This is a genomic window from Kiloniella spongiae (assembly GCF_001026905.1).
Taxonomy (GTDB): Bacteria; Pseudomonadota; Alphaproteobacteria; order Kiloniellales; family Kiloniellaceae; genus Kiloniella; species Kiloniella spongiae.
The window spans coordinates 1-115343 of sequence record NZ_LAQL01000004.1; the positions used below are offsets into that span (position 1 = coordinate 1).

Below are 115343 nucleotides of genomic sequence, written 5' to 3' on the forward strand. Positions count from 1 at the left end.
CTACGGCTCGACCCTGACCGGACGGCTGCAATAACACGTTCGCGTAGCTCCCGCGGATAGGCTTTGCCTCTACGATACATTATGACCTCCTTAAACTAAGCCTATAATGAATCACAAAATTAAATAAAAGGGAATCCATAACGATTCAAATTAAGTCGGATACGATCTAAAGTCTTTCAGAATAAACCGTCACTATTCCTGTCGACATCCCCTGGGCAGGGTGGTGCAAGCAGCGTTTTGAAAGCAGCAGAAACATCAGCGCCATTTTTTGGGGCAAAGATAAAAGGTATTCTGTCAATCCCGAACTTCTTCTAAAACTTTGATAGCGATAAAAATCAGCTCACGAACGAAAGCTTGAAACAGAAGCTACACAAAGCACTGATTGCTCTTCATGTATAGAGATTAGAAAAGTACATAAAAGAAAAGCGCCTAAAACGGCGCTTATTCTTTAGATAGTGGCGGAAGGACAGGGATTCGAACCCTGGAAGGGCTTGCACCCTTGCTGGTTTTCAAGACCAGTGCATTCAACCGCTCTGCCATCCTTCCGTACATCGTTTGAGAAGTACATTCGTCATTCTCGTCCCGACGGGCTTTGAAATATCTCCATTTGAACGTAGTGTCAAATACTTAGATAATAAAAAATGACATTTTTTATTTTTTTTTATTTTTTCTGACAAAAAATGCAAAAGGAGCCACAGGGCTCCTTTGGTTCTAGATCATATGAACACGCATCACACCTTAGAAAAAGTGATAGATATCAATCACCTGTTCGTCTAATCATCTCTATGATTTCAACACAGAGGCGATCTTCTTTAATCATCACCTCACCGCGGGCAATCATTTGATCATTGATAGAGATATCAATTGTGTCACCGATATACTTATCAAGCTCGACAACCGCACCACGTCCCATCTTCAACAATTGGCTGACAGGCATTTGTGCTGTACCAAGAATCGCAGATACTTCCAACCCCACACCATGTACGGCGGGAACGTTCTCATCTATAACAGAGGAATCTGATGCTGTCGTCTCCGGTTCAGCAGGTGCAGGTGCAGGTGCAGAATCGAACATGTCATCCACATCATCATTGTTCATAGATTCTTCATCAGACATGAAGTTACCTTTTATATAATTTATCTGTAAACAGAATACGCTGGCTTACAGATCTTAGCTATCAAAATAATTGGCAATAAGAATTCGTGTTTCAGGACTCATTTCAACAAAAACACCTGCCATTGTTTCTTTGTCTGGTTCAATTCGAACAATAATTGATTTACAGTCAAATTCCAACGCACCACCATCCAATTCAAGACGAAAATGAATGTCGACGTGATCGCCGCGCCTCAGAGGACCATCATAACCTGTAATGGCATATCCGCTGGAGCTCCAGTTATCCAAAGAATAATCAATATTATTAACGGCAACGGTTCCAATAACACCGAATTCACGACCTTCGCGGCGTATTTCTTTTTTACCAAAAAGCTTATCTAGCAAATTTTTGATCATGCCCGGGCGAGATCCTTAAAATAAATATAACAATACAATAAGTTGTAAGATCCCATAAAAATGAAAACAAGATGTTAACTCTACGTTTTCTTTTAATAGTTATATTTATGTTCTTAAAATATAAAGCACAAAGAAAAGTACTGTTAATGCGGAATCACCTTACAAATTTTATCTCAACAGCATTAATTTGTGCTGCTTTTGCCGTTTCTTCACACGATACTTTTGCGCAAAGCGGGTATATGACTCCGAATAACATTACGCGAAAGCCATTGTTAAAACCCGGATTACCAAACCAACAACTAAAGAAAGAACGTTATTTAGGTAGCCGCTTGATATATAGCACCGCAGATCCTTTGCGGGAAATCTTCACAAAAGACACCGGATTGAGCAAAGCCTGCCAACGTGGTCGCTTTAAACAGGTGAAATCGATGCAATATATCGCGGTTGTTAATGGTCGAAAATATGGGGCAGCGTTATATCAACGAAACATGCTCCATGATCCCCAAAAGCTCGCCGAAAAAGATAAAATTTATCTATTTAAGGGGCAGGGGACATCAAGTTGTCGCGTCTATCAGAAGCGAATATAAATTATAACAAAACATTAAACCCAACATTATTGGAAACAAGCTAGCGCTTACCACATTATTTCGGATAGAGTTCTTCTAAACATATTTGAGATCATCTATCGCGATTCGGAGCTTACTTTGTTTCTTTCAATACGCCGAAATTTTAATTTAAAAAAGCCGATTAACATTAAACCTAAAATTACCTTCTGCGGAAATCTTCTTTCGACAGTTATTTTTTCTTTAATCTTGATTCCAACCCTAATTCCGTCAGTGCAAGCTCAGACAGTTGAGAATACACCTGAACAAACTGTATCACAGATATCATTCGAACAGTGGCTCAACGAGTTTAAAGTAGAAGCAAGAAGCCAAGGCATTTCGGAACAAACATTGACCCAAAGTTTTAACGGCATACAGCCGATTCCAAAAGTCATTGAATATGACCGCAGGCAGCCAGAATTCACCCGCACTTTCTGGAGTTACCTGGATCGAGCCGTAAATACGCAGCGTATAAAAAAAGCACAACAACTTCAGATAACCCACAAAGAATTACTTGATAGCATAAGCAAAAAGTACGGGGTTCAAAGCCGTTTCCTTCTTGCTTTCTGGGGTTTGGAGAGTAATTTTGGTCAACATACTGGCGGATTTTCTGTTATCGCAGCCGATGCGACACTCGCATATGACACACGACGCAGTGATTTTTTTAGAACCCAGCTCCTTGAAGCCTTACGCATTATAGATGAAGGCCATATCACACCAGAGAAAATGCAAGGGTCATGGGCTGGCGCCATGGGACACCTTCAATTTATTCCTTCGACTTATAATCTCTATGCCGTAGATGAAAATGGAGATGGTCGCAAAGACATATGGCACAGTCTGCCTGATGTTTTTGGTTCAGCTGCCAATTACCTTGGGCAAATCGGTTGGGATGACCAATATACTTGGGGCAGAGAAGTTCAACTTCCTCATGATTTCAATTGGGATTTTGTTGGCCTGAACACCAAAAAAACTCTGATCGAATGGCAACAGGCTGGCATAAGAAAAATAACAGGGAACAATTTACCCGCGCTTGATCTGGAGGCGTCGCTGATCCTTCCTTCTGGCCATAAAGGACCGGCATTTCTTGTATACAGCAACTTCCGTAAAATCCTGAACTGGAACAGATCTATACATTATGCACTCGCAGTTGGACATTTATCAGATCGCATCGAAGGAAAGACACCGCTAGTTTCGCCGCGTCCTGTAGATGAACGTCCCTTACATCGAACCGAAGTTGAAGAAATACAAACTCTTCTGGCAAACCTTGGATATGATGTTGGTAAAGCCGATGGTATCATTGGGCGGAAAACCCGTGAAGGCATCCGTAACTTTCAAAAAAGAGTTGGTTTACCGGGCGATGGATATCCGGATCAAGCTCTACTATTAAAACTCAGAAAATCGTGACGATCGCAAAACATTAGATGAGACCAGAAGCGATGAGTGAATTAATCACAGAGATCACACTAGATAAGATTGATAAGACTTGGATAGAAGCATACAATCTTTTTCAGTATATGTATGGGGGTCTCAATGAGCTTAAATAAATTACCAAAATTTGCAGCATGCCTGACGGTTATAGGCTTAGGGTTAAGTGGCTGTGCAGAAATAGAGCTTGCCTCTCATGCAACTAAAAGCATCACCAGAAGTGATACACCGAAAACCGTCGGTCGTTACAAAGTAGGATCTCCTTATCAAGTAAAAAAAATCTGGTATTACCCTGCTGTAGATTACAGCTACAGTGAAACCGGAATTGCATCATGGTATGGCCCAGGATTTGATGGCAAAAAAACTGCGAATGGAGAGATCTATGATCAGTATGCGCTTACCGCAGCACATAGAACACTACCCATGCCATCACTTGTCCGCGTGACAAACCTTGGAAATGGACGATCAATAAAACTTCGTATTAATGATCGCGGCCCCTTTTCTAACAATCGCATTATAGATGTGTCTCGACGTTCAGCTCAACTTCTGGGGTTTGAGCTTCAAGGGACAGCAAAGGTCAAAGTTGAGATTCTCGAAGAAGAGAGCAGACAGCTTGCAGCTCAAGCCCAAGGGAAAGACTATACACCTCAGGCTGTTTCAAGTGAGAATACGACACTTGCCGCTCCGACAGAAACAGTAACTGCCGAGCCTCTGGATGCTCCGGTCGCAAGCGCACCGACGGCAAGCCAACCGACACTATCCGTACAAACAGCAAGTATTGAGCCTACTGCAAATTTTACGGATGGCGTCGTGTCCCAGACGCCTGTTGCACCCAGTAGTATTTACGTTCAGGCAGGTTCGTTTCTACAGGTTCATAATGCAGATCGGCTTCGCGCCCGGTTATCTCCTTTAGGAACCGCACAAGTTGCCAATGCTGCTGTAGGCGAGCGTACTTTTTATCGGGTTCGCCTTGGCCCTTTGACAAATGTTCAAGAAGCCGACGAACTATTAAAAATACTGCACGACAATGGTTACAATGACGCTCGTGTTGTGGTTGATTAATATCTCTGTCAATTAAGACTGACAAGAGGCCACATTTTCTCCACAAAAGCCCAGTACTCATCTAACTTTAAGTAACCAACTAGCTACCAAAGTAACTCTAAGACACTCAGGTCAGATCATTGCAAAACAAAATGAATTCAAACTTTAGATCTTCATTAAAAGCTATCTTATTCAGCGGAGCTTGCCTCCTCGTGATCACTCAATCAGCCCATGCTATTGAGACATCAGCGCGAGAAGCCTACCTGATTGATTATACAACCAAAACGGTTCTGATTAATAAAGATGCCGAAGTTTCTATGCCTCCGGCTTCCATGAGTAAAATCATGACCGCATATATGGTGTTTGAACGCCTGAAGGATGGCCGACTTTCACTGGATGATAAACTGCCTGTCAGCGAAAAAGCCTGGCGCAAAGGTGGCTCAAAAATGTTTGTCGAAGTCGGCAAAGAAGTGTCTATTCATGATCTCTTGCGTGGTATTATTGTTCAATCAGGAAATGATGCCTGTATTGTCGTAGCTGAAGGCCTTGGTGGTTCCGAAGAAAACTTCGCGTTGGAAATGACAGCGAAAGCACGCGAGATTGGCATGGAGAACAGCACCTTTGCCAATGCAACAGGCTGGCCAGATCCTGGTCAAAGAATGACAGCAAAAGATTTGGCAATCCTTGCTGATCGTATCATCACAGACTTTCCCGAATTTTATGATGTCTATTCGGAAAAATCCTTTACCTGGTCCGGTATTACACAGGGTAACAGAAATCCATTACTTTATAAAAATCTTGGGGCTGATGGTCTCAAAACCGGTCATACAGAAGAGGCCGGCTATGGCTTAACTGCATCCGCCAAACAGGGGGATCGGCGTATCATTATGGTTCTGAATGGTATGGGAAGCGCGAAAGAACGTGCCGAAGAGTCCGCACGTCTGGTTTCCTGGGCCTTTAGAGAGTTTGATAATTTCGAACTCTTCAAAGCGGGTGAAACGGTTGACACTGCAGATGTCTGGCTCGGCACAGAAAAGACTATAGATCTGGTTCCTGAAGACGATCTTCTATTAACACTCCCGCGGAACGCAAAAAATAAAATGACCGCCACAGTCAATTATGTTGGTCCGATCCAGACCCCAATTGAAAAGGGAGAAAGACTAGGGACACTGACAATAGCCGCGCCAGATATTGACACAGTTGAAATTCCGCTTGTTGCTGCAAATTCAGTGGAAAGAGAAGGCGGCTTTAGCCGTATTGTTTCTGCCTTGAATTATCTGATTTTCGGAAAATCATAACACCCATGTCCAAAGGTTTCTTTATATCCCTTGAAGGCGGAGAAGGGGCAGGAAAAAGCACGCAAATCAAACGCTTGTCCCAATTTCTTGATAAATACGGTTACAGGAATACCTGTACCCGAGAACCAGGTGGAACACCCGGTGCCGAACTTATTCGCGACCTACTAGTACGTGGTGATGCCTCACGATGGACACCAAAAACAGAAGCACTGTTGATGTTTGCGGCCCGACAGGAACACGTTGAAAAGATAATCAAACCTACTCTTGCAAAAGGAGAATGGGTAATTTGTGACCGTTTTGCAGATTCCTCTGTTGCCTATCAAGGTATAGGGCATGGCTTAGGTGCAAAAAAAATTACCGATCTTCACAATTGGGTTTTGGGCGACTTTCAGCCTGATCTGACATTGATACTGGATCTGCCCGTTTCGGTTGGCCTAGGCCGCACACGAGGACATGATCTCGGCGAAAACCGCTTTGAGGGAATGGAAACATCTTTTCATGAGCGTATGCGTGAAGGTTTTTTATCAATTGCAAAAGAAGCCCCTGATCGCTGCGTGGTCATAGATGCCACACAATCGCTGGATGACGTAGAAAAATCTATAAGAGAAGCTGTCACCAATAAGTTTACCGGATCTTTCGATGGCTAAAACAACCCGGAAGAAAGCACAATCAGAACCCGACCTCATTGACCATCCCAGGTTAACACAAGATCTGGTTGGTCACACAAAGGCAGAAGAAACTCTTCTGAGGGGATTTAATTCCGGTAAACTTCCGCATGCATGGATGCTGACTGGTCCCAAAGGCATTGGCAAAGCAACACTTGCCTATCGTTTTGCCCGCTTCTTGATGAATCAAATCAATGAAGATGAAGGTAATAACCTCTTTGGCGATAGCGCTCCGCCGACAACACTGGATATTGGTATAGATAACCCCGTTGCCAAAAGAATTGCAGCGAGCGCGCACGGTGATCTCGTAACGCTTGAATTAAGTCCGGATGAAAAAGGCAAGACGCGAACGACAATTCCTGTCGATGAGGTCCGCAAGATTGTCAATTTTTCTCATAAGACATCCATCGAAGGTGGCTGGCGCATTGTTATTGTTGACGCTGTAGAAGAAATGAACACCAATGCAGCAAATGCGCTTCTCAAGGTTTTGGAAGAACCACCGGAAAAAACAGTCCTGTTACTTATATCCCATCTTCCCGGGCAAATTCTACAAACGATCCATTCCAGATGCTGTCATCTTCCGCTTGTTGCATTGGAAGAAGACACTGTTATAGCTTTACTCAAAAATAAAGCGCCAGAACTCTCGGATGATGATGCTGTTCAACTCGCTAAACTATCAGAAGGGTCGGTTGGAAAAGCACTGGATCTATGGAAAAGCGGCGGTCTTGACCTCTACAGGGAAATGATATCGTTGCTTGCGACCTTACCCAACCTGGATATGGTCAAGCTTTATGCCTTTGCCGATAAACTTTCCGGCTCTGATCCACTCGCGTTCAAAACGGGGATGGAACTTTACCTTTGGTGGCTGGCACGTTTGACGAAAACAGCCGGGCAAGGTGTCCTGCCGGACATGGTTATTCCCGAAGAACAAACACTAATCTCTGCATTAATTGAACGACATGGTCTTGCGCAATGGCTCGGCCTGTGGGAGAAGTGCTCGAAGAATTATGCCCGTGCTACCCGTGCTAATCTGGATAAAAAGCAGGTCGTTGTGACAACCTTAACGGAACTCCAAACCCTGACTGCCTGATTAACACAGAGTACCCCGGCAAGTACTGTTGATCAGGAGTTTCCTATGGCTGGATCAGAAAAAGGATCCTATTATATCACGACGCCCATTTATTATGTGAATGACAAGCCACATATTGGGCATGCCTATACCACACTGGCCTGCGATGTACTTGCTCGCTTTAAAAGGCTGGATGGCTATGATGTAAAGTTTCTGACCGGGACCGATGAACATGGTCAGAAAGTCGAGGCTTCTGCCGAAAAAGCCGGGATAGACCCACAAACATTTACAGATCAGGTATCCCAAAACTTCAGAGATCTGACAGATGTTTGTAACTATTCAAATGATGATTTTATCAGAACAACTGAAGATCGTCACAAGAAGGCATGTCAAAAGCTTTGGCAAGTTCTGGAAGATAAAGGTTTTATCTATTTAGGAAGTTACGCCGGATGGTACGCCGTGCGCGATGAAGCCTTCTATACAGAGACGGAACTGACAAAAAACGCAGACGGAAAACGTATTGCACCAACAGGCGCAGAAGTTGAATGGGTAGAAGAACCTTCTTATTTCTTCAAGCTCTCTGCTTTTGAAGATAAATTATTAGCCCTTTATGAAAATGATCCATCCTTTGTCGGTCCTAACAGCCGTCGGAATGAAGTGATCAGCTTTGTTAAAGGCGGCTTGAGAGATCTGTCGGTCAGCCGTACAACATTCAAATGGGGTGTCCAGGTTCCCGGTAACAATGATCACATTATGTATGTATGGCTGGATGCTTTGACAAATTATCTGACAGCAGTTGGTTACCCGGATGAAAGTGCGATAGAATATCAAAACTTCTGGCCAGCTGATCTGCATATGGTCGGAAAAGATATTCTGCGTTTTCATGCTATCTATTGGCCAGCTTTTCTTATGGCTGCTGACTTGCCTTTACCAAAGCGTATCTTTGCTCACGGATGGTGGACCAACGAAGGCCAAAAGATTTCCAAATCAATTGGTAATGTGATTGATCCTCTTGCATTAATTGACGAATATGGACTTGATCAGGTTCGTTATTTTATGATGCGTGAAGTTCCCTTTGGGAAAGACGGCGATTATTCAAAACAGGCGATGATTTCGCGTATGAACGGTGATTTGGCTAATGATATAGGAAATCTGGCCCAACGTGTTCTTTCGATGGTTTTCAAAAACTGCGAAGGTAAAATACCAGAGCATGGCGATTTCACAGATGCTGACAAAGAGCTTCTTGATAGCGTAAATGCGCTGCATGAAAAACTTAGAAATGATTTCGACAAACAAAGCTTTCACCGCGGCTTGGAGTCTGTTTGGAACGTTATTTCAGCAGCAAACAAGTATGTTGATGAACAAGCACCCTGGGGATTGAAGAAAACGGACCTAGCCCGTATGGGAACTGTTTTGTATGTTCTGGCTGAATCTATTCGCCAAATAGCTATTCTTCTTCAACCAGTTATGCCAGAATCAATGGAAAAGATGCTAAATCAGCTGAGTTTGCCCGTAGATGTACGAAAATTCTCTGACCTGAAAACACCACTTCCTACCGGCGTTGAAATTGATAAGCCTCAGGGCGTTTTCCCGCGCTATGTAGAGGAAGGGGGGGCATAATGATTGTCGACTCTCACTGTCACCTTGATTACTTTCTGAAAGATGGTGATCTGGAAGATGCTTTAACACGTGCGCGTGACGTTGGAATTGGATGCATGGTTACCATTGGTACCAAGCTATCCACTTTCGATACAGTTTTGGATATCGCAAAAGCAAATAATGATATTTATTGCACCGTAGGCATCCACCCACATGAAGCAGGAACCGAAGGCCTGTCATCTCCGGATATCCTGATTGAAAAAGCCAGGGATTCAAAAGTAATCGGTTTAGGTGAAAGTGGTCTTGATTACTATTATGACCACGCCCCCAGAGACCGACAGAAAGAAAGTTTCCGGGCACACATTGAAGCTGCAAGAGAAACAGGTCTCCCGCTTGTTGTTCACACCCGTGATGCAGATGACGATACCATTGCAATCATGCGTGACGAATACAATAAAGGTGCCTATCCCGCCCTAATCCATTGTTTTACGGCGGGGCCAGAACTAGCGAAAGCATCTCTGGAGATGGATTTTTATATTTCTCTATCTGGCATTATTACCTATAAGTCAGCCGAAGATATTCGCACAACAATCGCTGAAGCTCCGTTAGATCGCTTGTTGATTGAAACCGACAGCCCTTATTTGGCACCTGTCCCGATGCGTGGCAAAAAGAATGAACCTTCTTTTGTACGCCATACAGCAGAAGCTTTGGCAAATGTTAAAAAGGTAAGTGTGTCGGAAATTCATACCGCAACGACCGATAACTTTTATCGTCTCTTTACAAAAGCTCAAAGACCGACGGCAGCATAACCATGAAAATTACAATGCTAGGATGCGGTGGTTCCGGTGGCGTTCCCATTTGCTCAGGCGCTCCCGGTGGCAACTGGGGTAACTGTAATCCAGAAAACCCCAAAAACAGACGCCGAAGAGTTTCTATCCTTGTCGAACATGAAGATACGACGATTCTGGTTGATACAGGTCCTGATCTAAGAGTTCAGCTCCTGGATGCAGGTGTAGAATATGTTGATGCAGTTCTCTATACCCATGATCACGCTGATCATGTTCATGGATTGGACGAACTCAGGTATCTGGCTTATAAAGCAGGCGGTCCGATTGAAGCTTTTATGGACGAATCAGATAGAGAAATTATAACGAACCGCTTTGCCTATGCTTTTACATCTTCATGTGATCCTGAAAGTACCTATACGCCAATGATGGACGACAAAACTATTGATGGTCCTTTCAAAATTGGTTCGATTGAAATTACGCCTTTCTATCAAAACCACGGCAACACCAACTCTCTCGGGTTTCGTTTTGGCGATTTTGCTTACTCAACAGACGTGTTTGACCTTGATGGCAGAGCCTTTGAAATACTGGCAGGGGTTAAATACTGGATTGTCGATTGTTTACGCTACGAGCCGCACCCATCACATGCCCATTTTGAGAAAGCCCTGAGTTGGGTAGAACGTCTTAAGCCTGAAAGGACGATCCTTACTCATATGAACCAGCAAGTTGACTATGATGACCTCAAGTCAAAATGCCCCGAGGGTGTAGAGCCGGGATATGACGGCCTGACGTTTGAAATAAAATAAAAAGCCGAAATAAAATAGACGACAACTCAAAAAATAGGCAACGCAAAGTTCGCCGCCTATTTACGATATAAATAACTACTCGTCGAACCAGAACCCGTCAGGCTTATAAACGCCCAGCAAGGCGCCAGGTTCCCAGTTATAAAAGCCATCCTCAGGAACATTCATCAATTTATTGGATAAAGCAACTGGTTGGGGAATTTCAGCAACCAACCCAATTGTATAGGTTTCCTCTGCATTGATTTCCAAGATACGTTCCCAGATATCTTTCTTTTCTGCGGTTGATTGAGCTCTGAACCAGAGAACATAGAGATTATTCAACTCTTTCGCTTTGGTAATATCAACTTCTTCACCAGCGTTACCTTTGGTCTCAACATACTGTCCCCATTTTGGCCACTGGAATGACTGTTGTTGACGAGGCACGAGTTCAGCTGGCGAAGAATGTGGTGACAAAAGCGCATTCAGGTTGCCGTACCAAAGCGACATATTCGTTTCGCCAGAAAAAATCCTGTTACGTAAAACTTCTCTTTGTGAAGGTTTTGGATAAAGCTTAACCCCAATCTTCAACCAGGAATCTGATATTAATTCAAGGATATCTGTTTCTTCGCTACTTTCACCCGCGGTCTCAATAATGATCTTCATCGGGCGACCGTCACTTAATAAACGAAGTCCGTCTTCATCCCGTTCTGTCAGGCCCATTTCATCCAAAAGCGCATTGGCTTTTTTTACATCAAATTCTGTCCATTTTTTGAAGTACTCTTCTTTATAAAGACTGCTGCTTGGCAAGACAGTGTTGTTTCCTTCAAGCCCAAGTCCATAATAGAGCACCTGATTTAATTCATAGCGGTTAGTGGCCAGAGATAACGCATGCCGGAATCTTTTATCGCGGTTCAGTTTACGCCACTCCGGATCTTTCGCATTCAAATTCGGATAGAGCGCAAATTGTGATCCACGAACTGTCTTCCAAAGACGCACTGAATACCCGTTTTGATCGTCGTTTCCTTTCAAGAAAGTATAGTCAGAAAAATTAAGGCCTCTGGATTGTAAATCAGAATCTCCAGAACCTACCTTTGCTGGAATCAAGCCACCTCCGGCTACTGACAGTATTAATTCATTCGCATAAGGAAGCTGATGCCCGAATTCATCAATCCTGTGATAGAAAGGGTTTCTCTTGCCAACAAATCTTGTTGAGGGCGGTTTAACCGTATTAATCCAAGGCTGCAATGTTGGCAGTTTCGGGTTGGTAAATTTATACTGCCTTGCTTTACGATTATGAAGCTGTACCCAATTACGTGCACCAGCTTTTGCGACACGTTGTTCCAAATCATCAGCATCGACATATTTTGCATGAAACTGCTTCATATAATGCGAAGGCTGGAAAAGATAGAGCGGGCGCGTCGCCGCCAAACTTGGAAGGAAAAAGGGGTTTGGTACCGACCAACTATAACGAACGGTCACTTCGTCAATAATCTCTACGGTAGGCATTTCCCCATCGACAAGTAACTCAGCAGGGGGGCCAAAAGGCCTTAAATTACTATCATTAGCAACATCGTCCCAAAAATACTTGAAGTCAGCCGATGTAAAGGGATGGCCGTCAGACCATTTATGTCCCTTTCGAAGTGTCAGAGTAAAAATACGGCCTTCTTCAACTTCCAGCTTATCCAGAATATCTGTCTTAAAATCCAATTGAGGCGTATAACCAATAAGACGGGCATAGCCATAAACAGAAAACAGCCGAACATCTTTCGATTTTGCAATCAAACTTCGGATTGAGCCACCGTATTTTCCCGCTTTCCAGCTATGACTTTGCTTAACAACGAATGGCGCTTCGGGAATGCGCTCTGTAATTGGGGGCATTTCACCATTAATGACTCTTCCCTCAAAAACAGGAACTTCTTGAAGTAAATCAGGGTTAAAGTCAGAAGAAGGAGAGAGATAAGTTTCAGCAAAGCTTGATGATACTCCAGCCGAAAGGCTTACTATCATCAACGATTTGATCAATGTTTTTAAAAATTTACCCACTATTATGTTCATTTCTCTCTCATTACTACCGAAAACCAACCACGTTATCTTAGCTTCACCATCTATCTAAGGTCATCAATTATACGGTAGATGGGATCCAAACTACTTGCACCAAGCTTTTCAGATCGATCTGGAGACCAGCCCTCAAACTCATTAGGTGTGTCTGCCGTATCCTTAAAAGGCATTTCAAGGGTCATTGACAGGCAATCATGTGTCTCAGCTGTATTGTTGCTGCAGATTGTGAGGTTGGCTTTCCCCGGTTCATTCTGAGGGTATCCATGAGCTATTTGGAAATCTGGATTTGCTTCCATATAATGGGCTTGAAAACGATCCAGTAAATTTAACAGGCGGTCGTCAAAAGACGGAATGCCGTGTGTTCCTGCAATAAAGTTATGTGGGATAGCTTCATCACCGTGAATATCGAACATAAGATCAACACCGGTTTCCATCATTTTCTCACGTACATGATAAACCTCAGGACTCTTTTCTAATGAAGGGGCCTGCCATTCACGGTTCAGGTTTGACCCAACAGCATTAACACGGAGATTACCACGACGACTGCCATCCGGGTTCATGTTCGGAACAACATAAAAAACGGCTTTCTTTAACAGCTCTCGTGCTATGGCATCATTTTCATCTAACAAGCGCCCCAGAAAACCTTCCATCCAGAACTCTGTCATGCTTTCGCCGGGATGTTGTCTTCCAATAACCCAACATGATTTTTTGTTCTTATCTGCTTCACCAATGGTTAAAAGATCGATATCTTGTCCGTCAATTGTCTGTCCCAAGACGTCAAGAGTAACACCTTGACCATGCTGAGCTTCAGCAATGAGATCCGCGTGACGTTCCATAGAGTAGGGGGCAAAATAAGCGAAATAGACCGAGTTATATCCCGGTGTAAATTCAATTGTTAATGTTTCACCGTCATAAGAAGTGGTCGGTACTCTGAACCAAGTCTCGCGATCATAAGAAGCGACAGCCTGATAGTTTTCCCATCCACCAGGATAGGCTGCACCACCTGCATTGAGAATTTTTAGAGCACACGCCTGATCCTGTGCACCACTTAGACGAAAGTAAAACCACTGATAAAAATGGGAATTCGTGTCTGATTCGATTTCTAACTGGATATCAGAAGGATTATCAGAAGACAGACAGCGAATGTTACCTGCATCAAAGTTGCTTGAAATACGGATCATTAGAATATTACTCGTTTAATTACGCTTATACATTTGGGCATTAGAATACCTGATACGTAACAAGCAGCAAGCTTTGTATATCTCTGCTCTTGAATCTTTTTTTGATAAAGGTATGGAATAAAAAAACGATGTAACAAAAGTATATTATTATGAGATTATCAGCTCCTACATTATCATAGATACAATAAAGTAACCCAATTATGCCCCTGATTTTTCATTACAAATAAAAAATATTTTCATCTGCTTTATAAAATTTCTCTATTGAAAGTTATTATCTACAATCCAATTTACCTGTGGCAAAATTGCGCACCGGATTGAAATTTGTTTCAACAACAGGTAGTGTAACATTCCAAACTACAGAGAAAGGTAGTTGTATCATGCGTAATAAGCCCACCTATTTACCAGTGATACTTAAGTCTTCTGGTTGGGTTCTAAGCCGAATTGGAACGCTGCTGGCTACAATTTTTGCTGCTAGTGCATTTGCAACACTTCTCCCCATACTAGGGAGAAATAGTCAGTTATTACTGGAACCACTTATGATGTCGGCCCTGATTGCTGCGATAATAGCAATAGGCGGTTTCTTGATCGTCAAGTGGACTGAACACAAGTTTGGCAATCCGCTACAGGATTTTCCAGCAACACTGTAAATAAGCGTTTTCATCATTACTTTTTACTTTGTTATCAGGAAATAACACATTGTTATTTCCTGATTTTTTATGAACTTGAATTTGAGAATTATTTCATTATCGGTAACCTTTGTTAACCTTAGATGTAAAAACTTTCGCCCCTTGGTTACACCCTGCTTACCCTTTCGATTGACGGCGCCCAGAGTTGACAGTACCCGGGCAGGCAACCTAACATCCTCCTATAATTTATCGAGTATACGTTCGCTCTACTCACCTTCAAAAATATATACATACCTCCGATAGGAAGTCCTGATGAAACATTTCAAGAAAATCAGTCTTGCTGCTATTACCTCCATGGCTATAGCCATGCCGTCAATGGCAGAAACACGCATAACCTACAAATCAGCAAAAACAACATCTTCCTATTATCAGATGGCCGTTCAAATAGCAGAAGCCATGAAAGCCGGTTCATCCGGCAACATTATGGTTACAGTGGAAGAAAGCCAGGGATCCGTACAAAATGTTATGGAAGTCCGAGCCAGAGGAGGAGACTATGTTTTCACGACACCTCCGGCACTGGTACGGTTAGCTAAGGCTGGAAAAGCAATGTTTGAAGGAAAAGGTGATCCGAAATTCAACGAAATCAGAGCTTTATTCCCCATTCCCTCGCTTACAATGCACTTCGTCGTATCCGAAAATAGTGGCATCAAGAATTTTGCGGGTTTAGAAGGGAAAAAAATTCTCTTGGGCAAGGGATCATTTGGCGCCAAGGAAGGCGCTAAATATCTCAAGTTATTCGGCTTAGAAGGAAAAGTGGATCTTGCAAACGTAGAGCTTTCCAACGCAGTTCCAGCCTTGAAAAATGGTCAGATAGATGGCTTTGTCACAGCGGGTTCTTATCCTGCTCCAAACGTCATAGAAGCCGCGGCATCAACTGGTGTGAATGTGCTCTCCTTAACATCGGATCAAATTAAAGCTTCAAAACGCAAAGAATTGACCATTCCGGCGGGGACCTACAGCGGGCAGGATGGAGACATTACCACAACGTCACTACCCGTTGTCGCCTACACAACTACTGCCATGAACGATGATACGGCCTATCAACTCACTAAAACCTATTGGGAACAAAAAGAAACCATGGGTCAGTCAGCAGCATGGTGGAATGGCGTCAACAAAGATTTATTATCGAACATCGAGGGGAAAATTCACCCCGGTGCTGTTCGTTATTATAAAGAAAAAGGCATGACACTTTCTAGCGTACAACAATAGCCCGCGCTTCTTGTAAAAAACAAAATCCCGGCTGTATTATCAGTCGGGATTTTCGTATCAACACCATTCAATATTAGCAGTGATATCCCATGCCTGAAAATTCATCCAAGTCCATACGCATTCTATGCTTTGTTCTTGCGACGTTGTTTGTTGTCTTTCACATCAGTTTAATTTTTTCAGGCTTGGTACCCAATCTGGTTAGCCGTCCTCTTCACCTTGCCTTTATTCTTCCCTGGGTTTTGATCCTTGGCACTCAAACCGACGCGATATCACGCATAACAGGTGTTATTATAGCCGCCGCCGGTACCGGGGCAGCTCTATGGGTTGCCTTTAATCATAACCAACTGAGCGATCAATACGGTTTTCTGGAAAACGATTTCCAAATAGCTATTGCTGTTACTCTACTTCTTGTTGTGCTCGAATCTGCAAGGAGAGCCATTGGCTGGCCCTTACCAATTGTAGCTGTATTTGCACTTCTTTACGGTCTCTTCGGACAATACATACCCGGTGAATTTGGCCATGCGGGAACGCCCATAAAAAGTTTCCTTGGCACCCTGACAATTGCTGAAGGCGGTATTTGGGGCAGTTTAACGGGAGTTTCTGTCAGTGTAGTTTCAATCTTTGTTATATTTGGCGCCGTGTTAAACGCTGGCGAAGCCGGACAGGGCTTTATGAATGTTGCCGCTGCTGCCGCCGGGCGTTTAAAAGGCGGTGCGGCAAAGGTATCAGTCATTTCCTCAGCTTTATTTGGCTCCATTTCCGGTTCAGCCTCTGCAAACGTTGCTTCAACTGGTGCAATTACCTTGCCTGCCATGACACGCCTCGGCTATCCCAAACGTCTTGCCGCCGCCGTTGAGGCTGTTGCATCTTCTGGTGGTCAAATTATGCCGCCATTAATGGGGGCAGGGGCCTTTGTGATGGTTGAACTTACAGGCATTCCCTATACCAGTATTATGAGCGCGGCAATCTTACCCGCCATCCTGTTTTTTCTGGCCGTCTGGGTTGGAATCAACGCCTATGCCCGCAACCAAGATCTCAAGGGAATAGAAGATAAAGACAGGCCAAGTACAAAGGATGTTTTTATTACATCCGCCTTCTTTCTAGTGCCCTTTAGTGTTTTACTTTTGGGCATGTTTTATTTCAACTACACGCCACAATACGCAGCATGCATGGCAATTATTGCTGGGTTCTTGCTATTATTCTTCACAAAAAATCTGATATTTAACTTAAAAGAAACTCTTTATCGAATTGAAAACACTGCTATTAATTCGGCCAAACAGGTATCCATGATCGCGGCGATCATACTCTGCGCTTCGATCATCATTGGAGTATTATCCATTACTGGTTTAGGTGTTAAAATTACCTCTCTGATTCTCTCTGGATCAGGCGGTTTACTCTGGCCTTCGATCTTTCTGACAGCTTTAGCCTGCCTTATTCTGGGTATGGAAGTTCCAACCACCGCAGCCTATGTGATATGTGTATCAGTCGCAGGTCCGGCACTAACCCAACTAGGTCTTACACCACTTCAGGCCCATCTGTTTGTTTTCTGGTTCGCACTACTTTCAACAATCACGCCGCCTGTTTGCGGAGCTGTCTTTATCGCCGCGGGCATGATAGGGGAAAACTGGTTTAAAGTAGCTTTAACGGCAATGGCTCTAGGTGTCGGCCTTTATATTATCCCACTGGGCATGATCGCGAACCCGGATATCCTAAGTCTCTCCGAAACACCACTGATGGCCTTGATTGCATTCGCACAAATTGGGCTAGGATTGACCTGCATTTCTTACGGTCTAATTGCTATAAAATCTGCTATTGCCAAGCTAGGTCTCATTGTATCTGGTATAGCAATTATATTTGTTCCCGATCTTATCATATGATTTCACATGGCGAGAAAATTTTACGTGTTCAAAAAATTGATGGCTATCTTGAAGGCACTTATTTAAAAACTGATATCATCAATCAGAATGAACAAATCATCTTAATCATACCGGGATCAGGACCAACTGATAGAGACGGCAACAATCCACTTGGCATACGCGCAGCAACTTATAAACGCTTAGCAAAAGACCTTGCTAAAAAGGGCATAAGCTCTCTCAGAATTGATAAACGAGGGCTTTATGGAAGCAGTTCTTCAACAACAGATCCAAACAATGTCACTGTAAATGATTACGTTGAAGACATCATTGATTGGGTCAACTTAATCAAAAAAATATTGGTCATAAAAATATTTGGATATTAGGTCATAGTGAGGGCGGACTGATCGCGCTAAAAACGGCCCTCAATTCGAAAGTTCCCGTCTATGGCCTTATTCTCGCTGCTACAGCAGGTGTATCGTTTGGACAGTTATTAAGAAAGCAACTAAAGCAAAATTCACCTAATATAACAATTACAGAAGATGCCTTTTACATCATAAAGCAGCTTGAAAATGGTCAACATGTTGAGATGACATCCTATGACAACTCATAAAACTGGAAATAGCATCTGATATTGTCAGGGAGATTTGTAAATTTATCGCAAATCAAAATTTTCAAAAAATGTAAAAACCTTTCACGATTTCTATCCTGAGATCACCGGAATCTGTCTTCTGAAATTTATCATTATTGACAGGATCAAGTTTCCTGAAGTACTGGTAACTTCTTATTCTACAGGAGTTACGGTTTATGGATTGGGAAAAAGTTTTTGCCACGCGGTCTTCACGTATGAAGGCGTCCGAAATTCGGGAGTTACTCAAGCTTCTGGATCAGCCAGATATTATATCATTTGCTGGCGGTATTCCTGATCCCGCGCTTTTCCCAACCCAAGAATTTCAACAAGCTTTTGCCAATACCCTGACAGGCGACAAACAGACAACAGCACTACAGTATTCTGTTAGTGAGGGTTATGTTCCTCTACGTCAGTGGATTGCTAAACAAATGGAAGGCCTTGGCATTCCCTGTAGTGTTGACAATATTCTAATAACATCAGGGTCACAGCAAGCCCTGGATTATTTGGGCAAGCTCTTACTGTCGCCAAATGATACTGCACTTGTAACCTGGCCAACTTATATGGGTGCACTTGGGGCCTTTAATGCCTACGAGCCCAACTATGATCGCCTGATTGCAAATGGCAACCGTTCGGCCAAGGAATACCAAGAAACCGCTGCCGAAAAGAATAGCAGAGTAAAGTTCGCCTACATGTCCGTGGATTTTGCCAACCCGACCGGGGAAACGCTTGATCGTCCCGGGCGTGAAAAATTGCTGGATCTGGCAGAAGAGCTCGATATTCCTGTGATCGAAGATGCTGCATATCAATCTCTTCGGTATGACGGAGAAGCAATTCCGCCAATCCTGGCCATTGACATAGAACGTAAAGGTCATATCGACGAAACCCGCACGCTATATTGCGGTAGTTTCTCAAAAACACTTGCACCGGGACTAAGAGTAGGGTGGGTCTGTGGGGCCCAGTCCGTTATCAGCAAACTCGTTTTAATGAAACAAGCCGCCGATCTGCATAGTTCAACCATCAACCAAATTGCGATCCACGAAGTCGCTTCCAAAGGCTTTGATAAGCAGGTTGCCAAAATCTTCACCGCCTATTCAACTCGACGTGACTCTATGCTGGCTGCACTGAAAGAGCACATGCCAGAGAGCGTAAGCTGGACAAAACCAGAAGGCGGGATGTTTATTTGGCTAACACTGCCCAAACATCTGGATGGGGCCAAGCTCTTGGCAAAATCAATAGAAACACAGCGTGTCGCCTTTGTTCCCGGGCACGCATTTTATGCAGACGGATCTAATCGCAACACTATGCGGTTGAGCTTCTCTCAGGCAAACGAAGAAACCATCAATGAAGGTATTCGCAGATTGGGTCTTTTGCTGAAATCTGCATAATCTAGCGACCATCATTTGGACAAAAGAATGGGGTGAGTGTCGAATTACTTACCCCGAATTAACAATTTCTGTTTTATCACAAAACCTTATGCAGATATTTTTGTTTATTATTCAAATGTATAGGATCCTAAGTCACAAAGATCCAAACCGAAATCTTCGATAACTTCTCCATCTTCAAAATCAGCTCTTATATCATATTCACAAGTTTCCATTCCATCAGCTATCAGAACATCAATTTCATACCCGGAATCGAGGAAGCCACCAGCCATTAGATTACTCTCCCAATCCCCAGAACTTGCCGGGGATACATAAAAAGAAACAACAGGACTGCTTGATTCATTAATCAACAGAAATATCAGATCTTCAGCCCACGCAGTATTCACCCAAAACAGACTGATCGTAACTACCGTTAATCTAAAGAGTTTCTGGATCAAAGTACTTTTCCTAAACAACCATTCACATAAAAAGAAATGTAACTCATTCCAGTTCACTGACAAACATCTTTTCTTTTGCTTTAATTTACCAAAGCATCACTATCAACAGTCACACCATATGACCTGACAATTTCATCATAACGACCTGATTTTTTTATCTTTTTCAACGCAACATTAAATTTGTCACATACTTCCTGCTTTGCAAAAACGGATCGGAAATGACTGGGGGGAAATAGTTCATGGTAGGTAACCTCCGGGTTTTCAATTCCGTTCGTATTAGCTAGATTACGACTAAACCATTGGAAGATATATTTATCTGCAATAATAACATCCGCGCGCCTGGTAAATAGCATTTTACTTTGCGTGTTTTGATCACCAATTTCTCTATACAATCCATTATTCTTGGCTAACTCTTTGAAGTTTTGGCCTAAATAATTGCTAGCATTTTGGAATGCGATGACTCTTTTATCTTTCAAATCCCCAATACTATTGATCTCTAAACCATTTGATTTCAATGTGATGGCATAATTTCTATAGGTGATATGAGAATTTGTATAACATCCCGGAAGATTTTCTAATCCCGTCGACATGATGCCATCCATCCGACCCGCCCTAAATTCAGCAAGTTTTCGGGCGAGGGGGACGTATCGAGCTTTCATCCGATAGCCCGCAAGTTCAAGGGTTTCTTTGAGAATATCATATTCAATACCGCGGTTTTCACTCTGTATAATATAGGGCGGTATCGATGATCCAACAGCAATTTTGAGTTCTTTTGCAGACGCTTTTGAAACACATAAAGCGCACATGATTATCCACAGGATCGTTTTCATCATCTAAATCCAATCAAACCATAAATCAGATTTTCTCCTCAAAACATATTAATCTACGTTTGGAGAGATTCAATTTTGTTCAATTGAATCAACTCTACAAGCACACAACTTAAAATATTATTTAAACCAAAAAATTCACGTAAAAAAATTTTGAATTTTTACTCTTCAGAAAATTTATTATATACTTCTTGACGGCCAAATAGTGATAAGAACCAGATGTTAATAAACATTTTTTGTTCACTCGTCAGAGATATAATCACCTTCAAACTTCTTAAGATTATCGTCAATCTGATACCAGTCAGGTTTAGATCCCGTATGAATGTGAACTGTTGGTCGTATTCCCGGATCATCATCGAGCGCAGAGGCAGCAACAACATATATGTCACCCGTGACCATATCGCCCAATGAAGTCCCGCAATCTTTGCAAAAACACCGTTCCAATTTCCATTTTGGCCCGGTAGGAACTTTTGCAATTTTTTCTTGTCCTTCAATTACTTTGAGATCATCAGCCTTACCAATCAATACAGCCGAAAAAACACCCGCAGCTTTACGACACCTTGAGCAATGACAATAACTCAAAGAAGAGGGTTCTCCTGAAATTTCAAACTTAACCGCGCCACATAGGCAACTTCCATTAATCATCTTATGCTCTTTCTTCAAAACACTCCACAAAAGGAACGTAGCATGAACACAATTCAATTGGGTAGTGATAATTTAAATTCGAAAGCAAGAAAACTACTCATAACTAAAGGACATAAACAGAGTAACAGTTTTATAAATCACTAATTCGCATAATGTATATTATGGAAAATTATTTAAGAAAGGTTTCCAGAAAGCTTGGAATATTATTTCTGATCGCTTTAACCGATTATTTCCACCTGTCATGGCAAAAGGATTCGCTCTCGCATCTTAAAGTTCAGGTAGAGCAACAATATGGATAACTATTTCAGACAGTCTTTCTTTTCTCTCGACCCGGTGTCATGCCTTTCACTTGCCGATCATATGGAAGCACACGCCAAGGTCTTGAGACGTCATGCAGAAACAATTGACGCAGATAGAACGGCTGGACTTCGCAAACAAATGAGGATCAAACGAGCATCAAAACTTGCACATGCTCAATCAAAAACAGGCTCCACAGATCGTAGCTCTGTATTCAGTGCAGCAATGGCTTTCCGGCTTCCTATCGAAGTCGTGAAAGCCAATTTTGAGCGACTACAGAAGAAACAGGCCCAAAAAGACCTGATCGCCAGAAACAAGAAGATTATCAGCCTTAGCAGACAAGGCCATTCTTCCAGAACCATCGGTCGTCATTTTGGGATTTCTCACACTACGGTATTAAAAATACTTAAAGGGGTTTAGCCCCTTTCCATTACAAACAAGAGCAAATCAATCCACTTTTGTCCTTCAATCACTTTCCATATCAAATCATAAGGTATTGATGTAATAGCTAATATAAATGTGAATATAACCATCATATTGTTCAAATTCATTGAATCATTATGCATTTTCTCTTTTTGTTTATCCTTATCAACAGTAGCAAGAGCTCTACCAGTTATCTTGTGTCTTATTGCGTCAACTCTTGCTAAATCTTCAGACTCACACAAAGATGAAATGTAGAGACTAAGTAGCTCTGATAATTTCCCATATTGGTTAGATCGATAAATTTGCTCATTAAAGATGTAACATAATATTTCATTGTTGCTAAAAGGAGAATTATTTCCAGTTATAGCTCTTTCAACTAATATCTCTAGAATTTTTGAGCGTGTAGGAAGAATATATGTTCTTTTGTTAACAATGAAATTTAAAAGCTTATCTTTAAGAATATTCAACCTATAAATTTGTGATATTCCTGTTAGGACATAATCTTGAAAATTTTCATATCTGGTTTGATAAACACCTTTGAAATGAAGAATTTGAAAGGTTAATAAATTAATAGCATTAAAAGGTATAGTTGCTTCATATTGAAATCTATCAACATTCCAATATTTTCCTTCTAGACCATATTCGGTAATCGTGTCTACGCACATTAAAGGAATATTGCCATCGTATAAATAAATAGCAAAACAGTTGATTGCTTTCGCACCGGGGCCTGATCTAGGAAAACTTACAGGACAATTTTCTTTAAGTAACCTTCTTAGTACCCATTTTTGAAATGAATTCATTAAATTAATCTCACAATGATAAACATCTAATATATGAGATATATACTACCTTTTTATTCGTAACTCTATTATGATTTCTTTAATTTAACTAATCGCCAAAACAGCCATAGCACCCAAAATCCAAGGCAACCAATCCATAGGCTTTTCGACCAGATTACCCTCTGTAATATCGACCGTTAGAACGTCTTTAACTGTTCCATCCAAATTAACAATACCGATACCCGGTACAGAGAAAACAGGCGGGTATTCGCTGTAAAAATCTGGATCATTTGGGAAGTTCACTCCGGGATAACGCGCACGGAGAATGGCTATCTGTTCATCGTAATAGTTAGATCGCCCAAGCTCATCAAGATTACGCCACAAGCCCATTATTTCGCCCTTCCCTTTAGCTTTTCAACAGTCCGCAAGCCACCCAAACCAAGCAGCCCCATAAGAACGGCGCTCATTTGGTCCATATCAATACCCGGCGGGATAGAAACAGCTTCCCCGGTGTTCGTAATCACCCAAGCCATGAGATCACGCAGGATATAGTTATAGGCCATTGCAGCGCCACAGACCCAGATAATAAAGGGCCGACCACCAGCCACAAAAATAGACCTGTGCGACGCCTCGACCTTGTTTATTTCAGCTTGTATCAAATCTGCTTTCTGGGCCAGCCGTTGCTTGGCAAGCTCTAATGTCATTGCTTCTTCTTCTGTGGTCCAGAGGTCATCGACAATATTGCCAACGGCCTTTACTGCACTGACGACCTCACCACCTAAGAGCTTATCAAGCATTGATCAAATACTCTAAATGCGTGACCCGCTTGTCAAAGTTCCACGCAACAAAAAGCAGAACGTAGACACCGACATCACCACCAGCAGACAACAATTTTAACAGCCTGTCTTCCATATCAGCCCTTTTTCATTTGCTGATAGCCGAAGTATAAAGCGCCGGCACCGAGAGCGATTTTCAAGGCCCCGTTGCCAGCATTATTAACCCCGTCCCCGGCTTGCTTTACCCCGATACCCCCAAGCAGGACACCGCCCCCAAGTGCCATAATTAGCCAATGCATTATTTACGCTTTGCCTTTACGACACGACCACCCTTTGCATAGCGGTAGCCCTTTTTCAGACGCCCGTTTGACTTGGTTCCGGTCTTTGCTTTTTTACGTGCCATAGTTACCTCCTAAGCTACGTTGGTATAAAACAAATGCGACCCAAGAGCCGCGCTTAATGTGGCGTTCTTGGTCCAATAGACCGAGATTGCCCGTGTATGGTAATGGGTTGCGCCGTTGGTGATATCTGCAAGAGATCCAGACACGGCTTGATCAGCAATTCGTAGAGCCAGCGCAAAGGCTGGATCACTATCCGTTACTGCCAATAACTTGGCCCGGTTAGGATCGTTATGGTTCCACGCACTGAATTGCCATTTCTGTGTTGCCACAGCCGCAGGAGTAGAAGGCCAACGACGGTCCCTCACCCGGTTCATAATGACATTTGCGACCGCTTGCATACCCTCTGCCCCCTCTGAACGGGCTTCGCCCCAGAGTGTCCGAGCAACCGTATCAACGTCAGAACTATTCATCTTTCTTCCCCAATAGATCAGGCCGATAGCAGCCAGTACGGCTAGCGTTTCCATTACAAAATGTCGTAATTTATTGATGCATATAGTTGGTTAGTTAACTGTTTGGCCCATACACCTAACCCGGCTTCTAAATACATATTATGATATTCAGCACTGTCACCAATAGCGACGACCCTACGAAACTTTGATGCATTTGCGTAAGCCGTTGCAGGCGACACAGTATCGAAAGCAAGCACCGACCAGTTCCCATAGGCAATCATGCTTAATTGCCGAATGATAATTCCGTTCACATTGACAGACGGATTTATGAGATTGTGAAAGAAGTTTCCACCAGCCGCCGTAAAACTCGCGGAATGCTCACCCAATGGCACAATACCCGGCTTATCCTTTTCAGCTACAACCGGAAAATTTATGACATTCGCCTGTAAAACCCCTGTAAGACTTAACCTGCTATCGCGGATATCACCGAAGCCTACAGCCAGAGTGATTTCAATTGGCGCGTTTGCCTCATTCTCTACCCGGATATAATCAAAGGTTTCGCCCTCATCAGCTTTGACCGAAAAGCCCTGATAGAACAGGCTTGGCGTATCATCTTCAAAGCCAAGCAAAAAGGCCGTAGGTGCCTCAATACAAGCAACCACATTGCCCCGGATTGTGACCTTTTCGGACTGGTTCGCACCAATCGTAACCTTATGGACTGCATACCGTCTTTTACTCATTATGACCTCTTAAAAATCAGCCATGCCACACCCAAAGGCAGCACATATTTAACAACCTTGTCAGCCAATGACGCTTCAGCATTGAATGACCGCTCTACAGCCCCCAGAGCCTTATCAAATACCGCCTCCGTTCTGGCTGCTTCTTTGCCAAATGCATCTAATGAAGCTTCATAAGCCTTGTCGATAAGCTCAAAAGCCCCGCCATCAGTGATATTCACATTGTGACCAGAGCCAGAGACAGCCAAGCCTCCAAAGGCATTGGTTGAATTGGCACCGTTTGCAATGGCTTCATCTGTGGCAGCAACCCGGCTATCAGTGGTATTGATAACCGTCGATGATTTACTTTTTGAACTGGAAAACAGACCCATATTCTAAGCCTTTCTCACCAGCATCAGAGCCAGACCACCAACGATAACAAGCGGCAACGCCTTTTCGATTGTTCCGGCAATGCCCTTATCCTGCCCACCGACGATAAAGGGCGCAGAAATTGCGCTGTAACCGTCCGATGCAGCAGAAGACACAGCCGGAGCGGACCCGGTTAAAGACCCGCCGAACAGCGTAGAAAACAAACCGCCTACAGGTGCCGCACTCATTTAGCATTACCCTTACTCAAAATCACAAAGCCAAGCAGACCGATACCGCCCATCATTGCCAGTGTTTTGGCGTCTATAGGTTTTGCGGTTGGAAGGTTGGTATTTGTGACTGGTGTAAAATCAGGTGTCGGTGTTGATACCGTTCTGGGGTTCAATCGTTCACGTAAACGGCTTTGACGTTCTTTGGCATCAAGATAACGGTCAAAGACTGATCCCGCCGTATTTGCAGCTTGATCAAAAACACCGCCGACAGTTTCAACGCCCTTATTCAACAACCCAAAGAAATCATCAAAAATTGTCATTATTCCCCCTTGTGCAGCAAGGCGCGAACGCCCTGCCCTCACAATTCAGATTGTTGGATTATTGCCCCGGAACGTGGCCCTCTAGGCGTTCAGCAATAATGCGGAAATTTGCTGGTGCTGACATATCCAAACGCAACCGAAAGTCTTGAGCTTTCAGGCTCATTCGGTCACTTAGACGGTTCGTCGGTGAAAAATCTACGTGTGTCATACCAGCCTGAATAGTACGCCCAGTGTGACCGTAGTGAGCCTTAATAACTTGTTGATCGACCTGAGAAATGATCTTTCCATCACGCTCAATTTCAACGGTTTTTGTGTTTGCTGTGGTCATATGCAGACCGAGCAAAGCATAGTCACCACGAGGAATATTAGAAATCTCGTAAGGTCCAGCAGATTGCGCGTCATATCCGTCAAAACGACGAATAGTACAATGCACACCCATCTTTTGCGCAGGACCCTGTAAAGCATGAATTTGCAGACTTGGATTTGTTACACCCGCCGCAATATCAATTTCTACATTAAAGACCTGAACATCAGCCGTACCCCATGCCAGAGCGTCCTCGCCTTCTTGCTGCCGCATGTTCGGACGTGAGAAGACAATTTGAATTACCCCGTCTTCAAATCCATAACCGTAATAGTCGTTTACGACATGAAGTTCTGCACCGGACAATTTTACCTTTTCATCGGCGTCAATTACCAAGCGAATTTCTTCAATTTCAGCCGCAATTTGTGCCTTTGTCGCATCCGCACCATTCCGTTTGTATCGGATGAATAAGGAATGATACGTCAGGCCGACAGGCAGTTCCGCAATAGCCGTTGCACCCGCTGCAACTTGACCAAAGGAGCCTACTTTTTTCATCATTCTTGCCATGATAGCTGGTTCCCTTATGCGTCAAAGCCGTTGATAGCTTTATTGACCTGATCGTTATCACGCATGGAATTCATCAGCCACCCGGCTGCGAAGACACCAGCAACGACGATTGCCAACATTTTAATGTCACCCTTACTAGGCATTAAATGTACTCCGATGTTGCGGAGTTTTTCTGTAGCGCTTTAATCGCCACAGCAGCAAACACAGCACCTAATGCATATGTTACGGCTGTACCCCAGTTGATTTTTGGCATAACCTGCCCCCGTTTAAAAATTGAGTTAACTTACTCTCGTACCCTATTCAAAATTCAGGATTTATTGAGAAAATCAACGCTTAATTTCACCCGTATATACGTACGGAATTACCCGAATTTGTCCTTTCCTCGGGTAACGACGCCGTTCTTTTTGTGGAAGTATTCCAGCGGTTGAAGCTCATCAATCTTATCTTTGTATTGAGTACCCAATAGCCCCACAGTCTTAGCCCGGTCATTCACGTCATCACCCGGCCTTAGTATGTAGACTTCTGTTGTATTGCCTCGGAAATCAGCATGAATACCCGCCAATCTTTGGGCCACGCCAATGACCTCAATGCCGTAGTGGCGACCACGCGCACAAACCTCAAACATACCGTAAATTTCAGACGGGAGATTATGATTAGGAAGCCCGGCGTTCATTTCCTCTACAACCAGCGTGACCATATCAGCAGCCGTATAACTAACCTTTTCAAATACCTTTTTCTGAATGTCCATTAAGATCAGGCATAACCTATGAAGCTGCATAGGGCGATTTTGCGCACTACACTGATACGCTATACGAAACCCTCTACGATTAGCGGCAATGGCCCTTTGTAGGTCTACTTCATTTGGAGAACGCCCGACCTGAATAAACCCCGGTTCGTGTTGGTATTCCCCTGTAGGGTCAAAAATCAACACCCGCTTGCGGTCCTTGATAAGTTTTTTCGTACGGGTAGATTTACCCGAACCGGAACCACCATAAACCCCAATACGTTCAGCACCCTTACCCATTGGCAGCACTCCCGTCATTCGGGCCAAAGTCATATGGATCATCACCGCCAGACTGTGCCGATTGTTGCACTGGCTGTTCCGTTTTCTGGCTTGATTGTTTTACAGGCTTGGCATTTTTTGCCTTGATTTCAGCTATGACCATCATTGCCTTAGGAATGGTAAAACTGCCAATAGCAATTGCAGCCTGTGCATACTCATTTCCCGGATGAATAAGAAACTGTAACCACTTGACTTTTAAACAGAGTTTATAAAGCGCATCAGTGGCTTTTCGGGCCTTTTCTGCTTCAAAATCCTGAATAGGCAAAGTTTCAAGTTTCGTGTACCACCCGGCAAATTCCAGACCACCATGCAAAGCGTCATAAAATTCATCTTCTGTAAGAAAGCCAGCATCCGGGTTGCTTTCTTTAGCTTCTACAACTTCATTTTCAGTTTCGACAGTATCGCCGAAAGTCATGAAATCAGCTTCCGAGATAGTCTCGGTAGTCTCCGTATTCTGGTCGCTCTGCATCCCCAGAGGCTGGAACTGGTTGCTCATTATCTTCTACCTTGTCACATGATTGTTCTGGCTTCTGGGCATCCAAATACGCCTGTATAAATTTACGAGACGTTGGCTTGCTCATATTTTGACTTGCGGTACAGCTTCCGCCATCAGCAGAACCGTCACAGCGCGTATAACAAACGCCACCCGCATTCACCCTTACTTGAACTTTGTAAGTGCAAAAGTCGTCATTGCATTCCTTATGCCCGACAACTGTCCCAGCTAGTTCGTGAGGTGTCTTTTTACCCATTGGCACCCCCTATTTGTGACTTGAGACTAGAGACCTCGTTAATAAGCCCCCGTATGATTGAGTTCTGGCACTTGACCAGTTGCATAGCCACATCTGCTTTCTGCATCAGTGGCGCTTTCTCTAAACGCGCTTCCCACACGTCCAGAGCTTCTATTAGACCGTTCATCATTACCCCTAATGAATATGAAACGATCCCTCGCCTTGGATACCTTCTTTTCAAACCCCTCTCTATTTTCCCGAATATCAGACCGTAGAACACGCTCAAGACGCGGCACGATCATAGAGAGATTTGACCCGTCATAATCCAGCACAGCAGCCAGACCAGCCGCACAGCCTTTTATGAGGGTTTCATATGTATGTACGGCTTTGTTTAATTCGACCTCTCTAATATCAGAGGGTTCAACACCGCTTTCATACATACGTAAACAGTTTGCTATTTCTTCTGTTGTCATTTCCCATATGGGGTCTACGTCCATACGGGTTGCGTTTGTATCGGTCTGGTCAGGATTGAGATAACGAATATCGCTCATAGCCTTTTTGAACAGGTCACATATGGACGCTTCCAAATCCTGCCAACTCGTAATGTTCCACTTTTCTTTTAAGTGCCGCTTTCCAGCCCGAACCTCTACCCGCCAGACCTTGTTATTCGGATTGTCCTTTTCTAAATCCCAAATCTTCCACCAGTGTTCTTTACGCTTTGAAATAACCTCAGCCCGTTTATCGTAAATGATGATTTGGCGGTTCGGCATTTTACCCACAGTGACAGAGGTTGTCCGCCTTCCCTTATGGCTCGTAGACACGTCATTTTCCTCATAAGAACCGCGCACAGTGGAGCTATGACAAACAAAATCATTGGACCTTAAAGCAAAGTCAGGCGCGAAAAAATCAACGCAGAAATCCACACGCCCAATACTCTCAGAGAGAACCGTTGCGCCCAAGCCTTCAAGAATATCATACAGTCGCTGCTTGGTGCCTTCATAACCGCGACAGGCAAGACCAGCAGAGCCACACGACACGCGAATGTTGTATTCCGTTGGATTGTTCGACTTCTTGAAAAACCATGTCTCACCATCTGGCCCGGTAGAACAGCGATAAGCATAGCCGTTGCGATTGCCTGTTATATCAATAAGTAGCTCTATGCCGCCGGGACCGACGCGAACGGGCTGTGGGGCCTCTACCTCTTTGGCGAGTTCTTTAGCTGCTTCAAGAGCATCTACGACACGCCCCGGTAAAGCACCCTGAAAGGAAACATCCAGCCCGTCAAATCCTCTGTATATCACTTCCATAATCACACCGTTTTCTGTTTTATGTAATTCTGTGGGGGGGTGCTACAAGCGACCCCCAAGGAGCCAATTTGAAAGAAAAAGTATCGTTTTGAAATAATGACTCCCTGTTCTTACTTTGTTCATGTACAATACTACATACAAAGCACCACATGTTGTATTTTAGATTCTATAGGAGCACTAAATGTCGCACTCTATGTTAACAATCCAATTGGTTTGGCAAAAGGCCACTCCAATACTTGGACGCGATCAAGATATCTGGCGAAAAGATAAGTTCGGAAGCCTAATTCACAGACACTCATATGGTATGCAATCTGATTATGGTTGGCATATTGATCACATATATCCGGATAGCAAAGGTGGCCCTGATGTCGTAGCAAATTACCAACCCTTGCAATGGAAAAATAATATTGCAAAGAGTGATAAAGTTGGATTACGAGGCCTTTCTTTATTCGGCTCTTTTCCCCGCTCATAGATACATAAATAAGCCTCTAAATGAGGCTTATTTATCCCCATATTCCCCAACCAGTGCCAACACCAACAACGAAGCCAATGCCAGTAGGAATACTTCCGACCAGAACAAAGAACTTGATCCATTCCCAAGTCTCACCATCAAACCAATCACGCATGATATTTTTCCTGTGCTGCATAATAACCTTTGAACCACTCGCCACGATCTTCTCCGGGGCGATACGGACAACGCGAAGAGTTCACGCTTTCCTGCCAAGCTTTAAAGCCCTCTTGGTAGGGTTCGGCTTCTTCCGGCAATTCATCAGGAAAAGGTTCGTTCGTGGCCCATGCTTCCACTTCATCCGATGGATCACGCTTCCCGGCTTCCATCTTGGATATGTAGGATCGTGAAACACCAAACTTTTCACCGAGTTCAGCTTGTGAGAGCTTTTGCTCTAATCGCTTGGCCCGGATTTTCTCACCAATATTCATTTTCAAACCTTTCATTAGAGAACTTTTTTCATTCCGAGAGAAACAGGCACACCGCACGACCTAAAAAGCATTTCCCAATCCGTTGCATTGGTTTTGTCAGGGAATACCTTGTGCCTCTTTTTAAAGTGTTCAGTCGTGGATTTTAGCTGATTACAGACAGCCTTGAATTTGTCATCACCTTTGGGCCAAGGATAAATGCTAGACCGGGTTATTTCTTCATCCTGCATTGATTGCAGGGCGTTACCCATATCAGCGGCGGTATCAAAGTCAGTCTTAACGAGATATTCCCGCAGACCGTCAGACCAGCTTACAAGCCATGTCTTTGCATTGATATTATTCCGCCACTGAACAGCCATAACAAAGTCCTATCGTGGGTAAGCAAAACCGCCTGAGCTATCAGCAGCAGACGGGGCGCGACGACGCTTGTTAGGGTTGTAGCGTTCCCAGACGATACGCATATGGTCCGGGTTCTTTGGGTCTGGTTGATCTTCCATATCAACGAAGAAAGCCGCCACGTTGACGCTGCCATTCATATCAGGGTGGTCAACTGCCAGAGACAGGAACTTTCCCCCGCCTTGATCTTCTTTCCACCATGCAGCCCCGAAATCTTCCCACTCGCCACGGTAATGAATATTGATGCGGTAATCAGGGGAACGATCAGAGCGCTTGATTGCTGGATCAAGAAACAATGGCCCAGAGGCAACAGCGTTTAAATCAATATCGCCCCTAAAGCATTCTTTGTCTTTTGTTGTGGCTGGTATATGTACGAGAGTTCCAATTTTGCGAGACATATTCTTTCCTTCGCCGTTCGTTAAACCTATCTCCCCACCCCTCCGGGGCGGGTATTAATGGGTTTTTAATTTTAGAGGGGTTTCACCCCTTAAAGAGAGTTGGGAGAGGGCAGATTAATGCCCCCTTCCCCTCTAAAGGCTTCCGGTTGCTCCCCAGCAGAGCCAGAGCCAAAATTCATAAAAGTGAGGGAATAAGAGTTAGAAAGCCGTAGGTCGCACCCATGCCGATAACGGTGCCGATGCCCAGACCAAAACCAAAAATGATACCCTGCGAAAACATCTATTCCCCCGTGTGACTGCCTCGCCTTGGGGTGACATTCGGTTGCCACCCCGTCCCCGGCGAGGGATCAAGAAATGGTCACATTGTGACCTCATATAAGCCTCTTATAGCTTATAGTGAAGCTATAAGGTCATAACTAGACTCATCTTGTCAACATGTAATTTATAGATAAACTATAAGAAAGAGGAGAACCCGCCATGAAAACAGTAGATTTCTACATTGACGAAGCCAAAAAAAATAGAGGAATTAAGTCAGATGCAGGATTATCTAGAGAGCTAGGATTTAAAGGCAATCCCACTGGGCATTGGCGGACAAAACGAGCATGGCCTGCTGATGAGACAATTGTAGAACTCGCAGAAATGGCGAATGAAGACCCAACAGAAGCATTAATGAACCTCAATATATGGAGAGCCTCGGGCAAAGCACGGGTTCTCTATGAACGTATTGCCAAAAGCACAGTTCAGAGTGTGGCAATCCTTGGGGTTTCCAGCCTTGCCACTTTTGGTTTCCAACCAAAAACCGCAGAAGCCAGCCAAATTTTGGAAAAAGTGGAAACCCAAGTCGCGAACAATGTATATTATGGAAAATATTAGAAAAATCACTCAACACCAAAATACTTTTCATACAAAGCCTCGTATTCTTCTGTAACTTTGTATTCTTCCATTTTGTTTGCAAAAAAAACGCTGATATTATCTTTCTCGGCTTTTTTGGAAAAACCAATGTACATTGGTTTTTCCAGCACCGGTGGATTTATGATCGTAAATTTATCCAACACATTCGTATCTTTATAGACAGAATAAAAATCGCTGAAATAGACGATACCGAGGTCACCGCGGCTGTTAGTAATAAATCTTTCAACCCATCGAGCGTCGGCGCAGCATATTTTTTTAAGATAATCGGCATTATCGAATTCATATCCGTACCGACAGTGCCAATAAAATAAATTACGTTTTTTGCGTATCATCCCCATTCTGCTACCAAACTGCCCTGAGGTTTCTTTATCTCCGACAATTTTCTCATTTATAACAAGTTTTATAATCGATAGACTAATAATGCTCCGTCCTGTGACAAAACAAAGGTTTCATTATGAAAGTGATTATTGCGGGTTCACGTACGATTAATGATTATAATGCTCTTGAAAGCTTTGTGGAGAGCGTTGAGTGGCCCATCGAAGAAGTTGTTTCTGGTAGCTGTCGCGGGGTCGATACGTTGGGCGAACAATGGGCTGAAAAGAATAATATCCCAAAGAAAGTGCTTCGCGCCGACTGGGTTAAATATGGCCGAGAAGCTGGCGAGCTTAGAAACCGGGAAATGGCAAACTACGCCGATGGTCTCATCCTTTTGTGGGATGGTAAAAGTCCGGGTGCTAGCTGTATGCTCAGAGAATCAGCCAGAGCTGGCATCAAAATTCACCATCAGATATATGGCTTTGACTGGCAGGAAATGGAACAGGCTGAAAAAGCTATTCTGGATTATTATTGGTCCGGTAGAGGACGCCTTGTTTTTCAGCATAACCATTGGGAATGGGAATCTGTTGATCCTAATGCACCTGTTATTCCGCAAGAAGCCATCAATGGCCTTATTGAACAAGGCTTTTTAGAAGAAGATACTATTACAGTGCTTAAGCCAGTACGGGAAGATTACCATAGTAAGTTTGCTTAGGATAAAATTGATCATGTCAACCTCTCCCAATGTCATGCTATAAACCTGAGCCGAGGCCCCTCTTCCCGTACCGTTTGCCGTCTCGAACATTCGATTAAACGTCAACGTATCAAAATCAAATCCCAAACGCAGTGCATCCGTAGGGCTTAACACAATTGAACTTGCGCCGGTATCAACAAGAAATTTGACTCGTTTATTATCAACAAAGGCTTCTATATAAAAATGCCCATCACTGGCACGGCTAAATTCGAGTTCTCCAGCCTGATTTATATAACCTTGTCCCGGAATTAAATTGTTCGAAACCCGATCCCAGACATTCTCAAAAACATCGCGATAACTATAACCAACAAAAAGAACAACAAAGATAACGATCCACAATCCAATATCACGTATATGTTTCGGCAAATCAGATTTTTGCAATCGCCCAACACCGAGAATAGAGGACATAATCAGGAGCAAAATCGCAAGACTACGCACCAGATCTATCTGATCATCGTCACTTGAAAGAGAGCCCGGAAAGCGATCAACAAGAAAAAATACACCCAGACCTGTCAAGACAATGAGAATGAGGCAAATCCCAAAAGATGAGATACCACCACCCGAAGGCTTCTTCCCTTGCCCATTATCCGAACTTTTCTCAAACGGGTTCGGTTTTCTCTCAACCATGTCTTGATTTATCCTGTGTAAATATTCGCAGAAAGTTTAGCATTTCACACATAAGCACTTTCGTAAAAGCTTTAAAGTACTTCCTTAGGCGTTTGATGTTAGAAGTTTTATCCCTAATACCCCCATTAAACCACCAGCAATCCGGTCAATCCAGCTTTTGGATTTAAGATACATCTGACGCGATGCTCTAACCGAAAGAGCACAAGCCACCAAGACATACCAACCAGTCTCAACAAACAGCAATGCCGGTAATAAAAGCGCAGGAAACCAGATTGAGGTTTCTGCAGGCATGAAGACAGCAAAAACGCCACTGTAAATAAGAGCTGCTTTGGGATTATTAATTTGCGTCATAAAGGCATAACTAAAGGAACGCATAAGGCTTTGTTCTGAATGAGGTTGTGAAACTCCCTCTGCGCGTTGCCGTTCGGTTAAAACATGGCGTCTCGTCATTTCAAATTGTCCTTGTTAGTCATTAGATTAAAGTGGACAATATTCACGCCTGTAAAATCAATGGCTTACACCGCCTAAATCCATGAGGGTTCAAATGGGACAGAAAGCAGTCATTTACGCACGGGTCTCAACTTCTGATCAGTCGTGTGAACGCCAGATAGGTGAACTCACCAGTTTTGCTGAACGAGGGGACTTTGAAATCGTTGGGGTGCTCGGGATCTTGGCATCAGCAAGAACACTATTACTGAAATTGTAAAACGGGATCGAAACAATCCGTAGGACTTTTCTGCAATGACCTGTTCTAGTGCGTTGAGAACTAACTAGGTCTCGACCGTTGATGCAGGCAAAACTTAGTTAGTTCTCACGTTAGACTCTTATGTACAGTACGGCATGAAAATCTTCCCCTAGCCTTGTACGTCAAGACCATGACGCCAATAGATCCGTCAAGCCGAAGCGGCAATTATCGCCGTTTCAATAGTTTTAAGCGCTTGTTCCATCTGACACTGTGTAGTTATCAATGAAGGATAAAGTGTCAAAACAGATCCCATGGATATTTTGAAGCTCAGCCCGTTTTCTAGGCAACGATAAAAGACCTCTTCTGCAAGATCATTTGCTGGAGCTTTACTGCCTCGATCCTGAACCAGATCAATTCCCATCAGAAAACCACGCCCTCGAATATCACCAATACATGAATGCCGATCCATCATGTCATTAAGGCGTTCCAACGCCCATTCACCGACAATAGCAGCGTTTTCAACCAAGCCTTCCTTTTCGATGATCTCAATGGTCGTGAGAGCGGCTCGACAGGTGACTGGATTTTTTTCATGGGTGTAGTGGCCAACAGCGTAGTCGCCGCAGACATCAAGTTCAGGACGACAAATCGTAGCTGCAATGGGCAAAATTCCACCGCCCAAAGCTTTACCCATCACTAGTATATCCGGTACGACATCATCATGATCGCAGGAAAACATTTTCCCGGTTTTGCCGAGTCCCGTAGGAATTTCGTCAAAGATCAGAAGAGCACCATGGTCATTACAAGCCGCCCTGACTTTTTTCCAGAATCCCTTTGGTGGAATATGTGGGACAGCACGGTTCGGCTCTGCAATGACGGCTGCGATATCACCTTCCTTCTCAAGCGTAAATCGGATCAGGTTTGCAACAATATCTCCAACGTCCTCATCCCTAGGCGTTTCTCGCGAGTGTTCAATTCCAAATGGATTGCGATAAGCATCAAAAGAAGGAACGTGTTCTGTTCCAGCAAGTAATGGTCCAACACGTCCCATCCTAAACAATTGCTCGCCTCCTATACTCGAGGCACCGAAACCCGACCCGTGAAAAGAATCCCAGAAAGAAAGGGTTTTAAATCTGCCCGTGGTGACGCGGGCAATTTTAAGTGCGGTTTCAACCGCGTCAGATCCACCAGTTGTAAAGAGAACTTTATTTAGATCACCAGGCGAAATTTCTGCAATTTTCTCGGCTAGCTCTGAAGCAACATCACAAGAGAAACGCCTTGGAGAAAAAGGAAGGTCATCCATTTGACGACTTATTGCTGTCTTCAGTTCAGGGTGTCCGTAGCCAATGTGGTGAACGTTATTACCATGGAAATCCATGTATCGACGACCATCTTTGTCTTCCAGCCAAATCCCCTCCGCTTTCTTGATGGCGCTTAAGCAGGGGGATGAAATAGATTGATGTATAAAACAGCTTGTATCTCTTGCGACTGCTTTATGCGTACTTTTTCCAAGTTGGGTGTTCCAATTTGTTCTTCTCGTGCTCAGATTGGTTTCACTTTCCGAAAAATTGGGGGACTGCGTTTTGTTTTCCGGGTTGATTGAGCTCATTGTTTTATACCTCTTGCTCGTTCCACTACAGAATTGAATTTGCTTGATGGTATAATCGGTGAACTCGTTCGTCCATTTCGCTTGTAATGAAAATGATGAGCTAGTAGAAGCAACCAATGCTTCTTATGGCGTCATTCAAGAATTGAAATACTTATGCTCTCCGATAATGGATAAGAACTTAAATGGGCAAACTTACAGTCGCTAAAAATTTAAGACTTCTCACCAGCTATCATAAGTCGATTGCAGAAGTCTGCCGCCAGATGGGGGTCAACCGGCAACAGTTCAATAAATACCTGAACGGCACCAGTTTGCCATCCAGAAATATGCTTCAACGTATCTGTGATTTCTTTGGTGTAGAAGATTATGAGATATTACTACCCTTGGATGAATTTCGCGGACTGATCGCGATAAAGTCACGTAAGGAAACATTTGAAGCAAGCAAGAGCCAGACGACCCGAGGACATATAGAGAAGGTTTTAGCAGCCTCACGAACGGATGCCGAGCAACTAACAGGATTCTACTATTCGTACCGATATTCGTTTTCGGATACCGGTAAGATTCTAATATCACTTATTCATATTTGGCCCTCGGATGGTCATATTCTCTCAAAACGAGTGGAGCGATTCCGTGATCTTGAGAGTGGCGATGAGAGTCCGTTCCTATGTAAATATTTGGGCCATCTGCTCTATTTGCAAGATCGGATTTGCATCGTTGAGTATGAATCGCTTAAGCGCGAAGAAGTGTCACAGACTATCCTCTACCCTAGCGGTCGAAATCGAAAAACTTGGTTTTCCGGGCTCAACCTAGGCGTTTCGACACGTGATGACCGCCGCATTGGTTGTGGTTGCGTACTCTATCAGTATCTTGGTGTAGAAGTGGATTTAAAACGCGCGCTTGGCGGCCTTGGAAAATTTCCGGTTGAGCATGAAAATGTGCCCCTCATGGTTCGCAATACACTGCAAACTCGCGTCGCCAACGATCAACAGAATACGCTCTTCGCCCCTCCTATTTGAGAAACCATTTTAACACTTAAGCGCTTTCCGGGCCATGACGTCGCGTTCTGTGAATCTCTTTCGGGTTTTATTCCTCGCCCCTTGGGGCGTAAACTTCCTTTGTGAGTGAGTATCTACACAAACACCATAATGTAACCGTACTGATCTATCATTTGTTTTTCCAGTAAAATACCGTCGGGCTGTATTTGATGTGTCAGTAGGTGAAACATTACGTGATGTGTGTCTTGAGGTTGAAAAAAGCTACCAACTGAAATTCCTGTAGATTGGTACTAACAAAGACCATGTCCATTTTTTAGTGCAATCAGTTCCCACCTACACTGTAACCAAACTGGTAACCACGATTAAAAGTATAGCCGCTCGTGAGATGTCTCGCTTATGTGCTCAGGTTAAAAACAATTATGGGGCGGTAAGTTTTTGACGAACGACTATTTTGTCAGTTCAGTTGGAGTACATGGTAATGAAAATTTCCTCGCGACATTATGAAAAGACCATGAAAACACCTCAATGTGTGCACGAAAAAGCCAGCTACAAAATGCAGCTGGCTAAAACATGAAAAAACGTCAACGTATTTCAGGACGGGTCAATAACCAGTTCTTATTTTTGTTTTAGATAGCCAGATATTCCTGACGCAATTCTTCGTTATCCAGAACTTCCTGCGCAGTACCATCAAAAACGACCTGCCCCATATCAAGAATAATCGCTCGATCCGCAAGGTGCAGTGCCGCGATAGCGTTCTGCTCAACGATGATCGTTGTTATGCCATGAGTTTTTATCTCCTGTAAGATTGATTCAATCTCATGAACAATCACAGGAGCCAAACCTTCGTAGGGTTCATCAAGTAGTAATAGCTTTACATCACGGGCCAGTGCACGTGCGACAGCAAGCATTTGCTGTTCACCACCTGACATCGTAATCCCTTCTTGATCTCGACGTTCAGCCAAACGAGGAAAATGCTGATAGAGACGCTCAATAGACCAACCAACAGGTTCCGCAATCTGTGCAAGTTGAAGGTTTTCTTCAACTGTAAGTCCAGGAATAATTCTGCGGTCCTCAGGGACAAGCGCAACACCATTTTGAGCGGCTTCAAAATCTTTCATTCTATGGAGTGGTTTATGATCCAACCATACTTCACCCTGGGTCAGAACAGGATCACCCGCCCGGGCAATTGCGCGAAGAGTTGACGTTTTTCCCGCACCATTTCTACCAAGCAAGGCAAGAATTTCGCCCTCACGGACATCAAAGCTCACCCCTTGAACGATATAACTTTCACCGTAGTAAGCGTGAAGATCATGTGCAGAAAAATAGGCTGGAGCAGTTCCTTCACTTTTAATTGGTTGCATACGGCTCATAGATGCGCTCCCCCAAGATAGGCTTCCTGAACACGTGGATCACCCTTGATCCCTTCTGGTGTTCCCTCTGCAATAACAGTTCCCTGTGCCATGACACTCACCTTGTCAGCCAAAGAAAAGACCACGTGCATGTCATGTTCAATAATCACCTTGGTGATCCCCCTCTCCCCAATCCGCTTGAGAAGATCAATCGTGTTATTGGTATCGGCACGGGACATACCAGCAGTCGGTTCATCAAGCAGCAAAAGCTTGGGATTTTGTACCAAACACATAGCCAGTTCCAAACGACGTTTATCGCCACGGGAAAGACTGCCTGCATGCATGTTGCGTTTATCAATCAAGCCAACATCTTCCAGCATATGTTCAGCACGCCCGATGATTTCACTATCCTGGTCCGCCCGTTTCCAACCATTTAACTTGAATGCGCCATCCCTTGAGGCCAAAGTAGGAATTACTACGTTATCCAACAACGATAAATCGCTAAAAATCTCTGGCGTTTGAAACACCCGGGAAACCCCGGCCTGGTTAATTTCGTGTGGCTTAATTCCCAAAAGAGAATTGCCGTCGAAATTAACACTTCCACTATCAGGAATTAACAAACCAACTAAACAGTTTAGAAAGGTCGATTTTCCGGCGCCGTTTGGACCGATAATAGCATGAACAGATCCTTCTTCGACATCCAATTCAACTTTATTAAGAGCCTTTAGACCACCAAAACTCTTGTTCACATCGCGAACTTCAAGAATACCCATAATATTATCTCTCTATTCACCTGGTTGAACTTTGGCAGAGCCAATCGGATCGGCTTTACCATCTGTGCTGTTATTTTTATTTCGAAAGCGTGCATAGATCCGGCTAAAGCCTTCAACAATGCCACCAGGTAAGAAAACAACAATCAGCATGAACAACATACCAAGTGTAAGATGCCAGCCTTCACCAACAAAAAGACTTAGAATTGCAACAACACCATCCTCAAGAAAATCAGGTAGGAAGTTGAAAATACCATGCAGCACATTTTCATTAATCGCCGAGAAGATATTTTCAAAGTACTTAATAACACCTGCCCCGATAACGGGACCGATTAATGTACCAACACCACCAAGAATGGTCATGAGAACAACCTCGCCAGAAGCTGTCCACTGCATCCGTTCAGCACCAGCAAGTGGATCCGTAACAGCCATCAGAGACCCGGCAAGACCCGCATACATACCAGAGATAACAAACGCCGTCAGCGTATAAGGACGCATATTCAATCCCGTATAGCTCATACGGTTAGAGTTTGACTTCACAGCTCTTAACATCATGCCAAAAGGAGAACGGAATATCCGCATGGAGATATAAAACCCGATAATCATAAGTATGGCACAGAAGTAAAATCCGGAATAACCACTCATCTCAATACCAAAGAAATTGGTTGGCGGAATACCGTCTGTTGCAGCAACACCGACAAGACTATCCAAGGTACGAGGATCATTCAGACTAAGCTGCAATCCTGTTTCCCCATTAGTAATCGGCGTTAGAACTGAATAAGCCAAATTATAAGACATTTGAGCAAAAGCAAGCGTCAGAATAGAGAAGTAAATACCTGATCTGCGTAGGCTGATATAGCCAATAACAACAGCAAATAAGCCAGAGGTAATCACCCCAAATATAACAGCAGGTACAACGCTCATACTTAACAGTTTGAATGACCAAACCGCTGTGTAAGAACCAACACCCAAGAAAGCGGCATGACCGAAGGATAGATACCCCGTTAAGCCAAAAAGGATGTTAAAACCAATTGCAAAAATACCAAATATTGCAAAGCGCTGTAGCAAATCAGGATAGCTTGCACCAATTGGTGCCAACCAAATTGGCATGGTGAGAACTGCGAAGGTAAAAATACCCATAAGCAGTAAATCTTTACGCGGCGTAGCAGTAATCATTGTCTTAGGACTCCATCACGCCTTTGCGCCCCATCAGACCTCTTGGACGAACAAGAAGAATGACAACCGCAACAAGGAAAATAATAATTTGATCAATACCAGGCAGGATTTCTTTCACTTCATTCATAGAAGCGAAGGATTGTAGAATTCCCAAAAGGAAACCAGCGGCAACAGCACCGCCTAGAGATCCCATTCCACCGACAACGACCACAACAAAGGAAAGAACAAGGAAATCCATACCAAGATGGTAATCCGGCGGAACAATTGGCGTGTACATCACACCTGCCAGTCCCGAAACAACAGCTGCAATACCAAAGACAATCGTAAACCTGCGCTCAATATTAATACCGAGAAGACCAACTGTTTCACGATCTTGCATGCCAGCACGGACAACCATTCCAAAGGTGGTAAATTGCAAGAAACAGAAGACAGCTGTAATAATGATCCCAGCGAATAGAAGATACGTCAGACGCCACCACGGATAGATCACTGAATCGCCCAACCCAATAGCTGCGCCGATATCAGCGGACCCAGTTAACAGATCCGGGGGTGGCATCGGTACCGGGTTTGCCCCGAAAAACGCCTTAACAATTTCCTGCAAAACAATCGCTAAACCAAAAGTCACAAGAATCTGTTCTGCATGTGTACGCTTATAGAAAAAGCGGATCAGCCCGCGTTCCATTGCCAAGCCAACAAGAAGCATCACAGGGATCGCAAGTAAAATTGACAGCGGGACCGCATAGTCAATAATTGCCGCGCCCGTTTCGCCAAACCATATTTCAAGATAAGGCACCTCTTTGAAGGCATCAAAGAAAGTTATACTTTCATCTTTCACTTGTTTGGAAATGGTCAGAATCTTCTTAAGAGTAACGGCACAGAAAGCACCAAGCATAAACAATGCCCCGTGAGCAAAGTTCACAACGCCTAGCGTGCCGAAAATCAGTGTTAATCCCAAGGCAATAAGAGCGTATGACCCGCCCTTATCCAAGCCGTTCAGGATTTGCAATACAAATGCATCCATCGTTCTATTTTCGCTGCTGTTTATTTCTCTAGAGTTATTTCACAAATATCTCTCAGAGTATCACACCTCGGGACAATACCAGAGAGTGCATAATTTAAAGTTCTGACCGCTCATATGAGCGGCCAGATTTTACAACGAGTAATTAAACCTCGTATGGGCCGAGTTCACCACCAAAGATAGATGGATCATACTCAACTTGGGCACGCGGAACTTCTTTAACAATCTCAAGAAGATCAAACTGAGTTGATGGGTTTGCATTACCCCGCACCACGAGAACATCTTTAAAGCACTGATGATCAGCAGCACGATATTCAGTCGGACCATTCCCCATACCATCGAACTCGAAGCCTTCAAGAGCTTTAATGACTTCTGGTGGATAGAATGTACCAGCCATTTCACACGCATTTGCATAAAGCAATGTCTGGACATAGCAAGTGTGTGCAGCCTGTGATGGAGGGAAGCCATATTCCTGACCAAAGGACTTAACAAATGCTTGTGACCCGGCATCTTGAAGTGCCCAGTTCCAGTTTGTTGTTCCCAAAATCCCTTTGATATTCTCACCGGCACCTTGCGCCATCAAACGCGAGAAGAGAGGCACGATAATTTCAAAGTTTTTACCGTTAACCTGCTTGTCACGCAGACCAAACTGAACAGCCTGTGTCAAAGAGTTGATCATATCCTTACCATAGTGGTTAAGGATCAATACATCGGCACCTGAGTTTAGAACAGGGGTAATATACTGAGAGAAATCGCCCGCACCCACTGGCGTTTTAACTGTATTCACAGTTTCCCAGCCGAGACCTTCTGTCGTATTCTTGATCGACTCTTCTTGTGTCCAACCCCATGTGTAATCGGCAGTCAGATGATAAGCACGGCGATCCGTTCCCATTTCATCTTTAAGAACCGGGCCAAGAGCGGCACCAGATTGATACGCATTGAAGAAATGACGGAAGCCATAACGACGCTTGTCTTTACCTGTTGTGTCGTTTGAGTGGGTCAAGCCACACATAAAGATAACCCCCATCTCCTGCGCCAGAGACTGAGTAGCAATAGCCACACCAGAAGATGAACCACCAGAGAACATAGTGACACCTTCTTTTTCAATCATACGCTTGGCCGAGGCACGGGCAGCATCTGATTTTGTTTGGGTATCACCGGTTACGTATTCAACCTTCTTCCCAAGAATACCATTTCCTTTGAGTGAACTTGGCTTCATGGTTGTTAGCATGCCACCATCGCCTTCACCATTAAGGTGCTTGACAGCTAGCTGGTATGCGCGTAACTCATCCGCACCTTCATCAGCATAAGGTCCGGTTTGCGGTACGTTAAAGCCAAGCTTGATAAAAGACTGGCTACTAGGATCATTCCTGAAATCAGCAGCATAAGCGCCTTTCACGAAAGAGTATGGTGTCGCGCCACTAAAAACAGCTGCGCCCGCACCTGCTGCGGCTGCACTAGTTAAAAGTTTGCGACGAGAAAGTTTAAATTTGTTCGTTGTATTCGTCATGACAGTATTCGTCTCCCAAGAAGTATACTCATGCTGTTCTTTTGTGCTGGATCGCACCGATTACTTTTTTAGTTTTACTTTTTCGGCCTATTAATTTATTTCGCCGTTATGTGCAAAAGCATCCTCTTGTTTCGTAATAGGGACAATAGAACTTTGAAGGCAACTCAAATTTTTGTTATATTTTTTACTTTATTACAGATCTATTTGTAAAAAATGAAAATAAATACAAAAGCCCGCAACGAAAATATTCACTGCGGGCTTTTATTAAATCAGAGACTTATCTGTTTTAAAGGTTACTCATTTACAGACCTTAGATGGCCAATAAAGTCATGAACTTTACTTTCCAGTTGCTGTGCTTCTTCAGCAAGTCCAGATGCAGATTTTTGCACCTGTTCTGCTGCGGTACCTGTTGTATTAGCAGCTTCACGAACCTGGCTAATATTTGCAGAAACCTGGTCCGTACCATTTGCAGCCTGTTGAACAGACTTCGTAATTTCAGCTGTGGCGGCCCCCTGCTCTTCTACTGCCGAAGCAATCGCTGTCGCAACTTCATGGATAGAATCAATTGTTTTTGAAATACCATGAATGGCCTCAACTGAATCACGGGTTTCCCCCTGAATAGAGCTGATTTGACCAGAAATCTCTTCCGTCGCTTTTGCCGTTTGGTTCGCAAGCGACTTAACCTCAGAAGCAACAACGGCAAAACCTTTACCAGCTTCACCAGCTCTTGCTGCTTCAATGGTAGCATTCAATGCCAGAAGATTCGTTTGCTCCGCGATATCGTTAATCAGTTTTACAACCTCGCCAATCTTATCAGCTGCATTGGCAAGACCTTCGATTTTCTGGTTGGTCCTGGATGTCTCTTCAACCGCATTACTCGCAATATCTGCTGAGCGTTGTACCTGGCTACTAATTTCATTAATTGATGCAGAAAGTTCTTCCGTCGCGGCAGCCACAGACTGCACATTGGCAGAAGCATCTTGCGCCGCATCAGTTACTACAGACGCTTGACTTGACGATTGTGACGCTGCATTCGACATTGTCTCAGCTGAAGAGCGCATCTCATGGGCAGAGCTGGAAACAGAAGAGATAATCTGTCCAACAGATGCTTCAAAGTCATTCGCCATTTGCATTCGGGCTTCTTGACGCTCTACCGAGGCACGCTTTTCTGATTCCAGTTTTTCAGCTTCCATTTGGCTGACCCGTTCAGCATTAGCTTTAAACTGTTCTAAAGCACGGTTGATATCACCAATCTCATCACCGCGATCCTGCCCTTTAACTTCGACATTATAATTACCCTGCATGAGTGACGTGATGACCCCCATACTACCTTGTAAAGGATTACGGATCATAAAGCGGGAAATAAGAAGAAGTGCGACAATCAAGATCAGAAGGAGTACAACACCACCAATAACCGTATATTGTTGTACAGCTTGAGCCTGTTGAGTTAACCGACTAACGGGTACATTAACAAGAACAGACCAAGGCGCTTTTGAATCTCTAATTTGTACAGGTACAAAAAGACGATATAGATCGTTATCTTCCTTGCCAAAAACCTCGCCGTTGCCAATTAAAGGTACAGCCTCGGCCAAAACAGGATTTTCTGCATTTAAATCTTTCCCCAGTTCTTCCTGTTTTTCAAAGGCAACCCATTTTGCCTGATTAGAAATCAGATTAACTGAACTGCCAGTATCAAAGGGCTGTATCTCGTTAAAGGCCGCTGACATGTCATTGAGGCTCATATCAACACCAACAACACCAATAAAATCCCCATTATCGTTCAAAATAGGATAAACAAACGAAGTCAAAAGAACATCTGTGCCATCAATATCATAAACAATTGGTTCCATGATGATCGGCGCTTTGGTATCTCTGGGAATAGTATAATATTCTGAAAAATTAGTCAGGAATGACAGTTTTATACCTTCACCAAAATTATAATAGTAAGTTGCATAACGGCCGTCTTCGCCATTATAGCCTTCTTTAGAGTCCTTATAGGTACTATCATTACCATCAAGCGCATCCGGTTCAAACCCCGCCCATGCACCAGCTAAATTTGGATTGGCCTCTAGAGACTGCCTCAAAACATTATGATAAGCTTGACGGTCTTCCGGATTAGTCGCTTGGATAGCTTTAAATGATTGCACAATTGAATGAGCAACTGTCATAGCCTGGTCTAATTGATTTTTGACCTTTTCCGCTTCAACCTCACCAACTTCCTGGGCTTGTTCCAATGTAAGATCACGAACGGTTGTCTGCATTGTCCATGACATTAAAAAAATACTTATTGCCAGACAGACAACAACAATTAGGGCACTTGTTATTGTTAGCTTTGCGCTCAGAGATAGCTTGTTAAGCATCATTCAGTTCCATCATCCTACTAAAGACGCAATTATAATATTTGCGCATATCTTCCAAGATATTCCACCGTTGGCATATCTATGTTTACCAACACAATATCCAATGCCCCTTAAAAAGTAGTAAATCAATCGACACAGGTGTTCTTCAAGTGAAAGAGTTTTGAAAAAGAAGTATTTTTATACAAACAAACCCGCAGTGGAATCTTCCACACGGGTTTGTTTTTCACATATATTTTAAATAATTTAATCGTTCACAGATCTTAAACGCCCAATGAATTCGTGTACTTTATTCTCCAACTGCTGAGCTTTTTCGGCGAGACCGGATGCCGATTTTTGTACCTTCTCAGCTGCAGTACCTGTTGTATTAGCGGCTTCACGAACTTGAGTAATGTTTGAAGAAACCTGATCTGTACCATTTGCTGCTTGCTGAACCGACTTTGTAATTTCTGCAGTAGCGGCCCCTTGCTCTTCGACTGCCGAAGCAATTGCAGTAGCGACCTCATGAATAGAATCAATTGTCTTGGAAATACCATGAATAGCTTCTACTGATTCACGAGTTTCGCTCTGAATAGAACCGATTTGACCAGAAATATCCTCTGTCGCTTTTGCAGTCTGATTCGCAAGCGACTTAACCTCAGAGGCAACCACGGCAAAGCCTTTACCTGCTTCACCAGCTCTTGCCGCCTCAATTGTCGCATTCAACGCCAGGAGATTGGTTTGCTCAGCAATATCATTAATCAATTTAACAACCTCACCAATTTTATCAGCTGCATTCGCTAAACCTTCAATTTTTTGGTTGGTTCGGGATGTTTCTTCAACCGCATTACTAGCGATGTCTGCAGAGCGTTGAACCTGACTACTGATTTCATTAATAGACGCAGAAAGCTCTTCGGTCGCCGCAGCAACTGACTGTACTAAACTAAAGAATTGAACGAAATTTAATCACTTTATTTTTGCTCTATTCTTATTTGAGTTCTAAATTATTGCTGCATTTCTTAAAATCTAATGGTGCCTTATGACTAAACAAATTCCCGATACAACAAAAAACGGTATTTCCCGCCTTATTGACCTCATGAAAGATCTTAGAGATCCAGATGGCGGATGTCCTTGGGATATAGAACAAACTTTCCGGACTATCGCACCTTACACCATTGAAGAAGCCTACGAAGTTGCTGACGCAATTGAGAAAAATGACCCAGCTTCACTCAAAGATGAACTTGGAGATCTTTTATTACAGGTCGTTTATCATGCCCAAATAGCAAAAGACGAGAATCTCTTTGATTTTGAGAGCGTTGCCCAAGCAATTACCGAGAAGATGATAAATCGTCATCCGCACGTTTATGCTGAGATCTCTCACGATAATGTTGAAGAACAAAAGCTTGCCTGGGAAGAACTAAAAGCAAAAGAGCGCGAGAATAAGCGAGGAAAAAAAGAAGAAAGCGTGCTGGACGGTATTACAATCGGATTACCTGCTGCCACACGCGCTATTAAACTTCAAAACCGTGCTGCAAAAGTTGGTTTTGATTGGCCAAACCTTTCCCCGGTTATTGACAAAGTTTACGAGGAAATTGACGAACTGAAAGACGTCTTACAATCCGATCAACACGACAATACTTTAGATAAGCATGATCGAGCAGAAGATGAACTTGGCGATATATTATTTTCAGTTGTAAACTTGGCAAGGCATCTGGATATTGATCCAGAACAAGCACTTCGACGCACCAACCAAAAATTTGAAAATCGCTTTCGAACTGTTGAAAAAACAATCAAAGAAAACGGATTAAATATCAAAAATACATCATTGGAATATATGGAAAATATCTGGATATTAAGCAAAGAAAACGAATGACACATTATGTCTATTTTATATCTCATTTCCCGTTTGAATAATTAAATCCTGGGCTGATATAAATGGTTCATTGTGGTCGATGGCAAAACTTTTTAATCCGACTTGATTTTTGTAGCCAACTCTTCTAATTGAACTTGATCCAAAGTGACGTTGTATTCTCCATAAGGAATACTCGAAGAAGAAGTAACATCATAAGCACTCATTGTTTCTGATACCTTCTGACCATTCCTATCAAGAAGTGTGACTATTAATCCCGCACTACTTTTTCTATCACTTCAATTTTACCATCTGCGTTATGTGCATACCTTTTAGGATCACAAGCCATCGGTTTCCCCAGTCTTGATAACAGGAAATTGCAATGTCGTTGTCGTTCCCGAGCGTAATATTATTTTTTAGATTTCCTCGATGATACTCAGAAAGGGTCAACTAATGTACTATCATTAAGAGCAAATCTCATCCGAGTTCGGTCATGCCCTAGGCTAAATGAAAACCCCATCCTGGCATTGTAATTACCCTTACTATCCGCTTCCCAATTAACACCCAATGCAAAATTATCGAACTGATGATTTAAACCAGCAGAAGCGGTATTCAAGGATTGATCTCCCCCAAATTAGAAAGATCAAATCGAGTACCCAAAGCTTTACATCAAGGCGTAAAGCTCTCCTTAATACAAAATATCGTCGGCTGATAATTGATAATCCTGATATGCTTTCTTGGGGTATTTATCGTGATAATAAGCTGAATCATAGTTATAAACTGACAGACTCAAAATAACTTTGCCAGCCCGTCCTTCCAAGTGCACAGGCAATATATGTCGCCAAGAATAAAGAGTTTCACTTGGATGATCTAATTTTGCTGTTACACACAATACTTTTTTTGTATCAAAAGCCCGGTTCCAATCTGTTCTTATTTTTATGGCTAGCTCGGGCTCGTACACTTCACTCAAGAGAGAATTTTTTAAGGTGGTAAGATGGGAAGCATTGACCATTTCACCAGCAAGCCGACACAGATAATCATTTCGTCTTTCATCATACGCAAACACAGCAAGATGAGAGAGAGACTTTGGAAACTCAAAAACCTCAAACTCTTCCATAGACGGAAGCGTTCCCTTGGATGATTGATAATTCGCCCACCACTTAAGAATGCCGTCACTAATTGGACAGTTTAATGCAAGGGATAAAGCTTCATTAGATTTTGAGATATCAGACACGTAAAACAAACCACATTAAAATTGGCAAGGTAACAATTGAGAGCGTTGTTGAGATCACCACGAGGCTCGCAACTTCTTCCGGCTCTCTTTCATACAATTCGGCAAAGAGATAGCAAAAAACAGCAACAGGCAAAGCGCACTGCAAAATAACAACACCTGCCGCAGGTCCTTCTAGCCCAAGCAACCATACAATGCTCAAACCAACAAGGAAACCACCCCCTAATCTAAAGGTGGCTAACCCAAAGCTTCGGCCAAGATTAACAACCTTCAAACTGGCCAGGGAAACCCCAAGCGTAATGAGCATCAAAGGTATTGTTAAGTCACCAATTAGTTTTGTCGTATTTAAAATCCATTCAGGAACCGTAAGATCAGCCACCAGAACACCTGTCGCAATAAGTGTAGCTGGAATAATCGGCATCGTAACCAGTGATTTTGCTGAAAACTGCCCAGATACAAATGCAACACCAATGGTCAACTGGATAACAACATAAACAGCAAAGAAGCCAATCGCCAAAGCCAACCCCTCTTCACCAAAGGCAAGAAGACAAAGTGGCAAGCCAATATTACCAACGTTTGGCCAGGTCAATGATTGCAGAAAAGTACGCTGAGAAAGACCTAGAAGCATAAGAAAGATGCCGCCCGTAATAGCGAAAATTACATTCGCCAGTGTTGCGGCGCCCCCCATTGCCACAAGCGCATCCATAGAAAGATCAACAGTTGCCAATGTATAGAACACCAGAGCTGGTGTACTAAAATAAGTTACCAGAAAAGTGACCATCGGCGTATCAAACTTACGACCAGCCTTAGCCCAGATAAAACCAATGGAAATGCAGATTAAAACAGGAGAGATAATCCCTAGAATTTCAGCAATCATTTTTCGAAATCTTGTGTTGAATGGAATCATACAATTTCAAGTAAATGACACCATGTCAAAGAAAAGCCGGATTAAAATCCGGCTTCCATCATCGGTTATCGTCCTAGTATGAAAACAGAGCTTTGGAATCAGCAGGAGCTTCCGCTCTTTCATTCAAACCATAATCTCGTTCCACGCAAGCAACCCTTAGCCTGTAGTTAGACCCCCCCCCTTCTCGTCCCTTCATTTGCGTTTGCCGATGGTCAAAACAATTACGCCACTCCTTAACCGCAGCTTCATCTCGCCAAAAGGATAGTGAGAGAATTTTCTGGTCATCAACAAGAGACTGAAAACGTTCAATAGAAATAAATCCATCAATATCTTCGAGCTTGTCTTTCAAGTCAGCTGCCAGTGCAAGGTAATGATCTTTTTGTCCCTTTGCAGGGATTACTTCAAAAATTACGGCGATCATGACGCAACAAAACTGGCATGAGGTAAAGAGACATTCTTCACAAAAAGGCGATCTTCTCTAAGAATGAATTTCTCTTTTTGTGCAAACTCATAATTTGCCTTACCGAGAGGATGTGTCGCCAATTTTTGTCGATAGACTTCATACGCAGCCATACTCTCAATATTATAAATACCATAGGCCGTTGTTGTAGAACCTTCATGGGGAGAGAAATAGCCAATTAAATCGGCCCCACATTCAGGAATAGCCTGCCCCCAGTTCTGGGCATAGGTATTAAACAGATCTTTTTTATAGGGATCAATTTGGTAGGTAATAATACACGTAATCATGTTAACCTCTTATCGTTAAGACAAGAGAGTATTACCACCGACGAAAGTTAAAATGATTCGTCACATAACGAATGTATGAAATAATAACAACTATATGCAACACAGACTAAACGCCAAATAATTTGCGATGTATTTCATTCCAAAGTTCTTGGGTGGGCGCCAGTAACAGCCCTTGTTTGCTGTAAGCACTGTAACTATAAGCAGCTCTATCGAGACAGGCTCCATATCCACCAGCCTCTCGATGAATAAGCTCACCGGGCAGATGGTCCCAGGGCATTAGTCGGGTAAAAAGGGCAAATTGGGTTTTAGAAGTCGCCAGACGTTCATAATCAGCTCCAGCGCAACGTAGTGTATTCACTGTATTAAGTTTTGACCGGTTTTTATCTATCGCTTTTCTGATCTTTGGATCTTGATCTTCAGAGCCATGGAGCGTTCCCACACTCTCACTTAGGGCTTTAGCTGACACTTGAATAGACAATCGTTGATCATCTTGATAAGCCCCTTCTCCTCTTCGTGCTTGAAGCATGCTCTGGTTAACCGGATTTAATATCCACCCCGCAACTGTTTCGCCCTGATAAAGCAGCGCCAACATAGTTTTAAAAACATCCCGGCCACGGGCAAAGTTATTCGTTCCATCAATAGGGTCAATGATCCATGTAAGCCCATGCTCATCAAGATTTTGTAATAAATCGGGAGAACTCGCGACTTTCTCCTCCCCAATAACCTGACTACCCGGCAATAAATCAATCAACCGCCTTTCAAGCAGAGCTTCAGCCTCTGTATCAGCGACAGTAACGGTCTCACCGCCTTTTTTGTATGAAACATCACCTTCTGACAGGTTCTGAAACCTTGGCAAAATCACCTGTTCAGCAACTTCATTAAGAAGGCCTGCAACCCTATCCAGCTTTGAGAACATTACGCAGCCAACAGATTTATTGTAGGATCGATACAGATCATGTCATCTATGGCTTGAAACAACATTATCGATACGATCCAAGTGCTGTTGTTTCTCATCGTCTGTCAGGAACGATCCTGAAATCGAGTTGCGACACAACACAGCAATATCATCCTTGCTCAAGTCTAAAGCTTCGACAACTGATAAAAAGTTTGCGGTCATATAGCCGCCAAAATAAGCTGGATCATCGGAATTTACCGTGACCTTGAGACCAGCCTGCATCATTTTTTTCAGCGGGTGATCTTTCATATTTGCCACACCACAAAGCTTGAGGTTTGAAAGTGGGCACACAGTAAAGGCAATACCAGAGCTTGCCAGTTTCCGAGTTAAGGCAAGATCCTCAATTGTTCTGTTACCATGATCCAACCGATCAATCTTTAACAATTCAATTGCCTCACGTACGTACTCCGAAGGCCCTTCTTCCCCCGCATGCGCCACCAGCTTGAGATCCAAATCGCGGGCTGCGTTAAAAACGCGCTCAAACTTCGAAGGTGGATGCCCCATTTCACTTGAATCCAGCCCGACCGCGACAATGCGCCCGTCGAACCATGGCTTTGCCTCTTCAAGCGTTGCAAAAGCATCTTCTTCACTCAAGTGGCGCAAGAAAGACATGATAAGCTCTGAGGTTACGCCCAGTTTTTCTTGCCCATCATCCAGAGCACGCAAGATACCGTTTGTTACGGTTGAAAATGCAACGCCACGGCTTGTGTGTCCTTGAGGATCATAAAAAACTTCAACGTGGACCACACCTTCTTTGGCGATTTTTTCCAAATAAGCAAAGGTCAGATCATAAAAATCCTGCTCCGTCTGAAGAACATTCATCCCCTGATAATAAATATCAAGAAAGTCCTGTAAGTTGGAAAACTTATAGGCAGTACGAATTTCCTCAACAGACTTATAGGGTAAATCAATATTATTTCTGATAGCCAAATCCATCATCATTTCCGGTTCCAATGAACCTTCGATATGAAGATGTAGTTCAGCTTTGGGGAGCGCATTGATAAAGTCTGTTAAGTTGCTCATATAATTTGTCCGAATAAATATCTAACTCACTTAGACTCTAACTTTTAATTCCATTCTTGAAAATAGATCGGAGAGATTTTCTTTGCCAATCCCTTAAATCAACAGGATAAATTGATGAACCTCTAAGGATCATCCCCACAAAAAAAGGGAGCCAAACGGCTCCCTTTTTTTATAGCAAACGGTTGTTTGGCTGGCTTAGAAGCCCATGCCACCCATACCGCCCATACCACCCATGCCGCCCATGTCAGGCATTGCAGGAGCAGCAGACTTGTCTTCTGGCTGATCAGCAACCATTGCTTCAGTTGTGATCATCAGACCGGAAACAGAACCTGCATCCTGAAGAGCTGTACGAACAACTTTAACCGGATCAATGATACCAGCAGCAAACAGATCTTTGTACTCACCAGTCTGAGCATCGAAACCGAAACCGGCTTCGTTTTTCTCAGTGATCTTACCAACAACGATGGAACCTTCGTAACCAGCGTTTTCAGAGATCTGACGGATCGGCGCTTCAAGTGCACGACGAACAACGTTAACACCAACGTTCTGATCGTTGTTATCACCTTTAAGATCTTTAAGGGCAGCAACAGCAGAAAGAAGTGCAGTACCACCACCGGATACGATACCTTCTTCAACAGCAGCACGTGTTGCGTTCATAGCATCTTCAACACGGTCTTTACGCTCTTTAACTTCGATTTCTGTAGAACCACCAACGCGAAGAACAGCTACACCGCCTGCAAGTTTAGCAAGACGCTCTTGTAGTTTTTCACGATCATAGTCAGAAGAAGTTTCGTCAGCTTGTGCACGGATCTGTGCGCAACGGCCTTCGATCTGTTCACGATCACCAGCACCATCAACAACAACAGTCTCTTCTTTAGAGATGTTAACGCGCTTCGCAGTACCAAGCATATCAAGAGTAACATTCTCAAGCTTGATACCAAGATCTTCAGAAACAACTGTACCGCCAGTCAGGATCGCGATGTCTTCGAGCATAGCTTTACGACGATCACCAAAACCAGGAGCTTTAACAGCTGCGATTTTCAGACCACCACGAAGTTTGTTCACAACAAGAGTTGCAAGCGCTTCGCCTTCAACGTCTTCAGCAATGATAAGAAGTGGACGGCCAGACTGAACAGCAGCTTCAAGAAGCGGAAGCATTGGCTGTAGGTTCGTCAGTTTTGCTTCGTGAAGAAGAATGTATGGTGCTTCAAGATCAGCAACCATTTTCTCTGCATTCGTTACGAAGTACGGAGAAAGATAGCCGCGGTCGAACTGCATACCTTCAACAACGTCGAGTTCAGTTGCAAGAGACTTAGCTTCTTCAACAGTGATAACGCCTTCTTTACCAACGCGTTCCATTGCTTCAGCAATCATGTTGCCGATTTCAGCTTCACCGTTCGCAGAGATTGTACCAACCTGAGCAACTTCTTCAGATGTTTTGATCTGTTTAGCAGAAGCTTTAAGAGCTTCAACAGCTGTAGAAACAGCAAGATCCATACCGCGCTTAACATCCATTGGGTTCATGCCGGCAGCAACAGCTTTTGCGCCTTCACGAACAAGACCCTGTGTCAGAACAGTCGCAGTTGTTGTACCGTCACCAGCAACATCGTTGGTTTTAGAAGCAACTTCGCGAACCATCTGTGCGCCCATGTTTTCAAACTTATCAGAAAGTTCGATTTCTTTCGCAACAGAAACACCATCTTTGGTGATACGTGGAGCACCAAATGATTTGTCGAGAACAACGTTACGACCTTTTGGGCCGAGAGTAACTTTTACAGCGTTTGCAAGTACATCTACGCCACGAAGCATTTTATCGCGAGCGTCAGTACCAAATTTTACGTCTTTAGCAGCCATAATCTTTAATTTCCTTTAATTCAGGGACCAGTAATATTGAAGCTTATTTAAAGCTTAATATTATTGAAGAATGCCCATAATGTCGGACTCACGCATGATTAGCAGTGTTTTGCCATCAAGCTTAACTTCGGTGCCGGACCACTTACCATAAAGAACAGTGTCGCCTTCTTTAACGTCGAGAGGAACAACTTTGCCATCATCAGAACGAGCGCCACTGCCAACAGCAGTAACTTTACCCTGCATTGGTTTTTCTTTTGCAGTATCGGGAATGATGATACCACCAGCAGTTTTTTCTTCCTGGTCTAGCGGCTCAATAACAACACGATCGTGAAGAGGTTTGAAGCTCATAGATCAACTCCATCAGAGTATATTAAAACAAAAAAATTTCGGGCACCCAAGGTGAGAGTTTTCTTATTGTTAGCACTCCCACCGAATGAGTGCTAACAGCGATATAGAACTCGGGTAGTAGGATGTCAACCAATCGAGAAAAAAATAATTAGAATGGCTTCTTATTCTTCCGGTTCTTCTGGCTCTTCTTCGAGCGGATTTATGCCAAATTTGCTGATAAACTTATCAGCATCAGCCTGAAGAATAGAAAGAGAAACCCAGACACCCTCTTCATGGTGATCCTGTTCAAGGACTTTGGCATTATCGTGTAACCAGGATAAAGCCGCACCATTCTCATAGGGAATTTCAAATTCATAAACAAGGTTTTGCGCATCAAGAAGCCGCTCAACCATATGCAAGAACTCAGAACACCCCTCACCCGTAATTGCAGAACAAAGAAGCGTTGTATCCTGATGTCCAGATTGTATTTCCAAAGAAGATTTTATTTCTTCAGAAAGCAAGTCCGATTTGTTCCAGACTTCAATCATATCCTTTTGAATATCCGGATCTAGCTCCAAATCATTCAGAACAGCCTTAACGTCATCTTTTTGAGCTTCAGTATCTTCGTGCGAAACATCTCTTACATGGACCAGCACATTCGCTTCTCTGACCTCTTCCAAAGTGGCTCGGAAAGAGGCGATCAAATCTGTTGGCAATTCTGAAATAAATCCAACTGTATCTGATAAAATAATTTCGCGCCCGGATGGCAAGTTAACCCGGCGCATCGTTGGGTCCAGTGTTGCAAATAACAGATCTTCAGCAAAAACCTTTGATTCAGTCAGCCGATTAAAGAGCGTCGATTTTCCTGCATTTGTATATCCCACCAATGAAACAATCGGAAAAGGTACCTTCCGGCGCGCCGAACGATGTAGCTCGCGGGTTTTCTTCACCATTTCAAGATCGCTTTTCAAACGAACGATTTTTTCATCAATCAAACGTCTATCAATCTCGATCTGACGCTCCCCCGGACCACCCATAAAGCCTGCACCACCGCGCTGACGCTCAAGGTGTGTCCAAGATCGTACCAATCTTGAACGCTGATAACTTAACTGAGCAAGATCAACCTGTAGCTTACCCTCTTTGGTACGCGCGCGTTCACCGAAAATTTCAAGAATAAGCCCAGTCCGATCAATGACCTTTGCTTCCCATCCCTTTTCAAGATTTCGCTGTTGCACGGGCGTCAAAGCCGTATCGACAATAACAACCTCGACATCGTTGGCATGAATATAATCGTGATACTTTTCGATGATACCGGAACCAAACAAAGTGGATGGCTTAGGTCGGGCAACCGTAATTACCTCGTGGCGTATGATCTCTAGATCAATTGCCAAAGCCAAGCCGTAAGCTTCTTCAAGCCGCGCTTCAGAAGAACGGATTGATTGAGAAGCTTTTTTTAATTCCGGATGAAGTACAATGGCGCGGACCTTTTTTTTACGGTCCACGCCATCATCAATAAATTTTGAGCCCATATAAATCAGCAAAACCTGTGAAGGTTACGATGCTGCTCCGCCTTCGTCGTCCTTGCCCGGATCAAAAAGCTGAACTGGTGTCGCAGGCATAATTGTTGAGATCGCGTGTTTGTATACGAGTTGTGCATGTGCATCACGACGAAGCAATACAGAGAAATTATCAAACCATGAGATAATGCCTTGCAGCTTGACGCCATTTACCAAAAAGACCGTTACCGGGACTTTGTTTTTGCGAATCGTATTCAGGAATACATCCTGTACGTTCTGTGATTTTTCCGCGGCCATCGCGTTTAATCCCCTTTTTGTTTTTATTACGTGTTTTTATTGGTTGGTATTATTAGCTTTTGGGGTTATGCCCGAAAATCGGACAAGAGAGATTCTTTATCATTATGCTGAGGAAATACAACCCCTCATCAACACAGGACTTAAAAATCCCCTAATTTTCTATGCTAAAAATGCTTTCATTTCGCCACAGGATGCAAAATGCAAAGCAGGTTTACACTCGATAAACTCTTCATCTCGAGGAGCATCAGGGCGGATTAGAACCGGATAACAAGCACAGTTGTGAGCACATTGAAGATCAATATCCGTATCCCCGACAAACCATACCCCTTTATCTTGAGAAAGTTCACTTCCCTTCAACGCCAAATCCATAACACCCGGATCTGGCTTATCTTTAGCGGCATCATTTGCACCGATGATATTTTGAAAAAAGCCGTCCCATCCCAAATGAGTGACCTCTTTACGAAGGATATACCCTTTTTTATTGCTCACAATAGAAAGATAGACACCCTGTGACACAAGAAATTCCAAAAGTTCTTTTGCTTGTGGCAAAGGCGCCAAGACATCCAAGTGACTTGCTTCGTAAGTATTGTAGAAAATTTTAGTCGCAATCTCGACTTTATCCCCAAAAATTTTGGGGAAACTTTCACGTGCCGAGGCACGAACTCTGTCCTTGACCTCTTCGAGTGTCCAGGGATCTTGCCCCATTTCGTTAAAGGTAACAGAAAGCGCATGATGGATCGAAATCCAACTGTCGATTAATGTATTATCCCAATCGAAGACAACAGCTTTGGGGAATGAAGATGTCATGAAATATGATGTCTCTAATAATTTAAGATGATAAATCTGTGTCGTGTTCCTAAAAAAACTCAAGCTTAACAGCAAACAGCTTTTCTATCTTTTTAACAGCTTCCGCAGCGGAGAAAATAACAACCAAATCATGAGATCGCACGATTGTACCTCCCCTTGGAATAATAACTTCACCGTCTCTGACAATTGCACCGACAATAACTCCCGGCGGAAGTTTAGCTTCACGGATTGGCACACCAACAAGGCTTGATGTTTCAAGCGCTTCAGCTTCAATAACTTCACCAAGACCATCAGCAATAGTATGAACAGACCGAATACGCCCTCTTCGAACATGTTGCAAGATGTTGGACACGGTAATACTGCGCGGATTAACAACCGTATCAATACCCAGAGTACTGATTAGCGGTGCATAGGACGTGGTGTTAATCAACGTCACAGCACGTTTGCAGCCATGTCGCTTGGCAAGTAGTGACGTAAGGATGTTCACCTCATCATCATTGGTTACTGCAACGATTGTCTCTGTTGTCGAAATATTAACCTCATTCAAAATCTCCGCATCAAGAGAATCACCATGGATAACCACAGTTCTCTTCAAGGATTTTGCAACAAATTCAGCGCGTTTTTTATCAAGCTCAATAAGCTTGAGCTTTACTTGAGGGTGGTTCTCTTCAACCGTTCTGGCAAGATAAAGACCAATGTTCCCCCCACCAATAATAACAACTCTGCGTGCTTCTGATTCTGAATGACCAAAGGCATCCATAGTCCGGTTCAGGTGCCCATGATCCAAGACCAAGTACACATCATCACCAGGACGCAGCTCATCATCGGGGGTCGGTACAAAGCCCTTACCCTGACGAAAAATACCAACGACAACAACATTCAACGTCGGGAAGAGCTCTGTCAATTGCCGAAGAGGTGTATGAATAATCGGTGTGTCTTCGGTACAATGCACACCAATCAAACTTACCTTGCCATCAGCAAGCGGATAGACATCAAATGCGCCCGGTATCTGAAGACGTTTTTCAATTGCTGCTGCTACTTCAATTTCAGGTGAAATGATAACGTCAATAGGCATGTGATCACGTGTAAAGAGATCCGACCACATCGGATCCAGATAATTTTGCTCACGGATACGCGCAATCTTTGTTGGCACATCGAACATGGAATGACAAATCTGACAAGCAACCATATTTACTTCGTCAGCATGCGTTACCGCAATAATCATGTCAGCTTCGGATGCGCCTGCTTTTTCTAAAATGTTTGGGTGTGAAGCAAAACCAACCACACCTTTCACATCCAATGAATCGGTAATTTTATTTACCAATGCAGGATCTCGATCAATCACAGTGATATCGGCATTCTCGCTTGCAAGATAGCGGGCAATGTTAAAGCCCACCTGGCCAGCACCACAAATAACTACTTTCATAACAGGATCCTAAATCCGTAAATTTCCTTAGCCTCGATCTGTCGAAATACCAAGTGTTCTCAGTTTACGATGCAAAGCAGATCGTTCCATACCAATAAATGTTGATGTTTTCGAGATATTTCCACCAAACCTCATAATCTGAGCTTCAAGATATCTTTTCTCGAACAACTCCCGCGCTTCTCTTAATGACAAAGCCATCAGATCTTCTTGCCCTGAACCGCCAGATGAAACAGACGGAGAAATAGATCCAATATCAGGCGGCATCATCTCTGCAGAGATCATTTCATCCCCTTCGCCTGGTGCCATAATCAACAGCCAATCAATAACATTTCTAAGCTGACGAACATTTCCAGGCCACTCATAGGCCTGCAGAGAAGCCATAGCATCCTGGGCCAGTGGACGAGCAGGAATACCATTGGTTTTCGCAGATAGATCCATAAAGTATTCAATCAGGTCAGGAATATCATCGCGACGATCAACCAATGCAGGCACAATCAGTGGAACAACATTCAGGCGATAATACAAATCTTCCCTGAATTCACCTGCTGCAATTAATGCCTGTAGATCCTTGTTGGTAGAGGCAATAACCCTGACATCAACCTCGACTTCGACATCGCCGCCTACTCTGGTAAAGGATTGTTCCTGCAAAACACGAACAATTTTTCCCTGCGTTTCAAGTGGCATATCGGCCACTTCATCCAACAAAAGAGTTCCTCCATGAGCCTGCTCAAAGGTGCCAACTCTTATGGATATCTCCCCGTCGTCACCTTTGCTCTCAGTACCAAAGAGCTCACTTTCTAGACGATCAGGATGCATCGTGGCGCAATTCAATGCGACGAATGCGCCATTATGACGCGTGGATTGTTGATGCAGTTGGCGCGCCACTACTTCTTTTCCTGCCCCTGCAGGACCAGTTATCAAAACACGGCTACCAGTCGGAGCAACCTTATCCAAGGCTTGTTGCAATTGAAGCACTGGTGCAGATGAACCAATTAATGATGACTGCACAGCTGCACTTACTCTAAGACGCTCATTTTCCCGCCTTAACTCTGAAAGCTCTATAGCACGGTTAATAATCAAAAGTAATCGATCCGATTTAAACGGCTTCTCAACAAAATCAAATGCGCCGATCTTAATCGCACTTACTGCTGTTTCAATCGTGCCGTGGCCAGACATCATCACAACAGGTAAATCACTATAATCATGCTTAATGGCTTCGAGTATGCCAATACCATCAAGTTCAGAATTGTTAAGCCAAATATCCAAAACAACCAGACTGGGGCGTCGGGCATGAATTGTCGCCAGAGCTTCCTGGCTGTTAGCAGCCTCCCTGACAACATAGCCTTCATCTTCCAGGATACCACTCAGGGCCATTCTGATGTCTGTTTCGTCATCAACAATGAGAATTTCGCGAGTCATGTAATCAATCTGTTTAAATGAGTTATAATATTCTATTTAACTGACAATCGGGAATACCAAGTGCACTTGCGCACCAATTATCTTACCAGTTTGATCCAAATTATCTTCAAGAACAAGAGATCCCCCATGATCTTCCATTATTTTCTTAACAATCGCGAGCCCCAACCCTGTCCCCTTTTCTCTATTTGTAACGTATGGCTCGGTCAATTTTTCACGATCACCAGCAGGCAAGCCCTTACCTGTGTCTTGAATAATGATAGAAACGTCGGCTTCAGACTTCTCTAAAAATACCCTAATAACAGCCGTATTGTCCTCATGGTCCCCTTCCAATTTTCCCTCAATAGATTCCCCTGCATTCAAAAGAAGGTTTGTCAAAACCCTATTAATTTGTTCAGTGTCGCAAGACATCAGAATACTGTCTTCTGGTACTATCGTTTCAAATTGAATACCCCGTTGAGCCGTTTCCTGAAGAAAAACAGCTTCTTTTATGAGCTTGTTGAGATCTGTTTCCTTCATTTTTGGAACAGGCATCCGTGCGAATGAAGAAAATTCATTCACCATTGTGCCGATATCAGTGACATGTCGAATAATGGTATCAATACACAGTTCGAATGTTTTGGTATCGCTCCCGATTTCTTTCAAATACTTTCTTTTTAAGCGTTCTGCTGACAATTGAATTGGGGTCAGAGGATTTTTAATTTCATGGGCGATACGTCGGGCCACATCTGACCAAGCGGCTTTACGTTGAGCAGAAACCAGTTCGGTAATATCGTCAAAAGTGATAACAAACCCGATAATTTCAAAATCATCCCCAAGTTCAGCAACAGTTCGCAAGAGCAATGTTCGTTGCACACCATTTTCTTGCGTATAGGGAATGTGTTTTTCAACTGGGCGCAGAGGCCTGGACTTTGCTTCATCCACAAACTCAGCAACTTCTGGCATAACAACAGATATTTGTTTGCCACGAAGGTCAGAAAATTGATCCACAAAGAATGCAGATGCAGATCGATTGGGGAGTGTGATCTCTCCCTTTGCATTCAACCCAATGACACCAGCAGTAACGCCCCCCAAAACAGCTTCAATAAACCGCGTGCGCTCATCAAGCTGTGCATTCGCGCTCATCAATTCCTGTTGCTGACGCTGCAATTCACCCGTCATCAAATTAAAAGTTCGGGACAAGCGCCCGATCTCGTCTTCTGATTTATTCGAAATAACCCGTGTTTCCAAATCACCTTCACGCACTTTTTCTGCGGCGGCAATCAGATTTCCGATCGGACCAGTGAGGTTGTTTGAAAAAGTAAGCCCAACCCAGACAGATGCCAAAAGAATCATCAACGCAACAATTGCAAAGATCATCGCAAAAGTAAGTACAAAACCAGAGCGTTGACCTTCAAGATCGGTATAGAGAGAAATCGCACTTTTAGCGCGTTCAATGTGCTTTAAGATATTGGGGTCTATCGGACGCCCAACAATTAGAAATGACCCATCAAACCCACCGAGATAAACCAGCGCACGAACCCGACCATCATCTTCAGACGAAAGGATAACGACCTCCCCATTAATTGCATTTTTAATTGCAAAATCAGGTATTTCTGGTGCAAAATTAAGGAGGAAACTAAATGCTGCCTTGCCCTGAACCTGCCCTGATTGATCAAAAACAACAACCTCGGTTAAATTCAAACGATTGGCTCGTTCCGTCAAAAAAGCATCAAATTGTTCTTCATTCTGTATCAACAAATTTAATGACTGCCCCAAATCGAATGAAACAGATAAGGCATCGGCGACAATCCCTTGCTGATGTTCATTCAAGTAAGCTTCGGCAACTGCATATGATTCTTTCACAGCAGTACTCACCTTTTCGTTAAACCATCCCTGAAGACCAAACTCAAAAAAACCGACGGAAACAATAGCGACTATAATCGTTGGCGTAACAGCCACAAGACTGAACAATCCAACCAGTCTTGAATGAAGTTTTGCACCTGCTAATCCGCGCTTTCTCTCTAACCATAAAAGGACAAGTCGCCTGACTACAATCGCCAGCAACGCCATCAAAAGGATAAAATCTGCAGTTAAAAGTAAAAGGATAAGCTGAGGATCATTTGCTTGGGATAGATCACCTGAAAGGGCCGAAAACGTTGTAATCCCACTAATACTTGCCGCAATAAACAGAATTATCGCGAGCTTTCGTTCCAACCCAACACGCTTTGCCCACAAAGAAGCATTCAACCAGAAGCCGTTATTTTCTATTACCGCACCACTACCATGTGCTTCAGGCACCGAGTTATTTTGCGTCTCCTCAACCATCATTTACCACCCTTGATCACAGACACATCCAACTCTTTGATTTTCTTTCTCAAGGTGTTTCTGTTTAATCCCAGAAGCTTAGACGCTTGAATTTGATTACCGTTTGTTGAGGCAAGCGATAGCTCTATTAAGGGCTTTTCAATCTCTTTAAGAATTCTATCGTATAATCCTGTTGCAGGTAACTCTGGAAAATGAGCCGCAAAGTACTCGCTCAAATGCCGCTCAACAGCCTCACCAAGAGACTCATTCAAAGTTGGTGCAACTGGTGAATGGACCTTATCTTCCTCGGCACTGTTTCCCTTTGCAATCAGGCTGAGCTCATGTTCCACAATATCTTGTGAAATCACATCTTGGCTGTAGAGCACCGTTAGCCGCCTGACAATATTTTCTAATTCCCGAATATTTCCCGACCAGTAATTTCCCCTTAAAGACGCCATTGCTCCTTGGTCAATAACCTTACTGGGTAATCCTTCTTGTTCACACAACCGTAGAAAATGCGATACCAGTTCTGGAATATCTTCGGCACGCTCTCGAAGAGGTGGCAACCTCAGCGGAACAACACTCAGCCGGTAGTACAGATCTTCCCTGAAACTACCTTGTTCTACCATTTGAGCAAGATCTCTGTGTGTAGCCGTGATAATACGAACATCAGCCTTTATTGGCACGCGTCCGCCGACTGTGGTGAATTCATTTTCCTGTAAAACCCGCAAAAGCCTTGTTTGAGCCTCCAATGGCATATCCCCGATTTCATCCAGAAATAATGTTCCGCCAGCGGCTTGTTCAAAACGTCCCGAATATCGAGCTGTTGCGCCTGTAAAGGCGCCCTTTTCATGTCCAAAAAGCTCACTTTCGATAAGTTCTTTTGGGATAGCTGCCATATTAACCGCAATAAAGGGGCCGCTTTTTCTTTTCCCGTAATCATGAAGTGCACGGGATATAAGCTCTTTCCCTGTACCTGACTCACCTGTAACCATCACTGTCAAATCAGTTGCCATTAATCGCGCCATAACACGATAAATCTCCTGCATAGCAACGGAACGCCCAATCAGTGGCAACGGATCTTCCTGAGTGTTCTCGCGTTCCCCAACAACATCAACAGGCTCTGAAAGTGCACGCTTAACAGTTAAAGACAACTCTTTGAGATCAAAAGGTTTTGGTAGGTACTCAAAAGCCCCACGTTCAGTCGCCTTAACTGCGGTTAACAAAGTGTTTTGCGCAGACATCACAATAATACGCAACTCGGGTCTGATCTTCTTTATCCTTGGGATGAGGTCCAATCCATTTTCATCCGGCATGACAACATCAGTAATGACAAGATCACCCTCTCCTTTTGCAACCCACTGCCAAAGTGATGCAGCGCTACTGGCCGTCTGTACTCGATACCCTTCCCGCCCCAATGCGTGCGTCAAAACAGTTCTTATCGCCTGATCATCATCGGCAATTAAAATAGTTGCATCACTCATGAAGGATCCTTTAAGTGATTATCAGAGTATATCTGATTCTTATTTCGTAAATCTTTTGGCACCAATGGCAAGCTGACAGAAAATTTTGTGGCGCGTGGTACACTTTCTAATTCGATCACACCGCCGTGCTCTTCAATAACTTTAGAGACCAGCGCCAGGCCAAGCCCCTTCCCACCCGTTTTTGTTGAAACAAAGGGGTCAAAAAGATGTTCATGCAGGTCTGCTGGAATACCGGGCCCGTTATCTTCGATTGTTACTAATAAGGGCAGATCCATTCGATCCTTCCCGCCTTGTAAACGCATCCTGACGCCTTGCTGATAGCTTGTTGTCAGGATAACTTCACCGCCTTCTTTTCCTAAAGCTTCTACAGCGTTCTTAATAAGATTGAGAAAAGCCTGTATCAAGAGATCTCTATTGCCATAAACTTCCGGAAGCGAGGGGTCATATTTCTCGGCAAACTTTATATTCTTTCCGAACCCTGTTTCAGCAAGAAGCCGTACATGAGCGAGAACCTCATGAATATTAACAGCCTCTCGCTCCATTGGACGCGTATCAGAGAACATTTCAATACGATCAACCAAAGTCACAATGCGGTCTGCTTCATCGCAAATTAGCTTTGTTAGTTGCCGATCATCTTCGCCAGCACTTAGTTCTAATAACTGGGCAGCACCACGGATACCAGACAGAGGGTTTTTCACCTCATGCGCAAGCATGGCCCCCATTGCCGTAATTGACCTTGCAGCATTACGATGAACAAGTTGGTGATCAATTTTACGGGCAATTGACTGCTGCTGAAGTGTCACGACACTAAAACCCGAACTGTCATGCATAGGCGAGATAACAACAGCCACCAGATGCGTACCTATTCGGGGTGTTTCCAGTCGTACCCCATATTCGGCAACAGAACTCTCTTCTCTTTGCGTCTGTTCAACCAAATGAATAATTTGAGAATCACCTGAAAAGTGGGTGCTTAACTTACTGCCGACCAAAACGATTTTACTCGATTGTAAAAACTGTTCCGCAGACTGATTAACAAATACAATCGTCTTATCCGGCCCAACAACAAAAACCGGGTCTGTTAAAGAGTTGAGCACATTAAACGATAAAGAATTCTCTTCTTGTGATAGAGAATCACCTGTGTTCGATAATTTATTGAATGAATCACGGCCCATAAATGTTTGTGTCATGCTGCTTCATCAATGTAAGGTTGGAAATATTCCCCTAACATTTTAATCACCACATCAGGCTCATTGACTTTATTAATTTCAGCGCGAAAAGCGGCTGAATCCGGCAAACCTTTGCAATACCAGGCCAAATGCTTCCGCGCGATCGCAACCCCTTTACGTTCACCGTAATGGGACAACATAGACTCATAATGCTCGCAAATAAGTTCAAAAATTTCTTTTAATTCAGGCTCGTCAACATGTGTACCGTCGCGCAGGTATTGGCTGACCTCTCGTAAAAGCCACGGCTTACCATAACATCCCCGACCAATCATTACGCCATCTGCCCCAGAAACTCTCATTGCCTGTTCAGCATCTTCGGGCGTCAAGATATCACCATTGATGACAACTGGTACCTTCACAGCTTCTTTGACCGCCCGTACAGCTTCCCAGTCTGCTTCACCTTTATACATCTGGTTTCTCGTGCGCCCGTGAACCGTAATCATCTGAATGCCAACATTCTCAGCGCGCTTTGCTAATTCAGGTGCATTCCGATTAGCATCATCCCATCCCAGTCTCATCTTAACAGTAACCGGCACTTCGACAGCCTTAACTGTCGCTTCCATAATATCTTCGGCCAACACTTCATCTTTCATAAGTGCTGATCCAGCATATTTGGCAACAATCTTTTTCACCGGACATCCGAAATTAATGTCAATAATCGCAGCACCACGATCCACATTCATCCTGGCTGCTTCAGCCATAATGCTCGGATCACAGCCAGCCAACTGCACAGCCATAGGGAACTCTTCGGCGCAATTCGTGCTTAACTTAAGAGATTCTCTACTCTCTTGAAGCATCGCCTTGCTCGCGATCATTTCTGAGATTACAAGCCCTGCACCATATCGCTTGACCAAGCGTCGGTAGGGCATATCTGTTACCCCAGACATTGGGGCTAAAAAAACCGGGTCCTCTATTGCAATCGGACCAATTGAAATGCTCATTCGTTGTGCACCATTCGCAATCGCCTAAGATTTAGGCAAACAAGAAAAACTGGTTATACAGCGTTTCCCTACTTATGCGAAGAGGAATGTATAAAAAAACGAACCTAAGGTGCAGTTAATTAGGCCAACAAAACATCTGTTACGAATTTGACCCCGGGATAGGCAAGGGTCAACAACAGATAAACGGCGAGAACAAAGCGAACTGCACTCTGTCCCCTTATCCCAATAAATTTGTGCAGCACCAAAAGGATTGCAATAACAACAAACGCAATTAATGCAAGCAAGGATTTATGGTCAAGGTCCAGGTAATAACCCGAGGCCGTATACTGCCTTGCAATGCCCGTCAATATCCCCAAACCAAGAACCACCTCTGCCATTGTCAATAAACTGACCTGAAAACGATCAGCATCATAAACAGAAGGTAATTTGATCAAAAAAGGACTTTCGATCTTCTTGGCTTTTAATGCTCGCTCTCTCAATTGAACCGACACCGCAGAAATAGCAGCCAATGTACACAGCGCATAAGTCAGGATCGACGCCAGAATGTGCAATACCAACCAATTGTCCATACTCTCAATAGGGGTGCTCGCAGCCGACTGTCCCTCCCAGATCACAGCAAAAAGCCCCAGTACAAACAGGTAGGGCGCCAAAAGAAGAGCAAGCTTTTCAAACTCTTTCACAAGCAAGGAAAAACACAAAAACAATAAAAGGCTGAATGATATGGTAATCCAGAGAGAGATACTAACGCCGCCATCCCAATGCCCCATAAGATGAACCATCGTCGTAAAGCTAGACCCGACCAGAGCAACCAACAGTGCTCCTCTCATAAGAAGTACAGAACTTTCCGTCTTGGACATCCAGGGTATTAAGATCGCAGGCAACATAAGAACAAGTGCAAGCATTCCCCAAAAAACGGTCATAACCCAACCTTCTTACTAGACATCTTATTAGCCTTTGTTACATATCATTTTGTTACTACTGTAAATTAGCCTAAATTGGCAAGAATCGAAATCAGGAGAATACGCCTATGTCCGGTACCTGGGCAATCATTGTCGCCGCAGGCAGAGGCAGCCGTATTGGAGCGGACCTCCCGAAGCAGTATCTTAAGTTAGGTGATAGCAGTATTCTCGCCCTGACACTCGATAATTTTTTACAACACTCTAACATTGATGGGGTTCTTGTTGTCACCCATCCTGATGATGAAGAGCTTTTCAAACGCGAATGCAGCGAGTTTGCTGATAAGGTTCATATCACCTTCGGCGGAGCAACACGCCAGGAATCAGTTTTAAACGGCTTACAGGCCCTGGAAAGTATGCGCCCCGATGTTGTTTTGGTGCATGATGCCGCACGCCCCTTTACCAATCATGATGTTATCACCAAGCTCATTCATGCTGGCAACTCTGGGAAAGCAGCAATAGCCGCTTTCCCTGTTGTGGATAGCCTTAAGCAGGTTTCAAATAATATCATCTTAAAAAATGTGGACCGAAACGGGCTTTGGCATGCACAAACACCCCAAGCATTTCCCTTTGACGTTATACGTGATGCACATTTCGCGATAGAAGATCTTTCAAACTACACGGACGATGCCGCAGTTGCAGAAGCAAGCGGCCATCAGATATCTATTGTGACATCTGGCAAAGAGAACTTTAAAATCACAACACCGGAAGATTTGGTTCAGGCAACCATGACCATCAACAACAGACAAACTAAAGAGTATAAAATGGCCAAAGAGCATCAAATGGAAAGCAGAACCGGCTTTGGATATGATGTACACTGCTTTGAAGAAGGCGATCATGTCACACTTTGCGGGGTTGATATTCCGCATATAAAAAAACTCAAAGGCCATTCTGATGCTGATGTTGGCCTGCACGCCCTAACCGATGCTATACTCGGCGCACTTTGCGAAGGTGATATTGGAACTCACTTCCCCCCCAGTGATCCTCAATGGAAAGGCGCACTATCAGACCAGTTCCTTGTATTTGCGCGTGATCGCGTTCTTGCAAGACAAGGTAAAATCATACATGTCGATGTGACGCTCGTTTGTGAAAAACCTAAAATAGGCCCGAACAGAGAATTAATGGTTACAAAGATGGCCGAGATTCTGGACATCAATCCCAACCGTGTCAGTATAAAAGCCACCACATCGGAAAAACTTGGTTTTACAGGGCGAGAGGAAGGCATTGCGGCCCAGGCTGTTGCAACAATTCAACTCCCTTCAGCGGACTAAACCAACTAGACGAAACAACTTCGTAAAGACGAACATATGTCTCAAAAGAAACTCTCATTTTTTCATCCCATCTCTCTCATTTCGACATGGTTTGGTTCCGGACTTATCAAATTTGCCCCTGGTACCTGGGGCTCATTAGCTGCGCTTCCCTTTGCCTGGGTTATTTCAAGTTACACAGGTCCTACTGGCTTGATCATTGCCTCATTTATTGCATATGGCGTTGGGATTTGGACAAGCGGTCAATATTCAACAGCCCTTGGCAAAGAAGATCCCGGGGCCGTGGTCATCGACGAAGTGGCGGGCCAATGGCTTGCCCTCGCCTTTGTCCCCCTGAGCCCAGCCCTCTTTCTTATCAGCTTTCTGATCTTCCGCTTCTTTGACATTGTCAAAGTTTTTCCGGCGAACTGGTTAGATAAAAATGTCAAAGGGGGCCTCGGCATTATGTCTGACGACATGGTCGCAGGATTATACGCCCTGATAACATTTTACCTTCTATATGCATTTATCCCCTATACTAGTGAGCTTCTACAACGTTTTTAGGAGACCATAATGTCTCTAGCATCAGAGATTCAAACACTTGCTGAAGAGATCCTTGATCTCTGTCGTGTCAAAGGCCTGCAAATTGCAACTGCAGAATCCTGCACCGGGGGATTAATTGCTGGTGCTTTAACAGAAATCGCTGGATCTTCAGATGTTGTAGACAGAGGTTTTGTTACCTACTCGAATGAAGCAAAACATGAAATGCTCGGTGTCCGTATAGAGCAAATATCCATGCACGGCGCTGTCAGTTCGCCAGTGGCGTCGTCAATGGCGGAAGGGGCAATGAAACACTCGAATGCTCAATTAACTGTGTCCGTAACAGGCGTTGCAGGACCAGGTGGCGGCACATCTCAAAAACCCGTCGGCACTGTATTTATTGGTACAGCATTGGAAAATGATCGAACGCTATACCAGAGTTATCGTTTTGATGGTGACCGCACATCTATTCGACAGCAAACCGTTCATGCTGCGCTCTCATTTTTAAAAAACAGACTTTTATGAACAAATATACTGACGAACAAACATCTTCATCAGATCGCACGCCATCCATCACAGATATTCCGCTTAGCCAGCTTGTCTTGGCATTTATAGTCTTTTTAATCGTCATCAAAGGCATTGGTTATTTTTTATCGGCCTTTTTCTCAACAACGGAAAACGGCGCATCAATTTCATTTCCACTTATCCTTTTGGTTCTCATTCAGAATTTACTCATTCTGGTCATTGTTCGACATTTCCTGTTAAAAAAATACAGCTTGCATTGGCGAAATCTGGGGTTAGTACCAATATCAGCAAGCTGGTGTTATCGTGCCGCACTTCTGACACTGCCGCTGGTTGTTATTGTTGGCATTGTAAACTCTACCGTTACACAACTGATCAGTACGGATTTTGTTAATCCACAGCTTGAAATGTTAGCCCCACAAGGATTTAAGTGGGATGCTTATATACTCACAATGATTGCAACGGGCGTTATTGCCCCCTTTACAGAAGAAATAGTCTTCAGGGGCGTTATTCTGGGGTGGCTAGACCAAAAGCTCGGTAAATATCTCGCGATTTTAATCAGCTCATTTCTTTTTGGATCAACACATGGCATCCCAGCTTTAATCCCCGCCCTAATGGTCGCAGGGATCGCCTTTTCCTTGATCGTTTACAAAAGCCAGTCTCTCTGGCCCGCAATCGTCCTGCATTCTGGCTTTAATATGTTTATGACAACAGCGCTCTATTACGCACTTTCTCAAGGCGTCTCTCTTCCCGGGGCGAATTAAATTCTTTTTTGAAGCCTGCCTGCACTAAACTGAGGCTCGGCCTTCACCATCATAAGGCTCATACAATGTCGCAGCCCTGGTCTCGAACGCTTGCACCATCCGCCTCACTGCTTCGTGAAAAAACGGCTCCATAATCATTTGTAACATTTTGGATTTAAATTCAAAATCTACATGAAAATCTACAAGACAACCTTCGGGATGTTCTTCAAAAATCCATGTATTTGTCAGATATTTAAAAGGGCCGTCGACATAGGCAACATCAATACGCAGTTGTTCATGATGAAGATCAACCCGGCTGGTAAACTTTTCTCTGATCATCTTAAAACCAATGATCAGATCAGCAAATATCCTTGTATCCTGCCTGCGCTTTATTCTCGCGCCCACGCACCAGGGCAAGAAATCGGGATAGCGCTCTACATCGGCAACCATTTCGAAAACTTGCTCTGGTTTGAATTTAAGTACTTTTTTCTCAGCGTGAACGGGCATTTCTAATTTCTAATGTCCAAAATCAAGAACGAGACAGCTTTTCTTCTCTGGCTTTTCTCAATTCCTGGAAATCTTCATCAGCATGATAGGATGAACGGGTCAAAGGCGTAGATGCAACATGCAAAAACCCTTTGTTATAAGCCATCTTCTCATAAAACTTGAACTCTTCCGGATCGACAAACCGATCAACAGGATGATGTTTCGGTGTTGGTTGTAGATACTGACCGATTGTCAGAAAATCTACATCAGCCGAACGCATATCATCCATAACCTGAAACACTTCATCTTTACTTTCACCTAGACCGACCATCAGTCCGGATTTGGTAAAGAGTGTGGGATCAAGTTCTTTGGCGCGATCCAGAATTTTCAAACTGTGGTAATAGCGGGCACCGGGGCGTACCGTCGTATATAAACGCGGAACCGTTTCCAGATTGTGGTTAAACACATCTGGTTTTGCCTTTACTACAACTTCCAACGCGCCATCCTTATGCCTAAAATCAGGTGTCAGAATTTCAATCGTCGTATCCGGCGCGTCTTTACGTGTTGCCGCAATCACCTTTGAGAAGTGCTCAGCACCACCATCGTCGAGATCATCACGATCCACCGATGTTATCACCACATGTCGCAATTGCAACTTAGCGACCGCCGCTGCAACACTATAGGGTTCGAGCGGACTTAACGGATTGGGCTTCCCCGTTGCAATATTACAGAAAGAACAGGCACGGGTACAAATCCCGCCCATGATCATCATCGTGGCGTGCTTTTTTGACCAGCACTCACCAATATTGGGGCACGCGGCCTCTTCACAGACTGTATGAAGATTGTTGTCACGCATTAGCTTGCGTGTTTCCTGATACCCTTTGGATACCGGGGCTTTTACTCTTATCCAGGATGGTTTTCGCTGGATAGGAGTGTCGGGACGTTTGGCCTTTTCAGGGTGCCGCATCTTCGCACGGTCATCCTTTGAGGAAATAATACGCTCTGCGCGTTCTTTTCCCTCGAGCTGGGATGTTGTTTGTTCTGAAACCATGGTTTCTGTCATCAACTAACTCCGACCATTTCGTGAACCAATCCTACAATGGAACAGGTTTACACGCCGTTACCAACAGGAAGGCTAAAAGCGCCTTCCTGCCACATGCTGCAATACATATGGAATTACAACAAAATCTCAAGCATTAAGATTGCCTGTGGCAAAATCACACCTAGAAGTGAATTGCCCGACCATAGGCATCCAGTACAGATTCATGCATCATTTCTGACAAGGTTGGATGCGGGAAGACAGTATGCATAAGCTCTTCTTCCGTTGTCTCAAGCCCCATCGCGACGACAAAACCCTGAATAAGTTCAGTAACTTCTGCACCAATCATATGTGCCCCGAGCAATTCACCGGTCTTGGCGTCAAAGATTGTTTTGACCAGACCTTCTGCCTCACCAAGTGCAATGGCCTTTCCGTTACCGGCAAAGGGGAAGCGACCTATTTTAACGTCACGACCTTCTGCTTTGGCAGTCTGCTCATTCAAACCAACAGATGCAATCTGCGGATGACAATAGGTACAACCGGGAATCTTGGACTTATCAATCGGATGTGCAGACAGGCCTGCAATCTTTTCTATACAGACAACACCTTCGTGTTCAGCCTTGTGCGCCAGCATTGGTGGACCAGCCACATCACCGATCGCATAAACACCCGGTACATTGGTCCGTGAGAACTCATCCGTAACAATACAGCCACGATCGGTTTTAATACCCAAAGCTTCGAGGCCCAGGTTTTCAATATTACCAACAACACCGACAGCAGAAATCACACGATCAACAGTGATCTGCTCGGTCTTACCGTTTTTCTCTAGTGTTGCGGTGACCTGATTAGATTTTTTATCCAGCTTGCTAACCTTGGTCCCTGTACGGAATTTCAATCCATGTTTACCCAACTGCTTTTGGGCAAGCTTTGAAATTTCATCATCTTCCACAGGCAAAATTTTATCAAAAATTTCAACCACGGTAACATCAGCGCCAAGCGTACTGTAAAAGTCAGCAAACTCGATGCCGATAGCACCAGATCCAACAACCAGCAATGATTTAGGCATCGTATCAGGACGCAAAGCTTCGCGATACGTCCAAACAAGCTTACCATCAGGCTCTAATCCCGGAAGGGTTCGGGCACGAGCACCCGTTGCAATGATAATATTTTTGGCTGTTAAAGTCGTTTTTTTCTTATCTTCGCCCTCAACGGTCATTTTACCAACAGCCGTTAAGGTACCTGTACCGTCAAAAACCGTTACCTTGTTCTTCTTAAGTAGGTGACCAACACCGCCGTTAAGCTGTTTGGAAACACCTTTGGAGCGTTCTACTATTTTCTCCAAATCAAAACTGACGTTTGACGCGGACAAACCATAGTCTTCCGCATGTTTCATGTTTCGATAAATCTCTGCAGAACGCAGTAGTGCCTTGGTTGGAATACATCCCCAGTTCAGACAAATCCCGCCAAGATGATCTTTTTCTACCACTGCCGTCTTCAGACCAAGTTGTGCTGAACGGATCGCTGTCACATACCCGCCAGGACCGCCACCAAGAACGATAACGTCAAAGTTTGTATCACTCATAGTTTCATCCCCTTAGAGAAGCATGGAGAGAGGTTCTTGGATCAGCGCTTTGAAGGCTGCCATATACTCAGCACCAACTGCGCCATCTACGACACGGTGATCGACAGATAGTGTACAGGTCATCACTGTCGCAATTGCCAAGGCACCGTCTTTAACGACAGGACGCTGCTCACCAGCACCAACAGCAAGGATACATCCCTGTGGCGGATTGATGATGGCAGAGAAATCTTTAATGCCAAACATACCAAGGTTAGAGATCGAGAAGGTCCCTCCCTGATATTCTTCTGGCTTCAGTTTGCCATCACGTGCACGCCCAGCCAGATCCTTCATTTCTTCAGAAATAACACCAAGACCTTTGTTTTGAGCAGCCTTAATAATTGGCGTAATCAGGCCTGTCGGCGTTGCAACGGCCACAGAGATATCGGCATTTTTATAGCTAAGAATACCCTCATCACTGAATGATGCATTCGCCGCAGGTACTTTTTTCAAAGCCAGAGCCGCAGCACGAATAACAAAGTCATTCACGGAAATTTTCACATCACCACTTGCATTCAACTCTTTGCGGAATGCGAGCAACTTGTCCATTTCACAATCGACAGAAAGATAGAAGTGTGGAACTGTCTGCTTGGACTCGCTCAAACGGTTGGCAATCACACGACGTATAGAACTCAATGGTTCCAGATCGTATTCCATACCCAGCATATCTGCGAGTTCGCGCGCATTTGGTCCTGATGCAGCAGATGTTTCAGTTGAAGCGCCCGCCTTACCAACACCCTGCTCCAGAGCTGACAAGATATCAGCCTTTACAATGCGCCCATGAGGCCCAGACCCTTTAAGGGCAGAAAGATCAAGACTTTCCTGAGAAGCCATCCGTCTAGCAAGCGGGCTCGCAAAAATACGGTCACCACTAGCAGAAACAGATGCTGGTGCAGATGATGACGCTTTATCTGCGACGGGTGCAGCCGGTGCTGCTTCTTCTTTTTTCGGCTCAGCTGGTGCAGGTGCAACAGACACTTCAGTTTCAGTAGAAACATTCTCTAGCGCGCTGGCATCTTCGTCTTCTTCCAGCAAGACAGCAATCGTCTGATTGACAGCTACACCTTCGGTTCCACCAGGAACGAGGATCTTGGCAATTGTACCTTCATCAACCGCCTCAACTTCCATCGTGGCTTTATCAGTTTCAATCTCCGCAAGAACATCGCCGGAATTAACTGAATCACCTTCATTTACCAGCCAACGGGATAATGTACCTTCTGTCATCGTAGGAGACAGGGCGGGCATAAGAATATTTATAGGCATCGTATTTCTCCCCTGCTCTGCTTATGAGCGATAGCAGACTTCTTTGGCCGAAGTAATAATGTGAGAACTCTGTGGTAGTGCAAGTTGTTCAAGATTCGCGGCATAAGGTAGCGGAACGTCAACACCAGCCACACGCTGAACAGGAGCATCGAGATAATCAAATGCCTGTTCCATAACCATTGCCGAAATTTCAGATCCAACACCCGAGAAAGCCCAGCCTTCTTCAACAGTAACCAAACGGTTGGTCTTACGTACAGAATTAAGAATGGTTTCCGTATCCAGCGGGCGGATTGTTCTCAAATCGATAACTTCTGCAGAAATGCCTTCTTTAGCCAATTCTTCAGCCGCTTCCAAAGCTTTTCCAACCATAATAGAGAAAGTTACGATAGTGACATCTGTACCCGGACGAACAACCTTGGCTTTACCGATTGGAACAGTCCAGTCGTCCGTATCCGGTACATCAAAGCTCTGCCCATACAAAAGCTCGTTTTCCAAGAAGATTACAGGGTTCGGATCACGAATAGCAGACTTAAGCAGTCCCTTGGCATCAGCCGCAGAATAAGGAGACACAACTTTGAGTCCCGGGCAATGCGCATACCAGCTTGCATAACACTGCGAGTGCTGAGCACCAACACGGGATGCCGCACCGTTAGGTCCACGGAAAACAATCGGACTACTAACCTGACCACCAGACATGTAACGTGTTTTTGCTGCAGAGTTAATTATGTGATCAATCGCCTGCATCGCAAAGTTGAAGGTCATAAACTCAACAATTGGGTTTAGACCGTAAAACGCAGCACCAACGCCCAGACCAGCAAAACCATGTTCTGTAATTGGTGTATCAATGACACGCTTGGCACCAAACTCGTCAAGCAGCCCCTGACTGATCTTGTACGCTCCTTGGTACTGAGCGACTTCTTCGCCCATCAGGAATACTTTTTCATTGCGACGCATCTCTTCGGCCATTGCATCGCGCAAAGCTTCGCGAACTGTTGTACTGATTACAGGACCGTCCCATTCGCTCTCTGGCGCAATAGATTCAGCTTTTGGCGCTTCTGGTGCAGCCACATTGGTTGTCTCAGATGAAACTGTAGCAGGTTGCGCATCAGTTTGGACAGCAGGCGTAAGTGCCGCAGCAGAATAGTTACTTAAGTCCGCATCGCTTTCCCCCTCTTCCAGAAGAAGAGCGATTGGGGTGTTCACAGCAACATTATCCGTATCGCTTGCAACAAGGATCTTCCCAAGTACCCCGTCATCAACGGCCTCAACTTCCATCGTTGCTTTATCTGTTTCGATTTCGGCCAGAATATCACCTGCTGATACACTGTCGCCTTCATTTTTCATCCAACGCGCAAGTTTCCCTTCTGTCATTGTAGGGGAAAGCGCAGGCATAAGAATTTCTATTGGCATATTTTCTTCTCCGGAATGACGGACAGCTTACGCGTCTGCGTACACATCGGTGTAAAGTTCAGAAGGATCTGGCTCGGGACTAGACTGTGCGAATTCAGCAGATTTGGAAACAATCGCTTTAACGTCCTTATCGATTTGTTTCATGCCCGCTTCGTCAATCACATTCTTTTTATCCATAACCGCACGCAGACGTTCGATAGGATCACGTTCTTCACGCACCTTTTGAACTTCTTCTTTTGAACGGTATTTGGCTGGATCAGACATGGAATGACCGCGATAGCGATAGGTCATCATCTCCATGATGTATGGTCCCTTACCACTTCTGGCATGCTCTACAGCAATCTTGGCGGCTTCGCGCACAGCGACAACGTCCATACCATCAACTTGCATACCCGGAATTCCATAAGCACTACCACGATGATAAAGCTCTGTGCTATTCGCAGAAGAACGTTCTGTTGACGTTCCCATACCATAACGGTTGTTCTCAATGACATAAACAACAGGCAGATCCCAGAGAGAGGCCATGTTGAATGATTCGTAAACCTGCCCCTGGTTCAACGCACCATCACCGAGATAGGCGACGTTTACGGCATTTTCATCCAGATATTTATGAGCAAAGGCGATGCCTGTTCCGATTGGAACCTGAGCACCAACGATACCATGTCCGCCGTAGAAGCCTTTTTCTTCGCTGAACATGTGCATGGAACCACCTTTACCTTTGGAATATCCACCGATACGCCCGGTAAGTTCAGCCATCACCCCATCAGGATCCATACCACAAGCCAACATGTGTCCATGGTCGCGATACGATGTCAGAATCGTATCACGATCTTCTAACACAGATTGAATGCCAACAACGACAGCTTCCTGCCCGATGTAAAGGTGGCAAAACCCACCAATCAAGCCCATGCCATACAATTGCCCGGCCTTTTCTTCAAAGCGGCGGATCAAAAGCATTTCACGATAAAAATCAAGGATCATTTCGTTGTTAACGTCGGATGGAAGCGCAGAAGAGGCTGTCCGTTTCTTAGGGGCCCGTTTGGTGGGCGTTTTTTTTGTCGCCATGCGAGGTTTCCCGTTCAAGTTAGTGTTACGCACTAAGGGGGGGGTTTATGTCTCGCACTTAAAATAAGGGAAAAGTAATTTTATTACAATAGTTTTTATATTGTTGATTTATAATGATTTTTATCAAATTAACTACAAATAAGTTAATTACACAAAATATGCTGCATTGCACAATATTTAGTTAATTTCATCTAGCGTTTCTGGATGATCAAATATTCGTTTTCACGACCATAATTAAGAACATCCCGCGCCCGCTCTTCCAAAAGATCCGGATCAAGATTATCTGGTCGCAAAAGAGCAACTCTGGACTCTAGTTCCTGACGCTCACTTTGAATGCTAAACATTTCAGTTTGTTTGGCTTGGAGATTTTGCGTTAGATGAATCCACGCCCAAACTCCGCGATCCCCCTCGATGGTGTGATACGCGAAATAAGCCACCAGTGACGCCCCCAAAACCTGCGGGATCACGACACGGGATCGTTTATGGATCTCTCTAAATAAAGACATTTACTCTAAATCAATTTTCTTTGCATGCAGCGAAGGTAATCTAACAGATAAAATAGATATTGGGAATAAACAAAGCATTAATGCTCAATACTGGATTCAAAAATACAATTGACATACGTTATGTTATAACATTACATACCCTAACAATTTGATTGAAAGTGATAATTATGAGCAAACTAAGTGTAACAGTTCTCTCTGGTTTTCTTGGGGCTGGCAAAACAACCCTTTTAAACCAAATTCTAAACAATACCGAACTCGAAAGAGTTGCAGTTATCGTGAATGACATGAGCGAAGTGAATATCGACGCTAATGCTCTTCAATATAAAAATTCATCCCTCTCTCAAACGGATGAAAACCTTGTTGAAATGACAAACGGTTGCATTTGTTGCACATTAAGAGAAGACTTACTCCTAGAAGTTAGTAACCTGGCAAATTCCAATAAATTCGACCACTTAATTATCGAATCATCTGGAATTTCAGAACCCCTTCCCGTTGCAAGTACTTTTGAGTTCAGAGACAAAAATGGCTTTAGCCTTTCAGATGTGACCACTCTAGACAACATGGTGACGGTTATTGACGCAGGAAATTTATTAAATGACTTCTCCTCTAGTGACTTACTATGTGATACCGGAGAATCACTCGGTCCAGAAGACAAACGCTCTCTCGTGAATTTGCATGTCGATCAGATTGAATTCTCTAGTACGATTATTCTAAACAAAACTGATCTGGCATCGGAAGAAACATTAAAAGAAGTCAGAAAAGTAATTAAGGCCTTAAATCCTGATGCAACAGTTTTTGAGACAGAACAAGCAAAAGTACCTCTAACAGAACTTCTTAACACCAATCGCTTTAGCTTCGAAAAAGCCCATGAACACCCCTTTTGGGCAAAAGAACTTTATGGATACGAAAACCACGTTCCTGAAACAGAAGAATATGATATCCAGAGTTTTGTTTATAGGTCAAAAAAACCGTTCATCCCTGAAAAAATTACACACTTTTTTAACCAAAAACAAAACGGTGTTCTCAGATCCAAAGGACACTTTTGGTTATCAACTCGACCTGATCAGGTCGGCGAAATGTCCCAGGCGGGAAAATATACGACCACGGAATTGATTGGTAAATGGTGGTCGTCTGTTCCAAAAAATAGATGGCCGGATGACGATGAATTCATGACCCAAATCAAAAAAAATTGGGATCCATCATTTGGAGATCGTCGGAACGAAATCGTTTTCATTGGTTCTCAAATGAATAAGGAAGAAATAATTAATCGCTTGGATGACTGTCTTGCCAAAGAAGAAGGGTTTCTTCCTGAAATTTGGCAATCACAACACAAAGATTGCTTCAATCACTGGGCACAACAAGCCTGATTATAATAACATCCATCAAATAAAGATATTGATTATAATGATAAAAATCCTCCCTGCTCTATTACTCACCCTACTCCCCACAGCCAGTTTTGCGCATGGCATCTGGATTACTGACCGCTTTGGTGAACCGTCCATTATTTATGGCCACGGAGCTTCCGATGATGCCTATCAGACAGAAAAACTGAAATCAGTACAAATACACATGCCAGACGGCACAGTTAGTAAAGGAGAAACGCGCGAAACAGATAGCTATATCAAGCTAAAAATTCCACAGAAAACACAAGCCGTAACAGCTACTTTTGACAATGGTTACTGGACAAAAGATGCTAAAGGGAAATGGCACAACCTAAAGAAATCACATGTAGAAAACCCTGTTTCAGCAGGACATTACTTTAAGTACACAACCCACATTCCTGCTGGTGCCATAGCTTTAGAAAAACCTCTCGGCCTTCCACTAGAGATTTACCCTTTGCAAAACCCGCACAATTTTGAACAGGGAGACAAGCTCTCTCTTAGGGTTCTTCTGAATAATAAACCCGCTGAAGGCTTGGAGGTGATTGCCGATTACATCAATGACGAAGCGGCTGAAAAATTGATCACAGACAAAAATGGTGAAGTAACAATCACAATAAAAAACCAAGAACTTAACGTGATCGCCGTTTCGACAACCAAAGAATTGGAAGACAAAACTGATGCAGATAAAGAGGGTTACTTCTCTACCCTTTCATTTGCCCTAGAACATAAACACCATTAAATCCGTTGCCCTGATAGTATTAATCAGATCAAACGCCACAACATAAAACAAGGGCCTCGATTAATTCCGAGGCCCTTGTTGATCTTTTATGTGAAACGGTTCCGAATAAATTCCAGCCCCGCTTTTAATATATTATTTACTTTCTTAAAACACTGCGACCAGCGTAATGAGCCATTGATCCCAACTCTTCTTCGATACGGATGAGCTGGTTGTATTTAGCAATACGATCAGAACGGGATAGAGATCCTGTTTTAATCTGTCCACAGTTTGTTGCCACTGCCAAATCAGCGATGGTGCTGTCTTCGGTCTCGCCGGAACGGTGCGACATAACCGCTGTATAACCAGCTTTATGCGCCATATCGACAGCTTCAAGCGTTTCAGAAAGCGTCCCGATTTGATTAACTTTAATCAAGATAGAGTTAGCCGTATCCGTTTCCAGACCACGAAGCAAACGCTTGGGGTTTGTCACAAAAAGATCGTCACCAACCAACTGTACTTTATTGCCAATTGCTTGCGTCAAAGACTTCCAGCCATCCCAGTCATCTTCGGCCATACCGTCTTCGATAGAAAGAATTGGATAGCGATTAACAAGATCTTCGAGGTAACGAACCATTTCGTCCGCGCCCAGTGACTTGCCTTCACCAGCCAGTTCGTACTTGCCATCTTTGAAGTATTCGGAAGAAGCACAATCAAGCGCCAACATCACGTCATCGCCAAGATTATAGCCCGCATTACCAACAGCTTTCGTAATAAAGTTCAACGCTTCGTCTGTAGAGGCAAGACTTGGCGCAAAACCGCCCTCGTCACCAACATTGGTGTTATGACCAGCATCGCTAAGTGACTTTTTCAACGAGTGAAAAATCTCTGCGCCCATCCGAATGGCATCGGAACCAGAAGCAGCACCAACCGGCATTACCATAAATTCTTGAATATCAATTGGATTGTCAGCATGCGCGCCGCCATTAATAATATTCATCATCGGTACAGGAAGCGTTCTGGCAAAAGCACCGCCAACATAACGGTACAATGGCAAGCCAGCATCTTCTGCAGACGCCTTGGCAACAGCCAGACTTGCACCAAGAATAGCATTTGCACCTAGACGAGATTTGTTCTCGGTCCCATCAAGGTCAATCATGACCTGATCAATCAAAAGCTGGTCTTCAGCATCCAGACCGATAAGGGCTTCGAGAATTTCTTCGTTTACAGATTCAACAGCCTTAAGAACACCCTTGCCAAGATAACGTCCTTTATCCTGATCACGAAGCTCAACAGCCTCATAAATTCCTGTTGAAGCGCCAGAAGGCACTGCAGCACGCCCAAAGGCGCCACTTTCCAAGAGAACGTCAACTTCTACGGTAGGGTTGCCACGAGAATCGAGGATCTCACGACCTTGTATGTCGATGATCGCCGTCATTTTATTCTATCTCCGTTAAGAAAGTTGAGGCGCAAAGAGGGGCAGGCCTCGGTATCATAATTAAGCAATAGACACAGGATGTGCTTTTGCCAGTTTATCGAACTCAACCAGAAGCGAAAGAAGCTCTGGAAGTTCTTGCACCCGGATCATGTTTGGCCCATCACAAGGGGCGTTATCAGGATCCTGATGGGTTTCCATAAAGAGGCCAGCCACGCCAACAGACACCGCTGCACGGGCCAATACAGAAATAAATTCTCTCTGGCCGCCAGACGTTGCGCCCTGACCACCAGGTTGCGCTACTGAATGTGTGGCATCAAATACAACGGGGCAGCCTGTTCCCATAGCCATTATTGGCAAAGAACGCATATCGGATACCAGCGTATTATATCCAAATGATGCCCCTCGCTCACATACCATCACCTTATCATTGCCTGATTCGATAATTTTCTGCGAGACGTTTGCCATATCCCAAGGGGCCAGAAACTGTCCTTTTTTAACATTAATTGCCCGCCCTGTCTTTGCGGCTGCAATCAATAGATCAGTCTGACGACACAAGAAGGCCGGAATTTGCAAGACATCAACAACTTTTGCAACAGGCTCACATTGATGTGCGGCATGAACATCAGTAATAACCGGACATCCAAATTTGGATTTAATTTCCTCAAAGACTGACAAAGCTTCATCCATGCCAATCCCCCGAGAAGAGCTAAGGCTAGTACGGTTCGCTTTATCAAAAGAAGATTTGTAAATCAGGGGAATAGAAAGCTTTTCACAAGCCTTGGTTAAAGCTTCGGCCATTTCCAGTGCATGTGCTCTGCCTTCCATTTGACAGGGACCTGCAATCAATACGAACGGTAAATCATTACCAAAAGTAACATTACCAACTTTTACGTGTCGTGATTGAAGGTCTGCGTGCACTGCCATAAAAATAACTTCCTATTCTACCCTATAAATTTACACCGCCTGGTTATTAACCCAAAGACTTAAACTAGGCGAGATTGCTCTATCGCGGCTTTCACAAAAGAAGTGAAAAGCGGATGCGGTTCAAATGGTCTTGATTTCAGCTCTGGATGGAACTGAACACCGATAAACCAAGGATGATCTTCCAACTCAACAATTTCAGGAAGTTTACCATCTGGTGACAATCCAGAGAATTTAAGTCCTGAATCTTCGAGTTTTTCGCGATAGTTAATGTTCACCTCATAGCGATGGCGATGACGCTCATCAACCAGCTCAGTACCATAGGCTTCACGAACCTTTGATCCTTCAGCAAGTGCGCAAGGATAACTCCCCAGACGCATCGTACCACCGAGATCGCTACCATAGGAACGCTGTTCCATCTCGTTGCCGCGCGCCCACTCTGTCATGATACCAACAAGAGGTTCTTCGCAAGGCCCAAACTCGGAAGAGCTTGCGTCTGTTAGACCGGCAAGGTTACGCGCAGCATCAAGAACGGCCATCTGCATACCAAAACAAATACCAAAGTATGGCACGTTTGTTTTACGCGCAAAGCCAGCCGCAGCAATTTTACCTTCAGAACCACGTTCGCCAAAGCCGCCGGGAACAAGAATACCATGAACATTTTCCAGGGCTTCAATCGCCCCTTCACTTTCAAAGATCTGTGAATCCAGCCAGTTAATTTTGACTTTAACGTTATTGGCGATGCCACCGTGAACCAAAGCTTCAGCAAGTGACTTATACGCATCCAACAAAGATGTGTATTTACCAACAACCCCGATCGTCACTTCACCATCAGGTTCTCGGATTGTTTGTGTAACCTGATCCCATCGCGACAGGTCGAGATCTTTTTTAGGCTCAATACCAAAATGACGACAAACTTCTTCGTCCAGACCCTGCTCGTGATATGCCCGAGGCACAGCATAAATTGTATCGACATCAAGAGCAGGAATAACAGCCGTTTCGCGGACGTTACAGAACTGGGCAATCTTGCGAAGGGAGCTTTCTGGAATTTCTTGCTCACAACGGCACAAAAGCATATCAGGCTGAATACCAACAGATTGCAACTCCTTCACAGAATGCTGTGTTGGTTTTGTCTTCAACTCGCCTGCAGCTCTAAGATATGGAATAAGGGTCAGATGAATAAACAGGCTGCGTTCACGCCCAAGCTCATTCCCCAACTGACGAATTGCTTCAAGGAACGGAAGGCCTTCAATATCCCCAACAGTTCCCCCAATTTCGCAAAGAATGAAATCCTCATCCCCCAGATCAGACATGACAAACTCTTTAATCGCGTTTGTAATGTGCGGAATAACCTGAATAGTCGCGCCCAGATAATCACCCCGACGCTCTTTTGCCAAAACTTCGGAATAGATTTTTCCAGTTGTTACGTTATCACTTTTACGGGCAGATACACCCGTATAGCGCTCGTAGTGCCCAAGATCCAAATCAGTTTCTGCACCATCATCGGTCACAAAAACCTCGCCATGCTGATAAGGGCTCATCGTGCCTGGATCAACATTGAGATAGGGATCTAGTTTACGTAGGCGGACCTTGTAGCCGCGCGCCTGAAGCAGCGCACCAACAGCCGCGGAGGTCAAGCCCTTCCCCAAAGAAGAAGTCACACCACCGGTAATAAATATAAAGCGCGTCATGAAACTCGTTGTCACTTAATTCAGTTTCAACAAAACCGGGACCCTATTGGTCCCGGTCAATGATAGTACGTAACGGAAATAATCCGAAACTTATTCTGAAACCGGAGGAGCAACGGGTTGCTCAGTCTCGGTTTGAATTGCAGGAACAGTAATATCATCTGTGATAGAACGTGTTGTACGCCCTGTATCTGCAAGGATTGTCAGCAACAAACTAGAAGCGATAAAAGCTGCGGCCAAGAATGCAGTTGTACGGGTCAGCAGGTTTGCAGTGCTTTGCCCGGTGAGGAAACCACCAAAGCCGCCTGAACCACCACCGGAACCGCTTCCTCCCATTCCAAGAGCACCGCCTTCGCTTTTTTGCACAAGGACGACACCAATAAGGGACAAAGTAATCAACAAATGAATGACCAAAAGGACGTTGTTCATCGTTAGTAGTCTCTCAAACTTTCCGGGATATACTATCCCTATTCAACACTAAACCACACACCCTAAATCTAACCCAGAGTGTGTAGTTGTTATGCGCCTATTCAAAACTTAACAGGCTATTTAGCCTTTTCAGATCGATATGACCAGTGTCATCTAACACCAATCGCCCAAAAATCTTCTACTTTTAAGCTTGCACCACCGACCAAAGCACCGTCAACATTAGATACAGCAAGCAGTTCAGCCGCATTTTCCGGCTTCACAGATCCACCATAAAGTATCCGAATCTTTTTTGCTGCATCTTCACCAAAACGGTCATTCAACAGCCCACGAATAAAATTATGCACATCAGCAACATCAGCTGGCGTTGCCGTTTTGCCCGTTCCTATGGCCCACACAGGCTCGTATGCAAGCACTATGTTATCGGGATCACAATCATCAGGTAGAGATTCTGTAACCTGCGTTTTGATCACATTTAAAGTATCACCTGTTACACGTTCTGCTTCTGTTTCGCCAATGCAGATTATTGGGGTCAGCCCTGCTGTTAATGCAGCCGCGCTCTTTGCGTTCACATCTGCATTTGTCTCGCCGTGGTCAGTTCGTCTTTCTGAATGACCCGTTATGACGTAACCACAACCAATATCTTTTAACAATTCGGCAGAAGTATCACCGGTGTGAGCGCCAGATACATTCGCATGACAATCCTGACCGCCAACGGCAAGATCTGTATCTTTGGCCAGAGAGAGAACAGTGCCAAGCAAGGCCGCTGGTGGGCACACAACAAAGTCGGCAGACACGGCATCTTGGTTCAATCTTTCCAAAAGCCCTTCCACTAGCTCTGTAGCAAAGGACACAGATCCGTTCATCTTCCAGTTACCAGCAATAAGTTTGCCTGTCATATTCGATTCTCCCTCAAAATTATGGGCACATCTATACAGCGTCATTCACAACAATCCAAGGCTGCAGGATTTTTTAATATGGTAAAGCAGCTTAATCACACCAAAGAGGTCAAAAACTTCACAACACTGTAATATCGGGCATATTCTTTAAAAACGCTGTTGCCCAGCCACTGCTCCATCCCTAAGATGCCCGGCACGATTATGTATACGAAATAAACTTCATAAAGATTTCACGGGTAAGTTATGGCTCATAAAAAACCAGGCCTTTTAAAACGTATTGTTGTTTTGGCTCTCTTTTGTCTATTGATCCTGAGTTTTGCTGCTTGGGGCATTCAGGATATTTTCCTGAATCTCGGCAACAGTCAGACGGTCGCAAAGGTTGGGGATATCGAAATCACCCAAGCTGAGTTTGCCAGCGATTTTTCCCGTGAGACCAGCGCTCTCTCTCAGCAGCTTGGTCGTGCTCTTGATGCACAGGAAGCCCAGCAACTCGGCTTAGACAATCGCGTTGTTTCCCGTTTGGTTGCAAGAGCCCTTTCACAAGTGCAATCCGATGAGATGGGATTAACCGTCTCGCGTGAACAACAACAAAAAGAAATCCAGAAAATTGATGCCTTTAAAAATGAGGCCGGCCTCTTTGATGCAGCACGCTTTCAAGCGACACTTTATCAGGCAGGTCTTTCTGAAGCAGCATTTCTTGCTGATCTGAGCAGCGACATAGAAAGAGAACAAATCAACAATGCCATCACAAGTGCTATTCCTGTGCCGCAGAAAATGGCCGAGCGTCTCTACAGCTATCAAACTGAAAAGCGTATTGTTGATTACATTGAAATTCCATACAGCAGATTCTCTCAACTGACTGACCCGACAGATGCAGAGCTTTCCTCTTACTACGAAGAAGAAAAGCAAAACTATCTGGCCCCGGAATATAAATCTATCAGCTATATTTTTCTTGATCCCTCAAAGTCTGCACAGAATGTTGTTCTGACTGATGATCAAATTCAAGAAGAGTTTCTCGCACAAAAAGACAGCCTTTCCCTTCCTGATCGTCGAAATCTTGTACAAATGCTGCTCAATGACGAAGCCAAAGCTAACGAAGCTTATAACAAGATTCTCAATGGTGCTGACTTTGATGTTATTGCAACAGAAGTAACGGGATCAGCCGGAGTTGATCTTGGTGTTATGGAAAGATCTGATCTGCTACCAGAACTTCAGGATGCCGTTTTTGGTACGGAAACTCCCGGAGTTATCGCTCCTGTAAAATCTCCGTTGGGATGGCACATTGTTACTGCTCTTGAAATTTCCCCTGCCCGGGAAGCTCAGTTTGAAGAAGTAGAAGAGCAAATCAAAAAAGATGCTGCATTGCGTATTGCAACCGATGAAATAATTTCTCTGGCCAATCAGTTTGATGATGAAATTGCATCCGGTGCAACACTTGAAGAAGCGGCAAACAAACTCGGGCAGAAAATACTAAGTTACGAAGCAATTGATACAGAAGGTCTTGATCGTAACGGTCTGCCACAGTTTGGCCTAGCTGAAGACACCAGATTCCGTGACGTCATTGCGCAAACAGAATCAGGCTCAGATAGTTTGCTTACAGAACTCGATAACGGTGGGTATTTCCTTCTCAAAGTTAATTCAGTGACGCCACCAGCGCCTCGCCCCTTGGAAGAAGTGAAGACCCAGCTTGTTAGCTCTTGGCTTGAAAACAAAAGAAACGAAGAAGCAAAAGCGGTCGCAGACGGGCTTGCAGAAGAAGCTAAAAATGGGGCAGCTTTGCAAGCTGTTACAGACGAAGCAGCCGAACTGATCAAATTTGGTGTTGAAATGAACCGTTTCTCAGCAAGTATTGGTGAAGCACTTGCCCCTGCACTGGTAAGAGACATCTACCAAGCTGAAAAAGGCGATGTGCTTACGGGTCAGGCTGACAATGGTTATTTGGTAGTAAGTTTGACAAAAATTGTGCAACCGGATTTGTCCGCTGTTACCGAAGAGATCGAGAGCACAAAAGGAACAATCGAAAACTCATACAAAAATGATATCTACACACAGTACATATCGGCTCTTGAAAAAGACTTTGGTGTTGAGATTAATCAAAACTCAATCAACCAAGCTATCAACCCTTATGGCCACTCAAACTAACAATGAAGAATCCCGTTACATTTGAGGCGTTTTTAGAAACCTACAATCAACAAAAACCACAGGTCGTGTGGACAACTTTGATTGCTGATCTGGAAACGCCCGTTTCTGCCTTTTTGAAATTGGCAGAACGTCGAGCCAATAGTTTCCTTTTTGAATCTGTCGAAGGCGGAAACACGATTGGTCGTTATTCCTTTATCGGTTTTGATCCCGATCTGGTGTGGCGGTGTAATGGGCCAAAAGCCGAAATCAATCGTCAATATAAAACGTCACCAGACGCTTTTGTGGATGAGAACGACACTGCGCTTGAAAGCCTGCGCAAGCTTGTTGCTGAATGCAGGTTTGACCTACCCGAAGATTTCCCGCCTATGGCAGCTGGCATTGTCGGTTACATGGGGTATGAAACTGTGCGTCAAATGGAACATTTACCTACGGATAATCCCGATAACCTGGGCCTCCCCGAAGGTATGTATCTACGCCCGACAGTAACAGCAATCTTTGATCGCGTAGAAGATCAGATTTTGGTTACAACAACTGTGTGGCCAAACGATAATATCAACGCCCGTGATGCTTTTGAGGCTGCGCACAATAGATTGGCCGCTGTAACCGCTGACTTCAATGCACCCCTGCGACACAAGCCAGAGGCATTTGAGGGCGATCTGGTTATGCCCGAAACCGCCTCAAACCTTACACGAGAAGAATTTCACGGTATTGTCGAACGCGCGAAAGAATACATTCTCGCGGGTGATATCTTCCAGGTGGTTCTCTCACAGCGCTTTTCTGTCCCCTTCACACTTCCGCCCTTTGCACTCTATCGGGCATTGCGAAGATTGAACCCCTCACCTTTCTTGTTCTTCCTGAACTTTGGTGATTTTTCTGTTGTCGGGTCCAGTCCAGAAATCCTTGTTCGCGTCAGAGATGGCAAAGTCACCATCCGCCCGATTGCCGGTACACGCAAACGCGGGGCCAATGCGGCTGAAGACAAAGAGCTTGCTGCAGATCTTCTTTCGGACCCTAAAGAGCTTGCCGAACATTTAATGCTGCTTGATTTGGGACGTAACGATGTCGGGCGTGTCGCCGAGGTTGGCAGCATCGAAGTCACTGAACGCATGATCATTGAACTCTATAGCCACGTCATGCATATCGTCTCTAACGTCGAAGGTACTTTGGATACAAAGCGCGCTGATATGATTGATGCTCTTGCCGCAGGTTTTCCTGCCGGTACTGTATCTGGCGCCCCCAAGGTACGTGCGATGGAAATCATTGATGAACTAGAACCCGAACGCCGCGGCATCTATGGCGGTGCAGTCGGGTATTTTGGTGCTGGTGGCGGTATGGATACCTGTATTGCTTTGCGTACAGCGATTGTCAAAGATCAAACAATGTATATTCAGGCTGGTGCTGGTGTCGTCGCAGACTCAGTTCCGGAATCAGAGTATCAGGAGTGCCATAACAAAGCCCGGGCTCTTATCCGTTCTGCAGAAGAAGCCGTTCGCTTTGCTGCACAAAAGAACAACATGTAAAAACAATCTGAAAAAGTATTGTCTTGAGAAAAAGCCGATAGAGTTAATTACTCTTTCGGCTTTTTTAATGCCATAATCTTCGAAATGGGAACAATATCAAATCCACGCGTTTCTGCTTCTTTAATCCACTTGTGTAAAACTTCAACGGTAGATTTATGTGGATGACCGATTGCAATGGCATGGCCATTCTTTTTTGCAATGCGTTCCGCCTGCTTTAACTGTTTAAAGATTTCCAATGTATTCTTGTAATCATTATCAATAAAAACATCCCGCCTTAAAACCGGCACCCCCATGGAAGCAGCAACAGATGCAGCAACACTACGTGGAGAAGTTCTTGAATCCATAAAAAAATGATCTGTTTGCTCTATTTTAGACATCACGACCTCCATGCCGCGCCGCCACCCCGTGAATTTGCTGCCCATATGGTTATTGATACCAATATACCCATCAAACTGCGCCATTCCCCATTCTAAACGAGTAAGTATTTCTTCATCGCTTAATCCGGTTAACAATGCTTTTGGACCTGGATCTGCAGACCCAAGAGGTTCCATAGGCACATGGAGCATTAATTCATGCCCCTTTTTGCGCGCCTCAGCGGTCATCGCTTTTACATCTGGCGCATAGGTCATAAAAGCCAAGGTAATAGCGCCAGGCAACTCTATTGCAAGATCAGCGCCCCTTTTGTTGACTCCAACATCATCCAAGACCACAGCAATCATTGGACGCTCAGGTTTTATCCACTCTGTAGGCTGATTGGGTTCCGCCAAAGGCTTATCCAGCGGTGGCAGCGCAGAAACTTTATCATCCTTTACGACGGACTGATCTTCTGATGCGGATAAGGGCGCATCATGTTCGAGTTTAGACAGCTTGGAAGATTCATTAACTACCTTGGAGAGAGATGTTTTGGAGGGTATAGGGTCTTTATCATTCGTAACCGTTACGCTCGGCGGCAGATTGGTATTTTCCCTCGTCTGCCCATCTTCCAAAACAGTATCATCAATAGAAATATCGCCAAGATTAATGGGATGTGGCTTATTTGCAGGGGCCGCTGCCAAAGCCTTCTTTTTCGCCTGCGCCTCTGTTAATTGAGCCTGAGGTTCAGGTGATTTAGAATTGTCCTTGTTCTTTTGAAGAATAAGAACGGAAGAAACGGCAAGGACAATAAAAAAAAGAAATCCAGCGACAATAAACAAACTTCCACGATGGGAACGCCTGCTTTTTTGGTTCTTCTTTGGCAAAGGATCTATTTTTTTTGTCGTACGGTTTGCTGACATGAATCCACTCTACTCAGAGGAGACATATGTATATCAGCCTAGCCGTAGTGAACAGTAGAAACTCATAAAACTTATTATGTGAGTTAATAAGCACCTCGCGAGAGTACGTAAGAATAGATCAACGATCCGTCTGGGCAAAATCGTTCAATATTGGGCAATCAGGCCGATGATCTCCCTGACATTTTTCAATCAAATTGCTCAAGGTATTTTTCATACTTTGTAATTCAGCAATTTTACGATCCATATCAGCCACATGATGCTTTGCGAGTTCCTTAACCTGAGAGCTTGCTCTGTTGCGATCATTCCACAGAGTCAGTAAGGCAGAAACCTCGTTAATAGAAAATCCAAGACTTCTTGCCCTTTGGATAAACTTGAGCGTTTCAATATCCTTTTCCTGATAAGCACGATAGCCGGAAGAGGTTCTTCCTGCAGGTTCGATCAGGCCTATAGACTCATAATAACGTATCGTTTTTGCCGGTAATCCAGAAACTTCTGCTACTTGACCAATTTTCATCATCAATCAATCCGTTTTAAAGAGGAATAAAGCGACAGCGAACTCACCATGACAGTTACTGAACTCAACGCCATCGCTAATCCCGCAAGCACCGGATTTAATAAACCCGAGGCCGCCAGTGGTAAGCCAATAATATTATACACAAAAGCACCAATGAGATTATGCGCAATCTTGTCATGGATCATCTGCCCCGCTCTGATGGTTTTATATACCAGATATGGATTGCTCTGAATAAGCGACGCATCCGCGGTATTGATTGCCACATCACTGCCGTCCCCCATTGCGAGTCCCACATCGGCACCCGCCAGTGCAGGCGCATCATTTATGCCATCCCCAACCATAATGACGACTTCATTCAGTTGGTGCAGTTCTTTCAAATAAGCCAACTTATCCTCAGGCAGAAGGTTTCCCTTCACTTGTTCAATAGACAACTGCTCGGCAACCTTTTGGGCTGCGAATTGCTGATCACCGCTAAGCATAGCAACAGAAATACCTCTGCTCGTAAGCGCCTGAATGGTTTCAAGCGATTGAGGTTTAATTGTATCCTGCAATGCAAAACCACCAATAATCGTCATTACACTATCAGTTTCTCTAGCAACCCAAACCAGTGAAGCCCCACGAGCATTATTAGCGTCAACAAAATCATGATAATGATCTAATTTTACGCCAGTTTGCTCCATATAACGCTCACTGCCCAGAAAATAGGTTTTACCAGCAAATACAGCAGAAAGGCCAAGCCCAGGAACGGCAGTTATCTCTTCAAACTCGACTGGGTTAACATCATGGTCAATGAACTCTACAATTGCTTTTGATAGTGGATGAGCACTGTCTTTCGTGAGACCAAGAACCACAGATAATGCTTCTCTATTATCGATGACTTCTGGGAAAATTGATGCGATAACTTCCGGGCGCCCTTCGGTCAGGGTGCCTGTTTTATCAAAAACCACTGTTGTTGCCTTTGACAACTTTTCAATGACATCAGCATTTTTAACCAGAATTCCCATTCGTGCGGCCTGACCACTGCCAACCATTATGGCTGTTGGTGTTGCCAGCCCAAGGGCACAAGGGCAGGCAATAACAAGAACTGTGACCGCATTAATGATCGCGATCTCAACAGTGACACCACCTAACATCGACCACCCAAGGAATGTCAGTAAAGCAAGCAACAAAACTCCCGGAACAAAAACGGCACTAACCTTATCGACCAGTTTTTGGATTCTAGGTTTGGTACTGCGCGCCATTTTAACCTGATCGATAATCTGAGAAAGACGCGAGCTTGCTCCAAGCGTTGTCGGTGAAAGATGCAAGACACCTTCACCATTCACAGTTCCACCGATCACGAGGTCACCGATATTTTTTGTCACCGGCATCGCCTCACCTGTAACCATCGCCTCATCAATCTGGCTTGTCCCCTTACGTATTTCGCCATCCACAGGAACAACATCACCGGGCCTGACGACTACGGCATCACTCGCCAGAACCTTTACCGCCGGAACAGTCATCTGCTTTTCATCACGAATAACGGTTGCATTAACGGGCTGAAGTTTAATGAGAGCCTCTAGCGCTTTATTGGTTTTTCCCTTGGCTTTTTCTTCAAGAACCTTACCCAGGAGAACCAATGTAATGACAGCAGCTGATGCTTCGAAATAAAGCTCATGTGCCAAATGAGACGACCAGGACATCCATTCAGAATAATTGCCAAACATGATAAAAACGGACAAGCCAAAAGCCGCAGAAGTACCAATTGCGACCAATGTATCCATATTACTCTGACCGAACCTTATCGCTTGCCAGATCCCTTTATAAAAGCGTGCACCCGCGAATACTTGAACAGGTAGTGCCAAGAAAAACTGTATCAAAGGTGGAATGGAATAATTATTTCCAAATGGCAGCAGAACCATTTGTCCAACCAATGGCAACGTCAAAACAAAAGCTAGAATAAACAATCGAACATCCGAATTTTCAGCATCAATCGATTGTAAACCGGCTTCATCAGAAGCACTTACTTCTAGCGCAAGAGAAGCCTGATACCCTTTATCTGCCAAGCTCTTTAACAGTAAATTTTTGTCAAGACCGTCAGCAAAAGTGACTGTTGCTGTATTGCTAATTAAATCTGGGGATGCGCTAATAACACCATCAACAGCTGTTAAAGCTTTTTCAACAGAGCGAACACACCCCGCACAGGACATTCCCTTAACCGATAATTCAATGGCTTTTGACATGGAAATACACACTTCTGGTTTAATAATAAGGTAAATATGAGGCTTACAGTTACAGGAAGGTCAAGCCACGAATTATAAGAAGCGTGATAAGTAGAGTAATAAAAATATCAAAACTTAAAATAAATCAGACTTTTCCTTATTTCTTCGAGATAATCTTGCTGCTATAACTTTTTGCAATCTAACTTAAGCAATCAGCGAAAGCCCGTGTGCCGAAATGTTATTACTGATCGATAATTACGATAGCTTTACTTATAATCTTTACCATTTCCTTGGAGAGCTGGGCGCGACGATTTCCGTCAAACGCAACGATCAGATTTCTGTTGATGAAGTGTTAGACCTTAATCCAGAGCAAATTGTTATCTCTCCCGGTCCCTGTGATCCGTCATCAGCTGGTATATGTCTTGAGCTTGTCGAGAGAGTCGCGGGTAAAATTCCTGTATTGGGTGTTTGTCTTGGGCATCAATCAATTGGTCAGGCATTCGGTGCCAAGGTTGTTCGCGCTCCAAGTCCGATGCACGGAAAAACAAGCCCCGTGAAACACAACGGGAAAAGTGTTTTCAAGGGCTTACCAGATCCGCTAACGGTCACACGTTACCACTCATTAACGATTGAACCAGATAGCATGCCTGATTGTCTAGAAGTCACGGCCTGGACTGAAGATGGTGTCATCATGGGTCTTCAACACACAGAGCTCCCTTTGCATGGCGTTCAATTTCATCCCGAAAGCATTGCCTCTGAAAAAGGTCATGATCTCTTGAAGAACTTTCTGACGGTATAGAATCATCAACGATTCAATCGATCTGAATAGATAATAATAAGGAGGCCTGTTCCATGTCAGGTGGACTGAGCGACATAAAGTCATTTATCGCCTATGTAGCTGATGGTAACGATCTAACAACCGAACAGTCAGAAAGCGCCTTTGATCTTCTGATGACAGGTGAAGCTACTTCCGCACAGGTTGCCGGTTTTTTGATGAGCTTGCGTGTCAAAGGTGAGACTGTCGACGAAATAACGGGCGCAGCACGCTCTATGCGCAGTAAGATGCTGACCATCAAAGCACCCGCAGGTGCCATCGATGTCTGTGGAACAGGTGGCGATGCAAAAGGCACGCTTAACGTTTCAACTGCCACGGCTTTTGTCGTAGCAGGTGCTGGTGCCATTGTTGCAAAACACGGCAACAGGGCGGCGTCGTCCAAAAGTGGAGCTTCTGATGTTCTGGGTGCGCTAGGTATTGGCCTTGAAGCAAGTGTGGATGCCGTTGAAAAAGCTTTGGCCGAAAATGGAACCACCTTTCTGGCAGCTCCTCTGTATCACTCTGCCATGCGCCATGTCGGCCCAACGCGGGCTGAGCTTGGCACCCGGACAATCTTTAACCTTCTAGGGCCTCTTTCAAACCCCGGAAAAGTAACCCGCCAGATTACGGGTGTTTTTGGACGGGAATGGGTAGAACCACTGGCACAGGTATTAAAAGCTATCGGTCATGAAAAAGCCTGGGTTGTGCATGGAGCTGAAGGTCTGGACGAATTATCAATTTCTGGCCTGAGTTATATTTCTGAGCTGGATCAAGGACAGATCAAAAACTTTGAGATAATTCCTGAAATGGCCGGGTTGGAAAGATCCCCGATTGAAGAGATTATTGGTGGTGATGCAGATTTTAATGCCAAAGCAATGCGAGAAATGCTCGGTGGTAAAAAGAATGCTTATCGCGATGCTGTCGTTCTGAATTCAGCCGGGGCACTAATCGTCGCAGGATTAACCAGTGACCTCAAAGAAGGCGCTGTGATAGCAGCAAAGTCAATTGATAGCGGAGCAGCTCTCGCAAAGCTTGATGGTTTGGCTTCATATACGAACAAGGAAACAACTCAGTGAGCGATGTTTTAAAACGCATTTGTGATGATAAGCTCGACTTTGTACGAGCGAGAAAAGAAAAAACCTCCCTTTCTGAATTGGAAGCCAAAGCAGCCGTCCAAGATACGCCGCGCGGCTTTTACAAAGCGCTAAAAGCCAAATACGATCAAGGCAAATATGGCCTGATCAGTGAGATAAAAAAAGCATCACCAAGCAAAGGCCTCATCCGAGCAGATTTTGATCCCGCATCACTTGCCAAGGCCTATAAAGCTGGTGGCGCGACTTGTCTTTCTGTTTTAACCGATGAGCCTTATTTTCAAGGTGCAGATCAATACCTGATCGACGCGAGGGCTGCTGTTGACCTGCCGGCTTTGCGCAAGGATTTCATGCTTGAACCATACCAGATTGTAGAATCCCGGGCACTTGGCGCTGACTGTATTCTTCTGATTATGGCCGCATTGGAAGATCAACAGGCAAGCGAACTTGAGAACCTTGCTTTTGATCTGGGCATGGACGTACTGGTTGAGGTTCATAATGCAGAAGAACTGACCAGAGCACTCAATACACTAAAGTCCCCTCTCCTTGGTGTTAACAATAGAAACCTCAAAACGCTTGAGGTTGATATTGCGACGACAGAAGAGTTGTCAAGAATGGTTCCTCAGGACAAGCTTCTTATTGCCGAAAGCGGCTTATATAGCCCCGCAGATCTAAAGCGTATGCAAGCAATTGGTGCCACGACCTTTTTGATCGGTGAATCCCTAATGCGTCAGGAAGATGTTACCACAGCGACAATCAATCTCTTAAAACAGTAATTTTAAGTGATAAAGCCTGCGCTAAAAGCTTCTCTCTCTGTCAGATATCTGATCTATAAATAGATATCCTCGGACACAAAAGTTGGATACGAAAATGTCATCAGGAAATGAACTTACCCACTTCGATCAAGAGGGAAAAGCTGTCATGGTTGATGTTTCGGATAAAACCGAAACCGTCAGAACAGCAACAGCCAAAGGCCGAGTATTGGTTCAACCTGAAACAATGCAACTTATTCAACAGGGCGGCTTCAAGAAGGGTGACGTTCTCGCAATCGCGCGCCTAGCTGGTATCATGGGGGCAAAAAAAACGCCCGACCTGATCCCCCTATGCCACCCCCTGATGCTGACATCCGTGAAGGTCGATTTCACTCTGGATCCCGATAATAACGCCATTGAAGTTATTGGCACATGTAAACTAACAGGCCAGACAGGCGTCGAAATGGAAGCCCTTACTGCTGTATCAATTGCTTCTTTGACTATCTATGATATGTGCAAAGCAATCGACAAAGGCATTCAGATAACAGACATTAGATTAATTAAAAAAACTGGTGGAAAATCAGGCACCTACGAGGCGATATAATGATACGAGTTGAAGAAGCTTTAGAACGGGTTCTCGCAGGTTTTACAGAATTATCACCCGAAACGGTCTCTCTGCACGATGGTTTGGGACGGGTTCTTGCCAAAGATGTTAAAGCCAGATTGACACAGCCGCCAAGCGATGTTTCTGCCATGGATGGCTTTGCCGTAAAGTCCACTGACATTCAGACAGTACCTGTTACCCTCAAGATCAGGGGCGAAGCGCCGGCTGGTGGAAGCTACGAGGCTCAGCTACAGGATGGTGAAGCGGTTCGCATCTTTACCGGTGGTCCCGTTCCCTTTGGTGCTGATTGCATTGTCATTCAGGAAAATACCGACCACGACGATATAAACGTCACCGTTAAACAAAGTGAAGCACCTGGACGTTACATTCGCCCCGCCGGACTGGATTTTAGCGAAGGACAAATCGGTCTCGAAAAAGGGACGACACTCACGGCACGAGACCTCGCCCTTGCAGCAGCAATGAACCATCCGTGGCTCGAGGTATATCGGAAACCCAAAGTCGCCATCTTGGCCACAGGCAATGAGGTTGTCTTGCCCGGTGTAACACCGGGTCCTAACCAGATCATCAGCTCCAATACAACAGCTCTGATGTCATTTGTTAGAGAATGTGGTGGCGAACCTATATCGCTTGGCATTGCCCCTGATGACAAAGAAGCTCTTTCCGCAATGGCTAAGGGGGCTGAAGGTACAGATCTTTTGTTAACAACGGGCGGCGCGTCTGTTGGTGACCATGACCTTGTGCGCTCTGTACTTGGGGAACAAGGCCTCGAAATTGATTTCTGGCGAATTGCCATGCGCCCTGGGAAACCACTGATATTTGGTAAGCTTGGGCAAACACCAATGATCGGCCTTCCCGGAAATCCCGTTTCAACACTTGTATGCGCTTACATTTTTGCCCGTCCAGCCCTATGGAAGATGACGGGTAGAAACCCTGATAATTTACAGATAGAAAAAGCCGTTCTCACTCAAGATCTTGGGGAAAATGATAAACGACAGGATTACTTGAGGGCCAAGTTATCAACAAATTCTTCAGGACAACTGGAAGCGACACCTTTTGATCGACAGGACAGTGCAATGCTAAACCTACTCCGCAAAGCAGACTGCCTTGTGATCAGAGCTCCCTTCGCCTCACCTGCCTCAAAAGGTACAGAAGTAGAAATAATCCGACTTTAAGAACAAGAAAAGACGCAAAACAGCTTGACCTCAAACGAGAACCAAAGTAGAACAAATGATATGTTTTTGTTTTGTTCTACAGAAATCTAATTCTGTATTTCGGGGGAATTTTAATGCTGACAAAGAAACAACGTGAGCTATTGCTTTACATTCGGGATCATTTGTCTCGAACCGGGGTTTCGCCTTCTTTTGACGAGATGAAGGATGCATTGGAATTAAAATCAAAGTCCGGCATTCACCGTTTGATAACAGCTTTGGAAGAACGCGGCTTTATCCGCAGGCTTGCCCACAGGGCTCGTGCCGTTGAGATTCTCCGATTACCTGAAGATTTAGGTCCTGCACCACAACCACAAGAACATGCCGCCCTGAGCCAACAAAACAATCCTCTACTCAACAAGAAGATAGAAGCCGCAAATCAATCTGCTGATGATACTGTACAGCTCCCTCTCTATGGGAAAATTGCTGCTGGTACACCTATCGAAGCTTTAAACGATCCTGCCACTTACGTTGATGTTCCTTTGAACCTTCTAAGCAACGGTGACCACTACGCTCTCACTGTTGAAGGAGATTCCATGATTGAAGCCGGCATCCTTGACGGTGATACGGTATTAATCAAAAGGTGCGATACAATCGAAAACGGACAAATTGGCGTGGCTTTTGTTGATAACGCAGAGGCAACTCTTAAACATGTCAGACGCCAAAGTGGTAAAATAGAGCTAGAACCAGCTAATCCTGCCTATGAAACCAAAATCTACGAAGCTGGTAGAGTTCAAGTTCAAGGAAAGCTTATTGGATTATTAAGAACATACAATTAACAATACTTTGAACTACGTTTCTAATATTATAGTTAAGAATTATTTTGATCTATTCCAAGGGCGATCGCCAGCTATTTCATTAACAATTTGTATGCTTGGGATGCCATCCATAATTGTGATGCTATGCGCACCACCTTTTCTCAAGTCCCAGTAATCCAGCTTATTATTACTGTCGTCTGCATTACTGGGGTTGCACCACCGTGGTACTTTCAACCTCACTGTAACAAGAAACAAATCTCTATCACATTCCTCTGAAAAAGCTGTGCCATTCCCTATAAAAGCCAGCTTTGCCCCCTTCAGTGTAAGACGACAGGCTTCAGTGTCACATTTTAGATAATCACGTGATAACTCTTCCCAAGGCTTTACAACCTGTATTGCTAAGTCCTGTTTCCAGATCCGTGCGACAAACCTCGAACGCCTTGTGTTATTCAGATAGAGCGTATCATCTATGGCAATACCGATTAGCTGGCTTTTCGGATCAATTAAAACATCAGGCTTATCTGAAAAAGCATTGATATAAAATAAAAACAAGGCAACAGGTATACTCCCTGCCCATCTGATTTTTGTTTTAAAGAGACAAACCCAAACACCACCAAAAGTGATAATAGCCAGCACAGAGCTATCAAAAGCGCTTAACCTCCATTCCCCATATGGGATATGAGCAACCAAGCGAGCAATCCACAATAAGAACTCAAAGGCTTGCCCAAGTAGTACAATAGCCCATCCCTCTAATCCAAAAGGAAGTAACACATAACAAATCAAAACCAATGGCATGAGAACGAATGCCGTGAAAGGCACTGCTACCAGATTAGCAAGGATTCCATATAAAGGCAGGTTATGAAAATGGTAGAGAACAAAAGGCGCAGTCGCTATTGAAGCAACAAGAGAGCAATAACAAGTAAGCTTTATCCCGTTTAATATTTTCCCAACGAGTTGCTGCTCAACATTTTTATGGGAATACCACTCAAAAAAAGCAACAAGTGCCAGCACAGCAGAAAATGACATTTGGAAACTGGCTGAGATGAGAACTTCCGGGTAAATCAAAAGCAAGAATACCGCAGCTACTGAAACCGTTCTAATGGAAAGAGCTTTACGGTCCAATACCACGGCGCTGAGACTTACGGCGATCATAATAAATGCCCGTTGCGCAGACAGCGGGTGATTGATTAGCTGCAAATAAAAGAAACAAAAAATAATGGCAGTAACCGCCGCTATCTTTTTAATCGGGAAACTTAACGCAATACCGGGAAATAATGCCAAGACAAACCGAATGACAAAGAAAAGAATTCCTGCCATCAGCCCCATATGCAAACCAGAGATAGCCAATAAATGAGCTAACCCCGCATCACGTATTTCTTCTTTGGTTGTTCTAGAAAGGCCACCCTTTTGTCCCGTTAAAAATGTCACGACGAGATTCTTTTGATCACCCTCCAAATACTGTCCCACCTTTCGGACAATAGAATTTCGAGCTTCTGCTGTGATCATACCTAAATGACCCAAAAGGCGCTGATTTTCTCTAGATGTTTGCCCCTCAACAACTGTTACCTTGCCAAGGATGTAACCAACAGCTCCTATCTGTTGGTAATAAGCATGTCTTGCATAATTAAATCCGCCGGGAATATTGGGTCGTGCAGGGGCTTGGATGACCGCTAAAACCCGCACTCGCATTCCAACACGAATATTTTGCTGCTGTAGGTTAGACTTCAATCGCATGGTATAAGGCGTACTAAGCCATTTAAAGGCCTTACCCGACAGATTATCCAGCAAAAACCTCTGCCCCGGTGCGCTTGGTTCTATTTCTATAATCCGTCCTTCGAAATAGCTGGGCCCAAACTCTCGCTCTACTATAGGCGCAGCTATACTATCTGTTCGATAACTTGCAGCAGTAAAACCAGTTGAAGCCAGAGAGATCATAACAAAAAAATACTTTATCAGTGTATAAATTACCCCATTGGAATTCTGCCCAATAAAAGAGGGAATGATATAAACTAGAACAACAACAACTGCCCAAAATATAAGAAAAACAAAAAAAGATAACAGAAAACCTGGCTCAAATGGCAACCAGAAATAGAAGCCAACACCAGCTCCGATAAAGACAGGGAACCAATTGGCAAACGCACTCTGTTCTTTGATAAAGACTTCTTTCAGCACAAAAATCCCCCCTCTTTTATCAGTTTATTACAAAAAAAGGGAAAAACATCCTATTTCTTCAAGCTGCACAACTATCGTCTGTCTCCACTTTTATGTGTATTAGTTTTTCGCTCAAAAAACATATCAATGATATGATAAGGCAGTACAATTTGAACCTGCCTATTTGCGAGATAGGCAACAATGTGTTACACCTCCGGCGAAACAAAGTCTTTGTTATCTAGGTAGAGAGTTTAACTAAACCTCACAAACACCGGATAACCCTCACTGAGACTAGCACCCAAAACCTCTGGATTATCGGAAGATCTTCATGAGCCATCCCACGAAACAGGTCGTGACCCGTTTTGCACCTTCACCTACTGGATTTCTTCATATTGGTGGCGCACGTACAGCCCTATTCAACTGGCTTTTTGCCAAACACCATGGCGGCAAATATTTATTGCGGATCGAAGATACTGACCGCAAACGTTCAACCCCCGAAGCTATCGAAGCCATTATTGATGGCTTGGATTGGCTGGGGTTAAACCATGACGATGAAATCACCTATCAGTTTTCCCGTGCGGAACGCCACCAACAAGTTGCTGATCAACTTCTATCCGAGGGCAAAGCCTATCACTGCTATTGCAGTCCGCAAGAGCTGACAGAAATGCGCGAAACCGCACGTGCTGAAGGACGCCCCATGAAATATGATGGACGTTGGCGTGATCGCCCTGCATCTGATGCGCCAGAAGGAGTTAAACCTGTTGTGCGACTGAAAATGCCACAAGAAGGTGAAACTTTAATTCAAGACCTTGTTCAGGGTGATGTTACTGTTGCAAACAGTCAACTTGATGATATGGTTTTGCTAAGAGCAGATGGTACACCAACCTATATGCTGTCAGTTGTTGTTGATGACCACGATATGGGAATCACACACATTATCCGTGGCGATGATCACCTGACCAACGCTTTCAGGCAAACACAGCTATTCAAGGCTATGGGATGGGAACTCCCTCACTTTGCCCATATTCCCCTTATCCATGGTGCAGACGGTGCTAAGCTTTCAAAACGCCACGGTGCTTTGGGTGTCGAAGCCTATCGCGATGAAATGGGATACCTGCCAGAAGCATTACGCAACTACTTACTTCGTTTGGGTTGGGGGCACGGCGACGAGGAAGTTATCTCGACTGAACAGGCCATCGAGTGGTTTGATATTGACGGCGTTGGTAAATCACCATCCCGTTTTGATTTTGCCAAACTTGAAAATCTTAACGGGATCTACATCCGTAACGCGGATGATAGCTATTTGGCTGATATTATTTCTCCTATTATTTCCGAAAAAGAAGAAATTACAGTATCTGCAGAGCAAAAATCCGTTCTTGTTAAAGGAATGTCCGGCCTGAAAGAACGGGCAAAAACGATTATTGATCTTGCAGACAGTGCCGCTTTTTATGCTAGAAATCGTCCCCTGCAGCTAAACGACAAAGCCAAAAAGCTTTTGTCTGACGAAGGCAAAGAGAACCTGAAGAACTTGTTGACAGTTCTTAAAAGCCTGTCGACATGGGAAGAAGAGCTGCTGGAAAATACAGTCAAAAACTTTGCCGAAGAAAATGAATTAAAGCTTGGCAAGGTTGCTCAGCCATTACGCGCCGCACTCAGTGGCTCTAATGTTTCCCCAGGGATCTTTGAAGTCATGGCAATCCTTGGCAGAGATGAATCAATCAATAGAATTACAGATCAGGTTTGAGGAAACAATTAAACAGAAATATTGCAGCGCACAATTTGATCTTAAGTAGTAAAAGTATTATGCTGCTGCGCAATAAACCAGAATAATAACAAAGAGCAGAGGTTCCAAATATGTCAGATACCAACAATAAAAACAGCGTTACCGTTACGGACAACCGCACCGGACACAGTTGGGATATGCCAATCCTTCAAGGAACTTGTGGACCAAATGTTATCGATGTTAGAAAACTTTATAGTGAATCTGGTTGCTTTACTTATGATCCTGGCTTCACCTCAACGGGAAGTTGTGATTCCTCTATCACTTACATTGATGGAGACAAAGGTATATTGCGCCACAGAGGATATTCTATTGAAGATTTAGCCTCTAAAAGTGACTACATGGAAACATGTTATCTTCTTCTGAATGGTGAGCTACCAACCAAAGCAGAAGCAGACGAATTCAAGAAGCAAATTACCTATCACACAATGCTTCACGAGCAGATGCTGAACTTTTACCGTGGGTTCCGTCGCGATTCACATCCTATGTCAATTATGGTTGGTGTTGTTGGTGCACTTTCAGCTTTTTATCATGACTCAACTGATATCCGTGATCCACAACAGCGCCTGATTGCATCACATCGCCTGATTGCGAAGATGCCAACAATCGCGGCCTATGCTTACAAGTATTCTATCGGCCAGCCTTTTGTTTATCCAAAGAACGATCTGAGTTACGCAGAAAATTTCCTTCACATGACTTTCTCTGTGCCATGTGAAGAATATAAAGCAAGTCCTGCACTCGTCCGTGCGATGGATCGTATCTTTATTTTACATGCTGATCACGAACAGAACGCTTCAACCTCTACAGTACGTATTGCCGGCTCTAGTGGCGCAAATCCTTTTGCCTGTATTGCTGCTGGTATCGCGTCTCTTTGGGGACCGGCACACGGCGGTGCGAACGAGGCTGTTCTGAACATGCTTCAGCAAATTGGACACAAAGACAACATTCCAAAGTTCATTGAACGCGCAAAAGACAAAAATGATCCATTCCGCCTCATGGGCTTTGGTCATCGCGTGTACAAAAATTACGATCCACGTGCTTCTGTGATGCGTGAATCCTGTCATGAAGTTCTTGAAGAGCTTGGCATTAACGATCCCCTTCTGGAGCTAGCTATGGAACTTGAGAAGGTCGCTGTATCTGATCCGTACTTTGCCGAGAAGAAATTGTTCCCGAATGTGGATTTCTACTCAGGCATCATTCTACGCGCAATGAACTTCCCGACATCAATGTTCACTGTTCTCTTCGCCTTGGCAAGAACAGTTGGCTGGGTTGCCCAGTGGAAAGAAATGATCGAAGATCCGAGCCACAAAATCAGTCGTCCTCGCCAACTTTATTTAGGATCTGATGAGCGCGACTTTATAAATGTCGAAGATCGTTAAACCTTAATTCGACATTTATAAAGTCCAAAAGCCAATTGCTTATAGCAATTGGCTTTTTTTGATACCTATTGAGCGGAAAACTTCTGTACGCTCTTATCGCAAAAAAATTTATAGTAAATGTGTAACTCGAGTAAGTTAATGAATCTCTATCGTAAAAAACTACATCGCTTTATAATAGTTTAATGTATTAAGCCCGCTTTTAAACAGTACCTTGTCCAACGACAAAGCAATAAAAAAAGCGGCTCCTAAAAGGAGCCGCTTTTATTCGAAAAACAGAGAAGATTAATGTGCCAGAATCTGGCTCAGGAACTTCTGCGTTCTTTCTGATTGTGGATTATTGAAGAACTCTTCTGGTTCGTTTTGCTCAATAATCTCACCGCCATCCATAAAGATAACTCTATCCGCAACTTTACGTGCAAAGCCCATTTCGTGGGTAACACAAAGCATTGTCATGCCTGTTTCAGCAAGTTCAATCATTGTGTCCAGAACTTCAGCAATCATTTCTGGATCCAGAGCAGATGTCGGCTCATCAAACAGCATGATACGTGGGTTCATACAAAGAGAACGAGCAATCGCAACACGCTGCTGCTGACCACCAGAAAGCTGTCCTGGGAATTTGGCTGCCTGATCCGGAATTTTAACACGTTCCAGATAATGCATCGCAATTTCTTCGGCTTCTTTCTTTGGCATCTTACGAACCCAAATAGGAGCAAGAGTACAGTTCTCAAGAACACTTAGATGCGGAAAGAGGTTAAAGTGCTGGAAGCACATACCAACTTCACGACGGATCGCATCAATGTTTTTGAGATTTCCTGTCAGTTCAATATTATCAACAATAATATCACCCTGCTGATGCTCTTCCAGACGGTTGATGCACCGTATTAGCGTGGATTTACCTGAACCGGAAGGGCCGCAGATAACAATTCGCTCCCCCCGCTGAACATTCAGATTAATATTTTTCAAAACATGAAACTGGCCATACCATTTGTGAACACCGTTCAGCTGGATAGCCACCTCATCTGTTTTTTTCGAGGTATTGGTACTTGCATTACTCATAATACCACGGGCTCCTTATCTTTTATGACCAGTGTGAAGTTTATTTTCAAGCCATAGGCTGTAACGCGACATTGCAAAACAGGATATGAAAAACAACAGCGCAATAAAGGCATACGTTTCCGGTGCCAAACCACGCCACTTTACATCTGCAACAGCCACCAGACCAATACCGATCAAATCAAACAAACCGATAATTGAAACAAGCGTTGTATCTTTGTACAGACCTATAAATGTGTTCACAATTCCTGGAATAACAATGCGAAGTGCCTGTGGAAGAATGATCAAACGCATGGATTGCCAATAACTTAGCCCCATAGCATCTGCACCTTCATACTGGCCTTTCGGAATAGCCTGAAGACCGCCACGAATGACCTCTGCCATATAAGCAGAAGAGAACAAGGCGACACCGATCAAAGCACGAAGTAATTTGTCAAAGTTCACGCCCTCAGGCAGGAACAATGGCAACATATTCGACGCCATGAAAAGAATGGTGATCAAAGGTACACCGCGAATAAACTCGATAAAGCAAACACACAGTGTCCTAACAATTGGCATATTGGATCGACGCCCAAGCGCCAACACAATACCAATTGGCAAAGAGGCAACAATACCAGTAACCCCCAAGACAAGGGTTAATAGCAACCCACCCCATTCATCAGTATCAACAGTTTCCAGTCCCCAACCACCACTCAGGAGGTAAAAAGCAATAAAAGGAAATATTGCTGAGAACAGAAGAAACTTCCCACGATGCGGTATGTTATCAAATAATACCGGAACAATGGCAACAACCATCAAGATAAAGGTAAGGTTTGGCCGCCAGTATTGATCAGTTGGATAAAGCCCATACATAAATTGATGGAAACGATCTCCAATTACAAGCCAGCACGCACCACCTAAATCACAATCTGCTTTCGTTTCCCCCGTAAAGGTTGCCCCCGTTAAGGTCCAGAAAATTATTGCAGATAAAACATGGTAAAGAAAAAAGACAGCAACCAGTGTTAGAATTGTATTACCAACACTTGAAAATAGTCTTTTCTTAAACCATGCAATTAATCCGGCTTCGCCCAAAGGCGGAGGAAGATCAGGATGCTCACCAGGAGCATATTGTTGTTCAGTTACACTCATCTGCCCCTCCTACCTTTCTACCAAACTAACGCGGTTATTATACCAGTTCATAAACCCTGAAATCAGCAAGCTAATTGTCAGATAAACGAGCATGGTAATAAAGATCACTTCGATCGCCTGCCCTGTCTGGTTCAATGTCACACCGCCAAAAGACTGCACAATATCCGGGTACCCAATGGCAACCGCAAGTGATGAATTTTTGGTCAAGTTAAGATATTGACTGGTCATCGGAGGAATAATCACCCGAAGAGCCTGGGGCAGAATAATCAGGCGCATTGTCCAACTTGGACGTAAGCCCAATGCCTCAGATGCCTCTGTTTGTCCGTGAGAAACAGATTGAATACCCGCACGAACGGTTTCAGAGATAAAGGCTGCTGTATAGAGACTTAGAGCGAACCAAAGAGCAGTGAATTCAGGCTTGATAACCACACCACCTTTGAAGTTAAAGCCTTTTAATTCAGCATATGCAAAATCGAGAGGAAACCCCGTTACAGCAAAAGCAAGAAGTGGCAAACCGATAATCATCGCTGTATTTGTCATAAATACAGGATATATCTTACCAGTAGCAGCCTGCGTTTTCTTTGCCCAACGTGCAAAAAAGATACTTGCAAAAAGAGCAAGAACCAATGCGACGGGCACAAGCATAAACCCATCACCAGGTAGCGGTTCAGGAACAATAAGCCCACGTTTGTTCAAGATAATAATATCATTAAACATCGTGATACTTTGTTTTACCGCAGGCAAAGCAAGGAAAATTGCATACCAAAGAAGAATTTGCAGCAACAGAGGAACGTTACGTGTGAATTCTACATAACAATAAACAATTCTACTCACCAACCAGTTCGGTGATAGACGCAAAACACCTAGGAAAACACCTAAAAATGTTGCAGCAATAATTCCCAAGAAGGAAACCAGCAGTGTATTGAACAACCCAACAAGGAATACCCGTCCATGTGTATGAGTTGCTGTATATTCCATAAAGGGAGAAATGGCGATATCGTATCCAGCGGCAGCATCAAGAAAAGCAAAACCGGTTTGAATACCGCGTTTTTCAATATTATGCGCTGTGTTATAAACGATGAATACGAGGAATGCGCCTAGCAGGCCAATAACAAGAGCCTGAAAGAAAAGCGATCTAAACCGCTGATCCGAAAAGAGCGATGCTCCACCCGACCCACGGGCATTTTGTGCAGTTTCAGCCGACATACTGCCTCCTAAATGCTTATTTTTATTAAAATTAAAGCCTGTTTAGCTAAGGTAGGGCCACCAATTCTGGCAGCCCCACGCAAAGTTAAATCAGGCTTTAATGTCTCGACTTAGCGCATTGGAGGAGCGTAAAGAAGACCACCATCTTTCCATTGAGCGTTGATACCGCGCTCGATGTTCAGAGTATCAGTAAGGTTTCTTTTGAAAGACTCACCATAGTTACCAACGGTTTTGACAACGTTGTATGCCCACTTAGCGTCCAGACCAAGCTGCTCGCCCATATTGCCTTCAGCACCGATAAGACGAAGAACAGATGGGTTTGTAGAAGAAGCCATCTCATCAATGTTTGCAGAAGAAACACCAAGTTCTTCAGCAATGATCATTGCGTTAAGAGTCCAGCGAGCAATATCGCCCCACTGTTGGTCGCCGTGACGTACGAGAGGACCTAGTGGCTCTTTGGAAATGATTTCTGGAAGAACAATCTGCTCATCAGGAGCGGAAAGTGTGGAGCGAAGTGAATACAGACCAGAAGCATCTGTTGTGTAAACGTCACAACGACCTTCGTCATATACTTTCGCGCCTTCTTCAGCAGTTGCAACTGGAACTGTTTCGTATTTCATGCCTTGAGCACGGAAATAGTCAGCTAGGTTCAGCTCGGTAGTTGTACCAGTCTGAACACAAACAGAAGCACCGTCTAGCTCAGTCGCACTGGAAACACCAAGTGATTTGTTTACGAGGAAACCTTGGCCATCGTAGTAGTTAACGCCTACAAACTCAAAACCAAGGTTAACATCACGGGAAAGTGTCCACGTGGTGTTACGCGCAAGCAGATCAATCTCACCAGACTGAAGAACGGTGAAACGCTCTTTAGAAGTCGTAGGAGTGATTTTCACTTTCATTGGGTCGCCCAATACAGCTGCTGCAACTGCGCGACATACATCAACGTCAAGACCTTCCCAAACGTTTTCTGCGTTAGGAGCAGCAAAACCAGGTAGAGGTGTTGCGACACCACAATTAAGCTCGCCGCGAGCTTTGATGTCGTCAAGAGTACCAGCCTGAGCTGCTGTTGTCATTGCTGTGGCTGCTGCAGCCGCAAACAGGACTTTTCCGAATTTCATTTTTTGTGTCTTCCCTGCTGTTTAACACGTTTATTGTTTGTTTAAGACGTCGCAAACAGGACATCCCGATTTATTTTTCATCGGCATACAATTGTTCACCAACGCAATAAACATGCTATTACCAGTAACCTATCTAAGCCTCTCAGAAAACAGCATTTTTTACTTTGTTAGGTGACAATTTTCCTTGCCATAACAAAAAATGTTAAAAATCAAACAATTAGACAGAAACTTTAGTTTCAAACTTTCTTCATTTTCTGTAAAAAAATTGTACATACAGTTTATGAAGATGGTTAATTTTTTTATATTTTTGTATTTTTATCCTTAAAACGTCATTTATTTCGCTGTTATTTTGATGCCAAAGAATCCTTTTTGTCGCACAGTGCTCCAAATGATCTGTGGATCCGTCACTGATTATCACAGATTTTCTTGCAATCGCCCCAATCAATCGTGATGCTGCTGCCAGATCGATAATATCGTAATAACCCATCGCAATAGAGAATCCCCATGTCGAAGACGAATTTCACTCAAGAAACAAAGGTTACACACCTCGGCCGTGATCCATTGGCAAACTTTGGTGTGGTTAATCCGCCTGTTTATCATGCATCCACCATTCTCTTTAAGAGTATGGCTGAGATGGAAGAAAGAGCTGCGACCAAATTCGATAAGGGCACGATGAATTACGGCCGCCAGGGTACGCCAACGATATTTGCGCTGGAAAATGCTGTTGCAGAATTAGAAGGTGGTTATGGTGCGTTTTCTGTCTCTTCCGGACTTGGCGCTATCACCACAGCAATTTTGAGTGTCGTGGAATCTGGTGACCACATCCTTGTTACTGATTCTGTTTACGCACCGACACGATTTTTCTGCAAAGACGTTCTCAAGCGTATGGGAGTAGAAACAACCTATTATGATCCGCTTATTGGCAAAGACATAGAACAACTCATCCGCCCGAATACACGCCTTGTATTCACAGAATCTCCAGGTTCACATACCTTTGAGATGCAGGATATTCCCGCAATTGCCAAAGCTGCCCACGATAAAGGCGTTTTGGTCATCATGGATAACACGTGGGCGACCCCCCTGCTCTGCAAATCTTTTGAACTTGGCGTTGATATCTCCGTTCACGCTGGTACGAAATATATTGTCGGGCACTCAGACGCCATGCTTGGCCTCATCATCACAACAGAAGAGCTCTATCAAAAGGTAAAAGAAACAACATTTCATCTAGGACAATGCTCTGGCCCTGACGACGTTTACCTTGCTCAACGAGGATTGCGAACCATGGCTGTTCGCTTGAAGCAGCATCAGGAAAGCGGCCTCGCTGTCGCGAACTGGCTGGCAAACCGTCCAGAAGTGTCACGCGTTCTTCATCCCGCTCTTGAAAGCGATCCCGGTCATGAAATCTGGAAACGCGACATGTCAGGAGCAAGCGGTCTGTTCAGCTTTATCCTTAACCCAACGCCCAAAGAATCTATCCGTGCTATGGTTGATGACCTTGAACTCTATGGTATGGGCTATAGTTGGGGGGGATTTGAAAGTTTAATTCTTCCAAGTGATCCAAGTTCAATTCGAACTGCAACCAAATGGTCCGCAGAAGGACCACTAATCAGATTGCACATTGGTCTTGAGAATCCAGATGATCTCATTATGGATTTGGAAGCCGGCTTTAAAAGAATGACATCGTAGGAAATATCCTAATGAATAAATCCAAGTTGGGTGATCTCCTCTCCAGCCTAAAATTTAACGATCAAGGTCTGATCCCAGCCATTGCCCAAGACAGCGTTAAAAACGATGTCCTTATGATGGCCTGGATGAACAAAGAATCTATTGAAGAAACCTTTGCCACAGGTCGGGTCTGTTATTGGTCTAGGTCCAGGCAGAATCTTTGGAAAAAAGGCGAAACATCCGGGCAACACCAAGAACTTGTCGATTTCCTTATCGACTGTGATCGGGATACGGTGCTTGTTAAGGTCAAGCAACATGGTGTCGCCTGTCACACGGGGCGACGCAGCTGTTTCTACCTTTCAGTCTCAGAGAATGGCGACACAACGGAAACCATGAGTGTCGAGATAGACCCTAAAGACCTCTACTGACTTAAATGTCAGTAAAAATGAAAAGCCGGAGCTGCTCGGATTAATCTGAGCAGCTTTTTTGTATACCCTTTTTATATACGAGCTACAGCTTACTAAAAAATCAAAAAACCAGATAACTATCTGGAATATTAGCAGAGCATTAACCCATTCACTTTATCTTGTGCAGAATATACAAATTAAAGATGTTAGGTGTGTGAATATGAATTCGGGTTCTGTTATCAGCGAAGAAGAAGCAGACAAACTCGCTGAAGGCGAAATGTTGGATGAAGCCAGAGATGTGGCATCCAGCCTAGAGGTCAACCTACAGCAGGTAAGAACAGGTGGACTGGACGGAAAAACAGCTGCGGAACGCTTAGCGCAAGATTCGTCTAACCTAAGATTTAAGGCGAAATCGGTGAACATTCCCGGTTTGGCAGCGATCACTCACCGATTGGATGAGTATCTTTCTGGCCTAACCGATCTTGAAGCAAAACACATTCAGGATCTTCAGACCTACAGCGATAAAATTTCTGCCTTGCTTGATGGCGAATCTTTACCAACAGAAAACATTGCTGAAGTCGTGCGTTCGATGCCGCACCAGATTACCTTTAATGTTGAAGACATCGAAATTACAAATACCGAGGTTTTGCTGGTCATCCCACAAAAAACAGCCGGTAAGGTTGTTGCCCGTGAACTCGCGGCTTGTGGATATCGTGTCACCTCACTGACCGAGCCCTTGGAAGCAATCACAATGATTCTGGAAACCAAACCGGATCTTGTGATAACATCAATGGTAATGCCACGCCTTGGTGGCGCTGATCTTGCTTGTGCTTTGAAAGCAATGCCATCGACAAAGAAATCACATGTCGCTGTCCTTACAAGCCTGCCATCCGATCATCCTGACATGCAGGAACTTCCCATGAATGTCGGTGTCATTCGTCGAGGAACAACCTTTGGCGACGATTTAGCTGACGTTTTGCAAAAATTTAATATTACATAAAAAAATAAAACAGGCATTGCTCATTTTGAACCGCACGTTATGTATAAGGGGAATCTACCCCGCATAATGTGCGGTTTTTTATGGAGAAACACAATGTCTGATCAAGTCCGTGCCTCGCACATCCTGCTCATGTATGAAGGCTCTATGCGTTCTACTGCATCACGTTCACAGGACGAAGCTCAAACCCTCATCCAGGATCTTAAAACCCAGATCGAGGGCGGTGCAACCTTTGCTGATTTAGCCAAAGAACATTCTGATTGCCCATCTGGCAATGAAGGTGGTGATCTAGGTCACTTTGGCAAAGGAATGATGGTTCCCGAATTTGAAGAATCCGCATTCTCTATGGAAGTTGGAGAAACAAGTGGCGTTGTTGAAACTTCATTTGGATACCATCTTATTCAACGCACAGAATAAGACAAAATTAACGAGATTCTGCTCAAATTCATGTTGACAACCTTAGCATGATAGACAAAGGGGCAGAATTTGGAACCGGAAGAAACAGATCGCCGCCACCACACAAGGTATAGAAAATCTGTCCAGGCATTGGTGAAAATCAATGATACCTGGGAAAAAGCTGATTGTTTTGATATATCTGGCGGCGGAATTTGTTTATTGTCCAATTTTCGTCCCAAACTAGATGGGGCCATAGAGCTTCATATTGAAGGATTTGGACGTTTTGAAGGCGAGACCATACGGCATCTTTCAAATGGTTTTGTCGTTCGGTTCAGTTCTTCAGAACACATCCTGAAACAGCTCGCTGTAGATCTCGATAATGCATAAAGAAAGCGGGAATTACCCCCGCTTTCTTTATTAAATTTTGCGATAGCTATTTAATCAAATAACGCATCAATATCATCTTGCGTGATACCTTCGTTTTCAGCAGCTGGCCCGTTCATCAGTTGATCATCACCTTCACGGCCATCTTCAACACCAACAGGTAGATCCATAAATGCTTCGGCACCCCAAATATTAATCATGGAAACAATACGGTCTTCGATAAAACGAAGTGTATTGATGATTTTTGTCATTCGTTGGCCAGTAACATCCTGAAAGTTTGATGCCTCAAGAATTGTAATCACATGATTCGCAATTTTATCACAAGCCGTTTGCACATCAGAATCATCACTCATTAATGCAGAAAGCTCGTTTACAGTCGCTTCAATTTTCTCATTCGCATCCAGAATATCATTTGTGGCCGTCTCTGTTGCCATAACAATAGCATCAAGTTCGTTGGTCGATTGCGCAAAAGGATCATCAACATCATCAGGATGTTTGATCTGAGCAATTTCTTTTTTAGTCTTGCCAATCATCCGAACCATTTGTGCAATTTCGACGCGTACATCTTCCGCATCGTTAAAGCTTTTTTCCGCATCCGTTTGTTGAGTAGATTGCTGCCGCACTGCGGCATTCGATTGCTTCAAGGCAACAATTTCGGATCTAAGTTCATTAATGGATTCAAACAATTGCATGTTTGAAATACTGGCATTCGGTGACAATCCCCTACGAAGTCGAACTCCTCGTTCAGCAGCGTATTCTTTTCTTGGATCGTTATTACTCATCTTTTACTCCCAAAAATCCCCCGTATTTGATGATGACGATACCTCAACATAATTAATGAAAATTGAATATGTTGTTATTTTTGCGATTAAATTTCAGATAATTTTGACCAATTGAACAATTTTTTGTCCTTTGACATTAACGATTGGTTGAACATATTGGCGTTTTGCCTCACCATACGTACCCGAGTCCGATAGCAATCGGATCAAGGCAAAAAAGATTTTTATAACTGATAGACAGGGATTGGGCTCTCAAATGAAGAAGCTATTCCAGACGGCTGCTGCGTCAATTATTGCATTAACGGCTGCAACCTCACACGCCGAAGATATCAAACCAGCTGTTGTGTTTGATATGGGCGGTAAATTCGATAAATCCTTCAACGAAGGCGTTTATAACGGTGTTGAGAAGTTCTCAAAAGAAACCGGCATCAAATATCGTGAATTTGAAGTAACAAATCCTTCGCAGCGCGAACAGGCTATCCGTAAGATGGCACAACGTGGCGCCGACCCAATCGTAGGTGTTGGCTTTGCCCAGGGACCTGCCATTGAAAAAGTAGCAAAAGAATACCCTGATATTCGCTTCACAATCATCGATTCTGTTGTTGATCTGCCAAATGTTCAGTCAATAGAGTTTAAGGAGCATGAAGGCTCATTCCTTGTTGGTGTTCTGGCCACAATGGCTTCTAAGAGTAAAAAAGTTGGTTTCATTGGTGGTATGGATATTCCACTTATTCGTAAATTTGCTTGTGGCTTTGCCCAAGGCGCCAAATACGCAAATAGTTCTGCTGAAGTATTCAGCAACATGACAGGAACTACACCTTCTGCTTGGAATGATCCAAGTAAAGGAAGTGAACTTGCAAAAAGCCAGTTTGATAAAGGTGCTGACGTTATCTTTGCTGCAGCTGGCGGCACAGGTATCGGCGTTTATCAGGCAGCTAAAGATGAAGGTAAATACGCCATTGGTGTGGATTCAAATCAAAACCACCTTCAGCCGGGCACAATGCTGACTTCGATGACCAAAGGTGTCGATGTCGCTGCATACAATGCATTCAAATCTGCAATGGATGGTACTTGGAAGCCCGGCAAACATGCTCTTGGTCTTGCTGAAAATGGTGTCGACTGGGCACTGGATGACAACAATAAATCCCTTATTACCGACGCAATGAAAGCCAAGGTAAAAGAAGCGCGTGAGGGTATTATTGCCGGTTCTATCTCTGTTCATGATTATAAAACAGATAATAGCTGTCCTGCTCTGTAATCGGATAAACGATCTGAAATCAGAATACTAAAATCGAGTACTAGGTTTTTCTATGAGCGTAGAACGCATCAAGACCCAAGGGTCTGAGGCGGTGGGGGGGCAATCAGCCCCCCCACCCGCTATTGAACTGAAAGCAATCAGTAAAAGCTTTGGCCCTGTAAAGGCGAACCAAAACGTAGATTTAAAAGTTCTTCCTGGAACTATTCACGGCATCATTGGCGAAAATGGTGCCGGGAAATCAACGTTGATGAGCATCCTTTACGGATTTTACGAAGCAGATAGCGGCGAAATCCTTATTAATGGACAAAAGAAAAAAATCCACTCTTCACGAGATGCGATCTCCTTTGGCATTGGTATGGTTCATCAGCATTTTATGCTCGTAGAAACCTTTACTGTACTTGAAAACGTTATGTTGGGTGCCGAAGGTGCCCCTCTTTTAAACAAAAGCAGTCAATCTGCTCGGAAAGAACTTCTCAAGCTGTCGAAAGAATACAGCCTGGCAGTTGACCCCGATGCGATGACAGGTGATCTCCCTGTTGGTCTTCAGCAACGGGTAGAGATTCTTAAAGCCCTGTATCGCGGCGCTGAAATCCTCATTCTAGATGAGCCGACAGGTGTCCTGACACCACAAGAGACCGATCAGCTTTTCAAAATTCTGGATATACTGCGCAGTCGTGGTGTGAGTATCATCCTAATCACGCATAAACTTCAAGAAATTATGGCAATTACAGACCGCGTCTCTGTTATGCGTGCCGGAACAATGGTCTCGGAACGGGAAACGTCAGAGACATCCAAAAACGAACTTGCCGAGTTGATGGTTGGGCGAAAGGTTCTCTTGGAAGTCGATAAAACCGATGCTAATCCCGGCGAAATTCTGCTGGAAGCCAAAAACCTTTCCTATAAAGAAGATGGCGTTACCAAACTGGATAATGTTTCTCTTACCCTTCGTGCCGGCGAAATTGTCGGCATCGCCGGTGTTTCAGGAAATGGTCAAACCGAATTGCTCGCGGCATTAAGTGGCATTTGTCCCCTTCAGAGCGGTTCAATCGATATTGGATCTACACAGATCACCCCTAAAAATCACAAAAACCCGAAAGAGTTTCGAGAACTAAGTGTTGGGCACGTTCCAGAAGACAGACATCGCATGGGAATGGTGACTGCCTTTACAGCACAGGAAACCGCGATTATGGGGTTCCACGAAGATCCTGCCTATAATGGTAAAATCCTGATGAACAACAAAGCGGTCCAGGAACATTGTACCCGCTTGATGCAGGACTATGATGTTCGCCCGGAAGATCCCAAACTAAAGTCAGCAAATTTCTCTGGTGGTAATCAACAAAAACTTGTTCTCGCCCGTGAAATGGACCGACGTCCCGAAGTTCTCCTCGTTGGGCAACCAACACGTGGAGTTGATATTGGTGCTATTGAATTTATCCACAAAAATCTGATCGCCATGCG

121 protein-coding genes, 1 tRNA gene and 1 pseudogene (1 of these 123 running past the window's edge) are annotated in these 115343 nt (G+C 44.1%); 45 read left to right on the top strand and 78 right to left on the bottom strand.

The genetic code is table 11. From position 1 onward, the window contains the following. Positions 1-456: 456 nt before the first annotated feature. The 3 genes from WH96_RS06425 to WH96_RS06435 all read right to left on the bottom strand — a co-directional run bounded on the left by WH96_RS06425 (position 457) and on the right by WH96_RS06435 (position 1507). Positions 457-546 (bottom strand) — tRNA-Ser (locus WH96_RS06425). A gap of 211 nt (positions 547-757) precedes the next feature. Then, positions 758-1114: a FliM/FliN family flagellar motor switch protein gene (locus WH96_RS06430; protein WP_047763367.1), complete on the bottom strand. Its 357-nt coding sequence runs from the start codon at positions 1112-1114 to the stop codon at positions 758-760. A gap of 54 nt (positions 1115-1168) precedes the next feature. Next, positions 1169-1507, bottom strand: a complete 339-nt coding sequence (locus tag WH96_RS06435) for a PilZ domain-containing protein (protein ID WP_047763368.1) — start codon at positions 1505-1507, stop codon at positions 1169-1171. Positions 1508-1653: 146 nt separating this feature from the next. On the opposite strand from WH96_RS06435, the gene WH96_RS06440 reads away from it, so the two are divergent. From WH96_RS06440 to WH96_RS06480, 9 genes are all read left to right on the top strand, one after another. After that, a complete protein-coding gene (locus WH96_RS06440; protein ID WP_156176726.1) occupies positions 1654-2094 on the top strand; it encodes a hypothetical protein in 441 nt (146 codons plus the stop codon). Between the two features lie 249 nt (positions 2095-2343). Next, positions 2344-3513, top strand: a complete 1170-nt coding sequence (locus tag WH96_RS06445) for a lytic murein transglycosylase (protein ID WP_218045019.1) — start codon at positions 2344-2346, stop codon at positions 3511-3513. 126 nt (positions 3514-3639) lie between these two features. Further along, positions 3640-4596, top strand: a complete 957-nt coding sequence (locus WH96_RS06450) for a septal ring lytic transglycosylase RlpA family protein (protein ID WP_047763370.1) — start codon at positions 3640-3642, stop codon at positions 4594-4596. 191 nt (positions 4597-4787) lie between these two features. Then, on the top strand, positions 4788-5873 hold the full coding sequence (locus WH96_RS06455) for a D-alanyl-D-alanine carboxypeptidase family protein (protein WP_245629464.1): 1086 nt from the start codon (positions 4788-4790) through the stop codon (positions 5871-5873). A gap of 5 nt (positions 5874-5878) precedes the next feature. Then, positions 5879-6520: a dTMP kinase gene (gene tmk / locus WH96_RS06460; protein ID WP_047763372.1), complete on the top strand. Its 642-nt coding sequence runs from the start codon at positions 5879-5881 to the stop codon at positions 6518-6520. Then, complete coding sequence (locus tag WH96_RS06465; protein ID WP_047763373.1) at positions 6513-7628, top strand: DNA polymerase III subunit delta'; 1116 nt, start codon at positions 6513-6515, stop codon at positions 7626-7628. The genes tmk and WH96_RS06465 overlap by 8 nt, the downstream gene beginning before the upstream one ends. 45 nt (positions 7629-7673) lie before the next feature. After that, positions 7674-9227: a methionine--tRNA ligase gene (metG, locus tag WH96_RS06470; RefSeq protein ID WP_047763374.1), complete on the top strand. Its 1554-nt coding sequence runs from the start codon at positions 7674-7676 to the stop codon at positions 9225-9227. Continuing rightward, positions 9227-10015, top strand: coding sequence for a TatD family hydrolase (locus tag WH96_RS06475; protein WP_047763375.1), 789 nt, complete (start codon positions 9227-9229; stop codon positions 10013-10015). The genes metG and WH96_RS06475 overlap by 1 nt, the downstream gene beginning before the upstream one ends. A 2-nt stretch (positions 10016-10017) precedes the next feature. Next, positions 10018-10797: an MBL fold metallo-hydrolase gene (locus WH96_RS06480; RefSeq protein ID WP_047763376.1), complete on the top strand. Its 780-nt coding sequence runs from the start codon at positions 10018-10020 to the stop codon at positions 10795-10797. A gap of 75 nt (positions 10798-10872) precedes the next feature. Here the strand turns inward: WH96_RS06480 and WH96_RS06485 are convergent, their stop codons facing one another. Both WH96_RS06485 and WH96_RS06490 read right to left on the bottom strand, forming a co-directional pair. Further along, positions 10873-12828 carry an ABC transporter substrate-binding protein gene (locus WH96_RS06485; RefSeq protein WP_218045020.1) on the bottom strand — a complete coding sequence of 652 codons (1956 nt, stop codon included), beginning with the start codon at positions 12826-12828 and terminating at the stop codon, positions 10873-10875. A gap of 50 nt (positions 12829-12878) precedes the next feature. Then, positions 12879-14012, bottom strand: coding sequence for a M14 family metallopeptidase (locus WH96_RS06490; RefSeq protein ID WP_047763377.1), 1134 nt, complete (start codon positions 14010-14012; stop codon positions 12879-12881). A 377-nt stretch (positions 14013-14389) separates the two neighbouring features. On the opposite strand from WH96_RS06490, the gene WH96_RS06495 reads away from it, so the two are divergent. From WH96_RS06495 to WH96_RS06520, 5 genes are all read left to right on the top strand, one after another. Then, a complete protein-coding gene (locus WH96_RS06495) occupies positions 14390-14659 on the top strand; it encodes a hypothetical protein (protein WP_047763378.1) in 270 nt (89 codons plus the stop codon). Between the two features lie 291 nt (positions 14660-14950). After that, complete coding sequence (locus tag WH96_RS06505; RefSeq protein WP_047763380.1) at positions 14951-15907, top strand: TAXI family TRAP transporter solute-binding subunit; 957 nt, start codon at positions 14951-14953, stop codon at positions 15905-15907. Positions 15908-15996: 89 nt separating this feature from the next. Next, entirely contained in the window at positions 15997-17784 is a 1788-nt protein-coding gene (locus WH96_RS06510; protein WP_047763381.1) for a TRAP transporter permease, read from the top strand. Further along, the gene (locus WH96_RS21240; protein ID WP_053005743.1) at positions 17781-18146 is read left to right on the top strand and encodes an alpha/beta fold hydrolase; all 366 of its coding nucleotides are present in this window, start codon (positions 17781-17783) and stop codon (positions 18144-18146) included. The genes WH96_RS06510 and WH96_RS21240 overlap by 4 nt, the downstream gene beginning before the upstream one ends. A 421-nt stretch (positions 18147-18567) precedes the next feature. Further along, entirely contained in the window at positions 18568-19776 is a 1209-nt protein-coding gene (locus WH96_RS06520; RefSeq protein ID WP_047763382.1) for an aminotransferase-like domain-containing protein, read from the top strand. Positions 19777-19883: 107 nt separating this feature from the next. Here WH96_RS06520 and WH96_RS06525 read toward each other — a convergent pair whose 3' ends face one another. From WH96_RS06525 to WH96_RS06535, 3 genes are all read right to left on the bottom strand, one after another. Further along, positions 19884-20210, bottom strand: coding sequence for a hypothetical protein (locus WH96_RS06525; protein WP_204248143.1), 327 nt, complete (start codon positions 20208-20210; stop codon positions 19884-19886). Between the two features lie 80 nt (positions 20211-20290). After that, positions 20291-21040: a substrate-binding periplasmic protein gene (locus WH96_RS06530; RefSeq protein WP_047763383.1), complete on the bottom strand. Its 750-nt coding sequence runs from the start codon at positions 21038-21040 to the stop codon at positions 20291-20293. A gap of 237 nt (positions 21041-21277) precedes the next feature. Continuing rightward, positions 21278-21682 (bottom strand): GFA family protein, encoded by a 405-nt coding sequence (locus WH96_RS06535; protein ID WP_047763384.1) that lies wholly within the window; start codon positions 21680-21682, stop codon positions 21278-21280. A gap of 291 nt (positions 21683-21973) precedes the next feature. Between WH96_RS06535 and WH96_RS06540 the strand changes: the two genes are divergently transcribed. Then, positions 21974-22399 carry a hypothetical protein gene (locus tag WH96_RS06540; RefSeq protein WP_047763385.1) on the top strand — a complete coding sequence of 142 codons (426 nt, stop codon included), beginning with the start codon at positions 21974-21976 and terminating at the stop codon, positions 22397-22399. Here the strand turns inward: WH96_RS06540 and WH96_RS06545 are convergent. From WH96_RS06545 to WH96_RS06605, 16 genes are all read right to left on the bottom strand, one after another. After that, a complete protein-coding gene (locus WH96_RS06545) occupies positions 22396-23202 on the bottom strand; it encodes a hypothetical protein (protein WP_047763386.1) in 807 nt (268 codons plus the stop codon). The two genes, WH96_RS06540 and WH96_RS06545, sit on opposite strands and share 4 nt — an antisense overlap. Positions 23203-23286: 84 nt before the next feature. Continuing rightward, on the bottom strand, positions 23287-23571 hold the full coding sequence (locus tag WH96_RS06550; RefSeq protein WP_047763387.1) for a hypothetical protein: 285 nt from the start codon (positions 23569-23571) through the stop codon (positions 23287-23289). Next, positions 23571-23978, bottom strand: a complete 408-nt coding sequence (locus WH96_RS06555; RefSeq protein WP_047763388.1) for a 3TM-type holin — start codon at positions 23976-23978, stop codon at positions 23571-23573. Before WH96_RS06555 ends, WH96_RS06550 begins: the two co-directional genes overlap by 1 nt. Then, complete coding sequence (locus WH96_RS22640) at positions 23971-24093, bottom strand: hypothetical protein (protein WP_281175838.1); 123 nt, start codon at positions 24091-24093, stop codon at positions 23971-23973. The genes WH96_RS06555 and WH96_RS22640 overlap by 8 nt, the downstream gene beginning before the upstream one ends. Position 24094: 1 nt before the next feature. Beyond that, positions 24095-24256 carry a hypothetical protein gene (locus WH96_RS21940; RefSeq protein WP_156176728.1) on the bottom strand — a complete coding sequence of 54 codons (162 nt, stop codon included), beginning with the start codon at positions 24254-24256 and terminating at the stop codon, positions 24095-24097. Between the two features lie 113 nt (positions 24257-24369). Beyond that, a complete protein-coding gene (locus WH96_RS06560) occupies positions 24370-24822 on the bottom strand; it encodes a cell wall hydrolase (protein ID WP_156176729.1) in 453 nt (150 codons plus the stop codon). Further along, positions 24822-25487: a hypothetical protein gene (locus WH96_RS06565; protein ID WP_047763389.1), complete on the bottom strand. Its 666-nt coding sequence runs from the start codon at positions 25485-25487 to the stop codon at positions 24822-24824. Before WH96_RS06565 ends, WH96_RS06560 begins: the two co-directional genes overlap by 1 nt. Then, positions 25487-25855, bottom strand: a complete 369-nt coding sequence (locus WH96_RS06570; protein ID WP_047763390.1) for a hypothetical protein — start codon at positions 25853-25855, stop codon at positions 25487-25489. Before WH96_RS06570 ends, WH96_RS06565 begins: the two co-directional genes overlap by 1 nt. Before the next feature lie 3 nt (positions 25856-25858). Continuing rightward, positions 25859-26080 carry a hypothetical protein gene (locus WH96_RS06575; protein ID WP_047763391.1) on the bottom strand — a complete coding sequence of 74 codons (222 nt, stop codon included), beginning with the start codon at positions 26078-26080 and terminating at the stop codon, positions 25859-25861. Then, positions 26077-26382 carry a hypothetical protein gene (locus WH96_RS06580; RefSeq protein ID WP_047763392.1) on the bottom strand — a complete coding sequence of 102 codons (306 nt, stop codon included), beginning with the start codon at positions 26380-26382 and terminating at the stop codon, positions 26077-26079. Before WH96_RS06580 ends, WH96_RS06575 begins: the two co-directional genes overlap by 4 nt. Before the next feature lie 58 nt (positions 26383-26440). Further along, complete coding sequence (locus tag WH96_RS06585; RefSeq protein WP_047763393.1) at positions 26441-27250, bottom strand: major capsid protein P2; 810 nt, start codon at positions 27248-27250, stop codon at positions 26441-26443. Between the two features lie 14 nt (positions 27251-27264). Then, positions 27265-27393, bottom strand: a complete 129-nt coding sequence (locus WH96_RS22645) for a hypothetical protein (protein WP_281175839.1) — start codon at positions 27391-27393, stop codon at positions 27265-27267. Between the two features lie 218 nt (positions 27394-27611). After that, complete coding sequence (locus tag WH96_RS06590; RefSeq protein WP_047763394.1) at positions 27612-28274, bottom strand: helicase HerA domain-containing protein; 663 nt, start codon at positions 28272-28274, stop codon at positions 27612-27614. Beyond that, entirely contained in the window at positions 28267-28809 is a 543-nt protein-coding gene (locus WH96_RS06595; RefSeq protein ID WP_162200126.1) for a hypothetical protein, read from the bottom strand. Before WH96_RS06595 ends, WH96_RS06590 begins: the two co-directional genes overlap by 8 nt. Beyond that, the gene (locus tag WH96_RS06600; protein WP_047763396.1) at positions 28733-29062 is read right to left on the bottom strand and encodes a hypothetical protein; all 330 of its coding nucleotides are present in this window, start codon (positions 29060-29062) and stop codon (positions 28733-28735) included. The genes WH96_RS06595 and WH96_RS06600 overlap by 77 nt, the downstream gene beginning before the upstream one ends. A 38-nt stretch (positions 29063-29100) precedes the next feature. Continuing rightward, positions 29101-30348 carry a hypothetical protein gene (locus tag WH96_RS06605; RefSeq protein ID WP_047763397.1) on the bottom strand — a complete coding sequence of 416 codons (1248 nt, stop codon included), beginning with the start codon at positions 30346-30348 and terminating at the stop codon, positions 29101-29103. Between the two features lie 181 nt (positions 30349-30529). Here WH96_RS06605 and WH96_RS06610 point away from each other — a divergent pair, with 181 nt between their 5' ends. Continuing rightward, positions 30530-30820: an HNH endonuclease family protein gene (locus WH96_RS06610; protein ID WP_047763398.1), complete on the top strand. Its 291-nt coding sequence runs from the start codon at positions 30530-30532 to the stop codon at positions 30818-30820. Positions 30821-30851: 31 nt separating this feature from the next. Here WH96_RS06610 and WH96_RS22650 read toward each other — a convergent pair whose 3' ends face one another. The 4 genes from WH96_RS22650 to WH96_RS06625 are packed head-to-tail and all read right to left on the bottom strand — an operon-like array spanning position 30852 to position 32078. Continuing rightward, a complete protein-coding gene (locus WH96_RS22650) occupies positions 30852-30974 on the bottom strand; it encodes a hypothetical protein (protein ID WP_281175840.1) in 123 nt (40 codons plus the stop codon). Further along, positions 30967-31302 (bottom strand): helix-turn-helix domain-containing protein, encoded by a 336-nt coding sequence (locus WH96_RS06615; RefSeq protein WP_047763399.1) that lies wholly within the window; start codon positions 31300-31302, stop codon positions 30967-30969. Before WH96_RS06615 ends, WH96_RS22650 begins: the two co-directional genes overlap by 8 nt. Beyond that, a complete protein-coding gene (locus tag WH96_RS06620) occupies positions 31302-31643 on the bottom strand; it encodes a hypothetical protein (RefSeq protein ID WP_047763400.1) in 342 nt (113 codons plus the stop codon). Before WH96_RS06620 ends, WH96_RS06615 begins: the two co-directional genes overlap by 1 nt. A gap of 9 nt (positions 31644-31652) precedes the next feature. Further along, complete coding sequence (locus WH96_RS06625) at positions 31653-32078, bottom strand: DUF736 family protein (protein WP_047763401.1); 426 nt, start codon at positions 32076-32078, stop codon at positions 31653-31655. A gap of 477 nt (positions 32079-32555) precedes the next feature. On the opposite strand from WH96_RS06625, the gene WH96_RS06630 reads away from it, so the two are divergent. Next, positions 32556-32951 carry a hypothetical protein gene (locus tag WH96_RS06630; protein WP_047763402.1) on the top strand — a complete coding sequence of 132 codons (396 nt, stop codon included), beginning with the start codon at positions 32556-32558 and terminating at the stop codon, positions 32949-32951. Positions 32952-32956: 5 nt separating this feature from the next. Here WH96_RS06630 and WH96_RS06635 read toward each other — a convergent pair whose 3' ends face one another. Further along, complete coding sequence (locus tag WH96_RS06635) at positions 32957-33322, bottom strand: hypothetical protein (RefSeq protein ID WP_156176730.1); 366 nt, start codon at positions 33320-33322, stop codon at positions 32957-32959. Positions 33323-33444: 122 nt separating this feature from the next. Between WH96_RS06635 and WH96_RS21245 the strand changes: the two genes are divergently transcribed. Further along, positions 33445-34020 carry a DUF2493 domain-containing protein gene (locus tag WH96_RS21245; RefSeq protein ID WP_082130368.1) on the top strand — a complete coding sequence of 192 codons (576 nt, stop codon included), beginning with the start codon at positions 33445-33447 and terminating at the stop codon, positions 34018-34020. Here WH96_RS21245 and WH96_RS06645 read toward each other — a convergent pair. Together WH96_RS06645 and WH96_RS06650 are read right to left on the bottom strand one after the other, a co-directional pair. Continuing rightward, the gene (locus WH96_RS06645; protein WP_047763404.1) at positions 33955-34686 is read right to left on the bottom strand and encodes a retropepsin-like aspartic protease family protein; all 732 of its coding nucleotides are present in this window, start codon (positions 34684-34686) and stop codon (positions 33955-33957) included. The genes WH96_RS21245 and WH96_RS06645 overlap by 66 nt on opposite strands. Before the next feature lie 84 nt (positions 34687-34770). Next, the gene (locus WH96_RS06650; protein WP_053005746.1) at positions 34771-35136 is read right to left on the bottom strand and encodes a LysE family translocator; all 366 of its coding nucleotides are present in this window, start codon (positions 35134-35136) and stop codon (positions 34771-34773) included. A gap of 94 nt (positions 35137-35230) precedes the next feature. Between WH96_RS06650 and WH96_RS21730 the strand changes: the two genes are divergently transcribed. After that, complete coding sequence (locus tag WH96_RS21730) at positions 35231-35392, top strand: recombinase family protein (protein ID WP_082130369.1); 162 nt, start codon at positions 35231-35233, stop codon at positions 35390-35392. Between the two features lie 187 nt (positions 35393-35579). Here WH96_RS21730 and pbfA read toward each other — a convergent pair whose 3' ends face one another. After that, positions 35580-36977 (bottom strand): (R)-1-hydroxy-2-aminoethylphosphonate ammonia-lyase, encoded by a 1398-nt coding sequence (gene pbfA / locus WH96_RS06655; protein WP_053005747.1) that lies wholly within the window; start codon positions 36975-36977, stop codon positions 35580-35582. 182 nt (positions 36978-37159) lie between these two features. Between pbfA and WH96_RS06660 the strand changes: the two genes are divergently transcribed. After that, positions 37160-37990, top strand: coding sequence for a helix-turn-helix domain-containing protein (locus WH96_RS06660; RefSeq protein ID WP_047763405.1), 831 nt, complete (start codon positions 37160-37162; stop codon positions 37988-37990). 101 nt (positions 37991-38091) lie between these two features. Next, positions 38092-38464: pseudogene (tnpA, locus tag WH96_RS22505) on the top strand (IS200/IS605 family transposase); the annotation flags it as partial. A gap of 131 nt (positions 38465-38595) precedes the next feature. On the opposite strand, the gene WH96_RS06665 reads toward tnpA, so the two are convergent. The 7 genes from WH96_RS06665 to WH96_RS06695 form a co-directional block, all read right to left on the bottom strand. Then, a complete protein-coding gene (locus WH96_RS06665; RefSeq protein ID WP_047763406.1) occupies positions 38596-39339 on the bottom strand; it encodes an ABC transporter ATP-binding protein in 744 nt (247 codons plus the stop codon). Beyond that, positions 39336-40091: an ABC transporter ATP-binding protein gene (locus tag WH96_RS06670; protein WP_047763407.1), complete on the bottom strand. Its 756-nt coding sequence runs from the start codon at positions 40089-40091 to the stop codon at positions 39336-39338. Before WH96_RS06670 ends, WH96_RS06665 begins: the two co-directional genes overlap by 4 nt. A 12-nt stretch (positions 40092-40103) precedes the next feature. Continuing rightward, positions 40104-41264, bottom strand: a complete 1161-nt coding sequence (locus tag WH96_RS06675; RefSeq protein ID WP_047763408.1) for a branched-chain amino acid ABC transporter permease — start codon at positions 41262-41264, stop codon at positions 40104-40106. 4 nt (positions 41265-41268) lie between these two features. After that, complete coding sequence (locus WH96_RS06680; protein WP_047763409.1) at positions 41269-42285, bottom strand: branched-chain amino acid ABC transporter permease; 1017 nt, start codon at positions 42283-42285, stop codon at positions 41269-41271. Between the two features lie 142 nt (positions 42286-42427). Beyond that, entirely contained in the window at positions 42428-43792 is a 1365-nt protein-coding gene (locus WH96_RS06685; RefSeq protein WP_082130370.1) for a substrate-binding protein, read from the bottom strand. A gap of 293 nt (positions 43793-44085) precedes the next feature. Next, positions 44086-46155 (bottom strand): methyl-accepting chemotaxis protein, encoded by a 2070-nt coding sequence (locus WH96_RS06690; protein ID WP_082130371.1) that lies wholly within the window; start codon positions 46153-46155, stop codon positions 44086-44088. Between the two features lie 240 nt (positions 46156-46395). Beyond that, positions 46396-47025 (bottom strand): methyl-accepting chemotaxis protein, encoded by a 630-nt coding sequence (locus WH96_RS06695; protein WP_082130372.1) that lies wholly within the window; start codon positions 47023-47025, stop codon positions 46396-46398. 142 nt (positions 47026-47167) lie between these two features. Here WH96_RS06695 and mazG point away from each other — a divergent pair, with 142 nt between their 5' ends. Beyond that, complete coding sequence (mazG, locus tag WH96_RS06700; protein ID WP_047763411.1) at positions 47168-48001, top strand: nucleoside triphosphate pyrophosphohydrolase; 834 nt, start codon at positions 47168-47170, stop codon at positions 47999-48001. Positions 48002-48665: 664 nt separating this feature from the next. Here the strand turns inward: mazG and WH96_RS06705 are convergent. From WH96_RS06705 to ccsA, 18 genes are all read right to left on the bottom strand, one after another. Further along, the gene (locus tag WH96_RS06705; RefSeq protein ID WP_156176731.1) at positions 48666-49211 is read right to left on the bottom strand and encodes a hypothetical protein; all 546 of its coding nucleotides are present in this window, start codon (positions 49209-49211) and stop codon (positions 48666-48668) included. Then, a complete protein-coding gene (locus WH96_RS06710) occupies positions 49204-50085 on the bottom strand; it encodes an AEC family transporter (RefSeq protein ID WP_047763590.1) in 882 nt (293 codons plus the stop codon). Before WH96_RS06710 ends, WH96_RS06705 begins: the two co-directional genes overlap by 8 nt. Positions 50086-50188: 103 nt before the next feature. After that, on the bottom strand, positions 50189-50536 hold the full coding sequence (locus WH96_RS06715) for an antibiotic biosynthesis monooxygenase family protein (RefSeq protein ID WP_047763413.1): 348 nt from the start codon (positions 50534-50536) through the stop codon (positions 50189-50191). After that, positions 50533-50862: an NIPSNAP family protein gene (locus WH96_RS06720; protein WP_047763414.1), complete on the bottom strand. Its 330-nt coding sequence runs from the start codon at positions 50860-50862 to the stop codon at positions 50533-50535. The genes WH96_RS06715 and WH96_RS06720 overlap by 4 nt, the downstream gene beginning before the upstream one ends. A 106-nt stretch (positions 50863-50968) precedes the next feature. After that, on the bottom strand, positions 50969-51778 hold the full coding sequence (locus WH96_RS06725) for an inositol monophosphatase family protein (protein WP_047763415.1): 810 nt from the start codon (positions 51776-51778) through the stop codon (positions 50969-50971). A 42-nt stretch (positions 51779-51820) separates the two neighbouring features. Then, positions 51821-52840: an adenosine deaminase gene (locus tag WH96_RS06730; protein WP_047763416.1), complete on the bottom strand. Its 1020-nt coding sequence runs from the start codon at positions 52838-52840 to the stop codon at positions 51821-51823. A 195-nt stretch (positions 52841-53035) separates the two neighbouring features. Continuing rightward, on the bottom strand, positions 53036-54694 hold the full coding sequence (gene groL / locus WH96_RS06735) for a chaperonin GroEL (protein ID WP_047763417.1): 1659 nt from the start codon (positions 54692-54694) through the stop codon (positions 53036-53038). A 60-nt stretch (positions 54695-54754) separates the two neighbouring features. Beyond that, positions 54755-55042: a co-chaperone GroES gene (gene groES / locus WH96_RS06740; RefSeq protein WP_046509756.1), complete on the bottom strand. Its 288-nt coding sequence runs from the start codon at positions 55040-55042 to the stop codon at positions 54755-54757. Positions 55043-55203: 161 nt separating this feature from the next. Beyond that, complete coding sequence (gene hflX / locus WH96_RS06745) at positions 55204-56550, bottom strand: GTPase HflX (RefSeq protein WP_047763418.1); 1347 nt, start codon at positions 56548-56550, stop codon at positions 55204-55206. A 24-nt stretch (positions 56551-56574) separates the two neighbouring features. After that, positions 56575-56835 carry an RNA chaperone Hfq gene (hfq, locus tag WH96_RS06750; protein WP_047763419.1) on the bottom strand — a complete coding sequence of 87 codons (261 nt, stop codon included), beginning with the start codon at positions 56833-56835 and terminating at the stop codon, positions 56575-56577. Between the two features lie 159 nt (positions 56836-56994). Beyond that, positions 56995-57642 carry an HAD family hydrolase gene (locus tag WH96_RS06755; protein ID WP_047763420.1) on the bottom strand — a complete coding sequence of 216 codons (648 nt, stop codon included), beginning with the start codon at positions 57640-57642 and terminating at the stop codon, positions 56995-56997. A gap of 49 nt (positions 57643-57691) precedes the next feature. Then, the gene (trkA, locus tag WH96_RS06760; RefSeq protein ID WP_047763421.1) at positions 57692-59068 is read right to left on the bottom strand and encodes a Trk system potassium transporter TrkA; all 1377 of its coding nucleotides are present in this window, start codon (positions 59066-59068) and stop codon (positions 57692-57694) included. 27 nt (positions 59069-59095) lie between these two features. Next, positions 59096-60487, bottom strand: coding sequence for a nitrogen assimilation response regulator NtrX (ntrX, locus tag WH96_RS06765; protein WP_047763422.1), 1392 nt, complete (start codon positions 60485-60487; stop codon positions 59096-59098). 36 nt (positions 60488-60523) lie between these two features. Beyond that, positions 60524-62794 (bottom strand): sensor histidine kinase NtrY-like, encoded by a 2271-nt coding sequence (locus WH96_RS06770; protein ID WP_156176732.1) that lies wholly within the window; start codon positions 62792-62794, stop codon positions 60524-60526. Next, the gene (gene ntrC / locus WH96_RS06775) at positions 62791-64254 is read right to left on the bottom strand and encodes a nitrogen regulation protein NR(I) (protein ID WP_047763423.1); all 1464 of its coding nucleotides are present in this window, start codon (positions 64252-64254) and stop codon (positions 62791-62793) included. The genes WH96_RS06770 and ntrC overlap by 4 nt, the downstream gene beginning before the upstream one ends. Next, positions 64251-65441: a two-component system sensor histidine kinase NtrB gene (locus WH96_RS06780; protein WP_204248144.1), complete on the bottom strand. Its 1191-nt coding sequence runs from the start codon at positions 65439-65441 to the stop codon at positions 64251-64253. The genes ntrC and WH96_RS06780 overlap by 4 nt, the downstream gene beginning before the upstream one ends. Beyond that, entirely contained in the window at positions 65438-66421 is a 984-nt protein-coding gene (gene dusB, locus WH96_RS06785) for a tRNA dihydrouridine synthase DusB (RefSeq protein ID WP_047763424.1), read from the bottom strand. Before dusB ends, WH96_RS06780 begins: the two co-directional genes overlap by 4 nt. 119 nt (positions 66422-66540) lie before the next feature. Next, positions 66541-67341 (bottom strand): cytochrome c biogenesis protein CcsA, encoded by an 801-nt coding sequence (ccsA, locus tag WH96_RS06790; RefSeq protein ID WP_047763425.1) that lies wholly within the window; start codon positions 67339-67341, stop codon positions 66541-66543. 107 nt (positions 67342-67448) lie between these two features. Between ccsA and WH96_RS06795 the strand changes: the two genes are divergently transcribed. From WH96_RS06795 to WH96_RS06810, 4 genes are read left to right on the top strand one after another with little or no spacing between them, the layout of a single operon-like run. Further along, positions 67449-68648 (top strand): bifunctional 2-C-methyl-D-erythritol 4-phosphate cytidylyltransferase/2-C-methyl-D-erythritol 2,4-cyclodiphosphate synthase, encoded by a 1200-nt coding sequence (locus WH96_RS06795; RefSeq protein ID WP_047763426.1) that lies wholly within the window; start codon positions 67449-67451, stop codon positions 68646-68648. Between the two features lie 36 nt (positions 68649-68684). Continuing rightward, on the top strand, positions 68685-69188 hold the full coding sequence (locus WH96_RS06800; RefSeq protein ID WP_047763427.1) for a phosphatidylglycerophosphatase A family protein: 504 nt from the start codon (positions 68685-68687) through the stop codon (positions 69186-69188). A gap of 9 nt (positions 69189-69197) precedes the next feature. After that, positions 69198-69689, top strand: a complete 492-nt coding sequence (locus WH96_RS06805) for a CinA family protein (protein ID WP_047763428.1) — start codon at positions 69198-69200, stop codon at positions 69687-69689. Next, positions 69686-70450 (top strand): CPBP family intramembrane glutamic endopeptidase, encoded by a 765-nt coding sequence (locus tag WH96_RS06810; RefSeq protein ID WP_047763429.1) that lies wholly within the window; start codon positions 69686-69688, stop codon positions 70448-70450. Before WH96_RS06805 ends, WH96_RS06810 begins: the two co-directional genes overlap by 4 nt. A 24-nt stretch (positions 70451-70474) precedes the next feature. On the opposite strand, the gene WH96_RS06815 is transcribed toward WH96_RS06810, so the two are convergent. From WH96_RS06815 to WH96_RS06845, 7 genes are all read right to left on the bottom strand, one after another. Next, positions 70475-70936 carry a type II toxin-antitoxin system RatA family toxin gene (locus tag WH96_RS06815; protein ID WP_047763430.1) on the bottom strand — a complete coding sequence of 154 codons (462 nt, stop codon included), beginning with the start codon at positions 70934-70936 and terminating at the stop codon, positions 70475-70477. 22 nt (positions 70937-70958) lie between these two features. After that, on the bottom strand, positions 70959-71978 hold the full coding sequence (gene lipA / locus WH96_RS06820; protein ID WP_156176733.1) for a lipoyl synthase: 1020 nt from the start codon (positions 71976-71978) through the stop codon (positions 70959-70961). Positions 71979-72138: 160 nt separating this feature from the next. Next, entirely contained in the window at positions 72139-73536 is a 1398-nt protein-coding gene (gene lpdA / locus WH96_RS06825; protein ID WP_047763431.1) for a dihydrolipoyl dehydrogenase, read from the bottom strand. 12 nt (positions 73537-73548) lie between these two features. Then, positions 73549-74835 (bottom strand): pyruvate dehydrogenase complex dihydrolipoamide acetyltransferase, encoded by a 1287-nt coding sequence (locus WH96_RS06830; protein WP_047763432.1) that lies wholly within the window; start codon positions 74833-74835, stop codon positions 73549-73551. A 21-nt stretch (positions 74836-74856) separates the two neighbouring features. After that, positions 74857-76245, bottom strand: coding sequence for a pyruvate dehydrogenase complex E1 component subunit beta (locus tag WH96_RS06835; RefSeq protein ID WP_047763433.1), 1389 nt, complete (start codon positions 76243-76245; stop codon positions 74857-74859). A 27-nt stretch (positions 76246-76272) separates the two neighbouring features. After that, positions 76273-77310: a pyruvate dehydrogenase (acetyl-transferring) E1 component subunit alpha gene (gene pdhA, locus WH96_RS06840; protein ID WP_047763434.1), complete on the bottom strand. Its 1038-nt coding sequence runs from the start codon at positions 77308-77310 to the stop codon at positions 76273-76275. 191 nt (positions 77311-77501) lie between these two features. After that, a complete protein-coding gene (locus tag WH96_RS06845) occupies positions 77502-77816 on the bottom strand; it encodes an FtsB family cell division protein (protein WP_047763435.1) in 315 nt (104 codons plus the stop codon). 167 nt (positions 77817-77983) lie between these two features. Between WH96_RS06845 and WH96_RS06850 the strand changes: the two genes are divergently transcribed. Both WH96_RS06850 and WH96_RS06855 read left to right on the top strand, forming a co-directional pair. Continuing rightward, complete coding sequence (locus WH96_RS06850) at positions 77984-79183, top strand: GTP-binding protein (RefSeq protein WP_047763436.1); 1200 nt, start codon at positions 77984-77986, stop codon at positions 79181-79183. Positions 79184-79220: 37 nt separating this feature from the next. After that, entirely contained in the window at positions 79221-79937 is a 717-nt protein-coding gene (locus WH96_RS06855; RefSeq protein WP_047763437.1) for a DUF4198 domain-containing protein, read from the top strand. Positions 79938-80073: 136 nt separating this feature from the next. Here WH96_RS06855 and eno read toward each other — a convergent pair whose 3' ends face one another. From eno to tpiA, 5 genes are all read right to left on the bottom strand, one after another. Further along, positions 80074-81351, bottom strand: a complete 1278-nt coding sequence (eno, locus tag WH96_RS06860) for a phosphopyruvate hydratase (RefSeq protein WP_047763438.1) — start codon at positions 81349-81351, stop codon at positions 80074-80076. 60 nt (positions 81352-81411) lie between these two features. Next, a complete protein-coding gene (gene kdsA / locus WH96_RS06865) occupies positions 81412-82275 on the bottom strand; it encodes a 3-deoxy-8-phosphooctulonate synthase (protein WP_047763439.1) in 864 nt (287 codons plus the stop codon). Positions 82276-82334: 59 nt separating this feature from the next. Then, positions 82335-83963: a CTP synthase gene (locus WH96_RS06870; protein WP_047763440.1), complete on the bottom strand. Its 1629-nt coding sequence runs from the start codon at positions 83961-83963 to the stop codon at positions 82335-82337. 90 nt (positions 83964-84053) lie between these two features. Next, complete coding sequence (gene secG, locus WH96_RS06875) at positions 84054-84389, bottom strand: preprotein translocase subunit SecG (protein ID WP_047763441.1); 336 nt, start codon at positions 84387-84389, stop codon at positions 84054-84056. Positions 84390-84538: 149 nt separating this feature from the next. Beyond that, positions 84539-85285 carry a triose-phosphate isomerase gene (gene tpiA / locus WH96_RS06880; RefSeq protein WP_047763442.1) on the bottom strand — a complete coding sequence of 249 codons (747 nt, stop codon included), beginning with the start codon at positions 85283-85285 and terminating at the stop codon, positions 84539-84541. 243 nt (positions 85286-85528) lie between these two features. Here tpiA and WH96_RS06885 point away from each other — a divergent pair, with 243 nt between their 5' ends. After that, a complete protein-coding gene (locus tag WH96_RS06885) occupies positions 85529-87427 on the top strand; it encodes a SurA N-terminal domain-containing protein (protein ID WP_047763443.1) in 1899 nt (632 codons plus the stop codon). A gap of 2 nt (positions 87428-87429) precedes the next feature. Beyond that, positions 87430-88947, top strand: a complete 1518-nt coding sequence (trpE, locus tag WH96_RS06890; protein ID WP_047763444.1) for an anthranilate synthase component I — start codon at positions 87430-87432, stop codon at positions 88945-88947. A 47-nt stretch (positions 88948-88994) separates the two neighbouring features. Here trpE and WH96_RS21250 read toward each other — a convergent pair whose 3' ends face one another. From WH96_RS21250 to WH96_RS06905, 3 genes are all read right to left on the bottom strand, one after another. Continuing rightward, positions 88995-90221, bottom strand: coding sequence for a divergent polysaccharide deacetylase family protein (locus tag WH96_RS21250; RefSeq protein WP_053005750.1), 1227 nt, complete (start codon positions 90219-90221; stop codon positions 88995-88997). 118 nt (positions 90222-90339) lie between these two features. Beyond that, positions 90340-90738 carry a Cu(I)-responsive transcriptional regulator gene (gene cueR / locus WH96_RS06900; RefSeq protein ID WP_455428438.1) on the bottom strand — a complete coding sequence of 133 codons (399 nt, stop codon included), beginning with the start codon at positions 90736-90738 and terminating at the stop codon, positions 90340-90342. Then, complete coding sequence (locus WH96_RS06905) at positions 90738-92957, bottom strand: heavy metal translocating P-type ATPase (protein WP_053005751.1); 2220 nt, start codon at positions 92955-92957, stop codon at positions 90738-90740. The genes cueR and WH96_RS06905 overlap by 1 nt, the downstream gene beginning before the upstream one ends. Positions 92958-93171: 214 nt before the next feature. Here WH96_RS06905 and WH96_RS06910 point away from each other — a divergent pair, with 214 nt between their 5' ends. From WH96_RS06910 to lexA, 6 genes are all read left to right on the top strand, one after another. Continuing rightward, positions 93172-93735 carry an anthranilate synthase component II gene (locus WH96_RS06910; RefSeq protein WP_047763445.1) on the top strand — a complete coding sequence of 188 codons (564 nt, stop codon included), beginning with the start codon at positions 93172-93174 and terminating at the stop codon, positions 93733-93735. A 53-nt stretch (positions 93736-93788) separates the two neighbouring features. Further along, positions 93789-94826 carry an anthranilate phosphoribosyltransferase gene (gene trpD / locus WH96_RS06915; RefSeq protein ID WP_156176734.1) on the top strand — a complete coding sequence of 346 codons (1038 nt, stop codon included), beginning with the start codon at positions 93789-93791 and terminating at the stop codon, positions 94824-94826. Further along, positions 94823-95617 (top strand): indole-3-glycerol phosphate synthase TrpC, encoded by a 795-nt coding sequence (trpC, locus tag WH96_RS06920; protein WP_047763446.1) that lies wholly within the window; start codon positions 94823-94825, stop codon positions 95615-95617. The genes trpD and trpC overlap by 4 nt, the downstream gene beginning before the upstream one ends. Before the next feature lie 94 nt (positions 95618-95711). Beyond that, positions 95712-96197, top strand: coding sequence for a cyclic pyranopterin monophosphate synthase MoaC (gene moaC, locus WH96_RS06925; protein ID WP_047763447.1), 486 nt, complete (start codon positions 95712-95714; stop codon positions 96195-96197). Beyond that, complete coding sequence (locus WH96_RS06930; RefSeq protein WP_047763448.1) at positions 96197-97390, top strand: molybdopterin molybdotransferase MoeA; 1194 nt, start codon at positions 96197-96199, stop codon at positions 97388-97390. Before moaC ends, WH96_RS06930 begins: the two co-directional genes overlap by 1 nt. Before the next feature lie 113 nt (positions 97391-97503). Continuing rightward, on the top strand, positions 97504-98205 hold the full coding sequence (gene lexA / locus WH96_RS06935) for a transcriptional repressor LexA (RefSeq protein ID WP_047763449.1): 702 nt from the start codon (positions 97504-97506) through the stop codon (positions 98203-98205). 39 nt (positions 98206-98244) lie between these two features. Here lexA and WH96_RS06940 read toward each other — a convergent pair whose 3' ends face one another. Continuing rightward, entirely contained in the window at positions 98245-100356 is a 2112-nt protein-coding gene (locus tag WH96_RS06940; RefSeq protein WP_047763450.1) for a ComEC/Rec2 family competence protein, read from the bottom strand. Between the two features lie 307 nt (positions 100357-100663). Here WH96_RS06940 and gltX point away from each other — a divergent pair, with 307 nt between their 5' ends. Both gltX and WH96_RS06950 read left to right on the top strand, forming a co-directional pair. Continuing rightward, positions 100664-102079 (top strand): glutamate--tRNA ligase, encoded by a 1416-nt coding sequence (gene gltX / locus WH96_RS06945; RefSeq protein ID WP_047763451.1) that lies wholly within the window; start codon positions 100664-100666, stop codon positions 102077-102079. A 110-nt stretch (positions 102080-102189) separates the two neighbouring features. After that, the gene (locus WH96_RS06950) at positions 102190-103494 is read left to right on the top strand and encodes a citrate synthase (RefSeq protein WP_047763452.1); all 1305 of its coding nucleotides are present in this window, start codon (positions 102190-102192) and stop codon (positions 103492-103494) included. A 282-nt stretch (positions 103495-103776) separates the two neighbouring features. Here WH96_RS06950 and WH96_RS06955 read toward each other — a convergent pair whose 3' ends face one another. The 4 genes from WH96_RS06955 to WH96_RS06970 form a co-directional block, all read right to left on the bottom strand. Next, positions 103777-104550, bottom strand: coding sequence for an amino acid ABC transporter ATP-binding protein (locus WH96_RS06955; RefSeq protein WP_047763453.1), 774 nt, complete (start codon positions 104548-104550; stop codon positions 103777-103779). Positions 104551-104565: 15 nt separating this feature from the next. Next, positions 104566-105675 carry an amino acid ABC transporter permease gene (locus WH96_RS06960; protein ID WP_047763454.1) on the bottom strand — a complete coding sequence of 370 codons (1110 nt, stop codon included), beginning with the start codon at positions 105673-105675 and terminating at the stop codon, positions 104566-104568. Between the two features lie 9 nt (positions 105676-105684). Beyond that, entirely contained in the window at positions 105685-106881 is a 1197-nt protein-coding gene (locus tag WH96_RS06965; RefSeq protein ID WP_047763455.1) for an amino acid ABC transporter permease, read from the bottom strand. Positions 106882-106991: 110 nt separating this feature from the next. Then, a complete protein-coding gene (locus WH96_RS06970) occupies positions 106992-107999 on the bottom strand; it encodes an amino acid ABC transporter substrate-binding protein (RefSeq protein ID WP_047763456.1) in 1008 nt (335 codons plus the stop codon). Positions 108000-108503: 504 nt separating this feature from the next. Here WH96_RS06970 and metC point away from each other — a divergent pair. The 5 genes from metC to WH96_RS07000 all read left to right on the top strand — a co-directional run bounded on the left by metC (position 108504) and on the right by WH96_RS07000 (position 111851). Next, positions 108504-109685 carry a cystathionine beta-lyase gene (metC, locus tag WH96_RS06980; protein ID WP_047763458.1) on the top strand — a complete coding sequence of 394 codons (1182 nt, stop codon included), beginning with the start codon at positions 108504-108506 and terminating at the stop codon, positions 109683-109685. Between the two features lie 11 nt (positions 109686-109696). Further along, the gene (gene hisI, locus WH96_RS06985; protein ID WP_047763459.1) at positions 109697-110092 is read left to right on the top strand and encodes a phosphoribosyl-AMP cyclohydrolase; all 396 of its coding nucleotides are present in this window, start codon (positions 109697-109699) and stop codon (positions 110090-110092) included. A 199-nt stretch (positions 110093-110291) separates the two neighbouring features. After that, complete coding sequence (locus WH96_RS06990) at positions 110292-111071, top strand: response regulator (RefSeq protein WP_047763460.1); 780 nt, start codon at positions 110292-110294, stop codon at positions 111069-111071. 93 nt (positions 111072-111164) lie between these two features. After that, a complete protein-coding gene (locus tag WH96_RS06995; protein ID WP_047763461.1) occupies positions 111165-111485 on the top strand; it encodes a peptidylprolyl isomerase in 321 nt (106 codons plus the stop codon). A 69-nt stretch (positions 111486-111554) separates the two neighbouring features. After that, positions 111555-111851 carry a PilZ domain-containing protein gene (locus WH96_RS07000; RefSeq protein WP_047763462.1) on the top strand — a complete coding sequence of 99 codons (297 nt, stop codon included), beginning with the start codon at positions 111555-111557 and terminating at the stop codon, positions 111849-111851. A gap of 50 nt (positions 111852-111901) precedes the next feature. Here WH96_RS07000 and WH96_RS07005 read toward each other — a convergent pair whose 3' ends face one another. Next, on the bottom strand, positions 111902-112630 hold the full coding sequence (locus tag WH96_RS07005; protein WP_047763463.1) for a protein phosphatase CheZ: 729 nt from the start codon (positions 112628-112630) through the stop codon (positions 111902-111904). Between the two features lie 253 nt (positions 112631-112883). Here WH96_RS07005 and WH96_RS07010 point away from each other — a divergent pair, with 253 nt between their 5' ends. Together WH96_RS07010 and WH96_RS07015 are read left to right on the top strand one after the other, a co-directional pair. Beyond that, the gene (locus WH96_RS07010; RefSeq protein ID WP_047763464.1) at positions 112884-113885 is read left to right on the top strand and encodes a BMP family lipoprotein; all 1002 of its coding nucleotides are present in this window, start codon (positions 112884-112886) and stop codon (positions 113883-113885) included. Between the two features lie 52 nt (positions 113886-113937). After that, positions 113938-115343, top strand: partial view of an ABC transporter ATP-binding protein gene (locus tag WH96_RS07015; RefSeq protein ID WP_047763465.1) — the 5' portion only. Its footprint extends 229 nt past the window's final position; only the first 1406 of its 1635 coding nucleotides appear in the window; the start codon lies at positions 113938-113940; the stop codon falls past the right edge of the window.

What these genes read in the sequence shown, in the direction of transcription:
- WH96_RS06690 (WP_082130371.1), bottom strand. Translation starts at nt 46,155, where the DNA reads ATGATGCTTAACAAGCTATCTCTGAGCGCAAAGCTAACAATAACAAGT.
- pbfA (WP_053005747.1), bottom strand. Translation starts at nt 36,977, where the DNA reads ATGAGCTCAATCAACCCGGAAAACAAAACGCAGTCCCCCAATTTTTCG.
- WH96_RS06670 (WP_047763407.1), bottom strand. Translation starts at nt 40,091, where the DNA reads ATGGGTATTCTTGAAGTTCGCGATGTGAACAAGAGTTTTGGTGGTCTA.
- ntrC (WP_047763423.1), bottom strand. Translation starts at nt 64,254, where the DNA reads ATGAGTGATGCAACTATTTTAATTGCCGATGATGATCAGGCGATAAGA.
- WH96_RS07010 (WP_047763464.1), top strand. Translation starts at nt 112,884, where the DNA reads ATGAAGAAGCTATTCCAGACGGCTGCTGCGTCAATTATTGCATTAACG.
- WH96_RS06490 (WP_047763377.1), bottom strand. Translation starts at nt 14,012, where the DNA reads ATGATCCGTATTTCAAGCAACTTTGATGCAGGTAACATTCGCTGTCTG.
- WH96_RS06450 (WP_047763370.1), top strand. Translation starts at nt 3,640, where the DNA reads ATGAGCTTAAATAAATTACCAAAATTTGCAGCATGCCTGACGGTTATA.
- WH96_RS06960 (WP_047763454.1), bottom strand. Translation starts at nt 105,675, where the DNA reads ATGAGTGTAACTGAACAACAATATGCTCCTGGTGAGCATCCTGATCTT.
- WH96_RS06870 (WP_047763440.1), bottom strand. Translation starts at nt 83,963, where the DNA reads ATGACGCGCTTTATATTTATTACCGGTGGTGTGACTTCTTCTTTGGGG.
- groL (WP_047763417.1), bottom strand. Translation starts at nt 54,694, where the DNA reads ATGGCTGCTAAAGACGTAAAATTTGGTACTGACGCTCGCGATAAAATG.
- WH96_RS06610 (WP_047763398.1), top strand. Translation starts at nt 30,530, where the DNA reads ATGTCGCACTCTATGTTAACAATCCAATTGGTTTGGCAAAAGGCCACT.
- WH96_RS06835 (WP_047763433.1), bottom strand. Translation starts at nt 76,245, where the DNA reads ATGCCAATAGAAATTCTTATGCCTGCGCTTTCCCCTACAATGACAGAA.
- WH96_RS06645 (WP_047763404.1), bottom strand. Translation starts at nt 34,686, where the DNA reads ATGGTTGAGAGAAAACCGAACCCGTTTGAGAAAAGTTCGGATAATGGG.
- WH96_RS06555 (WP_047763388.1), bottom strand. Translation starts at nt 23,978, where the DNA reads ATGCTTGATAAGCTCTTAGGTGGTGAGGTCGTCAGTGCAGTAAAGGCC.
- metC (WP_047763458.1), top strand. Translation starts at nt 108,504, where the DNA reads ATGTCGAAGACGAATTTCACTCAAGAAACAAAGGTTACACACCTCGGC.
- trkA (WP_047763421.1), bottom strand. Translation starts at nt 59,068, where the DNA reads ATGAAAGTAGTTATTTGTGGTGCTGGCCAGGTGGGCTTTAACATTGCC.
- WH96_RS06580 (WP_047763392.1), bottom strand. Translation starts at nt 26,382, where the DNA reads ATGACAATTTTTGATGATTTCTTTGGGTTGTTGAATAAGGGCGTTGAA.
- WH96_RS06615 (WP_047763399.1), bottom strand. Translation starts at nt 31,302, where the DNA reads ATGAAAGGTTTGAAAATGAATATTGGTGAGAAAATCCGGGCCAAGCGA.
- WH96_RS06620 (WP_047763400.1), bottom strand. Translation starts at nt 31,643, where the DNA reads ATGGCTGTTCAGTGGCGGAATAATATCAATGCAAAGACATGGCTTGTA.
- tmk (WP_047763372.1), top strand. Translation starts at nt 5,879, where the DNA reads ATGTCCAAAGGTTTCTTTATATCCCTTGAAGGCGGAGAAGGGGCAGGA.
- WH96_RS07005 (WP_047763463.1), bottom strand. Translation starts at nt 112,630, where the DNA reads ATGAGTAATAACGATCCAAGAAAAGAATACGCTGCTGAACGAGGAGTT.
- WH96_RS06510 (WP_047763381.1), top strand. Translation starts at nt 15,997, where the DNA reads ATGCCTGAAAATTCATCCAAGTCCATACGCATTCTATGCTTTGTTCTT.
- WH96_RS06430 (WP_047763367.1), bottom strand. Translation starts at nt 1,114, where the DNA reads ATGTCTGATGAAGAATCTATGAACAATGATGATGTGGATGACATGTTC.
- WH96_RS21245 (WP_082130368.1), top strand. Translation starts at nt 33,445, where the DNA reads ATGAAAGTGATTATTGCGGGTTCACGTACGATTAATGATTATAATGCT.
- gltX (WP_047763451.1), top strand. Translation starts at nt 100,664, where the DNA reads ATGAGCCATCCCACGAAACAGGTCGTGACCCGTTTTGCACCTTCACCT.
- WH96_RS21250 (WP_053005750.1), bottom strand. Translation starts at nt 90,221, where the DNA reads ATGTCAGCAAACCGTACGACAAAAAAAATAGATCCTTTGCCAAAGAAG.
- WH96_RS06560 (WP_156176729.1), bottom strand. Translation starts at nt 24,822, where the DNA reads ATGGAAACGCTAGCCGTACTGGCTGCTATCGGCCTGATCTATTGGGGA.
- WH96_RS06905 (WP_053005751.1), bottom strand. Translation starts at nt 92,957, where the DNA reads ATGTCAAAAGCCATTGAATTATCGGTTAAGGGAATGTCCTGTGCGGGG.
- metG (WP_047763374.1), top strand. Translation starts at nt 7,674, where the DNA reads ATGGCTGGATCAGAAAAAGGATCCTATTATATCACGACGCCCATTTAT.
- WH96_RS06630 (WP_047763402.1), top strand. Translation starts at nt 32,556, where the DNA reads ATGAAAACAGTAGATTTCTACATTGACGAAGCCAAAAAAAATAGAGGA.
- cueR (WP_455428438.1), bottom strand. Translation starts at nt 90,738, where the DNA reads ATGATGAAAATTGGTCAAGTAGCAGAAGTTTCTGGATTACCGGCAAAA.
- WH96_RS06590 (WP_047763394.1), bottom strand. Translation starts at nt 28,274, where the DNA reads ATGGGTAAGGGTGCTGAACGTATTGGGGTTTATGGTGGTTCCGGTTCG.
- hfq (WP_047763419.1), bottom strand. Translation starts at nt 56,835, where the DNA reads ATGGCCGCGGAAAAATCACAGAACGTACAGGATGTATTCCTGAATACG.
- lpdA (WP_047763431.1), bottom strand. Translation starts at nt 73,536, where the DNA reads ATGAGTGATACAAACTTTGACGTTATCGTTCTTGGTGGCGGTCCTGGC.
- WH96_RS06530 (WP_047763383.1), bottom strand. Translation starts at nt 21,040, where the DNA reads ATGAAAACGATCCTGTGGATAATCATGTGCGCTTTATGTGTTTCAAAA.
- WH96_RS06685 (WP_082130370.1), bottom strand. Translation starts at nt 43,792, where the DNA reads ATGACGAATACAACGAACAAATTTAAACTTTCTCGTCGCAAACTTTTA.
- WH96_RS06675 (WP_047763408.1), bottom strand. Translation starts at nt 41,264, where the DNA reads ATGATTACTGCTACGCCGCGTAAAGATTTACTGCTTATGGGTATTTTT.
- WH96_RS22650 (WP_281175840.1), bottom strand. Translation starts at nt 30,974, where the DNA reads ATGCGTGATTGGTTTGATGGTGAGACTTGGGAATGGATCAAGTTCTTT.
- WH96_RS06885 (WP_047763443.1), top strand. Translation starts at nt 85,529, where the DNA reads ATGGCTCATAAAAAACCAGGCCTTTTAAAACGTATTGTTGTTTTGGCT.
- WH96_RS06465 (WP_047763373.1), top strand. Translation starts at nt 6,513, where the DNA reads ATGGCTAAAACAACCCGGAAGAAAGCACAATCAGAACCCGACCTCATT.
- pdhA (WP_047763434.1), bottom strand. Translation starts at nt 77,310, where the DNA reads ATGGCGACAAAAAAAACGCCCACCAAACGGGCCCCTAAGAAACGGACA.
- WH96_RS06485 (WP_218045020.1), bottom strand. Translation starts at nt 12,828, where the DNA reads ATGAACATAATAGTGGGTAAATTTTTAAAAACATTGATCAAATCGTTG.
- WH96_RS06540 (WP_047763385.1), top strand. Translation starts at nt 21,974, where the DNA reads ATGGATAACTATTTCAGACAGTCTTTCTTTTCTCTCGACCCGGTGTCA.
- WH96_RS06795 (WP_047763426.1), top strand. Translation starts at nt 67,449, where the DNA reads ATGTCCGGTACCTGGGCAATCATTGTCGCCGCAGGCAGAGGCAGCCGT.
- WH96_RS06650 (WP_053005746.1), bottom strand. Translation starts at nt 35,136, where the DNA reads ATGACGAGACGCCATGTTTTAACCGAACGGCAACGCGCAGAGGGAGTT.
- WH96_RS06440 (WP_156176726.1), top strand. Translation starts at nt 1,654, where the DNA reads ATGCGGAATCACCTTACAAATTTTATCTCAACAGCATTAATTTGTGCT.
- WH96_RS06680 (WP_047763409.1), bottom strand. Translation starts at nt 42,285, where the DNA reads ATGGATGCATTTGTATTGCAAATCCTGAACGGCTTGGATAAGGGCGGG.
- eno (WP_047763438.1), bottom strand. Translation starts at nt 81,351, where the DNA reads ATGACGGCGATCATCGACATACAAGGTCGTGAGATCCTCGATTCTCGT.
- WH96_RS06720 (WP_047763414.1), bottom strand. Translation starts at nt 50,862, where the DNA reads ATGATTACGTGTATTATTACCTACCAAATTGATCCCTATAAAAAAGAT.
- groES (WP_046509756.1), bottom strand. Translation starts at nt 55,042, where the DNA reads ATGAGCTTCAAACCTCTTCACGATCGTGTTGTTATTGAGCCGCTAGAC.
- WH96_RS06845 (WP_047763435.1), bottom strand. Translation starts at nt 77,816, where the DNA reads ATGTCTTTATTTAGAGAGATCCATAAACGATCCCGTGTCGTGATCCCG.
- WH96_RS06480 (WP_047763376.1), top strand. Translation starts at nt 10,018, where the DNA reads ATGAAAATTACAATGCTAGGATGCGGTGGTTCCGGTGGCGTTCCCATT.
- WH96_RS06815 (WP_047763430.1), bottom strand. Translation starts at nt 70,936, where the DNA reads ATGCCCGTTCACGCTGAGAAAAAAGTACTTAAATTCAAACCAGAGCAA.
- lexA (WP_047763449.1), top strand. Translation starts at nt 97,504, where the DNA reads ATGCTGACAAAGAAACAACGTGAGCTATTGCTTTACATTCGGGATCAT.
- WH96_RS06810 (WP_047763429.1), top strand. Translation starts at nt 69,686, where the DNA reads ATGAACAAATATACTGACGAACAAACATCTTCATCAGATCGCACGCCA.
- WH96_RS06625 (WP_047763401.1), bottom strand. Translation starts at nt 32,078, where the DNA reads ATGTCTCGCAAAATTGGAACTCTCGTACATATACCAGCCACAACAAAA.
- WH96_RS06995 (WP_047763461.1), top strand. Translation starts at nt 111,165, where the DNA reads ATGTCTGATCAAGTCCGTGCCTCGCACATCCTGCTCATGTATGAAGGC.
- WH96_RS06725 (WP_047763415.1), bottom strand. Translation starts at nt 51,778, where the DNA reads ATGTTCTCAAAGCTGGATAGGGTTGCAGGCCTTCTTAATGAAGTTGCT.
- WH96_RS06965 (WP_047763455.1), bottom strand. Translation starts at nt 106,881, where the DNA reads ATGTCGGCTGAAACTGCACAAAATGCCCGTGGGTCGGGTGGAGCATCG.
- WH96_RS06755 (WP_047763420.1), bottom strand. Translation starts at nt 57,642, where the DNA reads ATGACATCTTCATTCCCCAAAGCTGTTGTCTTCGATTGGGATAATACA.
- WH96_RS21940 (WP_156176728.1), bottom strand. Translation starts at nt 24,256, where the DNA reads ATGCATTGGCTAATTATGGCACTTGGGGGCGGTGTCCTGCTTGGGGGT.
- WH96_RS06475 (WP_047763375.1), top strand. Translation starts at nt 9,227, where the DNA reads ATGATTGTCGACTCTCACTGTCACCTTGATTACTTTCTGAAAGATGGT.
- WH96_RS06715 (WP_047763413.1), bottom strand. Translation starts at nt 50,536, where the DNA reads ATGATCGCCGTAATTTTTGAAGTAATCCCTGCAAAGGGACAAAAAGAT.
- WH96_RS06830 (WP_047763432.1), bottom strand. Translation starts at nt 74,835, where the DNA reads ATGCCTATAAATATTCTTATGCCCGCCCTGTCTCCTACGATGACAGAA.
- WH96_RS06565 (WP_047763389.1), bottom strand. Translation starts at nt 25,487, where the DNA reads ATGAGTAAAAGACGGTATGCAGTCCATAAGGTTACGATTGGTGCGAAC.
- WH96_RS06605 (WP_047763397.1), bottom strand. Translation starts at nt 30,348, where the DNA reads ATGGAAGTGATATACAGAGGATTTGACGGGCTGGATGTTTCCTTTCAG.
- WH96_RS06570 (WP_047763390.1), bottom strand. Translation starts at nt 25,855, where the DNA reads ATGGGTCTGTTTTCCAGTTCAAAAAGTAAATCATCGACGGTTATCAAT.
- secG (WP_047763441.1), bottom strand. Translation starts at nt 84,389, where the DNA reads ATGAACAACGTCCTTTTGGTCATTCATTTGTTGATTACTTTGTCCCTT.
- WH96_RS21730 (WP_082130369.1), top strand. Translation starts at nt 35,231, where the DNA reads ATGGGACAGAAAGCAGTCATTTACGCACGGGTCTCAACTTCTGATCAG.
- WH96_RS06545 (WP_047763386.1), bottom strand. Translation starts at nt 23,202, where the DNA reads ATGAATTCATTTCAAAAATGGGTACTAAGAAGGTTACTTAAAGAAAAT.
- WH96_RS06535 (WP_047763384.1), bottom strand. Translation starts at nt 21,682, where the DNA reads ATGATTAATGGAAGTTGCCTATGTGGCGCGGTTAAGTTTGAAATTTCA.
- WH96_RS06910 (WP_047763445.1), top strand. Translation starts at nt 93,172, where the DNA reads ATGTTATTACTGATCGATAATTACGATAGCTTTACTTATAATCTTTAC.
- WH96_RS06850 (WP_047763436.1), top strand. Translation starts at nt 77,984, where the DNA reads ATGAGCAAACTAAGTGTAACAGTTCTCTCTGGTTTTCTTGGGGCTGGC.
- trpE (WP_047763444.1), top strand. Translation starts at nt 87,430, where the DNA reads ATGAAGAATCCCGTTACATTTGAGGCGTTTTTAGAAACCTACAATCAA.
- kdsA (WP_047763439.1), bottom strand. Translation starts at nt 82,275, where the DNA reads ATGGCAGTGCACGCAGACCTTCAATCACGACACGTAAAAGTTGGTAAT.
- hisI (WP_047763459.1), top strand. Translation starts at nt 109,697, where the DNA reads ATGAATAAATCCAAGTTGGGTGATCTCCTCTCCAGCCTAAAATTTAAC.
- dusB (WP_047763424.1), bottom strand. Translation starts at nt 66,421, where the DNA reads ATGAGCATTTCAATTGGTCCGATTGCAATAGAGGACCCGGTTTTTTTA.
- WH96_RS06575 (WP_047763391.1), bottom strand. Translation starts at nt 26,080, where the DNA reads ATGAGTGCGGCACCTGTAGGCGGTTTGTTTTCTACGCTGTTCGGCGGG.
- WH96_RS06930 (WP_047763448.1), top strand. Translation starts at nt 96,197, where the DNA reads ATGATACGAGTTGAAGAAGCTTTAGAACGGGTTCTCGCAGGTTTTACA.
- WH96_RS06585 (WP_047763393.1), bottom strand. Translation starts at nt 27,250, where the DNA reads ATGGCAAGAATGATGAAAAAAGTAGGCTCCTTTGGTCAAGTTGCAGCG.
- WH96_RS06780 (WP_204248144.1), bottom strand. Translation starts at nt 65,441, where the DNA reads ATGACACAAACATTTATGGGCCGTGATTCATTCAATAAATTATCGAAC.
- WH96_RS06770 (WP_156176732.1), bottom strand. Translation starts at nt 62,794, where the DNA reads ATGATGGTTGAGGAGACGCAAAATAACTCGGTGCCTGAAGCACATGGT.
- WH96_RS06595 (WP_162200126.1), bottom strand. Translation starts at nt 28,809, where the DNA reads ATGAGCAACCAGTTCCAGCCTCTGGGGATGCAGAGCGACCAGAATACG.
- trpD (WP_156176734.1), top strand. Translation starts at nt 93,789, where the DNA reads ATGTCAGGTGGACTGAGCGACATAAAGTCATTTATCGCCTATGTAGCT.
- WH96_RS21240 (WP_053005743.1), top strand. Translation starts at nt 17,781, where the DNA reads ATGATTTCACATGGCGAGAAAATTTTACGTGTTCAAAAAATTGATGGC.
- hflX (WP_047763418.1), bottom strand. Translation starts at nt 56,550, where the DNA reads ATGGGCTCAAAATTTATTGATGATGGCGTGGACCGTAAAAAAAAGGTC.
- ccsA (WP_047763425.1), bottom strand. Translation starts at nt 67,341, where the DNA reads ATGACCGTTTTTTGGGGAATGCTTGCACTTGTTCTTATGTTGCCTGCG.
- WH96_RS06970 (WP_047763456.1), bottom strand. Translation starts at nt 107,999, where the DNA reads ATGAAATTCGGAAAAGTCCTGTTTGCGGCTGCAGCAGCCACAGCAATG.
- WH96_RS06600 (WP_047763396.1), bottom strand. Translation starts at nt 29,062, where the DNA reads ATGGGTAAAAAGACACCTCACGAACTAGCTGGGACAGTTGTCGGGCAT.
- tpiA (WP_047763442.1), bottom strand. Translation starts at nt 85,285, where the DNA reads ATGACAGGCAAACTTATTGCTGGTAACTGGAAGATGAACGGATCTGTG.
- moaC (WP_047763447.1), top strand. Translation starts at nt 95,712, where the DNA reads ATGTCATCAGGAAATGAACTTACCCACTTCGATCAAGAGGGAAAAGCT.
- WH96_RS06665 (WP_047763406.1), bottom strand. Translation starts at nt 39,339, where the DNA reads ATGAGCCGTATGCAACCAATTAAAAGTGAAGGAACTGCTCCAGCCTAT.
- WH96_RS06950 (WP_047763452.1), top strand. Translation starts at nt 102,190, where the DNA reads ATGTCAGATACCAACAATAAAAACAGCGTTACCGTTACGGACAACCGC.
- WH96_RS06730 (WP_047763416.1), bottom strand. Translation starts at nt 52,840, where the DNA reads ATGAGCAACTTAACAGACTTTATCAATGCGCTCCCCAAAGCTGAACTA.
- WH96_RS06955 (WP_047763453.1), bottom strand. Translation starts at nt 104,550, where the DNA reads ATGAGTAATGCAAGTACCAATACCTCGAAAAAAACAGATGAGGTGGCT.
- WH96_RS06710 (WP_047763590.1), bottom strand. Translation starts at nt 50,085, where the DNA reads ATGATTGCTGAAATTCTAGGGATTATCTCTCCTGTTTTAATCTGCATT.
- lipA (WP_156176733.1), bottom strand. Translation starts at nt 71,978, where the DNA reads ATGACAGAAACCATGGTTTCAGAACAAACAACATCCCAGCTCGAGGGA.
- WH96_RS22640 (WP_281175838.1), bottom strand. Translation starts at nt 24,093, where the DNA reads ATGGAAGACAGGCTGTTAAAATTGTTGTCTGCTGGTGGTGATGTCGGT.
- WH96_RS22645 (WP_281175839.1), bottom strand. Translation starts at nt 27,393, where the DNA reads ATGCCTAGTAAGGGTGACATTAAAATGTTGGCAATCGTCGTTGCTGGT.
- mazG (WP_047763411.1), top strand. Translation starts at nt 47,168, where the DNA reads ATGACTAAACAAATTCCCGATACAACAAAAAACGGTATTTCCCGCCTT.
- WH96_RS06800 (WP_047763427.1), top strand. Translation starts at nt 68,685, where the DNA reads ATGTCTCAAAAGAAACTCTCATTTTTTCATCCCATCTCTCTCATTTCG.
- WH96_RS06855 (WP_047763437.1), top strand. Translation starts at nt 79,221, where the DNA reads ATGATAAAAATCCTCCCTGCTCTATTACTCACCCTACTCCCCACAGCC.
- WH96_RS06805 (WP_047763428.1), top strand. Translation starts at nt 69,198, where the DNA reads ATGTCTCTAGCATCAGAGATTCAAACACTTGCTGAAGAGATCCTTGAT.
- WH96_RS06505 (WP_047763380.1), top strand. Translation starts at nt 14,951, where the DNA reads ATGAAACATTTCAAGAAAATCAGTCTTGCTGCTATTACCTCCATGGCT.
- WH96_RS06520 (WP_047763382.1), top strand. Translation starts at nt 18,568, where the DNA reads ATGGATTGGGAAAAAGTTTTTGCCACGCGGTCTTCACGTATGAAGGCG.
- WH96_RS06635 (WP_156176730.1), bottom strand. Translation starts at nt 33,322, where the DNA reads ATGATACGCAAAAAACGTAATTTATTTTATTGGCACTGTCGGTACGGA.
- WH96_RS06550 (WP_047763387.1), bottom strand. Translation starts at nt 23,571, where the DNA reads ATGGGCTTGTGGCGTAATCTTGATGAGCTTGGGCGATCTAACTATTAC.
- WH96_RS06495 (WP_047763378.1), top strand. Translation starts at nt 14,390, where the DNA reads ATGCGTAATAAGCCCACCTATTTACCAGTGATACTTAAGTCTTCTGGT.
- ntrX (WP_047763422.1), bottom strand. Translation starts at nt 60,487, where the DNA reads ATGACTCGCGAAATTCTCATTGTTGATGACGAAACAGACATCAGAATG.
- WH96_RS06435 (WP_047763368.1), bottom strand. Translation starts at nt 1,507, where the DNA reads ATGATCAAAAATTTGCTAGATAAGCTTTTTGGTAAAAAAGAAATACGC.
- WH96_RS06990 (WP_047763460.1), top strand. Translation starts at nt 110,292, where the DNA reads ATGAATTCGGGTTCTGTTATCAGCGAAGAAGAAGCAGACAAACTCGCT.
- WH96_RS06660 (WP_047763405.1), top strand. Translation starts at nt 37,160, where the DNA reads ATGGGCAAACTTACAGTCGCTAAAAATTTAAGACTTCTCACCAGCTAT.